We start from the raw sequence: 107844 nt of genomic DNA, 5'->3' as shown, positions 1-107844 counted from the left end.
TTACTCTCGCGATCGACCTGTGGCGGTCGCAGGAAGTGACGATCATGCAGATCCTCGACTCCGTCGATGCGGCTTCGCTCCGCACCGACATCCCCGTCTTCAACGCTGGCGACAACGTGAAGGTCCACGTCAACATCACCGAGGGCAACCGCTCGCGCATCCAGGTCTTCCAGGGTGTCGTCATCGGCCGCTCGGGTGATGGCGTCCGCGAGACCTTCACCGTCCGCAAGATCAGCTTCCAGGTGGGCGTGGAGCGTACCTTCCCCGTGCACAGCCCCGTGATCGACCACATCGAGGTCGTCACCCGCGGTGACGTGCGTCGCGCGAAGCTGTACTACCTCCGCGACCTGCGCGGCAAGAAGGCCAAGATCAAGGAGAAGCGCGACCGCTGATCGCGTTCTCACGACGAACGCCCCGGAACCTCGGTTCCGGGGCGTTCGTCGTATCCGGGCATTCTCAGGGGTGTTCGCGGCCATTGCGCGGCCGGCGATGTGCGACCCTGGACTGTGGCCTCCGATGACCGGACGGCCGGTGAAGGACAGCATGACTTCGGACTCCCCGTCGCCCGACATCGACAGCGCGGCCGCTCCGCGCTCCCGTCGCGGCCCCTGGCTCTTCCTCCGGGACGTCCTCGTCATCTTGCTGGTGGCGATCCTCGTCTCGTTCCTGGTGAAGACGTTCCTGGTCCGCTCGTTCTACATCCCCTCGGGGTCGATGGAGAACACGCTCGTCCAGAACGATCGCATCCTCGTCGACGAGCTCACGCCCCGATTCGGCGCGTACGAGCGGGGGGATGTCGTCGTGTTCAAGGACCCCGGCGGCTGGTTGCCCGGATCGTACGACCCGCCCCTGCCCCCGTTGACGGCCGCCCTCGATTGGATGGGCTCGCTGATCGGACTCTCGGCGTCCGACAGCGACGAGCATCTGGTCAAGCGCGTGATCGGGCTCCCCGGCGATCGCGTGGTGTGCTGCAACCCGCTGGGCCAGGTGACCATCAATGACGTCCCCATCGACGAGCGCGACTACGTGAAGCTCAACGACTCGCAGACGGCCCCGCGCGAGCTCGACTACGACGTCACCGTGCCCGATGGGTCGGTCTGGGTCCTCGGCGACAACCGGGACAACTCGCAGGACTCGAGATTCCACCAGGATCAGCCGGGCGGCGGGTTCGTCCCCATCGAGAACATCGTCGGACGCGCGTTCCTCAAGATGTGGCCGCTCGACCGCTTCGGCGGCATCGATTCGCATCATGAGGCCTTCAACGGCGTCCCGGCCTCACCGGAGCGATGAGTCCGGCAACGCCGAAGCTCACCCTGGAGCGCCGCCTCCTCCGCGAGCACGCGCTGGTGATCGCGTGCGACGAGGTGGGTCGGGGTGCTCTCGCCGGCCCCGTCGCCGTGGGAGCGACCGTCGCGGATGCTGCGCTCAGTCGTCGTCGAGTCCTGGAGGGCCTGCGCGATTCGAAGCTGATCGTCGAGCACCGCCGCGCCGATGTGGCAGAGCGCGCGCGGTCCTGGGTTCCCGCCAGCGCGGTGGGATGGGCCAGCGCGGCGGAGGTGGACGACGTCGGGATCATCCGGGCGCTCGGGCTTGCGGCGGTGCGTGCGATCGAGTCTCTCCGCACAGCAGGTGTCGACGTCGATGCGGCGATCGTGATCCTCGATGGCAATCACGACTACATCACACCGGTGTCGCGAATCGGGCGGGGGGTGCGTCCCATCGTGAAAGCGGACCGCAACTGCGCGTCGGCCGCAGCGGCATCCGTCATCGCGAAGGTCGCGCGCGACGAGTACATGATCGAGTTGCACGGCGGCACACCGCAGTACGGCTGGGAGCGCAACAAGGGGTATGCGAGCGCCCACCACCGCGCCGCCATCAGCGAACACGGGCTCAGCGAACATCATCGAGCCTCGTGGGCGATCACCGGAGCGCCGACGCTCTTCTAGGATGGAAGCACCATGGATGACGAAGTCTTCGAGGATTACGACCGTGAGCTCGAGCTGGCTCTGTACAAGGAGTACCGCGACGTCGTCGGGCAGTTCCAGTACGTGATCGAGACCGAGCGCCGCTTCTACCTCGCGAACGAGGTGAACGTCGTGCGCCGGGACACCGAGCACGATTTCTACTTCGAGATCTCCATGACCGATGTGTGGGTGTGGGACATCTACCGCGCCGATCGCTTCGTGAAGTCGGTCCGTGTCCTGACATTCAAAGACGTGAACGTCGAAGAGCTGCAGCGCCGGGACTTCCAGATCCCTGACGAGCTCTCCCTCGACGGCTGACGACTTCTCCCCAGCATCCGCGCATCCTCGGGTGCGCACACGCTGGTCCTGAACGGGTCCGGCGGGGAGGAGAGCCCGCCACGCTGTCGGCATGGCAGCGAAAGACGACCTCGGCCGTGCGGGCGAACGCCGCGCCGAGGCATATCTCCGATCCTCGGGTTACGACGTGCTCGACAGGAACTGGCGTTGTCCCGAGGGTGAGATCGACCTCGTCGCGGTCCGAGGAGGCGACCTCGTCATCGTCGAGGTGAAGACGCGGCGGTCCACGGGCTACGGGCATCCCTTCTCGGCGGTCGACGCGCGCAAACGGGACCGGCTCTGGCGGCTCGCGGGGGCCTGGAGCCGAGCGCACCCGGAACGGGCGCGAGGTCGGCGCCTGCGCCTGGATGTCATCGGCGTCACGGGCGGCGAGCCCGCCACAGCTCTCGTCGAGCACCTCGAGGACCTGCGATGAGCGTGAGCAGGACGTGGTCGGTCGTGTTGACCGGCCTTGTGGGCGACCTGGTCGAGGTGGAGGCCGATCTGTCGAACCAGGTGCCGGGCTTCTCGATCATCGGCTTGGCGGACAAGGCCGTGGGCGAAGCGCAGCAACGCGTGCACAACGCCTGTGCGAACAGCGACCTGCCGCTTCCCCGGCGCCACGTGACGGTGAACCTCTCACCCGCGAACCTGCCCAAGCGCGGCACCGGTCTCGACGTCGCGGTCGCCATCGCGGCGGTCGCCACCGAGATGCCTCTCGACAGCGCGTCCCTCGCGCAGACCGTGCATCTGGGGGAGTTGGGTCTCGACGGGCGACTTCGACCCGTGCCGGGCGTCCTGCCCGCGGTCCTGGCGGCTGCCCGGGCCGGCATCCGCCGTGTGATCGTGCCCTACGCCAACGCCGACGAGGCGTCCCTCGTCGAGGGGATCGAGGTGCGCGGCGCGATCAGTCTCCGCGATGTCGCACGCCTCCACGGCGTGGACGTGCCGGAGACCGTCCTCGACCCGGTTCCCATGGGAGGCCTCGGCCCGGGGGCGACGGCGGCGCCCGCGCCGGAGCTGGCGGATGTGATCGGACAGCGCGACGCGGTGGACGCTCTGGTGGTCGCGGCCGCGGGCGGCCATCACGTGCTCATGAGCGGCCCGCCGGGCGCGGGTAAGACGATGCTGGCCCGGAGGCTGCCGGGAATTCTTCCCGACTTGGACGACGAGACGGCGCTTCAGGTGGCCTCGATCCGCTCGCTGTCGGGGATGCCCGTCGACACCCTCCCGCGGACGCCGCCCTTCGAAGCGCCCCACCACACGGCGAGTGCCACCTCGTTGATCGGAGGTGGCAGCCGCACGGTCCTGCCCGGGGCGATCGCTCGTGCGAGCGGGGGAGTGCTGTTCCTCGACGAGGCCGGAGAGTTCGGTTCGCACACTCTCGATGCTCTCCGGCAGCCGCTGGAAAACGGCGAGATCGAGATCCATCGCGCAGGATTCCGTGCGACGTTTCCGACCCGTTTCCAGCTCGTCCTCGCCACGAATCCGTGCCCGTGCGGCAATTACGGGCTACCCGGAGGCGCCTGCTCCTGCCCGTCGCTCGCGATCCGCCGGTATCTCGGCAAGCTCACCGGTCCGTTGGTGGATCGGATCGACATGGAGCTCGGCCTTCACCGCGTGTCGGTCGCCGCTTCAGTCGACGCGAGCCGCACCACCACGGCGGATGCGCGCGAACGGGTGCTCGACGCGCGAGAACGTGCTCGGCGGCGGCTCGCAGACACTCCCTGGCGCACCAACGCAGCCGTCGCAGGCGAATGGCTTCGCAGCGGACCGATGCGCCCGGAACCGGTGGTCAGGCGTCCACTCGACCACGCGCTGCAGCGCGGGCGGCTCACTCTGCGCGGGTACGACCGCGTGCTGCGGGTGGCGTGGTCGATCGCAGACCTCGATCGTCGCTCGCGTCTCTCGGTCGATGACATCGGGCGGGCTCTCTTCCTCAAGCGCGGGGTGTCTTCGTGAGCGACGACGTCGACATCATGCGCGCACGGCTGAGTGGTCTCGTCGATCCCGCGATCCTCGACGACCCGGCGCAGCTCGCCCTCCGGCATGCCGCTGCCGTGTGGTCGTGCCTCACGGAACCGGGCGATGGGATCGCGGGCACACTGGTCGACGCGCTCGGAGCCGTTCACGCGCTCACCGTGGCACTCACCGAACCCGGCGATCGTGATCTGCAGGACTCCACGCTCAATGCGGCCCGCCGGCGATGGATGCCACGGGTCGGAGGGCTGGACGACGCGTTCGAGCGCGCCCGCCTCAGCGGCGTGCGTCTGGTCACGTCGGACGACGACGACTGGCCGGCGGGGCTTTCGGATCTCGGCGCGCACGCTCCTCGGTGCCTCTGGGTGCGAGGCGACGTCCGATCGATCGGAAGCGAGCGATCATGCGTGGCTCTCGTCGGGGCGCGCGCTGCGACATCGTATGGGGAGCACGTGGCGTCGGAGTTCTCGGCCGCCTTGGCCGGCGATGGCATCACCGTCGTGTCCGGCGGCGCATACGGGATCGACGGGATGGCGCATCGCGCGGCGCTCGCGACGGGCGGACCCACGCTGGCCTTCCTCGCGGGCGGTGTCGACCGCCCGTACCCCGCCGGGCACGACGACCTGTTGCGCCGCGTCGCCGAGTCGGGTGGCGCGATCGCCGCCGAGGTGCCCTGCGGCACCACGCCCACGAAATGGCGCTTCCTTCAGCGCAACCGGCTCATCGCCGCGTCGACCCACGCCACTGTGGTCATCGAGGCCGGATGGCGGAGCGGGTCGCTCAACACCGCGGGTCACGCTGCCGCGCTCGGGCGCCCTCTCGGCGCCGTGCCGGGACCCGTGACGAGTGCGGCATCGGCGGGATGCCACCGGCTCTTTCGGGAGTTCGGCGCGCAGTGCGTCACCACACCGGACGAGGTGCGGGAGCTCATCGGCTTCGACCGCGAGCGGGGTTCGGGCTCCGCAGCTGCCGGGCGCACCGACGACCGCACCCGTCTGCTCGACGCGCTCAGCCGCCGGACGCCGCGGTCCACGGAGGAGATCGCGCGACGGGCAGGCTTCGATCCCGGCGTCGCGAAGGCGATGCTCGGCGTCCTCGAGCTCGAAGGAGGGGTGCGCCGGCACGCCGACGGGTGGACAAGGATCTGAGGGGGCGCGCTGCGTCACGGAAGCGTTCGTCCGGGCGCCCTCTGCGCGCCTGCGGAGAACGCCACGAACGGCGAGGGATGCCGGTCGCCACCCGCGGACCGAGGCATCCTGGTGTCATGCGGATGGCGGAGGCGGTCGAGGCGTACGCCGAGCACCTCACCCGCGTGCGCCGGCTCTCCGCGGCGACGGTTCGCGCATACCGCTCCGACCTCGCCGATCTGGTCCGCGAGACCGGCGACGCGGACGTCGCTGCGCTGACGATCGACGAGCTCCGCGACTGGCTGTGGACCGCGACCCAGCGAGGCATCTCGCGTGCGACGCTCGCGCGTCGGGTGGCGACAGCTCGCGGATTCTTCGCCTGGGCGCACGAGAACGCGCACATCCCGGGTGATCCCTCGCTCCGGCTGGTGACGCCCGCACGGGGGCGGACTCTCCCGACCGTGGCGACGGCGACAGTCGTGGCCGACCTGTTCGACGGCATCCGCGCCACGGCCGCCGAATCCGGCGATCCGGTGCTGCTCCGGGACGCCGCGATGCTGGAGCTGCTCTACGGCGCCGCCCTCCGTGTGTCCGAACTCTGCAGCCTCGACCGTGCCGGTATCGATCGCGTGGCGTCGGTGGTCCGCGTCCTCGGCAAGGGTGCGAAGGAACGCGTCGTCCCTTTCGGTGCGCCTGCGGCACGGGCGATCGATGCCTACCTCATCCGGGCGCGGCCCGTGCTCGCCGGCGAGAGATCCGGAGACGCGATGTTCCTCGGTGCTCGCGGGGGCCGCATGGGAGTGCGGGCGGTGTACGAGATCGTGGCGCGTAACCTCGGCCCAGCGGTGGGCGCGGAGACCGTGGGGCCGCACGCACTCCGGCACTCGGCGGCGACCCACCTCCTCGACGGCGGAGCCGATCTCCGGGCGGTTCAGGAGATCCTCGGCCATGCGAGTCTTGGAACGACGCAGATCTACACCCACGTCTCCAACGAACGTCTCGCCGCCGCCTACCGTCAGGCTCATCCGCGCGCCTGACGGCCATGGAGAGCTCAGCAGCAGGGCAGCAGGATCGCTCTGGGTACTCGGCCCACGAGGGTCAGCGGATTCACGTACTCCCCGTCACGGCGCACTCCCACATGCACGGTCCCGGCCTCCGCGTGCCCGCCGAGGCCGATCGTCCCGATGACGTCACCGGCCACGACCACCTCGCCGACACCGACCGACGGCTCCACCGGTTCGACGCTCGTCACCCATCCGCCGCCGTGGTCGATCGTCACCACGCCGCGGTCGACGACGGTGCCCGCGAAGGCGATCGTTCCCGCTGCTGCGGCGCGCACGGCGTTCCCGGATGCCGGAGCGATGTCGACCCCACGGTGCCCGGGGCCATAGGCGTGAGCGGGTGCGCGGAACTCTTCCACCACCGTCCCGTCGACCGGAAGTCGCCACGGCTCGGGGGCGGGCCTCCCGGCATTCGCCGGTGACGCGGTGGCGACGACGAGCACCACGATCGTGCACCCGAGTGCGGACGCCAGACGCGAGCGGGTTCTGGTCATGATTCCCACTGTGCGCATCCAGGGGCCAGCCCCGGCGCACGGCGTGCGGACCGGTGGATGGCGAGGCCGCGGGGGCGATGGGGGAGAGGTCCCGGTATTGCTACACTGGAGGAGCACCTCGCTCGTCGGGGTGACTACGCGCGCCCAGAGCGGACCCATTCGGAGTCCGCGGCATCCCATCCTCAGGTCTCCTCACGGAGTGGATGGCTGTCGGGCGCCAGGCTCGCCGTGACCTCCGGTCCGGCGCGATCAACCAAAAGAACAGGAGAACGGCCATGGCCGTCGTCACCATTCGCCAGCTGCTCGACAGCGGCGTCCACTTCGGACACCAGACCCGCCGGTGGAACCCGAAGGTCAAGCGCTTCATCCTGACGGAGCGCAGTGGCATCCACATCATCGACCTGCAGCAGTCGCTCGGGTACATCGATAAGGCGTACGAGTACGTCCGTGAGACCGTTGCCCACGGTGGCACCGTCCTCTTCGTCGGTACCAAGAAGCAGGCTCAGGAAGTCATCGCAGAGCAGGCGACGCGCGTCGGCCAGCCCTTCGTGAACCAGCGCTGGCTCGGTGGCCTCCTCACGAACTTCTCGACCGTCTCCAAGCGTCTCGCGCGCATGAAGGAGCTCGAGGAGCTCGACTTCGAGAACCCCGCCGAGAGCGGCTTCACGAAGAAGGAGCTGCTGCTCAAGAAGCGCGAGCTCGACAAGCTCCACAAGTCGCTCGGTGGTATCCGCAACCTCACCAAGACGCCTTCGGCCATCTGGATCGTCGACGCCAAGCGCGAGCACCTCGCGATCAGCGAGGCCCAGAAGCTCGGCATCCCCGTGATCGGCATCCTCGACACGAACGCCGACCCGGACGAGTTCCAGTTCCCGATCCCGGGCAACGACGACGCGATCCGCTCGGTCGGTCTGCTGACGCGCATCATCGCCGACGCCGCCGCCGAGGGCCTCATCCAGCGTCACAACCCGACCGACGAGTCGGCTGCAGCTGAGCCCCTCGCCGACTGGGAGCGCGAGCTGCTCGAGTCCGCCCCCGCCGAGGACGCGGCCGCGACCGACGCGCCCGCCGAGACCGAGGCACCCGCCGAGGATGCAGCCCCCGCCGAGGATGCCGCTCCCGCCGAGGATGCAGCCCCCGCCGAGGCTCCGGCCGACGAGGCCAAGTCCGCAGAGTAATCCCACGTCCGGTCGCCCTGGCATCACCGGGGCGACCGGAACCGGATCATCACCACTGAAAACTGAGGAGCCGCCACCCATGGCAAACTTCACCATCGCCGATATCAAGGCGCTGCGCGAGCAGCTCGGCACGGGAATGGTCGACACGAAGAAGGCGCTCGAGGAAGCCGACGGCAACCTTGAGAAGGCCGTCGATATCCTTCGACTCAAGGGCGCGAAGGGCAACGCGAAGCGCGCTGACCGTTCGACCAGCGAGGGCCTCGTCGCCGCTCACGAGCAGCCCGGCGCCGTCACGCTCATCGAGCTGAACGCCGAGACCGACTTCGTCGCGAAGAACGACCGCTTCATCGCCCTGTCCGAGAAGGTCCTCGCCGCGGCATCCGCAGCGCGTGCCGACTCCGCCGAGGCCGCCCTCGCCGCCGGCGCAGACGGAAAGTCTGTCGCAGACCTCATCTCCGACGAGGCCGCGATCATCGGCGAGAAGGTCGTCCTGCGCCGCGTCCGCACCATCACGGGCGACGCGTTCCAGATCTACCTGCACAAGACCAGCAAGGACCTCCCCGCGCAGGTCGGCGTCGTCGTCGCCTACACGGGTGACGACGCCGAGACGGCTCGCTCGATCGCCCAGCACATCTCGTTCGCGAACCCGACGTACCTGTCGCGCGACGAGGTGCCCGCTGCCGAGGTCGACAAGGAGCGTGAGATCGTCACCGAGATCTCCCGCAACGAGGGCAAGCCCGAAGCCGCTCTGCCGAAGATCGTCGAAGGTCGCGTGGGGGCGTTCTTCAAGCAGGTCGCCCTGCTCGATCAGGACTACGCGAAGGACAACAAGCTGTCCGTCGCCAAGGTCGCCGCGGACGCGGGCATCACCATCACCGGCTTCGCCCGCTTCAAGGTCGGCGCGTAAGTCATCTGAAAAGGGGTTCGCATCATGGATGCGAACCCCTTTTCCGTGCCATTGGATAGTCTTCAGCAGACGAGAGGATCCCACGTGATCAGTGAGAACACCGGACGCCGACGCGTCCTCCTGAAATTGTCCGGAGAGGCGTTCGGCGCCGGACAGCTCGGGGTCAACCCCGACGTGGTGAGCCAGATGGCGCGCGAGATCGCTGCGGCGGTCGACCGGGTCGAGATCGCCGTCGTGGTGGGCGGCGGGAACTTCTTCCGCGGCGCGGAGCTCAGCCAGCGCGGGATGGACCGCGGTCGTGCCGACTACATGGGCATGCTCGGCACCGTCATGAACGCTTTGGCCCTCCAGGACTTCCTCGAGCAGGCGGGCGCAGCGACACGCGTGCAGTCGGCGATCTCGATGACCCAGGTCGCGGAGCCCTACATCCCGCGTCGCGCGGAGCGTCACCTCGAGAAGGGGCGCGTCGTCATCTTCGGTGCCGGCGCGGGACTCCCGTATTTCTCCACCGACACCGTCGCCGCACAGCGGGCGCTCGAGATCGGCGCTGTCGAGGTCCTCGTCGCCAAGAATGGTGTCGACGGCGTCTACACGGCCGACCCGAAGAAGGACCCGTCCGCAGTGAAGATCGATCACATCACGTACCAGGACGCGCTTCAGCGCGGACTGAAGGTGGTGGATTCGACGGCGTTCAGCCTCTGCATGGACAACAGCATGGACATGCGCGTGTTCGGCATGGAGCCCGCAGGCAATGTCACCCGCGCGCTCCTCGGCGAATCGATGGGCACGCTCGTCAGCGTCTGAGGTCCGCTCCTCAGCCGCACTAGACTTGACCGGACGTACCGACGAATGGAGTGACCGTGATCGCCGACACCCTGGCTGACACGAAGACCCGCATGGACCGTGCCGTGGAGGCAGCGAAAGAAGACTTCGCTACTGTTCGGACCGGCCGTGCGAACCCTCAGATGTTCCAGAAGGTGCTGGTCGACTACTACGGCACGGCGACCCCCCTCGCGCAGTTGGCATCCATGAGCGCGCCGGAGGCCCGGACGCTCGTCATCACGCCGTACGACAAGTCGGCGCTGAAGGCCATCGAGCAGGCCGTGCGCGACATGCCCAACCTCGGCGCCAACCCGACGAACGACGGCAACCTCGTGCGCGTAACGATGCCGGAGTTGACGGCGGACCGTCGCAAGGAGTACGTCAAGCTGGTACGGACGAAGGCCGAGGACGCGAAGGTGCACGTCCGTGGCATCCGCCGCAAGTCGAAGGACGAGCTCGACGCGCTGAAGGGTGAGGTCAGCGACGATGACCTCGCTCGTGCCGAGAAGGAGCTCGACGCGGTCACCAAGACGCACGTCGACCTGATCGACGAGGCGTTGAAGCGCAAAGAGGCAGAGCTCCTCGAGGTCTGAGAACCGACCATGAGCGAAGAAGGATCGGGCATCCCTCCGACGCCTGATACTCCGTCCCGACGGTCGTCGATCAGGAGATCGTCCGACGGCGCGGCGGATTCATCGACGTTCCAGGTGCACGTCCGGGCTGCCCGGAGTGAGTTCGAGCATCAGATCGAGCGTGCGCGCGTCGAATTCGAAGAGGCCAACGAGCGCATCAACGCTCGCTCGGGCCGAAATCTCTTCATGGCGATCCTCATCGGCGTCGGCATCGGCGGCCTGGTTCTCGGAACTCTCCTCTTCTGGAAGTGGGCGTTCATCGCCTTCGCGGTGCCGCTCTGCGTGCTCGGAATCGTCGAGTTCGTCAGGGCGCTGCAGACCGGAGGCCGCCGCGTCGACCTGGCTGCCCAGCTGACGGCAGGCGCGCTCATCCTCGCGGCGGCCTTCGCCGGCTACCTCACGCACTGGCTCGTGACCTTCGCGGCTGTCATCCTGGTCGTGATCTGGCGCCTGATCGCGCAGATGTCGGCCCGTGATGGCCGCAGCTACGGCGATGTGGTCTCGGACGTCCTGGTCGCCGGTCTCGTGCCGCTGTACGTCGCCTTCCACGGCAGCCTCACCCTCGTCATCCTCCGTCAGGAGCATGGTGAGCTGTGGCTTCTCGCCCTCCTCATCGTCGCGGTGTCGGTCGACACCGGCGCCTACGCCAGCGGAATCGCCTTCGGGCGTCACCCGATGGCGCCGCGCATCAGTCCCAACAAGACGTGGGAGGGCTTCGCCGGTGCAGCTCTTGTGAGCGTCGTCGCGGGGGCTCTCCTCGCCGTCCTCATGCTGCAGATCCCGATCTGGGCCGGTGTGGTGTTCGGCGCCGCGATCCTGGTCTCGGCAACCATCGGCGATCTCGGCGAGTCTCTGATCAAGCGTGACCTCGGCATCAAAGACATGAGCTCGTTCCTCCCCGGCCATGGGGGAGTCCTCGACCGGCTCGACTCGATCCTTCCGTCCACGGTTCCGGGCCTCGCCCTGTTCTTCCTCTTCTCCCCGATGAGCGCACTCGCATGACCGATCCCACACGACCCGCCTTCCCTCTCGTCTCCGGCCGCCGTCGTGGCTACCAGCCCGAACAGGTGGATGCGTTCCTGGCAGGCGCACGCGCCGCGTTCGAGGAGCAGTCCGACACCGTCAGCGCTGCCGACATCCGGGCTGCGGGGTTCCCGATGGTCCGGGCAGGCTACGCCGTGGGTCCGGTCGATGCGGCGCTTGCGCGCATCGAGGATGCCTTCGCCCAGCGCGAGCGCGCCGACGCACTGTCCCGCAAAGGCGCTCGGGCCTGGGTGGGGCGCTCACGCACGCTGGCGCAGGAGATCCTCGACCGTCTCTCGCGCCCGAAGCGCCGAAAGTTCACGCGGGTGTCTCCGCTGCGTTTCGGCTATCGGATCGACGAAGTCGACATCGTCGCGGCACGGATCGCGCGATACCTCGAAGATGGCGACGGCCTCTCCATCGAGCAGGTTCGCACGGTCGCCTTCCGCATGCAGCTCGGTGGCTACGACGAGGCGCAGGTCGACGCCGTCCTCGACGCCGTCGTCGATGTGATGCTCGCGGTCGGCTGAGATGGCGGTCGAGGTACGGGGTGCTCCGGCAGTAGGATCGGTCGCACTGTGACTCACGGGAACGAGCTTCTGCGCACGAGCGCGGAGCTCCGTCCATCCGCTGCCCGGCGGCATCCGGCGCCTGCGCCGCGGTGGTCGCGTCGGCGCGGCGTGGTGGGTGTGTTCGCGGCTGTCGCCAGCGCCGCATTCGTCGCGGCGTACGTGCTGCCCCTGACCTCGGTCACACCTCCGGCTCAGGCGGCCGAGCTCGATCCCCTGTCTCTCTACGCGACGGCCATCGTCGATGCGCAGATCTACAACGCTGACGACGCTGTCGTGGTCCGTCTCGAGCGCGACACCGATTACAGCGTGTATGTGAAGCCGAAGCCGACGCCCACACCTACCCCGCCGACGAGCGCGGGTTCGAGCGGCACATCGTCCGGGGGATCCTCCGAGCGCTGGTCGCCGCCGTTCGTCAGCCCCGATCCGGGCAGCGCCCAGGCGATTGCGTACACCATGGTCACCGCCCGGGGTTGGGGCGACGGCGAGTTCGCGTGTCTCGTGGCGCTGTGGAAGAAGGAGTCGGGGTGGCGTGTGAACGCCTACAACGCCTCGAGCGGGGCGTACGGCATCCCGCAGTCCCTCCCGGGTCGGAAGATGGCCTCGGCCGGAGCCGACTGGGAGACGAACCCCGCCACGCAGATCACGTGGGGACTCGGGTACATCTCGGGTCGCTACGGAAGCCCGTGCGGGGCGTGGGAGAAGTCTCAGCGCTCCGGCTGGTACTGACGTGCCCCGCTCGAACCGGCGCCGTCCCGAGCCGGCGGACGATTCACTGGACCGCCTCCTCAGCGGGTGGAAACGGTCCGAGACGCGTCGGGGAGGCGAGTGGACGGTTCAACCGATCTCGGCTGCTCAGGCGCGAAAAGCGTACGTGTGCCCTGGATGCGCACGCACGATCCCCGTCGGCACCGCGCACGTCGTGGTGTGGCGCGCTGACGGCGTGATGGGCGATGCCGCCGACCTCGCGGCGAGACGCCATTGGCACCGCGCGTGCTGGGCGATCGCCTGACCCTTCCGCGCGGGTGCCGGGTCAGAGCTCGTTCTGACGGGGGATCACGACCTGGCGATAGATGATCAGGATGCTGGCCGCGACCGGGATCGCGACGAGTGCGCCGAGGAGCTGACCGAGCGCAGCACCGGCGAGGGCGGCGATGACGACGACCGCGCCGGGCACCGACACCGCGCGGCTCATGATGCGCGGCGACAGGAAGTAGGCCTCGATCTGCATGTAGACGAGGTACCAGATCAGCGCGACGAGCGCGGTCAGCGGGGAGGCGAGTCCGAGGCACGCGAGGACGATGATGGCCGAGCCGGTCAGCGTTCCGACGAGCGGGATGAGCGAGAAGAAGAACGCCACGACCGCGAGCACCGCCGGGAACGGTGCGCCGATGATCGTGAGGAACACGGCGCTCAGGATGCCGTTGATGGCGCCGAGCGACACCTGCCCCATGACGTAGAAGCCGACGGATGCCGTGATCTGCTCGGACAGGTCGATGAAGCGTTCGCGCTTCGAGGCCGGTACGAGCTGGTACACCGACCGCTTGAGCGAGCGCATCGATGCGGTGAAGTAGATCGTGAGGATCGTCACGATGATCGCGCCGGTCGCGAACGCGGCGATGCCGGCACCGAGCGACAGCAGGCCGGTTCCGACGTTGCTGCTGATGACGCCGAAGTTGAGCGAGTTCCACCAGTCGTTCACGTAGCCGAGGACCAGGTCGACCTGCAGCAGGGGGAAGGTCTCGGCGAGCCAGTCACGGCCCGCGTTGACCGGGTTCCACTCACCGTCGACCGCGCTCTGGACCAGCTTCTGGATCTGGCTGATCAGTTCGGCGATCTGCCCGGTCAGGATCGGGACGACCGCGAGCACCAGACCGGTTCCGACGGCGAGCAGCAGCGCGAAGGTGATCAGGAGAGCGCCCCACCGGGGGAGTCCGCGTCGTTCGAACCAGGTCACGGCGGGGTCGAGGCCGAGCGCGAGGAAGAGCGCGGTGCCGATGTAGAGCAGCACGGTGGAGAGCGTCTCCACACCGGCGAGGATGAGGATTCCGGCCCCGACGCCGAGTGTGGCGATCAGTGCGGTGCGGAACGGGTGCTGGATCTTCACGGGGGCCTTCCGACGGGGAGTCTGGCACTCACCCTAGTCATCGGCCGGGCTTTCACCCGACAGCGGCACCCCTCCCACGCGATTGCCAGAACCGTTCGCTAGGCTGGAACGTCGATGGATCGCCCCCGACAGGCGGTCTCCGGTTCGAGAGAGGGTGTCGATTCGTGCGTTTCGTGTGGGCGATCGTCGCCTTCGTCCTGGCCACCGTGATGATCGGCGGCGGCATCGCGCAGCGGACGATCTTCCAGGCTCCCGAGACGGAGACCCTGACGATGGACACCGCGGCCTCCGCGCCTTACGTCCTGGTGGACGGTTCGGTCTTCGCCAGTCATCCCGGTGCACAGACTCTCCGGGTGGAGGGCGACCCCGGCGTCTTCGCCGCATACGCCCGCACCACCGATCTGACGGCATGGCTGTCGGCATCCGACTTCACGAGGGTGACAGTCGACGCTCAGGGCACCCCGGAGGTGGAGGACGTCGCGGCGGTCGCGCCCGCGGACGGCGAGGAGCGCGAAGCGCTCAGCCCTGCCGGATCCGATCTCTGGTTGGACGAGTTCCAGCAGGAGGGCGACCTCGCTACGACTCTGCAGCTCCCGGACGACACGAGCGTCCTGCTCGCGACCGACGGCACTGCTGCTGCTCCCTCGTCTTTCACCGTCTCGTGGCCGACCGGTGCGACGACCCCGTGGGCCGGCCCGCTCCTCGTGGGCGGAGGCGTGATGCTGTTCATCGGAGCGGTCCTGTACGTCCTCGCCCTGCGACACGTGCGCCGCTCGCGCGGCCCCCGACGGAAGGGCCTGCCCATGCCGGTCACCGAACCGATCACCGTGGCGATCGAAGGATCTGACAAGGGCGTCATCTCATCGACCCCGCCCCGTCGCCGTCTCTCCGCCGGTCGGCGATCGCTCCTTGTCGCACCGGCCCTCATGGTGTCCGCAGGCCTTCTGGCGGGCTGCGCGCCCGATGCCTGGCCCGATCTCGGCGCGTCACCGTCTCCCAGTCCCACGGAGAGCGTGCTCGTCCCGGAGGGTCAGGGCGCCCCGGCCGTCACCGAAACGCAGGCTGAGCGCATCCTCGACCGCATCAGCAAGACCGTCGCATCCGCCGATGAGAAGGCCGACGCCACTACCGCCGCCACCCGCCTCGCGGGTCCGGCACTGGCGGAGCGGAAGATCAACTACCGGCTGCAGGACGAGATCGACGACCAGGAACCCCTCGCGCCCATTCCGGCCGGCAAACTCACGGCGTTCCTCCCGCAGGCCCAGGACGGCTGGCCGCGGATGTTCCTCGCCGTGGTCGAGGAGTCTGACGGCGCGGCGACGGTCATGACCGTGACCCAGGCCGACGCGTGGTCTGACTACAAGCTGTCGTACCTCTCGAGTCTCCGCGCCGATGCCAGCATGAATCTCGCTGCGCCCTACGTCGGCGCAGTTGCGGTGGAACCGAACTCCCCGTTCCTCGTCATGGCTCCGGAAGAGGTCGCGCCCGCATATGCCGACCTTCTCAACAAGGGCGACGAGAGCGAGTTCGCCTCGATGTTCGACGAGGAGACCGACCCCTTCCGTGCTCAGGTCGCCGACAAGCGTGCGGAACTGCTCAAGAACTTCAACAAGACGGGCGAGAAGACCGGCAAGGTCTCGTTCCGAGCGACTCCGGGATCGACCGATCCGCTCTCACTCGTCACGCTCGACAGCGGCGCGATCGTCGCGGTGACCGTCGTCGAGAATGAAACCGTGGTTCCGACCAACGACGACGCCGTCATCAAGCTCGGCAACAACGTCGTCGTGAAGGCGCTGTCGGGCGTCAGTCAGTCCAGCACAGGCTTCCAGACGCGCTATTCAGACCAGCTGTACTTCTTCGTGCCCGCCCAGGGCTCCAACGACCCGATCCAGCTGATCGCGTCGCGTTCCAACATCCTCGATGCCAAGGTGGTCGAAAAAGAGTGAGCACTCCCGCACCCGGAGCCGTCATGCGCGGCGCTGTCGATCTGTCCAGCCTCCGCTCCCGTGGTCAGAGCCCGGCACCGACCGCCGGCGGAACTCCCGGGCGCCCTGGCGCCGAGAATGCCGCGCCCGCCACAGGAGCGCCGCCCCTGGTTTTCGACGTCACAGAAGCAGACTTCGGCCAGGTTCTCGAGCTCTCCCGTACCGTCCCGGTCGTCGTCGACCTCCGCGCGGAGTGGGCCGAACCGAGCGTCCAGCTGAGCCCGGTCCTCGAGAAGGTCGTGACGGAGTTCGGGGGACGACTCGTCCTCGCCCGCATCGACGTCGATGCGAGCCCGCAGCTCGCGCAGAGCTTCCGGGCGCAGTCGATCCCGCTCGTCGTCGGTCTGATCGCCGGTCAGCCCGTTCAGCTGTTCAGCGGCGCCGTTCCGGAAGCTCAGCTGCGCGAGGTGCTCGGCAAGCTCCTCGAACTCGCCGCTGGCCAGGGAGTGACGGGAAGTGTACCCACCGGTGCTGATCCGGCCGCGGCGCCGGTCGAGGAGACCTTTCCTCCGCTTCACCAGGAGGCCTTCGACGCCATCGAGCGCGGCGACTATGCCGCCGCGGCGGAGGCCTATGAGAAGGCGCTCGGCGAGAACGCCCGCGACGAGGACGCCCGCTCGGGCCTCGCGCAGGTGCGCCTGTTGGCTCGTGTGCAGCCTCTCGACCTGGCCTCAGCGCGCGAGGCGGCGGCATCCGCCCCCGGGGATGTCGATGCGCAGTTCGCCGTGGCAGACCTCGACCTCGCCGGCGGCCATGTCGAGGACGCCTTCACGCGTCTCCTCGACCTGTTCGCGGGGATGCCGGCCGACGAGCGAGCGCCGGTCCGCGAGCGTCTGCTCGAACTGTTCGGCGTGGTCGGCGACACCGACCCGCGCGTTCTTCGCGCGCGGGGTCGGCTCGCCAGCCTGCTTTTCTGAGTCGGCGGCGCTCAGCCGTCGTTTCGGTGTCGCAGCCAGAGGACACCGAGCGGCGGCAGCACGAGGCGCGCGTTGCCGCTCGCGTCGGCCTGCACTCCGCCGAAGTTGCCCACGCCGGAGCCTCCGAATTCCGTGGCGTCGCTGTTGAAGATCTCACCCCAGGCACCGCCGTGGGGGAGAGTCACCTCGACGTCGTGGATCGGGGACCCCGAGAAGTTGCACAGGACGGCCACCGTGCCGCCGTCGCCGTCTTCGCGCGCGAAGGCGAGGATGTTCCCATTCGGCGTGTGCGGGAAGACCCGCGAGAAGGCGGAGCCGTCGCTGTCACGAGCCCACAGCGGTGACTCGGCGCGGTAGGTGGTGTTGAGCGACGCCACGAAGTGCTGAAGCTGCGCGTGCGCGGGCTGGTCGAGCATCCACCAGTCGAGGCCACGGCCCTCCGACCACTCGGACATCTGACCGAACTCCTGCCCCATGAACAGGAGCTGCTTGCCGGGATGACCCCACATGTAGGCCAGGAAGGCACGCATGTTGGCCAACTGCTGCCAGTGGTCTCCCGGCATCCGGGTGAACAGCGACCCCTTGCCGTGGACGACCTCGTCGTGACTGATCGGCAGGACGAAGTTCTCCGTGAACGCGTAGACGAACGAGAAGGAGAGCTCGCCCTCGTGGTGCGCACGGTAGAGCGGATCCCGCGACATGTACTGGAGGGAGTCGTTCATCCAGCCCATGTTCCACTTGAAGCCGAAGCCGAGGCCGCCGGCGCTGGTCGGCGCGGTCACACCCGGATAGCTGGTGGACTCCTCCGCGATCATCGCGATGCCCGGATAGTTCTTGTAGGCGGTCGCGTTGACCTCCTGCAGGAAGCGGATCGCCTCGAGGTTCTCACGGCCGCCGTGGATGTTCGGCTCCCATTCGCCCTCGTTGCGCGAGTAGTCGAGATAGAGCATGGATGCCACGGCGTCGACGCGAAGTCCGTCGACGTGGAACTCCTCGAACCAGTACAGCGCGTTCGCGACGAGGAAGTTTCGAACCTCGTTACGGCCGTAGTCGAAGATGTACGTGCCCCAGTCGCGGTGCTCGCCCCGGCGAGGATCGGGGTGCTCGTAGAGGGGAACACCGTCGAATCGGGCGAGCGCGAAGGCATCCTTCGGGAAATGTCCCGGGACCCAGTCCATGATGACGCCGATGCCGGCCTGGTGGAGGCGGTCGATGAGATAGCGCAGCTCGTCGGGGGTTCCGAACCTGCTCGTCGGCGCGTAGTACCCGCTCACCTGGTATCCCCACGATCCGCCGAACGGGTGCTCGGAGAGGGGGAGGAACTCGATGTGCGTGAACGCCTGAGCCGTGACGTAGTCGACGAGGGCATCGGCGGCCTCGACATAGCCGAGGCCCGGCCGCCACGAGCCGAGGTGGAGCTCGTACGTGGACATGGGACGGTCGTGCAGTGAGCTCGAGGCACGGTCGGCCATCCACTCGTCATCGCGCCACGTGTAGTCGCTCTGGGTGACGACGGATGCCGTCGCGGGCGGCACCTCGGCGCGTCGCGCCATGGGGTCGGCCTTCATGATCCACTGGCCGTCGGCGGTGAGGATCTCGAACTTGTACGCGGATCCGATGCCGATGCCGGGTACGAAGAGCTCCCAGATGCCGCTCGACCCGAGCGAGCGCATGGCGTGCTGTGCTCCGTCCCACCCGTTCAGGTCGCCGACGACGCGCACGGCCTTCGCGTTCGGCGCCCAGACGGCGAACGAGACGCCGCTGAGCGCGTCATAGCTGCGCAGGTGCGCACCGAGGACCGTCCAGAGCCGTTCGTGGCGGCCCTCCCGGATCAGGTGGAGATCCATGTCGCCGAGGGTGGGCAGGTGACGATAGGGGTCGTCGACGCGGTAGTCGGGCGAGCCCTCATAGGTCGCGACGATGTCGTACGCGTCGGGCCGGGTAGCGGTCTCGCCCTCCCAGATGCCGTTGCGGACGTGTGCGAGTTCGATGCGGGAGCCGTCGGAGACGACCGCGGTGACCGACTGCGCGAAGGGGCGCCGGGCGCGGACCACCCACCCCTCGGCGGTCTCGTGGGGCCCGAGCACGTCGTGCGGTGCGTGGTAGGCGCCGTCACCGACGGCGTCGAGGATGTGGTCGTCGATGCGGATCATGCGCGCGCCTTTACGGAGAGGATGTGAACCGGCTCGACGAAGGCATCGAGACGGACGAAGTTGTGCTCGTTCCAGATCCAGCGCGCACCCGACAGGAGGTCCTCGACCTCGTAGTCGTGGCCGCGCGGAAGGCCCCAGGCCTCGGAATCGATGTGGACGATGCTCTCGCGGGAGGAGTGCGGGTCGAGGTTCACGACCACGATCACCGTGTCGGCGTCTTCGGTGGGGGAGACGGCTGCGGGGAGGTGCTTGACGTACGCGAGGATCGCGTCGTCGTCGCTGCCCTGGGCGGTGAACCCCCGGAGCTGGCGGAGGGCGGGATGCGCCCGCCGGATCTCGTTCAGCCGGCGGAGGTAGGGGGCGAGGGAGTTGCCCGAGCTCTCTGCGGCGTCCCAATCGCGGAACTTGTACTCGTACTTCTCGTTGTCGATGTTCTCCTCGGACCCCGGGCGTGCGACATTCTCGAAGAGCTCGTACCCGGCGTAGACGCCGTAGCTGGCCCCCGCGGTGGCCGCGATCGCCGCGCGGATCTTGTAGGCCGGACGTCCGCCGAACTGCAGGTACTCGGTGAGGATGTCGGGGGTGTTCACGAACAGGTTCGGCCGCATGAAGTCGGCCGTCTCATCGGACACCGAACCGAGGAACTCCTCGAGTTCCTCCTTCGTGTTCCGCCACGTGAAGTACGAGTAGCTCTGCTGGAACCCGGCCTGTGCGAGCGCCTGCATCGGCGCGGGGCGGGTGAAGGCCTCGGCGAGGAAGACGACGTCGGGGAACTCGTCGCCCACCGTCCGGATGAGCCATTCCCAGAACTGCAGCGGCTTGGTGTGAGGGTTGTCGACGCGGAAGATGTTCACGCCCTGCGCGATCCAGTGACGCACGATGCGCAGCACCTCGGCGCGGATCCCATCGGGGTCGTTGTCGAAGTTGACCGGGTAGATGTCCTGGTACTTCTTCGGCGGGTTCTCCGCGTAGGCGATCGAACCGTCCGGGAGGGTCGTGAACCACTCCGGGTGGGCGCTCACCCACGGGTGGTCGGGCGCTGCCTGGAGCGCGAGGTCGAGCGCGACCTCGAGGCCCTGAGCGGATGCTTCGGCCACGAAGGCGCGGAAGTCCTCGAGGGTCCCGAGATCGGGGTGCACAGCATCGTGGCCACCGGCGGACGACCCGATCGCCCAGGGAGAGCCGGGGTCGCCGGGAGCGGGCGTGAGGCTGTTGTTGGGGCCCTTTCGGTTCACTTCGCCGATCGGGTGGATCGGGGGGAGGTAGATCACGTCGAAGCCCATTCCCGCCACTCCCGCCAGTCTCTTGGCGGCGGTCCGGAAAGTGCCGCTCTGGACGGTTCCGTCCTCACGACGGGTGGCCCCCTCGGAGCGGGGGAAGAACTCGTACCAGGCGCCGACGCCGGCCCGTTCCCGTTCGACGAGCAGCGTCTGCTCCTCGTGGACCGACGCGACGGAGGCGACGGGCCGGTCGGCGAAGGCGCGCGCGATCGCGGCGTCGCGGACGATGCCCAGGGCCTCGTCGTCGCCGACCGATTCCGTGCGAAGCTGCCGCGCGGCCGCGGCGAGCATCGTCCTCTCCGCTGCCGGGCGCGAACGCTCGGCCGCCGCGATCTCGAACAGGCGGGCTCCGGTCTCGCGCATGAGCGCAGCGTCGACGCCGGCGGCGATCTTCAGATCGGCGGCGTGCGCCCAGGTCGCGTAGTCATCGGCGAACGTCTCGAAGCGGAACTTCCACGTGCCCTGCTCGAGCAGCGCGACGGTGACCCGCCACCGGTCGAAACCGTCGCCGAGAGGGCTCAGCCGGTGCAGCGATGCCGCCCCGGTGGGAGAGGTGAGCCGGAGATGCACACCGATGCTGTCGTGTCCCTCTCGGAACGCCGTCACGGTGAAGGGCACGGCCTCGCCGACGTGCGCGGAAGGACGGAATCTCCCGTTCGGCACACTCGGACGGTGCGATGTCGCCGGGAGACGGGCGCTTCGCGTCGTCGGGTCCTTCCGAACGGCTTTCGCCGGGCGGAGCGGGATCTCGGCGGTGCTGCGGACAGTTGGCTGATGCGTCGTGATGGCCACGTCTCGAACCTACGGCACCGCCCCGAAGCCGGAAACCGGCTTGACTTATGCGGCCTCGACCACCTTGAACAGGTGCATAGCCGTTCCCGGCATCCGGATCACGTCCTCGGGTGCGTGCATCGTCTCGGTGAGGACCGGGCGCTCGTCGGCGCTCGACCAGAGCGAGATGAATCCCGTCACGCCCGGCAGGAGGGGCAGCGAGACGTCCAGGGGGGTCTCGCGACCGTGCACGATCAGGAGGATCCTGTTGGCGTCCTCCTCCTCGGGCGTCGATCGGGCGTCGTACTGCAGCGTGCGATGCGCGGCATCCGTCCAGCGCTCGACGGACATCGTCTCGCCGTTCTCGTCGTACCAGTCGATCACCGAGGCGCTCGGCACCTCGAGGTCCTTCACCGCGAAGCGGACGGGCCGGAGCGCCGGGTTCTCCTTCCGGAGCCGGGTGAGCCGCGCCACGTGTGCCGCGAGATCCTCCTGCCAGGCCTCGTGCTGCCAGGTCAGCCAGGTCAGGCTCGAATCGTGGCAGTAGGCGTTGTTGTTGCCGCGCTGCGTGCGGCCGTACTCGTCGCCCGCCGTGAGCATCGGCACGCCGGCAGACAGCAGGAGCGTCCCGAGGAGGTTCCGCATCGCCTTCCGCCGGGTCGCCAGCACACCGGCGTCGTCGACCTGACCCTCGGCGCCGTGGTTGAAGGAGCGGTTCGTGTCGGCCCCGTCGCGGCCGTTCTCCCCGTTGGCCTCGTTGTGCTTGACGTCGTACGAGACGAGGTCGTGAAGGGTGAACCCGTCGTGCGCCGTGATGAAGTTCACGCCCGCGAGCGGTCCGCGTTCGGCGGAGAACGTGTTGGCGGAGCCCGCCAGGCGGTGCGCGAACCCTCCGATGCCGACGGGGGTGATGTCGGCACGCCGCGCGTAGTCGATGTCGCTCAGCCAGAAGTTGCGCACGCGATCGCGGTAGCGGTCGTTCCACTCGCTCCAGCCCTCGCCGAAGTTGCCCGTCTGCCAGCCGCCCATGCCCACGTCCCACGGCTCGGCGATCATCTTCACGCCGGCCAGCACGGGATCCTCCGCGATCGCGCGGATCAGCGGATGCTCGGGGGTGAACTCATGCGCCTCATCCCGCCCGAGGACCGGGGCCAGATCGAACCGGAACCCGTCGACCTGCACCTCTTCGGCCCAGTACCGGAGCGAGTCGAGAACGAGGCGCGAGACGGCCGGCTCGGCGGTGTTCACCGCGTTTCCGCAGCCGGTCACATCGATGTAGGTGCCGTCGCCTTGCTGCCGGTAGTAGGCCCGGTTGTCGAGGCCGCGAAGGCTCGATCGCGGTTCGCCGAAGCCCTGCTCGGAGGTGTGGTTGTAGACCACGTCGAGGATCACCTCGATCCCCGCTTCGTGCAGGAGCTTGACCATGCCCTTGAACTCTCGGAGGACGGCGTCGGGTCCGGACGCCTGCGCCGCAGCGCTCGCGTAGGGCGCGTGGGGAGAGAAGAACCCGACGGAGTTGTATCCCCAGTAGTTGGTGAGTCCCAGATGGAGGAGGCGGGGTTCGCTCTCGAACGCATGCACCGGGAGCAGCTCGAGCGCCGTGATTCCGAGCGAGCGGTAGTGCTCGATCATGGCGGGGTGCGCGGCGCCGGCGTAGGTGCCGTGCAGTGCCGCCGGCACGTCCGGGTGCCGTTTGGTGAGCCCCTTCACGTGCGCCTCGTAGATGACGGTCCGGTCGAGCGCGGTCGACGGCTTCGCGACGCCCGCCCAGTCGAACGAGGTGTCGACCACGGCGGACCGCCACGAGCCGAGACCCGGCATGACGAGGCCGCGCGCGTAGGGATCGATGAGGAGTGTCGCGGGATTGAAGGTCATCCCCGGACCGTGCGGGCCCGCGACGCGCACGCTGTAGCGGGTCCCGACGGCGAGGGAGGGCGTCGTGATCTCCCACACGCCCTCGCCACGGGGTGCGAGCGGGACGATCTCCACGATCCAGTCGAGGTCGCTCTCGTCGAAGACGACCAGTTCCATGGCCTCGGCGTGCGCGGACCAGACCCGCAGGGTGCCCACGCCGTCGTGCAGACGGATGCCGAGATCGTCGAGTCCGGGGGAGTGGAGGTCGGCGGCGCGGGGCGTGAGCGGTGGGACCCGCGTGATTTCCATGCGCTCTAGAGTAGTGAGGCGGATGATGACGGCCGACGGGGGGATGCGCGATGACGGTCTACCTCGACCACGCAGCCTCCACGCCGCTGCGGCCCGAAGCCCGGGACGCTTGGCTGACGGCATCCGAACTCGTGGGCAACGCGTCGTCGGTGCACGGGGCGGGTCAGGCGCTCCGGCGCCTTCTCGAGGAGTCGCGCGAGCGGACGGCCGCCGTGCTGGGATGCGATCCGATCGAGGTCGTCCACACCTCCGGGGGCACGGAATCGGTCAACCTCGCCGTCAAGGGCCTGTGGTGGGCCCGGGAACCGGGCCGGAACGCCATCGTGCTGCCGGACGGCGAGCACCACGCCACGCTCGACGCCGTCGGCTGGCTCGAATCCTCCCAGGGCGCGGCGGTGCGATCGGTCCCGCTGACCCCGGTCGGCGCGGTGCACGCCGCCCAGTTCGCCGACCGTCTTCCGGATGCCGCATTCGCCACCGCGCTCGTGGCCAACAACGAGACCGGCGCGCTGTCGCCGGTCGCGGAGCTCGCCGATGCGGCATCCGCCGCCGGCATCCCGCTCCACCTCGACGCCGTGGGCGCGATGAGCGAGGTCGGAGTCGACTTCGCCGCTCTCCGCGGCGCCGGTCGGTCGCCGGCGGGACTGGTCGCACTGAGCCTCGCGGGGCACAAGGTCGGCGCACCGGTCGGCACGGGCGCGCTCGTCGTCTCCCGCTACGCGCGCCTCGACCCGCTCCTGCACGGCGGCGGCCAGCAGCGCGGCCTCCGGTCGGGCACCCCGGACGTCGCGGGGGCGGCCGCACTCGCGGTCGCTCTGGAAGCAACCGCCGCCGAGCGGTCGGGCGAATCGATGCGACTTCGGGGCCTCGCCGAGCAGCTTCGGGCGGGTATCCGCGCGGCCGTGCCGGGCGTCACCTTCCTCGGCGATGTGACCGAGTCCCTCCCGGGTCACGTGCACGTCCTGTTCTCCGATGCCCTCGGCGAGACCCTGCTGTTCCTCCTCGACCAGGCCGGCATCCACGTGTCGACCGGCTCCGCCTGTCAGGCGGGCGTCGCCGAGCCCTCGCACGTCGTCCGCGCGCTCGGGTACGCCGACACGGACGCGCGGTCGGTGCTCCGCATCACGCTCGGGCGCACCTCGACGGCCGCCGATGTCGCCGCGATCGTCGCGGCGCTGCCCGAGGCGCACGCCCGAGCGGCGGCATCCCGGTCCCGCGCAGCCTCGCGCTCGTAGACTGGAGCGATGCGAGTACTGGCGGCGATGAGCGGTGGAGTCGATTCTGCGGTGGCGGCGGCCCGCGCCGTCGATGCCGGACACGACGTCGTCGGCGTGCACCTGGCGCTGTCCCGAGCGGGCGGCACTCTCCGCACCGGCAGCCGCGGCTGCTGCACTGTCGAGGATGCGATGGACGCCCGCCGGGCGGCGGACCTCCTCGGCATCCCGTTCTATGTGTGGGACTTCTCGGAGCGCTTCCGCGACGACGTCATCGAGGACTTCGTCAACGAGTACCGGGCGGGTCGGACCCCCAATCCCTGCATGCGATGCAACGAGAAGATCAAGTTCGCCGCGCTCCTCGAGCGCGCCCTCGAACTCGGGTTCGATGCCGTCTGCACCGGCCACTACGCAACCCTTGTCGATCGGCCGGAGGGCCGGGAGCTGCACCGGGCATCGGACGAGGCGAAGGACCAGTCCTACGTCCTCGGTGTGCTCACCGCAGAGCAGCTCGCGCACACGTACTTCCCGCTCGGGACGACACCTTCGAAGGCCGTCGTCCGAGCCGAGGCCGCCGAGCGCGGGCTGACCGTCGCGCAGAAGCCCGACAGCCACGACATCTGCTTCATTCCCGACGGCGACACGCGGGGATGGCTCGCCGAGAAGGTGGGCGCCGAGACGGGCGAGGTGGTCGACCGCGACGGCGTCGTCATCGGGCGCCACGAGGGCGCACATGCCTTCACCGTCGGCCAGCGACGCGGCCTCCAGCTGGGTGTCCCCGCCGCCGACGGCAAGCCGAGGTTCGTCCTCGAGGTCCGCCCGATCTCGAACACGGTCGTCGTCGGGCCCAAGGAGGCCCTCGCGACGGCGGAGATCGCGGGCGAACGCCGCAGCTGGGCCGGACGGGCGCCGCGCGAGGGCGAGTTCCGCTGCCACGTCCAGATTCGCGCGCACGCCGATCCTGTACCTGCGCGGGCCACGCTCGCCGGCGGATCGGTCACGGTGGTGCCCGACCAGCCGTTCGACGGGGTCGCCCCCGGACAGACGGCCGTCCTCTACGACGGAACCCGCGTGATCGGGCAGTTCACGATCGCGCGGACGGTGTCCGCCGTTCCGATCGACGCCTGAGGCGCCCGCGCTCGACGTCGGCGAGTGCCGCGTGCAGATCGGTGTGCGTGAACCGGAACCCCGCAGCGAGGAGCCGCTCCGGAGCGACCCACCGGCTCTTGAGGATCAGTTCGGGCTCGGTGCGCAGCGCCCACATGGCGATCTCCAGCATCCAGCGCAGCGACGGCACACCCACCGGCATCCCGACCACACGGCGCAACGTGCGCATGAGGGTGCGGTTGTCGGATGCCTCGGGGACCGTGACGTTGATGACGCCCGCCAGGTCTTCGCGGCGGTCGATGAAGCGGACCGCCTCGAGCACATCGTCGATGTGGACCCAGCTGAAACGCTGACGACCGCCGGTCCGGTGCCACATCGGACGGCCTCCGGTGGGCGCGTCGCCGATGCCGCGGTAGCGACGATGGCCCGGTACCCAGCCGTCGTGCTGCGGGCCGCCCAGGCCGGTCCGCGCCAGCGCGAGCAGCATCCGTGTCGCCGGACCGTCGCCCACCACGATCGCCAGCCGGAGGGCGACGCGTCGCGTGCCCGGCAGGTCTCCCGCGAAGAAGGTGCGCTCCCACGCCTTCGCGACGTCGACGGAGAAGCCCGTGCCGAGCTCTCCGGTGGACTCGGTGTTCGGACGATCCATCTCATGGCGGTAGATCGTGGCAGTGGACGCATTGATCCACAGCCGCGGGGGAGCGGATGCCGCGGCGACGGCGACGCTCAGGGCACGGGTGGTGTCGACCCGGGAGGCGAGGATCTCGTCGCGGTTGCGGTCGGTGTAGCGGCAGTCCACGGAGCGACCGGCGAGGTTGATGAGCAGGTCCGCGCCGTCGATCGCCCGAGCGATGCCCTCCGGATCGTTCCAGCGCACCGCCGACGACCGCCCAATGGCGATGACGTCGTACCCGTCGCGGCGGAGCGTCGTCAGGACGGCCTCGCTGATGAAACCGCTCCCGGGAAAAGTGCGCGTCATGCGCGACACGATGCGGTGCCGTGATGCCGAGATCGTGGAGCGTCTCGGGCGGCGCGGGGGACTCGAGGTGCGCCTCGCGCTCCGGATCCACCGGGGCGGCATGGTGCTCCGCTCCCGTTCGCTCGCATGGCGGGTGCGCGGCGTCCGCATCCCGCTTCCCCCGGTCGCTCGGGTCGAGGTTCGCGAACGCGGCGCCGATGGATCCGAGGGTCGTCAGCGGGTCGACGTCCGGATCCGGATGCCGATCGTCGGCGACGTCTTCGTGTACCGCGGGTCGTTGGTCTATCGCATCGTGCCCGCGACCGATACCGTCCCTGCGGTGTCCGAGACTCTCCCTACACTGTCGATGTGGCTGACCGAGAACTCCCCGACCTGACCCTCGACGAGGCGCGCGCCGAGGCGGAGCGCCTGACCGAACGCATCCTGTCCGCCCGGGATGCGTACTACGGCGGCGACGTCGGCCTGGTCGACGATGCGACCTACGACGGGTGGGTGCACGCTCTCACTGCGATCGAGCGGACCTACCCCGAGCTCCAGGGCCAGGACTCGCCCACGCAGACCGTCGGATCGGCGGAATCCTCGATGTTCGCCCCGGTCGAGCATGCCGAGCGGATGCTGAGTCTCGACAACGTCTTCTCGGCCGACGAACTCCGAGAGTGGTGCACCAAGGCCCAGGCTGCATCCGGGCGCCCCGTCCGGTGGCTCACCGAGCTGAAGATCGACGGCCTCGCCATTTCGCTCCGGTACGAGGACGGAGTGCTCGTCTCCGCCGCCACGCGCGGTGATGGACGGATCGGTGAGGACGTGACCGTCAACGCCGTGCGCGTCGCAGGCATCCCGGAGCGGCTCGCGGGGAGCGGGCATCCGCGGCTGGTCGAGGTCCGCGGTGAGGTCTTCATCCCGGTGGCCGCCTTCGAGGAGCTGAACGCGCTTCAGGCCCGGCTCCGAGAGCGCGTTCTCGCGGACGCGTCGGGGAGGCTCCGATTCGACGAGGAGAAGGCACAGAAGAGCGCCGCGCGCCGGTTCCCTGCATTCGCGAACCCTCGCAACGCGGCCAGCGGCGGGCTCCGGCAGCAACTAGACAAGAAGTCTGGCCTCGAGCTCGAGGCGGGCGAGGCGAGACTCGGCTCGCTCCGGATGTACGTCCACGGCATCGGTGCCTGGCCCGACCCGCCCGTCGCATCGCAGAGCGAGGTGTACGGACTGCTCGAGGACTGGGGGCTTCCGGTCAGCCCCTACCCGCGGACGTTCGACGATGTCGACGGCGTCCTGGCCTTCGTCGCCGAGTACGGCGAGAAGCGGCATTCCGTCGCTCACGAACTCGACGGCATCGTCGTCAAGGTCGACGAGCTGGCCCTCCATGACGAGCTCGGCACAACCAGCCGGGCACCGCGGTGGGCGATCGCCTACAAGTACCCGCCCGAAGAGGTGCAGACCCGACTGCTCGACATCATCGTGTCGGTGGGCCGCACGGGCCGTGCGACGCCCTACGCGCAGATGGCGCCGGCGCACGTCGCAGGGAGCGTCGTCCGCCAGGCGACTCTTCACAATCAGGACGTGGTGAAGGCCAAGGGCGTGCTCATCGGCGACATCATCATGCTGCGCAAGGCCGGTGACGTGATCCCCGAAGTCCTCGGCCCGGTCGCCGAACTCCGCGACGGCACCGAGCGCGCCTTCGTCATGCCCACCGAGTGCCCGGAGTGCGGTTCGCCGCTCGCACCGGCGAAAGAGGGCGACGTCGATCTCCGGTGCCCCAACACGCGCGGTTGCCCCGCACAGGTGCGCGGCCGCGTCGAGCACATCGGATCTCGTGGCGCGCTCGACATAGAGGCACTCGGCGAAGTCACCGCCGCTGCCCTGACGCAGCCGCTCGCTCCCCACCGGCCGGTGCTGGAGACCGAGGCCGGTCTCTTCGAGATCACCGTCGATCAGCTCGTGCCGATCGAGGTCATCGTCCGCGACTCCGAGACCGGCGAGGCGCGCATCGATGACAAGACCGGCGAGGTGGTTCGCCGGGCGCCGTTCCGCCGCAATCCGAGCGCCGCCGAGAAGAAGGACGGACTCACCGGTCCGCAGCCCTCGTCACAGGCGCTGACCCTGCTCGACGAACTCGAGAAGGCCAAGACGAAGGACCTGTGGCGATACCTCGTCGCCTTCAGCATCCGCCACGTCGGACCGGTGGCCGCACGCGCACTCGCGGGATACTTCGGTTCACTCGACGCGATCCGCGCCGCGACGCGCGACGAGCTCGCCGCCGTCGACGGCGTCGGGGGGATCATCGCCGACGCCCTCATCGACTGGTTCGCCGTCGACTGGCACGTCGAGATCGTCGAACGGTGGGTCGCCGCCGGGGCGCGCCTCGAGATCCCCGGGCATCCCGGACCGGGCGCGGCCGCTGCGGGCGGCGGTGTGCTCGACGGCGTGACGGTCGTCGCGACGGGATCGCTCGAGGGGTACACCCGCGAGGGGGCGCAGGAGGCGATCCTGCAGGCGGGCGGCAAGGCGGCATCCAGCGTGTCGAAGAAGACCGACTTCGTCGCTGCGGGGCCGGGAGCCGGATCGAAACTCGCCAAGGCCGAGGCCCTCGGCCTCCGGATCATCGACGCAGGCCAGTTCCACCTCCTCGTGACGGAGGGCCCGAGCGCGCTCGCGGAGGCCGCCCCGGAGGAGTGAGCCTCAGCTGTCCTCGGCGAGGAGGCGTTCGCGCACCTCGCGCCGCAGAACCTTGCCGATGAGTGAGCGGGGAAGCTCCTCGACCGGAACGATCCGGCGCGGGACCTTGTAGGGGGTCAGCCGCGTCCGGGCGAAGGCGCGGATGTCGTCGACGTCGAGCTCGGTCACGCCGGGGGCGGCGACGATCGCTGCCACGACCAGCTCGCCGGAGTGGGCATCGGGCACCCCGACCACCGCGGCGTCCGCCACCTGCGGGTGCTGTCGGAGCGTGGCCTCGACCTCTGTGGGGGCGACGTTGAAGCCGCCGGTGACGATGAGCTCCTTGATGCGGTCGACGACGCGGAAGAAGCCGTCGTCGTCGCGTTCGACGATGTCGCCCGTGCGGAACCATCCGTCGGTCAGGACCTTCTCGGTCTCCTCGGGCTTGCCGTAATACCCCGAGAACACCTGCGGTCCCTTCACGAGCAGCTCACCGGGTTCACCGGGCGCCCTCTCGCGCGTGATGTCCTCCGGGTCGACGACGCGAGCGTCGGTGCCGGGGATGGGGATGCCGATCGTGCCCGGCTTCCGGTTGTCGGCGGGCGGATTGACCATCAGGACCGGAGAGCATTCGCTGAGCCCGTAACCCTCGATGAGGTACCCGCCGGTCGCGGCTTCGAACGGCTCCACCAGCTGCGGCGAGAGCGCCATCGCTCCCGACACGCCGATCGTGATGCCCCGGAGCGACGCTCCGCGCTCGTTCGCACGGGCGAGCAGCCTCTCGGCGATCGGCGGCACCAGCGGCAACACGGTCGGCGGGTGCTTCGCGATCGCATCGATCACCATGTCGGCGTCGAAACGCGGGAACAACACGAGCCGTGCGCCCATCGACATCGCGAAGGTGAGGCACAGCGTGAGGCCGTACGCGTGGAACATGGGGAGCACCGCGTAGAAGACGCAGCCCTCGCCGCGTTGGACGGCCGGGATGAAGGCCTGGCTCTGCCGGGCGTTGGCGAGCAGGTTGCGGTGGCTGAGCATCGCCCCCTTGGGCGTGCCCGTCGTCCCCGACGTGTACTGCAGAACGGCGAGGTCGTCGGTGGCGGGGCGGGGGTGGGATGCCGCGAGCGGTGCCGCGCGCACGAGATCGTCCCACGAGTGCGCGCCGCGGACGGCGGTCGTCAGAGCGGCCCGCCCTTCCTTCGCCTTGGCGATCGGGAGCTTCAGGGCGAGGCGGGTATGCCACGGCATCGCGCGGGTGATGTCGACGGAGACGAGAGCGTCGACACGGAGGTCGGCGGGGAACTCCTGCACGGTCGCGGCGACCTTGCTCCAGACGATCGCGTGGCGTGCGCCGTGGTCCTGGAACTGGGTGCGCAGCTCGCGCGGGGTGTACAGCGGGTTGTGCTCGACGACGACGGCGCCCAGGCGGAGGACGGCGTAGAAGGCCACGATGTGCTGGGGGCAGTTCGGAAGCACGATCGCCACCCGATCGCCCCGCTTCACGCCGAGGGCGTGGAGCCCTGCGGCAGCGCGCCGCACCGACTCATCGAGATCGCGGTAGCTGGTCTCTCGGCCGAAGAACTGCAGCGCGACGGACTGAGGGTAGTCCCGGGCCGACTCCTCGAGGAGGTCGAGCAGCGATCCCGAGACGGGAGGCAGTTCGAGCGGGACGCCCGGAGCGTAGGACGAGAGCCATGGCCGGGCGGAGGGGGACGATTCGGTCACGTCTCCACACTAGGTGGGCGAACCGGGGGAGCGAAGAGGGCGAACTAGACTGTGCGGGTGTCTGAAATCAGCCCCGATCTCGTGCGCCATCTCGGCGTGCTCGCCCGGATCCAGTTGAACGACGAGGAGGTCGAGCGGCTCACGGGCCAGCTCGACGCCATCGTCGACAACATCGCGAAGGTGTCGGAGGTGGCCACCCCGGAGGTGCCCGCCACCAGCCACCCGATCCCGCTCCGCAATGTGTTCCGCCCCGACGTCCCGGGCGGCATGCTGTCGACCGAGGATGTGCTCCGGAACGCTCCGGACGCCGCCGACGGGCGCTTCCGCGTGACGGCGATCCTGGGGGAGGAGCAGTGAGCGACCTTCTCAGGCTGACCGCCGCCGAGCTCTCCCAGAAGCTCCGCGCCGGCGAGGTGTCGAGCGTCGAGACGACGCAGGCGCACCTGGACCGGATCGGCGCCGTCGACGGCGATGTGCACGCGTTCCTCCACGTCTCGGACCACGCCCTCGACGTCGCCGCGGACATCGACCGGCGGCGCAGCGCGGGCGAGGAGCTCGGCGAACTCGCCGGCATCCCGCTGGCCATCAAGGACGTTCTCGTCACGACCGACATGCCCTCCACGAGCGGGTCGAAGATCCTCGAGGGCTACATGTCGCCCTACGACGCGACCGTCGTGGCACGCGCCCGTGCGGCCGGCCTCGTACCGCTGGGCAAGACGAACATGGACGAGTTCGCGATGGGGTCGTCGACTGAGCACTCGGCCTACGGCCCCACCCGCAACCCGTGGGATCTCGATCGCATCCCCGGCGGATCCGGTGGTGGCTCGGCTGCCGCGGTGGCCGCTTTCGAGGCGCCGCTGGCGCTCGGGTCCGACACCGGCGGATCGATCCGCCAGCCCGCGCACGTCACCGGCACGGTCGGCATGAAGCCCACCTACGGCGGCGTGAGCCGCTACGGCGCCATCGCGCTGGCATCGAGCCTCGATCAGGTCGGTCCCGTCTCGCGCACCGTGCTCGACTCGGCGCTCCTGCATGACGTGATCGGCGGACACGACCCGCACGACGCCACCTCCCTGACCGACGCATGGCCCTCGTTCGCCGCCGCCGCCCGCGAGGGCGCGACAGGAGAGGTGCTCACGGGCCTGAAGGTCGGCGTCATCCGCGAGCTCGACGACACGGGATTCCAGAAGGGCGTGTCGGAGTCGTTCCGGGCCTCGCTCGCCGCGATGGCCGCGGCCGGCGCCGAGATAGTCGACGTCAGCGCCCCTCACTTCGAGTACGGCGTGGCCGCGTACTACCTGATCCTGCCGGCGGAAGCATCGAGCAACCTGGCGAAGTTCGATTCGGTGCGCTTCGGCCTCCGCGTCGACGTGCCGGGCGGCACGGTGGAGGATGTCATGGCCGCAACCCGTGAGGCCGGCTTCGGCGACGAGGTCAAGCGACGCGTGATCCTCGGCACCTACGCGCTGTCGGCGGGCTACTACGACGCCTACTACGGCAGTGCGCAGAAGGTCCGAACCCTGATCCAGCGCGACTTCGACGCGGCCTTCGCCGAGGTCGACGTCATCGCGACGCCGTCGGCGCCGACCACGGCGTTCCGCATCGGCGAGAAGATCGACGACCCGCTCCAGATGTACCTGAACGACGTGACGACGATCCCCGCCAACCTCGCGGGTGTGCCGGGGATCTCGATCCCCTCAGGTCTCGCCGCCGAGGACGGCTTGCCCGTCGGCATCCAGTTCCTCGCTCCGGCGCGCGAAGACGCCCGGCTCTACCGCGTCGGCGCGGCACTCGAAGCCCTGCTCGTCGACAGCTGGGGCGCCCCGCTGCTCGACCGCGCCCCGATCCTCGGAGGAACACGCTGATGGCCAAGGACGCACTCATGGACTTCGACAAGGCTCTCGAGCTGTTCGAGCCGGTGCTCGGCTTCGAAGTCCACGTCGAGCTGAACACGGAGACCAAGATGTTCTCCGCGGCCGGCAACCCCGCTCACGCCTCCAACCACGATGCGGCTCCGAACACCCTGGTCGCGCCGGTGGACATGGGTCTGCCGGGCTCGCTGCCGGTGGTCAACGAGACCGCCGTGCGCTACTCGATCAGCCTGGGCCTCGCGCTGGAGTGCTCGATCGCGCCCTCGAGCCGATTCGCACGGAAGAACTACTTCTACCCCGATCTCGGCAAGAACTACCAGATCTCCCAGTACGACGAGCCCATCGCCTTCGAGGGTCGTGTCGAGATCGAGCTCGAAGGCGGCGACGTCATCGAGATCCCGATCGAGCGGGCCCACATGGAAGAGGATGCCGGCAAGCTCACCCACATGGGCGGCTCGACGGGTCGGATCCAGGGCGCGGAATACTCGCTCGTGGACTACAACCGCGCCGGTGTGCCCCTCGTCGAGATCGTCACGAAGCCGATCTTCGGAACGGAGCACCGCGCACCCGAGGTCGCGAAGGCCTACGTCGCGACGATCCGCGACATCGTGCGTGGACTCGGAATCTCGGAGGCCCGCATGGAGCGCGGTAACCTCCGCTGCGATGCGAACGTCTCCCTGCGCCCTCGCGGCCAGGAGAAGCTCGGCACCCGCACCGAGACGAAGAACGTCAACTCGATGCGCTCGGTCGAGCGTGCCGTCCGGTACGAGATCCAGCGTCAGGCGGCGATCCTCGCCGGAGGCGGGACGATCATCCAGGAGACGCGCCACTGGCATGAGGACACCGGTCGGACTTCGCCCGGCCGCCCCAAGTCGGATGCCGACGACTACCGCTACTTCCCGGAGCCCGACCTGCTGCCCGTCGAGCCGTCCGAGGAACTGATCGAAGAGCTGCGCGCGGCCCTTCCCGAAGCGCCCGCGATCTACCGTCGCCGCCTCAAGGCCGACTGGGGCTTCACCGACCTGGAGTTCCAGGACGTCGCCAACGGCGGTCTGCTCGGCGAGGTCGAGGCGACGATCGCGGCGGGTGCGAGCCCGGCGTCGGCACGTAAGTGGTGGACGGGTGAGATCAGCAGGCTCGCCAACGCGCGAAGCGCCGAGCCTGCAGCGCTGATCGAGCCGTCCTCGGTCGCTGCGCTGCAGCTCCTCGTCGACGCCGGCACCCTGAACGACAAACTCGCGCGGCAGGTGCTCGAGGGCGTCATCGCCGGTGAGGGGACGCCGCAGGAGGTCGTCGACGCCCGCGGTCTCGCCGTCGTGTCCGACGACGGCGCGCTGATCGCGGCGATCGACGAGGCGCTGGTGTCACAGCCGGACGTCCTCGCCAAGATCAAGGATGGCAAGGTCCAGGCGGCCGGGGCCGTCATCGGCGCCGTCATGAAGGCGATGAAGGGTCAGGCCGACGCCGCGCGCGTTCGCGAACTGATCCTCGAACGCGCCGGACAGGTCTGACACCCGGCGGCCGGTGCCGGCCGCCGGACTGATCGATCACCGAGCCCGACCGGATGCCGGGGGATGCCGCGACGCGGAGCCCCCGGCATCCTCCGTGTGTCGGAGGCATCGGGGAGAATGAAGGTATGGGACGCGGAGATGGCACCGGCCGCATCGTCTCGCCCGACGATGCGGACGACTCGGGGACCCGCATCCTGCATGTCGACATGGACGCGTTCTACGCGTCGGTCGAGGTGCTCGACGATCCGTCTCTCGCAGGCAAACCGCTGATCGTCGGTGGGATGGAGGGGAGGGGCGTCGTCTCGAGCGCCTCGTACGAGGCACGTCGCTTCGGCGTCCGCTCGGCGATGGCTGTCTCACGGGCGCTCCAGCTCTGCCCCCAGGCGATCGTCGTGGTGCCCCACTTCGATCGCTACTCGGCCCTCTCGAAGCAGATCATGCAGATCTTCCGCGACGTGACGCCTCTGGTGGAACCGCTGTCAATCGACGAGGCCTTCCTCGACGTCAGCGGCGCGCGCCGGCTCTGGGGGAGCCCCGGACAGATCGCACGGATGCTGCGGGCGCGGGTGCTCGCGGAGACGGGTCTCGCCTGCAGCGTGGGAGTCGCCGCCACGAAGCATGTCGCCAAGATCGCCTCCACGATCTCCAAACCCGACGGGCTCCTCATCGTCAGCGAAGCCGACACGGGGCGCTTCCTCGCCGAGCGACCCGTCAGAGCGCTGTGGGGCGTCGGCCCGAAGGCGGCCGAGGCCCTCGAGGCGCGGGGCATCCGTTCCGTCGCGGACATCCTGCACACGCCCGCTGCCGTGCTCGACCGTGCTCTCGGGCCCGCGATGGGCGCGCGGATCGCTCAGCTCGCGCGCGGCGAGGACCCGCGTGAAGTGGAGACGACGCGCACCGAGAAGAGCATCGGGCACGAGGAGACCTTCCTCGTCGACGTCGTCGATCCGGGGGTGCTCCGCAGCGAACTGCGCCGGCTCTCGGACAGGGTCGCGAGCCGCCTGCGAGCGGGCGGGTTCGAGTCCCGCACGATCGCTCTGAAAGTCCGATACGCCGACTTCACGACGATCTCGCGGTCGACGACTGTCCCCGAGCCGACGAACGTCGGCCAGCGGATCGGGGACGTCGCCCTCGAGATGTTCGCGAAAATCGACCTCTCGCAGCCGGTACGACTGATCGGGGTCCGGGCCGAGAAGCTCACCGGCGACGGGATCGGCGGGCTCGCACTCTGGGACGACGACGCCGAGTGGCGGCGGGTCGACGCCGCGCTGGACGATGCCCGATCACGGTTCGGCGGCGGCGCCGTCACCCGGGCGAGCACCCTCGGGCCGCGCCGCGACGTGAACGCACTGCCGACCAATCCGCGCCCGGCACCGGATTGAGGACTGCGCCCGTCCGTGAGACGGGCTACCGTGAGGACATGGCCAACCTCCCCCTTGAACTCGGCAAGCAGTTCGCATCGCTCGGCGTCACCAGCGTCTACGGAGAGCAGCAGGATGTCAGCGGCATCCGCCTCATCCCGGTCGCTCTCACCTGGTCGGGCTTCGGTGCCGGCGAGGACACGGCAGGCGGCGCCGGCGGGGGAGGCGGTGGTGCGGCGATTCCCGTCGGCGCTTACGTTCGGAAGGGCGACGATCTGCGGTTCGAACCGAACCTCGTGTCGCTGATCGCCGTCGGCATCCCGTTCGTCTGGGTCGCGGGACGCGCGCTCAGCCGCGTCATCCGTGCGCTCAAGCGCTGACGCCTCGCCGCTCGCACGGTCGCTGGCGCAGGCCGCGGACGACATCCTCGCCGCCGCCCCCGCCGTCAGGGGCGAGCTCACGGTCATCGTGATCGACGGCCGGTCCGGTGCCGGCAAGACGTCGCTCGCGCGCGAGCTGGTGGCGCGCACGAGGTCAGCGTCGCTCCTCATGCTCGACGACATCTATCCGGGGTGGGACGGCCTCGCTGAGGCGACGGCCGTTCTGGCGACACTGCTCGCGGACGTCCGCGCCGGACGGCCTGGCCGCTGGCGCGCATGGGACTGGGACGCGGACGATGCCGCCGGAGAGAGGACCATCGTCCCCGGGGAGGTCCTCGTCGTCGAGGGAGCGGGAAGCCTGAGCCCGTCGACCGCGGATGCCGCCGACGTCTCCGTGTGGCTCGATGCGCCCGCCGCATCCCGCCGCGACCGGGCACTCCGCCGCGACGGCGACACGTATCTGCCGCATTGGGAACGGTGGGCGCGCCAAGAGGACGCCCACATCGCGCGGCACGCCCCCCGGCAGCTCGCGGACATCGTGATCGACCTGCCCTGAGCGATCGACCTGCCCTGAGCGATCGACCAGCCTTGGGTGATCGACCTGCCCTGAGCGATCGACCTCGTCGGTACGTCGGCGCCCGATCTCACGAGTCGAGAGCCTGTACCAGGCCTTCCAGGCGATAGGCGAGCCATTCGTAGACGCCGTACCGGGCGTCGTCGGATCTGTCGTCGGATTCGTCCGTCACGCCGAGCCGCTCAGCCATCACGAGCCGCAGCGCAGCGAGTGTCCGCAGCCACGCATTGGTCGTGGCGCCCTCGACGCGGACGACGAGTTCGCGCTCGGCCTCGACACGGTCCAGGGTGCCGATCCGGACGGGTTCCCCGTCGTGGAGGAGGCTCGCGAGCACGATGCGCGCATCCTCGCTGCGCCGGGTGAGCAGATCGTCCTGCGTGAGTCCTCGGAACTCCTGCGCCGCTTCCGGGTCGCCCCGATATGCATCGGGCACCAGACGCGCGACCGCGGGGTCGCTGGTGCTCCCGGTGGAGAGCAACTCGACGAACTGCTCGATCAAATCGGTGAGATGCGCGACTTCGAGGAGGGAGATCGACATCGTGACGCCGGACCCGCTCATGATCCCGCTTCTTGCACGGTCGCCCACAGACCGTAGTCGTGCATCGCCTGGGTGTGGAGTTCCATCTGCTCGCGCGCACCCTCGGCGACGATCGCGTGACCATCGTGGTGCACGGCCAGCATCAGGGCGTGGGCCCGTTCGCGGGAATGCCCGAAGTACTCGCGGAAGACGTGCTCGACGTAACTCATCAGGTTGACCGGATCGTTCCATACGACCGTCTGCCACGGCCGCGAAGAGATGACCGCCTCATCGAGGCGGACGTCCTCCAGGGGGGAGATCGTGCTCATCATGCCCATCCGAGTTCGTGCAGACGCTGATCGTCGATGCCGTAGAAGTGTGCGATCTCATGCACGAGCGTCGTGTGGACCTCGTCGCGCAGGTGATCCTCATCGTCGCACGCGTGCAGATGAGGTTCCCGGTAGAGGATGATCCGGTCGGGGAGCTCACCGAGTCCGTACCGGTCGCGCTCCGTCAGAGCCAGCCCGTCGTAGAGGCCGAAGAGATCGAGGCTGCCGTCTTCCGGACGATCGTCGACGACGAAAACGACGTTGTCGAGGCCTGCCGTCATCTCGGACGGCAGAGCCTCGAGCTCGGACGCGACCAGATCCTCGAATGCCTCAGCATCCATATCGATCATGACCACGCCTCACGCGGAGAAGATATGGGGTGAGTAACGGGACTTGAAACAGTAACTCCCGGAACTCGCTCTGACCGATCCTGCCGCGGAATCACGCGGTTCTTGCTGGTGATCACCTGGACCGCCGTTCTGCTCGAATGTAGGTCCAGATGGGTCGATTTTACCCCTGAATGTAGGCCTGCCTACACGACCGCGCGGTGATCCCACTGATTCGCGCCGAGCCGTGGCCGCGAGTAGGTGACGTTCCCGTACCGCCTGAGCCAGTAGCGGCGGAAGTCGAGGATGACCCACGGGGCAACGTTCATCTCCTCCGCGATCCACTCGGCATCGTGGTTGATCCGCTCGAGCTCGGCGTACCACTCGGGTTCGATGAGCAACGCGGCGGCATAGGCGTCGGCCTGGTCCTCGTTGCCCGTCGAGTCGCACAGGTGCCCGTAGTGGTGATGGCCGAGTTCGTGCGCGATGACCGATCGTCGCTCGGCGTACGAGAGCGACAGGTCGAAGTAGATGCGACGCAGTCCTGGCGCGTACGCCCCGATCTTGTCGTCGTCGAGATGGGCGCCGTGGACTCGTAGTCCTTGCTGTGCTGCCCTGGCAATCAGTTGCCTCATACGCCCCCTGACGTTCAGTCCCCGGGGTTCGGCCGCTTCTTTGCTGCCAGTCCGTACTCGCCGGGGTCTTCGCTGATCTCGTAATCCTCAGCGTGGGGTCCGACACTGAGCTCCGGCGTCGGCTTCCCCTCTGCGTACAAGCGCGCCCAGCGCACGAAGTCGAAGGGGGAGACGTCGAAGATCTTCGCGAGGATGTCGATGTCGTTCGTGGTGAGCGCGTCGGTGCCGGCGAGGCGCTTCCTCCAGTACTCGCGGCCACGTGCGCCACCCGATGCCTCCGCGAGCCAACGTCCGTCAACAGCGCTGGTCTGAGTGGCGATCACGTGCTTGAAGTAGGCCCCGAGCTCGTTCGCAAATGCGTCTGGATCAGAGGTTCCCTTGCGTCCCATGGCCCTCAGCTTAGCGGCGATATCCGCAATTATGGTCACTGCACTTGACGTGACCGTAAATACGGGCATACTGGAGTCATGACCACGGATACGGGCAGAGACACCACCACCGAGAGCGTCGCGGCGGCCGTCTGCGCAGAGATCAGCCGACAGGGCAAGGCTCGCGCAGCGATCGCCCCCGTCATTGGCGTCACCGCCCCCACCGCGTACAGCAGACTTCGCGGGGACACGCCATTCACGATGAAGGAACTGGGCCAGGTCGCCAGATTCCTCGGCATGACCGCATACGACCTGATGGAGTCCGCGGCGTTCGGCGACAAGATCGCCGCCCGGAACCCGACCGACGAGGTTGAGCAGACGCTCCCCGTCGACCCCTGGGCCCAGCCCGCTCGCTCGCAGAGGCGGGGGACCCGCTGATGTCCTGGACTCAGTTCGCCGGCTCCGGCGTCCACACCTGGCTGATGATCGCCGGTGTCGTCTTCCTGATCATCATGGTGATCCGCGCCTACGTCCTCGCGCCGATGATCCCCGAGGATCACCCCGACGCGATCACGTCGATGGACATGCACGAGCGCGGCTGGGATGAGTGGGATGCGCACCAGGCGCAGATGAACGCTCGCGCCCACAGCCTCGGATACGAGCGAGGTGGGATCGATGCGTGACGTCGCGACGGTCAGCCGCGGTGAGCGGCTCTACGTCCACCACACCAGCGACGTCCATGCAGCGGGTGTGTTCGTCGAGTGCCGTGACGGCCTGATCATCGTCGACCACACCGTCGGATACTCCCGCACCCCGCTCGCGGGCCACAGCCCCTACGTCACCGACGTCGACGGGGAAGTCATCGGCGAACCCGAACCGGCTCTCCCCACCATCCCCCCAGAGCTCGAGTAGTCGCACTCGCTCGGCCTCCCACGCTTTCGCCGGCGTGGGTGGCGCTACTCGTCGCGCCTCCTGGCGCGCGGGACCCAATTGAACAGCACTCGCAGGAGTAACAGCCCGGAACCCCCATTGGGGAAGCCGGGACAGCCTAGGACCCACAACTCCCGGCTATGAGGACTGCGAGCGGTAGTGAACCCCGGAAGCATCATGCTGCCGCGGCGCCCGCGTAGTACGTGGGGGGCGTCCTGGTTGGGGTTGAAGGGATTCGAGGTCACGGACCTGCCGAACGAACCGCCGGGAGATGAACCACTACGTGGGATGGATCTTCGGACGAGCGGTCGGGCAGGTGACACCTCAACAACTTGCGCTGATGGACCACCGGACGAGTCCCACGGGGCCGGGTGAGTGAAAGCGCTGCGCTGACGGTCCACGTCGTGGTTCGACTCCACGAAGCGCACAGGTGCTGACACAAGGACGGGCGTGATGGGCAATCCACCAGTCCCCAAGTCGGCACCAACCAACGGACAGAGAAGGAGAACGAGATGGTCATGGTTCTGCATTCATCCTCCCCAAAGGCCAGGAAGGAGCACCGCTGCAGCACCTGCGGGCGGGTCATCGGCGTCGGCGAGACGTACCTGAGGCAGCACAACGTCTTCGACGGCCAGCGCTACTCGTACCTGAATTGCGAACACTGTCTCGCATTCACCCGTCGAGCGCTGCAGCTCGACGCCAACTACTGGGATGACGGCATCAACAAGGAAGCGCTCGACGAAGCTTTCGTCTACTACCGCCAGAACATCTCGGACCTCCGCCTTCTCGTGATGTTCCGCCGCAGGTGGCGGCGTTCCGACGGCACCCTCTACCCGGTTCCCACCTCGGTAGGCACTGAGATGCTGCACCGCTAACCGCCCCCTCTGACCAGCGGGCTGCACCGATTCCCCCTCGGTGCAGGCCGCTCTTTCGCTTGCCCGGAAGGACACCCCCGCATGACCGAGTTTGCTCCCGTCCCCGTCGACCGTGTCCCGAACACCGGACCGGTCGACATCCTCCCCAGCCCTGACCAGTTGTCAGCCCTATCCGTCGTGACCGGCGCGCTGCTCATCATCGATCTCGCGCTCGTCGCGGTCCTGATCGGTGCGGTGTCCCGGTGAAGGGGCAGAAGAACGCCGCGAGATGGCTCGGCAAGGAACTCCGCAAGCTCGGAGCGCGAGGGGAGCGTGACCGCAACGGGACGTCGTACTGGTTCCCCGACGGCGCGCAACGCTTCGTGGAGGAACGTATCCAGTTCCCCGCAGCGCTCGACCTGCTCAGATCACTGCAAGCCCGCTACGGGCGCCCTGACCGGGCCCTACGCGCCCCGAAAGTAGTCGGCGCCCCGACGGTCGACCTGGCCCGGACGAGCGCGACACAGCACGCCCAGGAACGCCTCCGCCTCATGCAAACGCAAGCCGCGGTCACATTCCTCGAGATGACGATGGCGCTCACCTGTCCCGTCCGGACCCGATGGTCCGACGAGCACGCCTCCTGGATCTGGGAAGGCGACCGCATCGCCGTCGCCGCTCAACAGTCAGACGACGGCCACACCCGCATCACGACCATCCTGTGGACACGGCCCGAGATGTGGGCCGCGCATCCGCGGCCCGAACAGACGAAGGCGAGAACATGAACCCTCCCACCGTGTACCCCGGCAGCGCTGACGTCAGACGCTCCGACCCCCTCACCAGCCACACCGCGGCCGACAACGCCACGTCGAAGCTCCCCGTGAAGCTGTTCATCGAACGGGCACTCGAATCCGCAGGGAGACCGCTCACCGCCGACGCGATCTGGACCCGCATGCGCACCGAGTTCGGCTACTACTGCTCCCGCGAACGGGTCCGCACCGTCCTCAACGAAGGCGCCGGCAAGTCGAAGAGAGTCAGCGCCCGCTTCAACGCGTTCGTGCGACTCGACGAGCTCGGCGAATCCGACCTCGGTAACCCATCCCACCTGTGGGCACTCAACGACAGCGAGACCACGCGATGAACGAACACGAAGCAATGCCCACGACAGACGCACGCACCCGCGACTTCCACATCGGCGACGTCATCAGCGTCGCCACTGGCACACTCGTCGCGCTGCGCCACATGGAAGCGGTCTACGACCTCTGCGACTTCATGACCGGCGACAGCCTCATGACCCACCAGCTGCCCCGCGCATCCCGGGAGTGTGAGCCGAGCCTCCGCGAGCAGCACCCTGACCTCACATCGGAACCGATCCCGCCGATCGCCTCCCGCGAGGATGCCGACGAGTGGCTGACCTCGCTGTACGCGAAGTACGGCGAGACGGTCACCGTCCGGGCACTGGACCCCGCCGATCACACCAGCATCGACCCGATCACCGAGATCGGGATGGTCGCACCGCACGCGGCCGTAGTGCTCGCCACGGTCGGAGACACCGCCGAGGACGTCGCACGTCGGATCGCCGAGATGACGGGCGGGAGCGACTGATGCCCGGGCAGGAAGCACGAGACGACGAACGCGACGCGAAGCGCCTCATCTTCGAGGTCCGGATGATGCTGAGCAGTGTCGCGTCGCACGGCCCGCACGCTCTCACGACGACCAACGACCCGATGTACACGGCGAACCTTCTGCGGCGGCTGAGCAATGCTCTCGAAGCGGCCACGGCCCGGAAGCAGCCGGAACCCGACCCTCGCGACGCTGAGATCGCATCGTTGCGAGAGACCTGCCGCATCCTCGGCGACCTTTCGCGGGAGCTGTCGGGCGCCGTGCAGGACATGACGGCGAAGCACCCGGAACCCGAGATCACCGCGCGCGAGGACATGGCCGACTTCCCCGTCGGCACGATTGCGCGCGACATGGTCGGGCGCGTGTTCATCCGGACCGACGCGCAGACCTACCGGTGGCGCACCATCTGGGGCGGCCGCTACGACCTCTCCGAGGACCAGGTGACCACGTACACGCCGGTCCGCATCCTGTGGGTGCCTGTCGGAGAGGGGGAGCCCGCTGATGGTTGAGCCCGCGACCGAGATGCGAGGGATCATCCACGGGCTTGAGGAGTTGGCCTATCACTCTGACGAGGCGCTGAGCAGCACTCAGGTGAAGTGGCTGCTCGATTGCCCCGCCCGTTACCGGTACAACCTGGACCACCCGCAGCCACACAAACCGGCTTTCGACCTCGGGTCCGCAGTGCACGCGAAAGTCCTCGGCACGGGCTGGGGCATCGAGGAACTGAACTTCGACGACTACCGGTCGAAGGATGCCCGAGAAGCACGTGACGCGGCGTACGCAGCTGGGCTGATCCCGATGCTCACCAAGGAACTCGTCACCGTCCGTGAGATGGCCGAGAGCGTCCTGTCGAACCCGGACGCCGCGAAGATTCTCGAAGGCGGATCCTCCGAGGTTTCAGTGTTCGCGACCGACCCGGAGACAGGCATCGACATGCGGTGCAGGTTCGACCGGCTCCGCGACGACCATGCCTGGGCGGCGGACCTCAAGACGATGGCCGGGCACGCCACCGTTGCGGGCTTCTCGAAAGCCGTCGCGGACTACAAGTACGACGTCTCCCACGCTCACTACCTCGACACGTTCGAGCTCGTGACGGGGGAGCGTCCGCCGATGCTCTTCATCGCCGTCGAGAAGGAACCCCCGTTTTTCGCGGCCGTGTTCCGGCTCTCCAACGACGAGATCGAGATGGGACTCGTCGAAGCACGCGCAGCCCGAGCGAAGCTCCGCGCCTGCCGCGAAGTGGACCTGTGGCCCGGCCGCGGATCCGGCATCCAGATCACACAGGCGCCCATGCGCCGCATCTACGACTTCACCGACAGATACGGAGTTGCATCATGACCGCCCCGAACATCCCCGAGGACACCGCGCCCTCGAAACTCCGGAAAGCTGAATCCCGAGCCACCCGGGAGATCGCGGACGAGGACATCATCAGAGCCGAAGACCGGTTCAAGAAGTTCCGCACCGTGCACAAGCAGGGCCACTTCGACGCGACGCTCGAGCGAATCATCGAGCACGCTGACGGGAACGTGACCTACGTTGTCCGAGCCTCCGCATGGAAGGTGAAGGGCAGCGGCGACGCCGACGCGACCGCCTACGCACAGGGCTCCACCCGAGACCGCAACGAAGTGATCGCCTCCGCACCACTCGAGAGCGCCGACACGATCGCCCGCTCCCGCGCGCTCCGCAACCTCGGCATCCTCCCGACCCCCCGCAAGACGAAGACAACGTGAGCCGGCCCACCCCCAAAGCCACCCTCGTCGTCATTGACAACCGCGATCCGCGGGCCTGCACCCTCACCGGGTACCGGGGCCCGCGGATCGTTCCGCAACACCGGAAGGGTGGCGCCGGGTGGCGTCCCGACAAGCACGCCCCCGCGAACATCGTGTGGCTCGACTCGCTCATCAACGGGCGCATCGAAGCGGAACCCGACCTGCAGCTACGCGCGAAGGTCTACGGCGTGAAGGTGCCGTTCTGGGCCGACAACGAAATGGTGCCCGTCTGGTACGCCGCGGAGTCCACCTGGTACGCGCTGAAAGGCGACGAACGCATCCCACTGGCGATCGACGACGCTCACGGGATGATGCACGCCGTGTACGGGCCGGACTGGTTCGAATGGCTCAGACAGGTCGAGATGGAAGGACAGTTCCGATGGTGACCACCGAACGGTACACGGTCCTCTCCAGCCGTGGCGAAGCAGGCCTCCGCACGAACGATGAAACCGAAGCGAACCGGTACGCCACCAACATCGGCGGGACCGTCCGCGACAACCACGACACGGAGACCTGATGCGGATCATCACCATCCGTCAACCCTGGGCATGGGCGATCATCCACGGTGGGAAGAACGTCGAGAACCGCGTCCGCAACATTGCCGGGGACTACCGCGGGCCCGTCGCGATCCACGTCGCGCGCGCTGACGCCGAGAACGCACCTGAGTCGCTCTGGATGAAACATGCCGCCTGGTACCGGGCACGCAGGCCGCAGCCGAAGACGTTCGACTCGTCATGGTCAGATCGCGGCCGGATCATCGGCGTTGTTGACCTAGTCGACGTGCACAGCGCCTCCGTCATCGGTGGGTGTGGGCGTATGGACAACAACTGCGACGAACACCCGCACGGATGCCGCCACCACTGCTCACCGTGGGCGATGGGCCCGGCGCCCGAGGGCTGGTATCAGCATCTCGTCCTCGCAAACCCGCGCCCCCTCGCTGAGCCGATCCCGTTCAAGGGTGCGCTCGGCCTCCGCCGGCTCGACGCCGACACCATCCGCCAGATTGAGGATCAACTGTGATGGCCATCCCCGCGAGGTTCGAAGCCGGCATGTGCCCCGCCGGGTGCGGGAACCGTATCCACGCGGGCGACATGATCCGGAACGACCCCGATTACGGGTGGGTCCACGACGAGTGCACCCCGAAACCCGACCCGTACACGCTGCGCCCGACGGACATCGTCTGTGGCGTGTGCTTCTGCGTCCAGCCGTGCCGCTGCGTAGACGACTGAAGAGAGGCCCCGTGGGGGTGACCGAATGCCCAGAGACCAACGCCTCTACATGACCTTCCCGATCGACTTCCACCGTCACCCGAAGATCGCCAGACTCAGCGACGCCGCGTTCCGCGCGTTCGTCGAAGCGAACGGTGAATCACGCATCGCCGAATCCGACGGCCGGATCGATGCTCCCGACGCGGAGTTCATGTGGAAGCCCGAAACCCTCGCCGAACTCCTCGCCTCACACCCGACGCGCCCGGTGCTCTTGCGCGACGGTGACACCTACGTGCTGAGGGATTACGCCGAACACCAGTTCACGACGTCCGATCGTGAACGCCTCGCTGAGGTGAGCCGGAAGAACGGTTCGAAGGGTGGCAGACCGCCGAAACCCAGAGAAACCCACGCGGGTTCCGTAGGAACCCAGAGCAAACCAGAGTCAAGGTCAGAGTCAAGGTCAGGGACAGACCTCCAAGACTTAGAGAGTCTCTCTAGTACTCAACCGCGCGATTCCGAGACGGACTCAGTTCCACGCTCAGTTCTATCCGGGCTGGGCATCGGCCCTGACCAGCTGATAGCTCACATCCACGCCCGAACCGAGCGGACAGTGAACGCCGCGGGAGCCCTCCGAGTCGCCGCAAGCATTCTCGACCGGGCTGGGCGGATACGGAAGACGCCTCACGAGTACGTCCTCGGCTCCGTCAACAAGTCGCCAGCCGAGATCCAGCAGTTCATCGACGAGAACGGGCTCGCATCGTGAACCTCCCGAAGGTGGGGGAGCGGTACGTGTGCTTCATCGTCGTGCGGGAAGACGGTGGCTGGGGTGGCCCCTACGGGCAGCACCGCCGCTACACCGTGTGGCGCTGCGAAGAGTGCGGGTTCACGATCGATGGCGACCTCGCCGGGTGGACCAAGAAGCGCATGGCGGATCACCACGAGTGCGGCCACGCACCGTGCGAACGGTGTGGCCAGATGCTGCTCCGCCGCAAGGACGGCACGCCCCGTCAGCACGCCCACAACCGATGCCCGGGGAAGAACCCCGGTTACAAGATCGAGCGCGAGTTCGTGAAGAACATCACGGCCCGCGAAGTGAGATGAGGGAACCACTCATGACAGACCACGAGGATCGCCGAACGAAAGCTCAACTACTCGCCGAGCTCAACCGTGTTGTCCGGGAAATCGATGCGTTGCGAGCGAGCGTGCCGCGGGACCCGGTGCGGGTGCCCGAAGCTGACGCTCTCGCCGGGTGCATCCGTTCCTTGGACACGCTCAAGGGCACGTCGAGCGGCTACAGCTCACCGAACGCTGATGCCGTGCGGCGGACGATCCTCGCGCTGTGCGAGAAGTACGGCATCCAGCGCGTCGAGAAGGTGACCGAGCCGTGCGACCGGCGACACATTGAGGACCTGTCAGCCGTTGACGTCCTCACCCTAGTGAAACGCGACTTCGAGGGGTATGCGTCGTGAGTGCGGGGCTGGATCTCGCGTTGCAGATCGATGAGCTCGTGAACGATCGGGAGCGTCGGCGCAGACTGGTGCGTCGGGAGTCGTGGGTGGATCCGCCTTCGGTGACGATCCGGAAAGCGTATGACGCGAAGACGGAGCAGATGACCCGGTTCCTCCGGCATCTGAGGGATCATGCCGGCGCGTAAGGCGGGTGCGGTGTGCCCGCCCGATCATGGGCACGCGAAGTCGTCGACGTGTTACACGGGGCACCGGTGCCGGTGTGATGCGTGCCGTGGTCGAGCGTCTGCCTACAAAAGGTGGCGGCGCACCGTCCCCACGCAGCGGCTCGCGTACGTCGATGTTCCCGCCCTCGTGACGCGACGGCGGCTGCAAGCGCTGATGTGCATGGGCTGGTCGCCCGCGGCGATGGGTCGGCACCTCGGCCTCGATCACTCTCTGGTGTGGCGGTGGGCGCGAGCGGACACCGTGACGCGTGTCACGGAGTCCAGGGTCGCGAAGCTGTACACCGACCTCGCGTTCAGGACCCCCGCGACCACGACGAAGGGGGAGCGGGTGAGCGTCTCGAAAGCGAAAGCCCACGCACGCCGTTCGGGATGGGGGGGCCCCCTCGACTGGGACGACATCACCAACCCGGACGAGCACCCCGACATCGACACTGAAGCGGACGCTCACGGTTGGGTCGTCGCGGAACTCGCGCACCTGTACTCACTCGGCGAACCAGCGACCGTCGCGATCGCCGCGTTCCCGCAAACGCTCGAATCGCTCCGCCGGCAAGCGGAACGCCACAAACGACCAGACCTCGCGTCATGGATCAGGTCCGCAGCCTGACCCCACCATCACCTAGACCCTCCCAATCGGAGGGTCTTTCTCATTCCCGGGAACGGGAGAACGGAGCACGAATGGATGCTCAGAGACTCTACGTCGCAGGCCCGATGACCGGCCTTCCCGACTTCAACTACCCCGCGTTCCGCGACGCGGCCGCCGAGCTTCTCGCACGAGGGTACGAAGTTGAAGACCCGTCGACGAACGAGAACCCCACCCCGGGCGACTACCACGGGTGGCTCCGAGCGGGACTGGCGCAGCTGATCCGCTGCGACGGCGTGGCGCTCCTCCCCGGTTGGGAGGCGTCCGGCGGCGCCCGCCTTGAGGTGAACGTTGCCGCGACCCTCGGGATGCGCGTTGCGCCGCTCGCGGACTGGATGCGGGGTGTCGCATGATCCCGCACTACGAAGACGGCGGCCTCCGGCTCTGGCACGGGTCGAACCTCGACCTGCTCCCGACGTTCGGGGATGCATCGTTCGACTCGATCGTGACTGACCCGCCCTACGAGCTCGGCTTCATGGGGAAGGGCTGGGACTCGTCCGGCATCGCCTACAACGTCGATGTGTGGCGTGAGTGCCTCCGCGTCCTCAAGCCGGGCGGGCACCTGCTCGCCTTCGGCGGCACCCGAACCTGGCACCGCGTCGCCGTGGCGATCGAGGATGCCGGCTTCGAGGTGCGCGACTCGATCGCGTGGATGTACGGATCCGGCTTCCCGAAGTCGATGGATGTCGCGCAGGCAATCGACAAGTTGGACGCTGCGCGCGATCGTCTCACCCGCGCGGAGGAGTTTCAGAGCTGGCTTCGGCTGCATCTGTCACCGCAGCGGGTGAACGAGCTCACCGGCACGGACATGGGCCATCACCTCACCACGCACCCGACGCAGCCCGCCGTGGCGACAGCTGACCTGTTCGACAAGCTTCGCCCGTCCCTTCCCCCTGTCCCCACCCGCATTGAGGAGCTCGTCGCCGAGCGCACGGTCGAGTCAGCGAACTTCGCCGCACGTGCCGTCGTCGGGACGCACCGTGCAGGCATCACCCGCGGTGAGTCTGGCGTGACAGCGGCCGGAACAGGGAAGGCCAAGACGACCTCCCACACCCCGGAGGCCGTGGAGTGGGAGGGCTGGGGAACCGCGCTCAAGCCCGCCTTCGAGCCGATCGTCGTCGCCCGCAAGCCGTTCCGCGGCACCGTCGCGGCGAACGTCCTTGCGCACGGCACTGGGGCGCTCAACATCGACGCGACTCGTACCGCCACGACCGACAAGCTCGGCGGCGGTGCGGAGTCGGGTGCGGGCCTCGCGACGAAGACCGAAGGCTGGGATCGGCCGTGGATGAAGGACGCGGAAGAGGTTGCGGCTCACGCCGAGCGGGTGAAAGCGAACGTCGCGAAGGCAGAGCAGCTTGGCCGCTGGCCGTCCAACGTGCTCCTGGATGAGTCGCAGGCCGGCGCACTAGACGCGCAGTCGGGCGTGCTGTCGAGCGGCATGATGCGCGCCGGAACGCGCGCGCAGTCCTCCGGTGGCGACATCTACGGGAAGCGCGGCGAGTTCGTGACGTCGGGCGCTACCTACGGCGACAAAGGCGGCGCATCCCGCTTCTTCCCGACGTTTCGGTACGAGGCGAAGGCCCCCACATCGGAGCGTCCGAATGTCGACGGCACGGTGCACGCGACGGTGAAGCCGCTCGAGCTGATGCGCTGGCTCATCCGCCTCGTCACCCGCCCCGGCGGGCGCGTACTCGACCCGTTCGCCGGGTCCGGGACGACCGGTGAGGCTGCGCTGCTCGAGGGCATGGAGGTCGACCTGATCGAGCTCGAAGCCGATCACCTTCCCCTGATCCTCGCCCGTGTGCGGAAGCCGCTTCACCCGACCATGTTCGGCGACTGGGAGGACGCGTCGTGAAGTGGGTACTTGCCCTCGCTTACTCACGACCACCCAAGGGGCTATCGGCGAACGACCGGGCTCACTGGCGGACGAAGGCAAGGTCGACGGCTGAGGTCAGGAACCTGGTCGTCGCCCTCGCCCGCTCCGCTGGCATCCCGCAGCTGCAGCGCGTTCAGGTCGAACTCGTCTGGGTCGTGAAGGACCACCGGAAACGCGATGACGACAACCTGGCGCCGCTGGCTAAGGCGTGCTGGGACGCTCTCGCCTCCGACCGTGGGGTTTCCGCACGGATCGTCCCCGACGACTCACCCGAGTTCGTCACCAAGATGCACCCCCGCATCGAGTACCGCCCCGACGAGACACCTCACTTCGAGGTCACCGTCACCGACATCAGCCACCGACCCGATGAGGTCGACCAGCTCACAGCAGAACGGATCAACCGATGACCGAAGACAAGACCGAGTTCACCGGCACCGTGAAGAGAACCTTCGCGCACCGCGGCGGAACCGCTGCCGTCCTCCACGTCCTCAACCCGAAAGCGAAGTACCCGTCCGAGGTCACCGTGTGGGCCGACCTCGACGTCACCATGGGGGACCGGGTCACCGTCGCCGGGAACTACAGCGACAAGATCGACAGCTACCAGAGCCCCGCTGGCTTGAAGCCGATCATCCGACGGTCGTTGAACGAGGTGCGCCTCATCGCCCGCCACGACCCGCCTACCGCGGAACCCACCGACGAGACACCGCCCGACGATGCGTACGGTCCCGAACCGACCTGGGACGTCGCACCCATCCCGGGGCAGGACGGTGCCGCATGGTGAACCGTGGCACGTACCGGATCACCGACGACGACGCACGGTGGCTGGAGAACATCAAGCGAGCCGTGGAGCCCGCCCGGCACGTGTGCGGGAACTGCAGGACCCCATACGGTCCCAGCAACGTCCCGTGCCGGAACGATCCGGCCTACCAGCGTTAGCTCAGAGGTAGACGTACTGGGTGGACCGCCGGGACTTGAAGCCTTTGGCGGTCCACCGGCGCTCCACCCATGTGATCATCGCGACTGTCGGCGACGTATTCGCGAGCGTCCGGTCGATTGCGATGGGGAATGACGCTCCGGGATTGACCTGGAACGGCGGCTGAATCTTCTCGCCGAGCGCACCGCCGATGTCGCCTGTCATGTCATCGACTGACAGCACGCGCGCGACAGTCGATTTGGACACGTTGACGACCGCGTACGCCTGGGGGACACCGGTCTTCCCGTGCCGTGTAGCGATTGTCGACCACGAGACGTGCTCTGTGTTCGCCTCCACGGCCAGCGCGATCGCGTAGAGGCTCGCGAGCGCCCCAAGCACACCGCCCACACCCCCGATCCATGCCGGGACGGTGTCTTTCCACGTGGGCGCGAACAGCACGATCGCGACCGTTGAGAGAACGAGCGCCAGAGCCCCCATGACAATGAACAACTTTGCAGCCACGGACCGAACTCTATCGGCGGCTGCTCACGAAGGGACCCCAGTGCAGAACGACATTCTCGATCGGGATCACGTAACGCCCGCATCCGCCGTTCCGGTCGGCTATCGGATGCCGGCCGTCCCCTGGAACGGACTCACAGTCACGGATCTGTTCTGTGGCGCTGGCGGGTCATCCTCCGGGCTCGTCGAGGCGGGCTACCGGGTCGTCATCGCGGCGAACCATTGGGCGAAGGCGATCGAGTCCCATCAGATCAACCACCCCGAGACGGACCACTCGCAGGCCGACATCTCCCAGGTCGAGCCGCGGTACTTTCCCCGCACGCACGTCCTCTGGGGCAGCCCGGAATGCACGAACCACTCGATCGCGAAGGGCGTGAAGCGTCACCAGTCGCGCGAGCTCGGACTGTTCGAGCTCGACGGCACCCGCCCGCAGGAAGACGAAGCCGCGAACCGGTCCCGCGCGACGATGTGGGACATCCCCCGCTTTGCCGAGCACCACCGGTACATGGCGATCATCCTCGAGAACGTCGTCGACGCGGCCCGCTGGGACCAGTTCCCCGCATGGCAGCTCGCGATGGAGTCCCTCGGCTACCAGATGCGCATCGTGTGGCTGAACTCGATGCACGCGCAGATCGGCGGGCTCCCCGCGCCGCAGTCCCGCGACCGCATGTACATCGTGATGTGGCGGAAGGATCTCGCCACGAAGGAGCACCCCGCGCCGAACGTCGCGAAGTGGACGAGCCCGATGGCGCTGTGCCTGGAGCACGGCGAGATCCAGGCCTCGCAGGCGTTCAAGAAGACCGAGCAGTGGGGCCGGTACCGGGCGCAGTACCTCTACCGGTGCCCGAAATGCTGGGCCGTCGTCGAGCCCGGGTGGCTGCCCGCGTCGAGCATCATCGACTGGTCAATCCCCGCACAGCGGATCGGCGACCGGTCGAAGCCCCTCGCCCCGAAGACGCGTGAGCGCATCCGGCGTGGGATCGAGCGGCACTGGGCGCCTATCATCGCGAAGGCCGCGGGGAATACGTACGACGGCATCACGACCGGGTCGAACTACCTCCGCGTGAACGGCACGGACGAGCCGATGCCCGTCCAGACGGGGTCGGCCGAACACGGCATCGCCGTTCCGCCGCTCATCGTGAACCACGTCAGCGGCGCGGACGCGTCAAGGTCCGAGCCGATCTCGCGGGCGCTGCCGTCGATCGTCGCGGGCGGCACGCACGCCTCGCTCCTCATCCCGGTGGAAGGGCGTGAGGGAAAGGCCGCGGCCTCTGTGGCAGATCCCATCCGCACGCAGTCGACCCGGAACGAGACTGGCCTACTGATCCCGATGCGCAATCACGGCGTCGCCAAGCCGACGACGCACCCCATCGACACCGTCAGCGCCGAAGGCAACCACCACGCGCTCGTCATGCGGAACAACCTCGGCGGCGCGGAGATGACAACGCCCATCACCGAGCCGATCCGGACGCTCACGACCGGTGGCCACCAGTCGCTGCTCGAACCGTCAGCGCCGGTCTCGCTGGACGTCGACGACGCCGGCTTCCGCATGCTCGAACCCCACGAGATCCAGATGGGCATGGGCTTCGCCGCCGACTACCACCTCGTCGGATCAAAGCGGGACAAGGTCAAGCAGGCAGGCAACGCGGTCACCCCGCCCGCCGCGCGCGACCTCGGCCACGCCGTCGCCGAGTTCCTACTCGCGATAGCGGCGTGAGGTCATTCACCGGCTCGCGCAACTTCCTCTTCCGCGGGTGCGCCCGCTTCACGAAAGGCCCTCATGGCTGACGACAGATTCTGCATTTCGAACGACCTCGATCTCCTGCATCCGCTGGATAAGCCTCGGCGGTGTATCCAGAAGGTGTATGACGAGACGACGGATGCGTGGGTGCCGGCGCATTACGCGGTCTGCTCGGACGACACGTGCCGTGGGTGCGTGCCCCGGGTCGCATCCCACGGGTTCTTGTGCGTCGCGTGCTACCGGAAGGTGGGGGACGCTCTGGGGCGGGTGGGGGAGATGGTCGTGCATCTCCGGTCGATCAAGAAACCGGCGCAGCCGATCGGGGAGCGGGTGTCGACGTCGATGGAACGGTCGATCCTGATCCCGGATACGTGGGTCGCGGCGGACGGGTTGCTCGAAGCGCTCGGTGCGTCACCGATCCCGTCGACGGACACGATCGAGCAGGCTCGCGGCCGATCCGATACGGCCGTCGCGGAGTGGGCTGACCTCGATGCGATCGTGAACACCCGGGAGGGCGCGAAACGGGCGGTGGTGATGGTCCGCCGGTTGCAGACCGCGATCCGCCGGTGGCCGGACAGTGAAGCGACGTGGCGGCACGTGCCTTGGATGCTGTGCCCGAAGGGTGGGCAGACGTGCGGCCGGTCCCTGTACAGGCGGGCGCCGGTCGAGTACCTCGACGAGCTGCTCATCGAATGCGTCACCCCCGGGTGCGGGTATCACGAGGACTACTTCGTGTGGGTGGGGAAGTACGAGCCCGTCCTACGCGGGATCATCGCCGAGCAGGACCGGGCGGAGGGGAAACGTCCCCGCCGGTGGCACGCGGAGAAGTCCCGCACCTCGGACGAGTGCACCACGGGTGATCACGAAGCGTGCCGGTCCACGGACTGTGAGGACGAGTGCCACGTCCGACGGTTCTCGCTGTACACGAACCCGGTTCCGTTCCACGTGCTCGAAGCCGAATCCGCCGCCACGATCTGAGGTTGCCGCAGGGGTGGCGCAGGACGGTCTGATCCGGGCCGTTCGAGTTTTCAAGCGTCGCGCATAGGGGACTCGGAGAGTTCAACCGAACTCCCCGGGTTCCGAAGCTCCGCAGCACTCAGGCGGACGTCGCTCGAGAGCTCGTCGCATTTCACCTGAGGAGTCCTCATGGACTACACCGCCCTGTTCGCCGGAACGCAGCTGTTTCTCTACATCTGCATCGTCGGGGTCGTCGTGACCTCGTACCTCCACTACTGGGGAGGACGCGACTAACCGTACGGGCGGGCACCGACATGGTGCCCGCCCCCGAACCCTCGGAGCGCTCATGACAGCACTCGACCCGGACTGCGCGTCCGGCAAGCACCGCGCCTGCCTCGGCGAAGCGTGGGACCACACCACCGATCAACCAACCCGGTGCGGATGCCCGTGCCACAAGGAGAAGACACCATGACCGAACAGGCCCCGACGCAGTCAAAGCTTTCCAGCGATTGGGGGCGCGTAGTGCGTTCCCCCGTCCCGAAGCGCGGAGAGGTGGTCGTGATGTCTGGCGTGCAGTTCAAGGACGGCAAGGACCGCGTGATCGTCGGCTACGACATCACCCCCGAGCAGGTCGTGGAACTCGACGCAGCGCTCACCCAGCGCGACGAGGCAGAGGAACGCCTGCAGAGAATGATCAGCGCGATCAACGCGCTCATGGCGAAGGGTGCCCAGCGATGACCGGACGGGAAGCACGAGACGACGAACGCGAGGCGCTGGCGCAAGCGGTTGAGGCCCAGTACCCGCACCATGAGGTTCGGCCGTATGCCGTGCGTCACTTCACCGCGGGGTTCCTCGCTGGATACCGGAAGCACCCGGAACCCGAGATCACCGACGAGATGCGACGTAAGGTCGCAGCCGCGATCGATGACACCGCTGTGATCACCCCCCGCTCAGACTTTCTCGGCGGTTCGACAATCGCGAACGTCGCCGAGGTTGCGGATGCCGCTCTCGAAGCCGCTCTCCGGGTGCCTGTCGGAGAGGGGGAGCAGGGATGACGTCGAAGCATAAGTGCAAGCGGTGCGGCGAGAGTGCCGAGACGGTAGACAACGTCCGCGGCACCACGTTCTGGGGCTTGATCCAGCGAACCACCAAGATCACGTTTCAATCGTTCATCCGCATCAGTGGCACGCAGTACACCCGCAGCGGAGGACCGCGTGACGGCTTCATCCGCTCGGACGATGAGATCCGGCTCTGCGACCCATGCTGGGGACTGCTCGTGGGTCGCTTCCTGCAGGGACGCGACGTCGCAGCATCCGACCACGCACACGAGTGGCGGCGCAACGGCAAGGCGTTCAGCGGGATCTTCTACGACACCTGCCCGCTCTGCTACCAGACCCGCATCTCGGAGATCGGAAGCAGTGATGACCGGTGAACGCGAAAGCGAATGGGCGCGCGCGTACCGTCAGGGCCGGGCGGAGCAGGTTGAGCAGCAGCGCATCGCGAACCTCATCGCCTTGGCGGGCATCCCGTGGCTGAGCATGACGACCCGGCAGGATGCCGCAGAACTCGCAGCCACGGCGCTGCTCGGGGAGAGGGGGCAGCGATGAGCGCGACGAAGATGACCGCGAAGGCGCTGATTGAACGACTCCGAGCCTCGATCGTGAAGCCCGGCGACGACATGCCCGGCGGCATGTTCATGACCGAAGTGTCCCTCGACTCACGCCGCATCGACGGCCTGTACTGCGGGTTCTTCGGCAGCCGCGGCAAGTACCTCCGCGGCTACGAGGTGAAGGTTGCCCGGTCGGACTGGCTCGCCGAACTCGACCAGCCCGCGAAAGCCGAGACGTGGGAGCAGAACGTCCACGAGTGGTGGATCGTCGCCCCCGACACCACCATCGTCCGGCCCGAGGAACTCCCGCACGGGTGGGGCCTGATCGTCCCGAGCCCGAACCCTCGCACGAAGACCCGCATGGATGTCATCGTGAAAGCCACCCGTCACGAGGACCGGCAGCCATCGTGGAAGGCAACGCACGCGATCATCCAGAAGGCCGACACCGAACGGATGCGCGCCGTCCAGGAGCGCGTCGCCACGCTTCGCGCAGAACATCACGCCGCTCTCGACGAGGAGGTGCGCCGCCGGCTCAGCTACGACCAGGGGTCAGGGGAGTGGCAGAAGCAGCGCGCCGACCGCGCCGAAGCCCTCCTCGCCGAGGTCACCGACATCCTCGGCATCCGCATCGTGGAAGGGACTTTCGCCTACGGTCACGCTGCGGCGAGCGTGGGCGAGCTCCGAGAGTCGTTTGGCCGTTTCCTCCTCGCGGAGAAGCAGGTCGACAGCATCCTGCGCCACAAGGTCGGGCAGCTCGGGCTCGCGCAGGACGCGCTCCGGGATGCCCGGAAGGCGCTCCAGTCGATCGGGGTGACGAAGTGAAGACCTCGCAGGACGCGACGGGCCTCTCGCTCGTCGACACCATGATCAACACCGCACGGACGATCCGTCGAGCGGATCCGCCATTCGAGCCGCACCCTCGACGTGCACCCGTCCCCGCTTCGATCCGCGCCGAGCTCGATCAGACGCCGGAGTGGTGGGAACGCGAGTACCGGACCCTCCTCGCGCGAACCTTCGAGCACGCACCGTTCAACGAGACCGAACACGAGGGCCACGACGTGGTCGAAATCCGCACGTACGGAAAGCCTCACGCGGAGCGCGTGTGCACCACCTGCCCGCCCAGATTCGTCCCAAGGAGGACCAATGCCTGAACGCATCCAGCAGCGCCGCACGAAGGGGTGGCGCAAGCCAGGAAACACTGTTCGCGTCGCCCGCCCAAGCCGGTACGGGAACCCGTTCCGAATCGGCGAGCGTGCAATCATCAACGACGCGACGGGCGTCATTGTGGACAACTCGAAACGCCAGAGCATCATCGTCCGGGACCGGGCGCATGCTGTCGCTTTGTACCGTGATGCGGTCGAGGGGCACATTTGGGTGGCCGAGCCAAGCTACCCGTTCATCCCGCGCCGGAACGAGATCGAAACCCTCCGCGGCAAGAACCTCATGTGCTTCTGCCCGCTCGACCAGCCGTGCCACGCAGACGTGCTGCTTGAGATCGCGAACGCATGAAGACGTGGCAATGCGGTGACTGCAGCGCCCGATACCCGACGACCGTCGACTACTGCCAGCGCCCGTTCGACGACTACCTCGCTCTGCACGGCGGCTCCATGGACGCGGCCGTGCAACGGGCCGTCGCGAAAGCGATCGCACCCCTCGTGAGGTCCGCCGAGCGGCGGCTCTACGCAGGGCGCACCCATCCCGCGTTCCCCCTCGCCGCATGAACGGAGACACCACCATGATCGACCCGAACAGACGCCGCGTCCCGGTCGCGCCCTACCAAGGGTTCTTCCCCGACCGCACCGTGACCGCTGTGCTCGCCGACTACTCACCGACCGTGACCGTCTACTTCGAGAACGGGCACACCGCCCGCGTCCCGAAGATCGGAGCAGACGAATGACCAGAAACGACACCCGACCCATCGAGGTCGGCGACCGATTTGAAACCCGCGACTCCCGCGACGCGGGCCGCATCGTGGAAGTCATCGAGGTCCTCGGCCTCGACCAGTGCGGACGCGACCGCATCGCCAAGGTGAACGCGGGCCCCGACGTCGTCTGCGGCCGCACGAAACAGGAGCGCACCGAGTACCACCGACTCCGGAACACGCACTACCGGATCCGCACCGAGGTCCACCCCCGCAACCCGGAAGCAGTCGGCCGGCGCGTGAAGGTCCAGGAGAGCACTCTCCGCGATAAGTACAACCGGGTCAGCCGCTGATGTGGCATTACACATGTTCCGGGTGCGGCGCGAGGTTCTACGACCCGCAACGATTCACCGCTGAGCAGAAGTTCCGTGATCATGCGGAGCGAGCACACAGGCCGGCCGTGGTCCTCACCATTCACGACCGTGAGGACGAGACGCGAACGCATGGTGCCAGGTGAAGGCCGGCGACGTCCTCATCCCGCTCGACGTACTCCGCGACCGCTTCGGCGTATCCGAACGCACCCTCCGCTACTGGCTGAAAGCCGACAGTGTGGAACTCCACCGGTACGGCGACGGATACAAAGCCGTCCGATGGGGAGACATCGAAACCGCCGCCGCCAACGGACCGCGCTGGAAGATGTAGGCACACCCCAACCACGCCACCACCAGATGTCGTGTTTCGGTGACCGTATTGCCGGTCAAACACTGATACTGTTTCTACAGTTGCGGTAACGCACACCCACCCTCGCCACGGCGGGGGTATTTTCATGCCCCACAACTCCCCGCCAGCCCGGAGCCTCCGCCCGGCAAACGACGGGTTGAGCGGTCCCGCGATGGCACGGGACCAACCACGGCGCGTGCGCGCGCCTGGATAACAGAACACGACGGAGCCGGCATCGCCGCGGCCGTCACCCCCGAATCCCTTCGACCCCACACGGAGGTCACCTGTGAGCAACGCAGCTCGCAAGGCACGGAAACGTGCCGGCATCCCGTTCGTGAAGGCGGCCAAGAAGCCGACCTACCCGAACTGGGGACCCGGCCCACGCGGACTCGACCTCACCAGCGGTGCGGAGATCCTCGCATCCCTCGTCGTTCGGGGTATCGCGTGAGACTCCTCATCGCCCTCGCCGCCGGGATCACGCTCGCCGGGCTCGGCCACGCCTACTCACGCACACGCCACTGCCAACGCGTCCTCTGGCACTTCGCCACGAACGACGTCAGGCACAGCGACCCGCACCTCTACGGATGGGGACGAGGATGACCGACCCGAAGCGCACCGTCATGGTCGTCATCGAACAGTCGCTACCAATCCCGACCGGGGAAGAATGCCCCCGCTGCGGGTTCGACTCGATCGTCGCATCCCTGTTCCTCGTCAACAACCGCCCGTCCTTCACATACCTCTGCGGCCGACGCGACGTGTGCGACTTCGTCTGGTGGCGACCATGACAGACCCACGCCTCGCGGTACTCGCGGAACACGGCATCCTCGGCGACGACGCGACCACCAGCCTCGCCACGTACGACAAGCGCGGCGGCCGAGAAGCCGCAGCCCACGCCGTCCGCGGCAAGCACACACCCCGAGCCCGCATCGAAGCGCTCGCCCACGCTGTCGGACACGACGCAGCCCGCGCCGCACACATCCTCCTCACCGTGTGGATCTGCGAACTTTGCGAAACCGTCCACCACTCCCGCGCCGCATACCTGTTCTGCTGCGACGAAAGCGCATACGGGGAGGCCGACTGATGTCTGCTGAGACCGAGCGTGCCCTCAGCGCCGCGCTCACCGAGCATCTCGCAGACGAGGGCATCCTCGACGAGTCGGAGTTCGTCGGCGACTGGATAGCCAGCGTCTACCTGCCAAGCCTCGCCAACCGTGACGAGTCCGCCTACGCGACCGTCATGACCGGCGGCAGTCTTCCCGACCACGTAGCCGTCGGCCTCCTGTCCGTCGCACTCGACCGGGTACGCGGCATCGGAGAGTTCGAAGAGGACGACTGATGGCACGCGCCCCCAAGAAGTGCGGACGCTTCGACTGCGACGAACGTGTGATCGGACGGGCCTACTGCCTACCCCACACACCCCAACGGTCCACCCGACGCTCACGACTCCCCGCCGACTGGCCCAAGCTACGAGCCCAGGTGAAGAAGCGCGCAGCCGGTAAGTGCGAAGCCACCCCCCACGAACCCAACTGCGACGGCACCGGCGCACAATGCGACCACATCAACGCAGGCGACGACCACTCCCTGTCGAACCTGCAGTGGCTGTCAGTGCAATGCCATCAGGCGAAGTCGAACCGTGAGAACCGCGCACGCAACCGCGCACGCAACCGCGCACGCTGACAACCAGCAACGCGACGTTAGTTCACACCGAGGATGCGGATGAGTGCCTGACGCTCTTCCTCCGTCGGATGGGTATCACCGACCGCGCGGCGAGCCGACTTCATCATGCTCACCCCGATGCGTCCGCTCGCGAGCATGGTGTGCTCGATCACGCAGACGAACAAGTCGCCATCGAGCGTGACCGTCTTGAACTCCTGCTTCTTCGCCATACGCCGAGATTACTGGCACGGTGCCGCGTCACCCATGCCGCCCACGTCCGGCCGCACACCACCACCCGTGCACGCTGACACCGGGAGCGCACCATGACCGTCGACCGCGACACAGTGCACGTCGTACCCGTGAACGACCTCATCGAACACGTCGACGACGGGACACCCTGCCCCTGCGGCCCACGAACCGAACCCGTCGAACGAGACGAAGGCACCATCGGCTGGGTAGAACTCCACCACTCCCTCGACGGCCGCGAGTACGACGAACCCGACTACACCGGCCCACCCCAGCACATCGAACGCTGAAGGGGTGGGGGAGGGGGGTCCACCCGCCCCGCCTACCGGGACCTCCGGGGGCCTGCTCATTCCGATCTGTACGGGTCTGGCGTTTCATGTCGCGGCCTGGCCGCTGGCGCTGGGCTGAGTCGTTGTCCTCCTGCCCGTCATGGGCTGATCCCCGCATTCCCGACATGGGAGGTACCACCTGATGGCTGGCCGTGGCCCTGCTCCGAAAGACCCGACGACGCGTGCTCGCCGGAATGCTGGTGGTGCGCAGATGCGTGTCATCGAGGTGCAGAAGTCGGTTCAGCCTGAGCTCCCTCGGCGGTTCGTTCCGCGTGAGGACGAGGATGGGACCTTCCGGGACGAGATCGATTGGCCCGAGGCGACGGTCGCGTGGTGGGACACGTGGGCGATGTCGCCCCTGTCGGGGATGTTCACGTCGATGGACTGGGCCGAGCTGCAGCTGGCTGCGCTGGCTCACGCCGCCGTGATGGAGGGTGACCTCAAGATGCTTCCCGAGCTTCGTCTTCGGACGGCGAAGTTCGGTGCGACGCCCGAAGACCGGGCGCGGTTGAAGATCCAGTTCGAGATGGCCGATGCGGCAGAGGAACGAGCAGCGAAGCGTGTCGAGCGTCGCCGTGAGGGCGTGCGGAAGCGGACCGCTGACCCTCGGCTCGCACTGAACGAGTAGGTAGAGCTTCGTGGTCGTTCTGATCGTCCCGAAGCTTGACCTGTCCTTCCCGACGCTGGGCCCTGAGCTTGCCGACTTCATCGAAGACCGCTTCGTGTTCGGGCCGGGATCGCTCGCTGGTCAGCCGGCTCGTCTCGACGATGAGAAGCGCGCGGCGCTGTACCGCCTGTACGAGGTGCATCCGAAGGGTCACCGGCTGGAGGGTCGCAGGCGTTTCCAGCGTGGAGCGCTTGAGTGGCGTAAGGGTCTCGCGAAGACGGAGTTCGCTGCGTGGGTGTGCGGTGCTGAGCTGCATCCCGAGGCGCCGGTCCGATGCGACGGGTTCAACGCGAAGGGCGAGCCTGTTGGTCGGCCCGTCAAGTTCCCGTACATCCCGATGATGGCCGTCACCGAGGAGCAGGTCTCCGAGCTTGCCTACGGTGTCCTGAAGTACGTGCTCGAAGAGAGCCCCGACGCGGACCTGTTCGACATCTCGCTCGAGCGCATCGTGCGGATGAACAACCGCGGCCGCGCCGACGGCATGGCCGTCCCCGTGTCGAACTCTCCGGGTTCCCGCGACGGCGCCCTGACGACGTTCCAGCACTTCGACGAGCCTCACCGCCTGTTCCTGCCGCGGCACCTCGCCGCGCACGAGACGATGGCGGCGAACCTCACGAAGCGTCCCCTCGAGGATCCGTGGGCGTTCTACACGTCGACCGCGGGTGAGCCCGGACAGAACTCCATTCAGGAGAACGTTCGCGGCGAAGCCGAGAAGATCGACAAGGGCGACATCGAAGACCCCGCACTGTTCTTCTTCGCCCGGTGGGCAGGTCCGAAGCATAAGGACCTGATGCCGCGCGCTGGCACGGACTCGCAGCCTGAGGTCACGCAGAAGCAAGCCATGCAGAACCGCATCGCCGCGATCGCGGAAGCCACAGGCCCGGCAGGTGAGTACGGTCCTGGACAGTTCGAGGGCATCGCGAAGAACTGGGACCGCCCGAAAGCGGACCTCGCGTATCTCGAGCGAGTCTGGCTGAACCGCTGGCGTCGCGCTGACTCCCGGATGTTCGACGCCCTCCGCATGAAGGAGCTCGAGCGGAAGGGTCAGCGGATCCCGAACGGCGCCTTCGTCGCTCTCGGCTTCGACGGCGCCCGGTTCAAGGATTCCACCGCGCTCGTCGCGACCGACATCGCGACTGGTCTCCAGGAGCTCCTCGGCCTGTGGGAGCGACCGGAGTACGCCGAGGACTGGGAAGTAGACGAGTCCGAAGTGACCGCCGCGGTCCGGGATGCGTTCAGGCGGTTCGATGTCTGGAAGCTATACGGCGACCCGCCCCACTGGACCGAGACCATGGGGTCGTGGTCCGCGAAGTGGCCAGACCAGATCGAAGAGTGGTGGACGAACAACCGGAAGCGCGCCGCGTACGCGGCTCGCGAGTACCGGGAAGCGATCGCATCCGGTTCTGTGACCTTCGGCGGGGATGACGATGACACTCGCGATTTCGCGGCGTTCTCCGACTTCATGCGGCACATGCAGAACGCCGGCACGAAGGACTCACGTCTGCTCGATGACGAAGGTCAGCCGCTGCTCATCCTCGCCAAGCCGGACGGGCGTCTCGAATTCAAGATCGACGCGGCCATGGCCGCGAACCTGTCGTGGAAAGCGTGTCTCGATGCCCGGAAGTCGGGCGCGAAGCCGAAGAAGAAGGCCAAAGTCAGGATCCGCCGGATCCGGTAAAGGGGGTGCCCGTGGCGATCGACGTCAAGACCCCGAATAGCCCCGGATGGTGGCTCGACAAGCTGTCCAAGAAGCTCGCCGCGCGTCTCCCGGAGCTCAACCGGCTGCAGGCGTACGTCGAGGGTGACCCGCCGCCGCCGGAAGGCGTCGAGAACATGCGGAGCGCTTACGAGGCGATCCGCAAGATCGCGCGCGTGAACCTTGCGGAGTCGGCAGTCACCGCTGTCAGTGACCGCATCGCCGTTCGCGCTGTTCGGACGGCTGTCGCGACGGACTCCGACGGCGACGATCTGGCGATGTCGATCTGGCGGGACAACAACCTCGACATCGAGCTGTCCGATGTCATCGAGAACATGCTCGGGCTTCGTGACGGCTACATGATCGTCGGGCTCGACCCTGATGACGACGATCGAGTCGTGATCACCGGGGAGGATCCTCGGCAGGTCGTGACGATCCACAATCCGCTCCGACAGTCGGAAGTGCGCGCTGCGCTGAAGATGTTCCATGACCCCGACGAGCAGCGCGACTACGCGTACCTGTACATCGCCGGCGAGGCCGCTGAACGCGACACGTTCGGCCGGGTGACGGCGTGGGCCAATGCGCGTCGGTACGTCGCGACGAAGGCCCGGCGCAGCTTGTCGGGCAAGCTCGCGTTCAGCAGCGCAACGTGGGAATGGGATGCGAAACTCGACGGCGCGGAGGGCGCGGAACTCAACCACCGCTTCGTCCCCGTGGTGCGGTTCAGGAACCGGAACGGGATCAGCGAGTTCGAGCGTCACACCGACACCCTTGACCGCATCAACCACGGAATCCTGCAGCGCATGGTCATCAGCCTGTACCAGGCGTACCGGCTGCGTGCGATCAGTGTCGACGACGAGGATGCTCCCGAAGTCGACCCTGAGACGAACCAGGAGATCGACTACGAGGACCTCCTGACCTCCGATCCGGGCGCATTCCTGAAGCTCCCCCTCGGCGCGAAGCTGTGGGAGTCCGCGCAGGCTGACATGTCCGGCATCCTCTCGTCGGTGAAGGACGACGTCCTCTACTTCATGGAAGAGACGAAGACCCCGCTTCCCGCGATCTCCGATGCCGTGCAACAGTCCGCCGAGGGCGCCGCGAACATCAAGGAAGGCAACCAGTTCAAGACGGAGCGGACCCAGAAGCGGGTCGCTGCATCGCTGGCGGTCGTCTACATGATCGCGTTCATGTGCCTCGAGGAGAGCGACAGGTCGAAGCGCGGTTCGATCCGGATCGACTACCACCCGACCAACCGTCCCTCCCTCTCGGAGAAGTACGACGCGTTCTCGAAGTCGACGGATCTGCCACTGGAAACCCGAATGGCGGAGATCCTCCAGTTCGATCCCGAGCGAATCGCCATGGCGAAGGCGCAGAAGCTGCAGGAGTCGTTGATGGGAGAGCCGGATGGACCCTCAAACGCTCCGTCTACTGGATCGACTTCGAGCTCGTAACGTCGCGATCACCGCTCGGCTCCGTCAGCAGGTCGACGAGTTTGTAACCGGCCGTTGGCGGGGCATGAACTCGTGGCGGGACGCCGACATGGTGGCGTTCCAGAATGCGGTCCTGCCCTACATGGACGCGGCTGAACGACAGATGGCCGACCTCACCGCCGCGTACGTGGCTTCAGCGTCTGCGGCAATCGACGGCGGGGCGTTCCGGCCTCGCCAGGTCGACTACCGCCAGGTCACCGGTGATGCGCTGCGCGGGACCGCGGCGCGCGAGGTCTTCATGCGGCCTCAGATGATCCTCAACACCACGCTCGCGGCCGGCGGTTCGCTGACTGACGCGGTGACAGCGGGGGAGAAGCGCCTGCGGAGCCTCGCCGCGACGAACCTGCAACTGGCGAAGACCCGAACCGCCCAGCGGTACACCACGACGGAGTACTACCGGCGGGTCCTGACCGGTTCGGAGAACTGCGCGCTGTGCGTGATCGCGTCCACACAGAGGTACAAATCGAGCATCCTGCAGCCGATCCACCCTGGGTGCGACTGCAGCGTCGAGCCGCTCGGTGGCCAGCCAGCATTGGTCATCAACTCGTCACTGCTCGAAACGACCCATGCGGCGATCGAGCGGGGGTTGAAGGCGACGGACCGGAACGCCTTCGACCTGGACCTCGAGGACATCAAGACCGACGCGCAGGGACGCCGCATCTCGGACTTCACGGACCTCATCGTCACGCGACAGCACGGCGAACTGGGCCCGGTCCTGACGTGGCGGAACAACCACTTCCGCACTCCCGCTGAGGCGCGCAGCCTCGCGAACTGATCTTCCGCACCCACTGTGCGGTCGTCCCCGTCAGGGGAACTCAACACACACCCGACATGGGAGACAGACCACATGTTCACTGGCCGCTGCACGTACCCGCCCTACCTCCGGTTCCTCGCCCCCGAGGACGAGCCCGGTGGCGGCGGAGGCGACGACACGACCCCCAAGTTCCCCGCGAACACCCCCGTCAAGGAGATGAACGCCGAACAGCAGGCCGCGTACTGGCAGGACAAGGCTCGGAAGCACGAGGACCGCGTCAAGAAGTACGGCGACCTCACGCCCGAGAAAGTCGCCGAGCTCAAGCAGGAGCGCGACGACCTCCTCGCCAAGGGCCAGACGGCAGAAGAGAAGGCCATCCAGGAAGCCAAGGAAGCCGGCCGGGCTGAGATCCGACAGGAACTCGCGAAGGAACGACTGGGCTCCGCGCTCACGAAGGCTCTGACGGGCCGTATCGCGGACCCCTTTGCGCTCCTGGACATGGACCGCTCGAAGCTCGTGAAGCAGGACGGCACCGTCGACACGGACGCCGTCACAGCGTGGGTCGAGGCCAACTCGCAGCCGACGCAGACGAGCCGCCAGAACCCCGCACTGGGCGCGGGTCACCGAACGCAGGTCACCGAGACCGCAGGCGACCGCGGCCGTGGCGAAGCAGCACGCCGATTCAAGAAGAACTCCGACTCCTGAGAGGGAACCCATCATGACTGACATCTCTGTCATCACGACGGCGTCGCAGGTCGAGAACCGCTCCTGGCTCCTTGGTGGGCCTGACGCAGTGGGACCCGGCTGGACGCCGAGCGTGACGCTCGACATCAGCAAGTTCACCGCGAACACGCACTACCCGAACGGTTACATCCCGTCCGGCATCGTGCTCGCGAAGATCACCGCGACGGGCCTCTACGGCCCGTACGACAACACCGCCACGGACGGCCGCGAGATCGAAGCCGGGGACCGCCTCGGCATCCTCTTCGGCTCGCTCCCGGTGCGCGCCGGCTCGACCAAGGTCGGCGGCGCGATCGTCGTCCACGCCCCGGTCGACGCAGCGAAGCTGCCCTTCCAGTCCGGCGCGGGCGCCCTGTCCGCCGACGCACGCGCTGCCCTGCGGCTCGTGCACTTCACCAACTAAGGAGACGAGCGATGGCAATCTTCTACGACGCTCCGGTCACCCCGGACGACCTCGTCGCCTTCGTGCGCGAGGTACCCACCCGCAAGGAACTCAACTTCCTCAACGCGTTCCCCGAACGCCACGAGGACTCCAACACGGTCGACTGGTCCGAGATCATTCGCACCAACCGGACTGCCCGGTACCGTTCGTTCGACGGCCGTATCCACGTGTCGCAGCGCGACGCGGGAAGCGACCGCCGCGTGAACCTGCTTCCTCTCTCGACTTCGCTGAACATGGGCGAGTACGAGCGGCTGCGGCTGGAGTTCGCGCGCACCGGCGGCACTCGTGCCGACGCTTACCAGCGCGCGATCTACAACGACTCCGAGCGGCTGACCTACGAGGTCCAGAACCGCCTCGAGCAGGCGTGGGGCGATGTCCTGTACGACGGAGTCCTCACGATCAACGAGGAAGGCATCCAGGGTGAAGCCGACTTCGGCGTCCCCGCCAACCACAAGGTGACCGCATCCACGCTGTGGACGGATGAGGATGCCCCGGCGCTCTCTGACCTCGTCTCCTGGTCCGACACCTTCGAGGCGACCACGGGTAGCCGTCCTGGCGCCACATGGCTGACCCGGGAGAACCTCCGAGCTGCACAGCGCAACAAGGAGATCGTCGGAGCAGTTCACGGGTCGACGAGCGGCAAGACGCGCGTCAACGTCGCTGAGCTCAACGACCTCTTCGCCAGCGAGGGCATCGCTCCGGTACGCGATCTGCGTATCGCTCGCGTGGACGTTGACGGGACGAACACCGCGGTCATGCCCAGCGACAAGGTCCTCCTCACGCCGGAGGACCTCGGCGAACTCGGACACACCCGGTTCGGCCTCTCGGCAACCGCTCTCGAGCTCGTCAACGCGAACGAGGCCGATCTCGCCTTCGAAGAGGCTCCCGGCATCGTCGGTGTCGTCGAGAAGGTCGGCCCGCCCTACCGTCAGTTCGTCTTCGTCGATGCGGTCGGCATGCCGATCCTCGAGAACGCGCGACTGATCTTCCAGGCGAAGGTCCGCTGATCATGGCCCGTCGACTGAACACGTACGTTCACGTGCACGTCGATGGGATCAGCCAGGTCTACGGCCCCGAGGACAAGATCCCCGGGGCCGTGGCCGCCCTGATCACCAACCCCGCTGTGTGGGAAGGCGCCGACGCCGAAGAAGTGGATGACGCCGACAAGGTGCCCGCGCCGCAGGAGCCCGAAGAGGTCCCCGCTGAAGCGGCGCCCGCCGACGCCGCCAAGATCCCGCCCAAGTCGGGTCGGGGATCCGGGGTTCCCGCATGGCGGGACTACGCCGACAGGAACGGCTTCGAGATGGATGACGACGTGACCCGCGAGGAGATCATCTCCGCGCTCGAAGAGGCCGGCATCCCGACCGAGAAGTAAGGAGCCGCCGTGTACGCGTTCGTGACCAAAGAAGACGTTCAGAGTCTCATGCCCCCGTTCACCCCTGAACAGGAGAGGCTCGTCGACGGATACATCGCGCAGGCGGCTACGAACCTTCAAGCGTGGGCACTCGAACGTGGCCACGACCTGCAGGTGCTCATGGACGGCAGCGCCCTTCGATACGAGATCGCGAAGGGCGCTGTCGTCGCTTCAGTGAAGCGTGCGCTCGGGAATCTCGACGGTGCCGCGGAGACCACGAACACCGTGGCGATCGACGACTACCGGGAGACGACCACCATCCGCCGAGACGCCTCCCTTACCTCGGGGGCTCTCACAGTGCAGGCTTCCGACATCGTCGGACTGCTGCCGGGCAAGAGGAACCAGTTCGGCACGCTCCGGATGGGGTCCGCGCTGTGAACCATCTGGAGGTACTCGCGAGGGCGAGAGCGCGGGCCAACGAGCGGATGTCGGAGGCCGTCAAGGTTGGGAAGGCGATCCGGCGGACGGACACCGAAACCCGCAAGGCCGTCGCTGAGATCACATCCCCCCGATACGCCGGCCCTGGCCGCATCAAGTACGAGTCTCTCGCCACCTCGGAGCGCGATGTTCCTGGGCAGCCCTCGCGCGAGCAAGCTCCGTACCTCTCTATCCCGACCGGCTCACCCCGGTGCTTCGAAGGCGAAGAGGTCCACGTGGACGCATCCGACGCAGACGAATCCCTTGCGGGACGGCAGTACAAGATCGCTGGTTCACCCGTCGCAGGGCAGACCAGTAGCCACCGCTACCCACTCATCGAGCTCACGTAGGAGGCCGAGATGTCCGATGACTTCTCAGAGCTCTACGCGCTCGCATCCGACCTGAGCGATGCGCCCGACGGTGCCGCCAGGAACATGCGGAAGGCCGTGGAGGTCACCGCGCGGTTCATCAAGGACGACTGGCAGCAGGGTGCGGAACGCACCGGACTGGAAGGTTACGCGTCGTCCATCGATTACGACGTCGAGGTGTCGTCCAACTCGATCGATGCGGAGATCGGCCCGAACCTCGGCAAGTCGCAGGGCCCCCTTGGTCTCGTGGAGGAAGCCAACGGTGACGTGCGGTCTTCGCCGCAGAACGCTGGACGTGATGCGCTGAGAGCCAACGAGAGCGACTTCGAGCGTGGCCTCCAGATCGCGATCCTCGACGCGACGGAGAAGGCGGTGCGCGGGTGATCCTCGAGTACCAGGCGGTCAAGGCTCGCGGCGAGGAAGCTCCGTCCCTCGAAGGCGTCATCAGCGACGTAGTCCGCGTCAACGACGCCGGTGGTGCGGTGCGAGACAACTACGTCGTCCTGACCATGTCTGTCCCCGCCGAGGAGACGGACCGCTGGACAGCAGTGACACGACCTGACCATGACCGCGAGGTCGTCTTCGGCACGCAAGCCGTGGCCGTGGACCCGACCGGCGTCATGTTGTTCGTCGAGGACCTCAAAGCCCAATACCTCGGGCACGTGCTCACCGTCGACGGCCGACGATGCGACCCTATCCGCCGACTTCCCGACGTAGAGGAAGGCGAGATCAAGCACGACCGCACCTCCGGTCTGTTCTACGCCCACATGTCGTGGGCTTTCATCTCAAGAAGGAGTGACTGATGGCTGCTGACCTCGTACTCGCGCGCACCAAGAAGGGTGCGAAGCGGGAGTTCCTCATGGACGCCCGCCTCGTCGAGAAGTACCCCGACGACTACGTGCTCGTCGAGAAGGATCCCGAGCTGGGAACGAACGAGGTCGGCCTGCCCATCGCCGACCCGCAGCCGCCCACGCCGTCGAAGACCCGCGCCAAGAAGCCCGCCGGCACCGACTGACCGGTCCCACTGAGACCAACGAGAGCCCTTCGCTACTGCGGGGGCTTTCTTGTTTCCGCGCACCGTCCGGTGCCGGCAAAGAAAGCCCCCTCCGAGGGGCGCATCCCTCAAGGAGAAAAGCATGAACGAACCCATTCAGCGGGGTGTCGTCTCCGACGGCCACGGCATCGTCCGATGGATCCCCGGCCCCGACGACGGCCCCGTCTCCGTCGCCGACATGAACAACCCCGCGAACAAGCGCATCACCTACGGCCTGCTCGGTGACGGCTTCGACCTCGCGGTGACGATCAACCGTGTCACCACGACCCGGTACACGCTCGCGCAGGCCCTGAAGCTCGAGGGCTCCAAGGACTTCGAGCTGACGACCCGCTACGTCTACAACCGCGAGACGCCGACCGACGCCGAGTTGATCCTCGGAGCGAAGGGCACCGAGGGCCGGTTCGTTCAGGCGCTCGGCTACCCGAACGATCACACGTTCGTCGCGGATGACGTGATCAGCGCTGTCGTGCCGGCGCGGATCGGGACGTCGACCGACGTCGCCCCGACCGCGAACACCGAGCTCGCGAAGCAGATGATGCCCGAGATTGTCGGCGAGGTCCTGCTCGAGCAGAAGCTCGCGGCCTGACACCCCTTCCGGGGGCGGGGTTTCTCACCGCCCCGTCCCCGGTACTCCCCCCCCGGTGAGAACGAAGGGTGAGACCAGTGAACCTGCAGGAAAAGATCGCGAACGCGAAGGCCCAGCACGCCGGCATCCCGGCGACGCGGGTCGATGTCGAAGCCGGCGGAGAGCTCATCGAGCTCGGCTTCCGCCCCACTTGGGGCCATCAGTGGCAGGACCTTGTCGCCACCCACCCCCCGCGTCACGGGTCGGACACCGACGACGCCGTCGGCTACAACACCGACGCCGTCGCCGGAAGTTACCCGGTGGACGCTGTCACCGTCGATGGTGAGCAGCCGAGCGAAGAGGACTGGCGAGAGCTGTACAAGATCCTCAGCGCCCCGAACCGCACGAACATCGCGACGGTCCTTTTCGCCGTCAATCAGCTCGACCCCTCGAGGCGACTGGTTGCCGCCTCGGGAAAAGCACGCAGGGGCTGACGGGCGAGATCGTCCGGGCAGCCCGCGAGCTCGGAGTATCTCCGTCTCGCTTCATGGGGCGCGAGCCCGCTGAGGTGACGCACCTCGAGCGAGATCAGCGCGGCCGGGTCGTGACAGTCATCACGACCCGCGAGTCAGAGTTCACCGAGGATGACCGGATCGCGATTCTCGCTCAGCGCCGCGCCGAGAACGCCCCACGCAACGCACGCGGCGTTCTGCTGTCAGAAGCCGTCGACCCTGCCAAGAAGGACGACTGGGAGGTTCCCCTCCCGCTCACGGACTTCGCCGAAGCGACCTTGTCGCGCGTGCAGAAGAAGTACCAGGACACATACAAGGACGTCGACATGCGCCCCCTGCTTTGGGACGTGCGACTTCGCGCGTCAGCGGTTGCGGACGTAGCCGACGAGGGCCAGCCCCGACAGGCCGACGAGGGCTGAGAACGAGATCGCCCACCACCGCACCGGATCCGGGATGACAGCGGCTGAGACCGCGATCGCAATAACGCCGATCACCACGAGGGCCGGCCCCCAGTAGTCGATCCGTGTCCGCTCCATCGCTCGAGTGTACCCAGCCCGAGGAGGGGATCAATGGTCGATCGCATCGTGAAGGTGACGCTCCGCGCGCAGGTCGCGGAGTACAACGCGGGCATGCTGAAGGCCGCCCAGGCGACCAGGACGGTCGGCACCGAGGCGGAGAAGCTTGCCCAGAAGCGGCAGGCCTTCGAGCAGCTCGGCCGGGTCATGATGACGTCCGGCGGTCTCATCGCCGCTGGTGTCGGACTCGCCGTCAAGAAGTTCGCGGACTTCGACCAGGCGATGTCGAACGTCGCCGCGACGGGGGAGGACGCGCGCAACAGCCTCGACGCGCTGCGCGAAGCAGCTATCGAGGCCGGCGCGCGCACGGTGTTCTCAGCGACGGAAGCCGCCAACGCGATCGAAGAGATGGCGAAGGCCGGAGTCGACGCGAAGGACATCCTCGGCGGCGGTCTGAACGGCGCCCTCGACCTGGCGGCAGCGGGCGGCATCGAGGTCGCAGAAGCCGCTGGTATCGCGGCCACGGCCCTGAAGGTGTTCAAGCTCGAGGGCACCGACATGTCTCACGTCGCCGACCTTCTCGCGGCCGGCGCTGGTAAGGCCATGGGTGACGTGACCGACCTGTCCGCCGCGCTCGCGCAGGGTGGCCAGGTCGCCGCCGCCACCGGACTCAGCATCGAAGAGACCACGGCAGCGCTCGCGTCGTTCGCATCGCAGGGTCTCCTCGGCTCCGACGCCGGCACGGCCCTCAAGACGATGCTGCAGCGCCTGAACCCGACGACGAAGGAAGCTCAGGACCAGTTCGACGCCCTCGGGATCTCTGCCTACGACGCGAACGGTCAGTTCGTGGGTCTCGCGGACTTCTCAGGCCAGCTGCAGACAGCGATGCAGGACATGACGCCCGAGGCGCGCAACGCCGCGATGGCAGTGATGTTCGGATCCGACGCGGTCCGCGCAGCGAACGTTCTGTACCAGGAGGGTGAGAGCGGCATCCGCGAGTGGACGGCGGCCGTCGATGACCAGGGGTACGCCGCGGAGACCGCGCGCACCCGTCTCGACAACCTCAAGGGCGACATCGAGGCGCTCGGCGGAGCGTTCGACTCGGCGCTCATCCAGGTCGGCTCGGCCGCCGACGGCCCTCTGCGCGCAGTCGTGCAGGGACTGACGGAGATCGTCGATGGCTTCAACGGCCTCCCCGACGGGGCACAAAACGCCGTATTCGCGGTCGGGTTGGTTACGGCTGCAGTCGGCCTGACGACCGGCGCGTTCTTCCTCGCCGTGCCGAAGATCGCCGAGTTCAACACCTCCCTGCAGACGATGGGCCCCCTTGCCCAGCGGGCGGGCCGTGGACTTGCGACCCTCGCCCGACTCGGTGCCATCGGTGCCGCGGTTGGCATCGTCACGCTCGGCGTGGACGCGCTGTCCGATGCGATCGCGAAGAACCTCCTCCCTTCGACGGAGCAGGTCGAGTCGCGAATGCGGGGCGCAAGCTCCGGCGTCGAGCTGTTCGCCGCGGCGCTCTACAAAGAGGGCATCACGAACACGAAGGAAGCCGGCTCCCTGCTGGCAAACCTCGGCGACGAGCTCGACCGTGTCGCAGACAGCAGCTTCTGGAACCAGGCGAGCACATCGGGCACCGCAGTCACCGTCGCGAAGGAGCTCGCGGCCATCGCGAACTCCGGGGACATGGAGACATTCTCCGCTCAGTTCCGGGCGCTGGCTGAGGACGCGGACCTTTCTGAGCGGCAGCTCCGGACGTTCATCAAGGCGAACCCAGAGCTGCAGGACGCGCTCCTGAAGCAGGCGAACGCGACCGGCGGGGCGACGGACATTCAGTCGCTTCTGAACGCGGCGCTCGGAGAGACGCCACCCTCGGTCGAGCAGAACACGGAGGCTCTCCGTGCTCTAGCGGGCCAGGCAGGTGATACCGATACGCAGATCGAGGGGCTGGCGGACACCATCCGCGGGTTCGGCTCTTCGGTACTGGACACACGGGAGGCGCAGCGCGGCTTCGAGCAGGCGTTCGACGACCTCTCGGACTCGATCAAGGAGAACGGGAAGACCCTCGACGTCTCGACCGAGAAGGGCCGCGCAAACCAAGCCGCGGTCGACGATCTCGCAAGCGCGACGTACGACTACGCCGCCGCGATCTACGACCAGACGGGCAGTCAGGAGAAGGCCAGCGAAGCCGTCGCAGAGGGACGCAAGCGCCTGATCGACATGCTCGGGCAGCTCGGCATCACCGGGCAGAAGGCAGAAGACTACGCCGACAAACTCGGTCTGATCCCGGAGAACGTGTCAACAGCAATCGCGGCGAACGCGGATGCCGCCACGGCCCGGGTGCAGCGGTTCCTCGACTACCTCGCACGCATCCCGACTTCCAAGACCGTGACCCTCGGTGTCGCTGGTGGCGGAGTCGGCGCCCTGCTCACGCAGAAGCGCGCGACGGGCGGTGCGATCCTCGGACCCGGTACTGGAACGTCCGACTCCATCCCGGCGATGTTGTCGAACGGTGAGCACGTCATCCCCGCGAGCGAGGTAGCCGCCGCTGGTGGTCAGGCCAAGATCTACGAGTGGCGTCGCGCGATGCGTGACGGCACTCTCCCCGGATTCGCTTCGGGTGGCGCGGTCACGCTGAAGGGCGCGATCGACGCGGTCAATCGCGCGGAGTCGAAGCTGCGGAAGGCGCGCAGCAAGAAGAAGCGCGAGGCCGCGAAGGAAGAGCTGGCCGATGCTCGCGAGGAGCTCGCCGACGTCCGTCGGGAGTTCCGCTCGGAGCAGGTCGACTTCAACCGGGCGCAGCGCCGCGGTGAGAACCGTGAAGCGGGGATGAATGGGAACGGGCTCTCGCTCGTAGACCAGCTCATCGACATCGCGACCGACGTCGGCGGCAAGCGTGGCGAGCGACTGCGGAAGCAGGCGCTGACGTCCGAGAAGGCGTACCTCCGTCTCGAGAAGGCAGCGGACGACGCGGCGAAGAAGGTCGATGCCTCGGCATCGAAGCTCGACGGGCTGAAGGACACCGTCCGCGGATGGGCTTCGTCGGTGTCGGACGCGTTCAAGCGCACGATGGACCCCTCGCAGTGGAAGGGCGGCACGCGTCAGGTAGCGCAGTCACGTTTGGTCGATGGAGTCACTGTCACTTCCACGACAACGCGCGATGTCCCGATGACGGCCGCGACGATCGCGAACGGCTCGAGCGCGAACGCGAAGCAGATCAAGCGGGTCGCGGACAAGCTCGCGAAGCTCCGCAAGATGGGCTTCAACCCGGCGTACGTGCTGGAGATCGCACAGATGGGTGTCGAGGGCGAGCCGATCGTCGATGCGCTCCTCGCTGCCACGTCGACCGAGATGGCGACGATCAACCGAACCTGGACGGACGCGGGCAAGTTCGCGGACGCCGCGGGGATGGGGATCGCGAACGCTCAGGTCGGCGCGGGTGGCAAGTCGTACGAGGCGCTCATCACGGCGGCCGACAAGCAGTACAAGGCCGACCGTGGCGACGCTGAGAGCACCCGTAAGAAGCTACAGACCGAGACCGACCGCATCATCAAGGCGATCGGCGGTGGACTGCAGATGGGCGTCAAGAAGGCGGCCGGCGGACCGATCACCGGTCCCGGCACTGCGACGTCGGACTCGATCGCTGCGTGGCTCTCCAACGGGGAGAACGTGTGGTCGGCGGCCGACGTGCAGGCTCACGGCGGGCAGTCGGAGGTCGAGCGACTGAAGCGCATGACGCCGACGGCGCCACGGTTCGCGCACGGCGGTCCGGTCGGTTCCGGCTGGGCCGGACGCGCCCCGGTGAGCCTCACGGTCGTCAACCCGCAGGTGCGTGACCTGCAGAAGGACACGTTCGAGTCGGCACAGATCCTGTCTGTCGCTGGCGACCTCTGATTGGAGACCCCGGATGTACTCGATCGACGGTGTACGTCTGGACAACCCGAGCATGGGGTGGGCGCTGGAAGGCTCCAGCGCCCCCCTGTCGGGGCACACGGTGGAGCGCACGAGCGTCCGCATCCCCGGGCTCCCTGGTGTGCTCGCAGGGATCGACCACCCGCTCGAGGGTCTCTCGGCGCCGACGATCTCTCTTGTCGTGGAGACGCCGCGGGAGAAGTACGACGCCCTCGCGGCGCTGCTGCTCCGCGGGTCGAAGCTGTCACTCTCCGAAGCCCCCGGACGGGAGGCGGACTACGAGTGCATGTCGGTCGCGCCGAACGGGATCCTCCCGGGCGACAAGCTGCTGAACGCGACCGCGGTGCTCCGCATCCCCGGTGTGTTCTGGCGCGACGCCGCCGTCTCGACCCGGTCCGCGCAGCTCTCGGCACAGACGGTCACCTTCGACGCATGGGAGGGCTCCGGCCTCATCCCCGACGCGATCATCCGAATCCGCGGCGCGGTCGCGAACCTTCGGGTGCAGTCCGACTACGCATACCTGCAGTACCCAGCGATCAACGCAGGGTCGTTCCTCCGGTACGAGTCCGCCACAGGCCGCGCCTTCGTCACCACCTCCGACACCTGGACCGGTGGCACCGAGGTCGCCGTGGACGCGGACGGCCCGGGCGGCAAGTTCGGGATCTTCCCGACACGTCTCGACGTCGACGAGTCCCGCGCTCGCATGACGGTTACCACGACCGCGCGCTCTGTAGCGCTGATCGAAGCACGGGGGAGGGGCGCACAACTTGTCTGACCTCAAGGCCCGCGTCTGGCTCCACTCGAACCCCACCACCCCGAAGCGGGTCCTGCTCGGCGCGACCATCGCGTTCACGTCGATCCTCGACGAGGCAGCGGTCCTCACGGCCACCGTTCCCCTCGCCCTGGCCGATGACCTGCCGACGCCGTTTTACGCGTCCGTAGAGCTCCGTGCGGCCGGAGGGGACTGGTACTCGCCGAGGAACGACCTCTTCACGTTCCGGGAGCGGACTGTGAACGAGAAGGACCCCGCCCGGTTCGCCGACTTCACAGGCCGCCTGTACGTCGCCGACCGGCTCGAGGGCAACCTCATCGGCCCGACGATCGCGACCGAGGGCTCGGTCACCTGGAACGCAGCATCCGCCGGTGGCGTGATCGCCGACATCATGACGCGCGTCCCCGGACACGGCGTGGCCCGCAACTTCACCCCCGCCGTCGACTCCGCCGGGGTCTCGTGGCCCTCCGCGGACATCGACGACAAGACCGCGCAGGTCTACTCCTCGACCGCGTCCATCATGGCCGCCCTCACCAAGGGCGGGTACTGCACCTGGTACGGGCAGGGCACCGAACTCCGCCTCCTGGTCCCCGGCAACGGCGCGACCCGGAAGACGCTGCTCACCGAAGGTGCCGAGTCGGTCAGCGTGACGGAGTCCGTCGCCGACACGGCCTCGATCTTCTTCGTCGTCACCGACACCGACGTGCCCGTGCAGACCGTGACCCGTGCGGAGCTCGGAGCTGGCCCCCGTGCCGCCGTGGTCACCGTGGCGGGCGCGACGACGCCGGACATCGCCCTGAAGATGGCAACGCCCCTCATCGACGCGGCATCCCGTGTGCGCCGCCAGGTGACGATCACCTTCGACGCCGGCAAGCTGCCCGCGCGGCCGTTCCTCGACTTTCAGCTCGGTGACGACTTCGACGTGCAGGGGCGCACCCTCCGCCTCGTCTCGGTGCAGATCACCAGCGGCGAGAACACGAAGGTGCAGCTGACGTTCGGCGAGATCTTCTACACCCTCGCCGCGAAGCTCGCGGGGCGCACCGCGTCCCTCACGCTGGGGACCGGCGGCACGACGATCGGGCGACCGCTTCCCGCGACCGGCTCCGCGCCGGCAGGGAAGACGGGCGCGCCGAACGTCCCGCAGCTGCGCTCCCACCTGTCGATGGTGTTCGTCCGTTGGGATGGGATGCTGACGACCGGTAAGCCGGGCGCATCGTTCGAGACCGTCGTGGTCGAAGCCGCGGCGGCCGCGGGTGGTCCGTGGTTCCGCGTGGGTCAGGACTTCACCCGCGGTGAGGCTGTGTTCCCCGCTGAGCAGGTGGGCGTCCAGCTCGACCAGAACGTGTACGTGCGGCTCCGGTCGGTGAACACGAAGGGTGTCCTCTCGGACCCCTCCGGCGTCGCCGTCGTGAAGGTCGCCGGCATCGCGCTCCCCGACGTGGCCGGTGACATCACTGATGCGATCCAGAATGCGCTGAACGCGGCGATCAAGGCGGGCGTCACCGCCGACGGCAAGAACCGCATCGTGGTGTCGCTGCTCACGCCCGTCGCGCCCGAGGGCGTCCCGTTCCGGCAGGGTGACCTCTGGTACGTCCTCGACCCGACCGACCAGTCCCGGTTCATGGCGGTGCGGGTGTTCAACGGGTCCGTCTGGAACCCGTACAAGATCGTCGCCGACGGGCTGCTCATCCCAGGCAGCGTCGGCGGCACGCTCATCGAAGACGGCTCGGTCACGTCCACGAAGGTGAACGCGGTGGAGATCTGGGCGAACAATGCCTGGCTGAACCAGGCGGTCGTCACCCTCCTCACCGCGGGTCGCATCCAGACGTACATGCTGAACGTCGCCGCGCAGCTCCCTTCCGGCTCTCCCGTCAACCGGTTCCCGTACCGGATGGGGGAAGGCATCGCGGATACCGCGGGCATCGCAGTCGCGATCGCCAACGGGTCCGCCGCCACCCACGGTAATGAGGGCAACCGCGTCGAAGCCAACCCCAACGGCATCCACCTTCGAGTCCCCGCAGGTGCCACGCGAGCAATCTCGGGCATCACGCCCTGGCTGCCGGTCCCCGTCGGTCGGAAGATCTACTGGAAGTCGTCGCACTGGATTGCGGCCGCCGGCGGCAAGGTCGTCCTCCAGCTCGCCACGCGCGACAAGTTCGGGAACCTGATCACGTGGAACGACGGCGGCGACCTGGTCTCGAACGGTGAGGGCATCGTTCAGCTCAGCGACACCGCCGCGGAGTACGGCGTCCTCGTGATGATGATTCCCCCGGCGCCCGGAGTCGCCACCGATGCGCAGATCATCGGGCTGAACATCTTCGAGGTCGTCGGCAACGGGCAGGGCGTGGAGATCTCGCCCGGCGGGCTCCGGTTCTTCAACGACGACGGCGACCAGGTCATCAGCCTCGGCACATGGGGCAACGACCTCCTGTCGATCTCGAAGAAGAACGACCTCGGCGAGGACATCACCGTCGCCGCGATCGACGAGAACGGCGACAGCTCCTTCCAGAACGTCGATGTCTCCTACGACGCGACCTTCCAGGGAGCGCAGCTCGTCGGATCGTTCGCGGCATCGCAGACGAACGGTGTCGACCTCACCGACGTCCCGATGTTCGACCGCCTCGGCCGCGGCGTGATCGCAGTGGGCGACGTGGGCGCCGACGCGTGGGAGCAGGTCACCCACCGTCGAGCAGCGCTCGCATCGTTCACCGTGGAGCTCCGAGCCGGCCGGAAGTACCGCGCCGAGTTCATCGGCAACCTGGTCTCGGAGTGGACCGCGGCCGGCGGCGGCGACCAGCTCTCGATGGAGATCCACTGGTCGACCAACACTCAGTCCATCTCGAACCCGCAGACCGCGGGCGGGGGATGGTCGCACGCTCGCATCCTGAACGCGGGCGCGGAGACGGGCGTCGACATGACGTACCCCTACATCCCGTTCGGTGAGTTCCACGTCGGGGCGGATGGGGAGTACAACTTCCTCGTTTCGCTCTACAACCCGGCCGCGCGGCAGTACAGCCTGTACCCGGGCGCGTGGTCGCAGAACCGTCCCCGCATCGCGATTGTCGACCTCATGCCGAGGGAGGCGTACAGCTTCGACGACTTCATCAGCCGCGCGTACGTTCCATCGGCGGGCGGCTCGTCGGGATCGACCACACCGGTCGCTCCGAAGACGGTGACGAGGACGTGGAGCGCGACGTGGTCGGTGCTGTGGGGTCCCTCCGGCTCCGTGCGCCCCGCTGGCGGGAGCATGTACGACGACGGTCGGATGCTGCAGGGCGGTAACCGTTCGCTCGGGAGCGGGCGTGCAGGCCGTGTCGGGTTCCCCGCGTTGGGGATCTCGGGCAAGACCATCAAGGGCGCGTGGCTGCGCGTGAAGGTCCGGCACACGGGCCAGTCGACCGGGTCGACTCTCCGCATCGGCACGCACGGGAACACGTCCGAGCCGGGCGGGTCCAGCCCGAACAGCGCGAACACGTTCTCGAAGAAGGTCGTCAAGGGTCAGGACCTGTGGATTCCGATTCCTCAGTCCCTGTGGCCGGCGATCGCGTCCGGCGCGATCCGCGGCTTCCAGTTCGGCGGCCCCGACGTGAACACCGGCAAGGACGACTACGTGATCCTCGACGGACACCCCGGCTCCAACGCCGCATCGTCGAACGCTGTGCGACCGCAGATGAAAATCACCTACCAGTGAGGAGACCGCGATGGAGTTCGACATTCGAGTAGGCGACCGGGCGCAGGCCCGGAAGCAGGCGGGCGCCGATGTCGCGGTCACCGAGTTCACCGTCACCGGGATCGAGGGGGGAGTCTTCGACGGCTCACCCCTCGGCCCGCTCGGCGACGGGTGGGAGTTCGAGCTCATCCGGCGCGGTGACCCCGCGCTCCCCACGACCCTGTCGGATCTGGCGGTGTGGCTGGTCGAGTCCCGCACGGAACCGACCCGCGTCGTCGGCCCGATGGCCGGCATCTGGCAGACCCAGCAGGGCCGCCGCATCGAACCCGCCGACGTGCTCGCGTGGGAACCCTGGCAAGACCAGCACTGATCTACCAGCCACCCAGCCCTCGAGGAACCTCGGGGGCTTTCGCATGCCCAGGAGGCAGACATGGTGCAGCTCATCTCACCCGCCCCGTACGCGAGCACCGACAAGGGCCTCGAGTTCGGGAACACGACAGTGAAGCCCTACAGCCCTTCACGCCCGCACGGCGGGAAAGACCACAAGTGGAGCATCGCGCGTGTCGCGAAGTCACGCCAGGTCCACGCTCCCGTCACCGGCAAGGTCGTTCGCGTCCTGTCGAACGGGGCGAACAACAACGGCTGGGGCAACTACGTCGACATCGAAGTGATCCCCGGTATCTTCGTCCGCCTCGCCCACCTCCTTAGCGGGTCCATCCGCGTCAAGGCTGGAGACCGCATCACCGTCGGCGACCGCGTCGGGACGATGGGCGCCACCGGGGAGACCGGCGGGAAGGTCCACCTGCACGAGGAACTCTGGATCCACGGCAAGCGCGTCGACCCCGACCTGTACCGCGGCCCCAACGGGCGCCACCTCCCGGGCACCGAGCCGAAACCGGCACCCGCCACCAGCACACCGAAGCCGGCGGCACCCGCCGCCACCCCGATCCCGGAGGACGAAGAGATGGTCTACTACGTGCAGGCGAAGGGCGACAGGGTCGTCTACGAGATCTACCGAGGCCGCCGCCGTCGCGTCTCCTCCGGCGAGTGGGAAGTGATCAAGAGCGCCACCGCCGCGGCCGGCCGGAAGCTGCCCTACTCGAAGGGGAAGCAGACCCGCGCGCAGGTCGAGAGCATCCCCGAGTCGGGGAAGTGATGAGGGCGGTCGCGGCCGCAGTTGCTGTCGGCGGCGACGCGCTCTCGTTCTTCGGGAACCCGATCCTCCGCGATGTCGGAGCGGGAGTCGTCCTGACGGGCGTGGTCATCATGATCCTCACCGGACGGCTCGTCCCGATCAGCACCCACCGGCGCGAGCTCGAAGCAGCAGAGAAGCGGACAGCTGACGCGGTCGAGCGGGGCAACGAGTGGAAGGCGACGGCCGCCGAGACGGCCGAAGTCAATGCCACGGTGCGGAACCAGAACAGTGAGCTCATCGAGGCGAACAAGGTCGTGAAGGCGCTCCTGCAAGCCTCCGGCCCGTCGATCGCCGACACGCACCAACCATCCGGGGGTGTCTGATGTGGGGCCGTAAGCCGAAGACCGAACCGATCGAGATTCCCGACGACGTGTCGGAGGCGCGGGAGATGCGTGCGCAGGCGACCGCGGAACGCCGTGAACTCGCCGAACGGGCGCCGGCTCTCGCTCATCTGACCGGATACCTCAACGAACGACGCGCGCTGAACCACTTCGGTGAGTCGATCCAGATCACATTCACCCGGAGGGGCCATGCCTGACCTGCTGCACATCACCGACCCGTTCGCCGACGTCGGGATCATCGTCGCCTGCCTCGCGTGCGTCGCGTTCGTGGTTTCCTACGCCGGGTTCTTCAAGTGGCGGCTGACGCCGGCGGGACGCTCGCTCATGTACTTCGTCCTGGCGCTGCTGTCGGTCGCGATCATCTCGTACCTCGCGCGCTGGTTCGGGCCCGAGTACTGGGGCCGCGTCGTCCTCCGACCGCTCACATGGTGGGCCGTCGCCATCACCGCCATCCGACTGACCGTCGTGCTCTGGACGTCCTCGAGCGAGGGCTCGTCCATCGACATCAAGCCGCGGAACAACCGCACCGACAAGGAGTTCTCATGACCACCACCGTGCCCCCGATCATGTTCAAGGCGCAGCGCGTCCTCCGCACCATCGTGCAGGCACTCATCGTGCTCGTGCCCACCGTCAACCTCGCGGCCCTGGCGCTGTCGGAGTACCTCGGAGAGCAGGGCTACGTGGCCGTGCCCCCGTGGGTCTTCCTGATCCTCAACGGCGTGGTCGCGGTCACCGCGCTCGTCATGGGCCTCGTCGCTCGGCTCATGGCCGTGCCGCGGGTGAACGACCTCCTGGCGCGCGTGGGCCTCGGCTCGGTGCCCGCATCGGTCCTCCCGAAGGCGGGGGACTGACGATGGCGCTTCCTTCCAACGTCTCGATCTGCGAGATCACGGGCGAGTTCGCTCGAGCGATCATCGACGGGTCGGACCCGGACCGTGACCCGGATGCCGTCCCCCTCCCGGGGCTGGTCGTCCGGTTCACGGCCGACCTGAACCCGTACCTCGTCCGCAACGCGGTCTCGAAGAAGATCATCGTTGTCGACCCGATCGTCGCGACGACGAACGCGGCCGGCGTGCTCGTCGGCCCCGACGGTCAGCCCGGCGTCCGCGTGGTGGCATCGGACGACCCCGACATCGAACCCACCGGGTGGACGTACCGTGTCGAGATCTCCGGCACCGACTTCCCGTCGTCCCGGTTCAGCTTCACCGCCCCGTCGGGCGCCACGGTCGATCTCGCGGCCGTCGTGCCGCTCCCGCCCAGCCCGGGAGCGCAGATCCCGCAGTGGCAGGCCGTCGTCACCACCGTGACCGATCTCCGCACGGATGCGGTCGCCGCAGCTGTCGAGGCTGTGGCGGCGAAGGAAGCCGTCGAGCAGGTCGTCGCGACGAACGACGGCATCATGACGGCCGTCGCCGAAGACGAAGGCACCGCGTTCCGTGCTGCACTAAGCACCACGATGGTGCAGGAAGGAACGAACGCGAACGGGCCGATCGTCGAGTACAACGACGAGCGGTACGCACCTTACGCGCAGGGGCGCATCGTCACGGTGGACTATACCTCCACCTCAGTTGTGACCCTCCCCGAGGGCTGCCTCTACTTCGACGTCACGCTCATCGGCGCGGGCGGCGGGGGCGGCTCCGGGCGACGAGGAGCAGCCGGGACGACCCGCAACGGCGGCGGCTCGGGCGGCTCCGGTGCGGTCGCCCCGCCGACTCGCATCATGGCCGCCGATTGTCCGACGGGGCAGATCACCGTGACAATCGGCGGGGGCGGCGCTGGCGGCACTGCCCGAACCGCAGACAACTCCGACGGTGTCCCCGGCGCTCAGGGCGGCAACACGGACGTCACTACCGTCATCGGCGGGTCGACCGCCACCCTCATCCGAGCTTGGGGTGGCGGTGCTGGCCAAGGTGGAACGAACTCAAGCGGTTCGGGAGGAATTGGCGGCGTGGGTCCCATCCCCGGGGCAGACGGGGCAGCCGCGTCCAACTCCGGCGGCCCGGGCGGCAGCGGGAACCCAGCAACCAATCTCGGCACAGGTTCGGGGGGCGCCGGGGGTGGTATCTCAGCGGCAGACGTTGCCGCGAACGGTGGTCCAGGAGGGGGTGCGCGGGCACTCGGGCAAGCAGTCGCCCCCAACGGTGGCGGCGTGGCGGGTGGTGCCGCTCCGGCAAACGCGTTCCGAGCGCACGCGGCCACTCCGTTCGGTGGTGGGGGCGGAGGCGGCGCAGCCTCGACAACCGGAGCAGCGCAGCAGGGTGGGTCTTCCTCGGCCTATGGCGCTGGTGGTTCCGGCGGCGGAGCATCCGTGAACGGAAACAACTCGGGCGCGGGCCGCAACGGTGCTCCCGGCTGGGCACGCATCGTCTTCACTATCGGAGGAGTCCTCACATGAGTCTGCAGATCGACCCGCCCGTCACCGCGCCCCTCCTGCGGGCTCTCCCCGCGCAGGACAGGGAGCGGGCGGTGTCGATCCTGGAGAACTGTTTGGCCGACACGCTCGCGCACGTCACCACCGTGTACGGCTCGGGGACGACCCCGATCACGAGCTGGGGAGGGACGGCGGAAGCCAACATTCGCCCACCTGCATCGATCGCTTACGGGCTGGCGGTGGCTGTCACGGCCGGGCTCGGAGGTGAAACCGAGCGTGCTCAGGCAGTCCGGCTGTTGACGTCGGTCGCGGCAACCCACAAAGCGAACAGTCCGACAGGATGGGGCGGTGTCCCCATTGCGGGCACAATCACGCCCGACGACAAGACCCCCGCGTGGCAGGGCGCGATGTGGGTCGCGTACGCCGCCATCGCCGGGCGACTGCTGTGGGCGCATCTCACGGAAGCACAACGTGGCCAGGTCGATGCGATGGTGAAGCTCGAAGCGGATCGATTCTTGACCTACCGGGCACCGTCGTACCGGAACCGGTCCGGCGCGATCGTGACAGCCGGGGACTCGAAGACCGAAGAGAACGGGTGGAACTCGTGGGTTCTGTTCCTCGCGGCTGCCGCATTGCCCGGAGACGCGAATGCCTCGACGTGGAAGGAGAAGGGGATCGAGCTGGTTCTCTCGGCCGCGGCCTCACCTGGATCGGTCGACTCTCGTCGGGTCATCAATGGGTACACGCTCGGGGCGGTGCTCACTGGTTCGAATCTGGAGATGGATGGGTATCAGGTCAACCATGGCCTCCGCTCGCCGCACTACACGAGCAGCGTCCGCCAGTGTTGGATTGCTGGTCTGGTCTACGCGTGGCTGAGCGGTGAAGCGGCCCCCGCGGCGTGCTTCCACAACGGCGACCTGGCGTATTGGGGTGTCTCCGATGCGAAGATCGGCTCGTCCTCGGCGTACACGCCGGGGACGTACGCGATCTACTACCCTGACGGCGCTGAGGGAGACCCCGATCGGATGAACGGCTTCGCGCAGTTCGACGCGTGCGCGCATATCGCGGGGCGGGATGTGCTGGCGACAACGCCGGCCATCGTGTGGTTTCGCCTGCACGCGGACCGTCAGATCGCGTTGCAAGCAACAGATGGATCGCGGCGCGGGTGGTTTGACCTGCAGACCGCGGCCGACGCCGTGCTCAGCGACTGGATCGTGCAGGAACACGGTCCAGTCGTGAGTAATCGCTGAGAGCCTCGGCGGCGAGCTTTGGTTCGCGACTCGCCGCTAGGCCGAGCAACAGCGCGTAGAGGCCCCACGTGATCGGGTACTGCAAAACATCGAAGACCAGAAACATCGCTGTCGCAGCAAGGACCGCTACACGCGTCGCGGCGGGGGACGTGAAGATCCCGCGCAGCGCGAGCACGATGATGATCGCAACCCCGAGGATGCCGACCGCGGCGAGCGTGGCGATGAGCTGGTTGTCGACGGCCACGAAACCGTCCAGCTGCAGCAAACCAGCTTCGCTCAGCCGGGGTGCCGCGTACCAGCCGTGCCCAAGCCAGACGAGCTCGCTGGGCTGAGCGAGGAGACGGGGAAGCGCCTCGAACGCGCCCACTCGGTGAGAAAGAGACCCGGACGCGCTGAACCGGTCGACGATCTCCGACTGGAAGAATCCAGTCAGGGAGAGGAACGCCAGGCCGAGCACCGTGAGCGCGATGCCGCGTAGCCAAGCAGTCCGCCGAGAACCGAGCGAGAACAGCGTCATCGCGATCATCACTACGAGCGCGCTCCGCGAACCGCTCATCACGGCCCCGGCCAGGATGAGCGCGACGAACCAGAACCGCCTGGACGGGGTCTTCCACGTGTGTCGGAGAGCGATTCCGAGAGCGATGACGAGGAAGAACGAGAACATGAGCGGGTGCCCGAAGGTGCCTTGCGCGCGGGCTACGCCGACGATGAGCTCACTCGGCAGCCGGTCTCCGATGTGGGCCAGGTGCTCGGGAACGGGGCTGGCCCACAGCACGGGCGGACGCACGATCACTTCGAAGATGGCGTACACGACCTGCACGCCAGCCATGATCATCAGCGCTTTCAGAAGGGTCGCGCGTTCGGGAGCTGACGAAGCGGCTCCGATCACGTAAAAGGAGATGCCGACCACAGCGTGGATAAGGAAGCGGGGTGTCGCTTCAGGGTCACCAGCGGAAGCCGTCGAGTACCAGGCGATCGCGAGATACGCGACGATCAGCACGCCGGTCAGCAGATCAGCCTTGGGTAGCCCCCTACGCGCCACCGTGACGAACGTGATGAATCCGAGGGCCGCGAGGACGGCGGTTCGTCCCTCCGGCTCTACGAACTGAAGCGGTACGAGCGTGATGGTGAAGAGGGCTAGAACACCGAGGGCTGCCACGACGCGGTCCCGCGGCATGGTGAAAGCAATGGAGGACGCGCCGACGGTCAGTCCGAGGACTACCGCCAGGAGAGCCAGCGTGTCGATCAACCGCGCATCCAGTCGGCGATCGCCCATCCGAACGGTGTGAAAGCCATCACCACAAATGAAGCGCAGATAGCGATTAGGGCGAAAGTCTTCAGGATGACGTCTCGCACGCGGCGATCGGCACCAGGGCTCGCAAGCCAGTGTTCTACGCGCGCGGCTATGCTCGGCCGCTTCCCCGACTCCATGGTCAGAGAGTAGCGCAGCCCCACGGATTCCCTGGGCTGCACTGACCTATCGCCCACACTTTGTCGCAGGCCCGAAACATGCTCGAGGGCTTGCCGGCCGAGGTAGACGCGCTGGCAGCGAGTCTGGCGGACCAGAGCGGTTAGACCGCGTGAAGGTCGAAGTGAGGCGACGAGCACTCTTCGCAGCAGAACACCAGAGCCTGCTCGCGTACGCCACGGTGGCCGGGAACCTCCTTGGCGCACACGGCGCACGGAGCAGCCTCACCGAGAGGCTGTCTCTCAGCTCAGGACGGGCACGCCTTGCACGTATGGCGTGACGCCGGTCTCATGCCACTTCATCAGGGCAGCGCGGTTCCGGTGCACTGGTTCGGTTCCCAGGTTCGCTAGGTACCAGGTCCGCGCTGTGGCCACAATCCGACCGCAGAAGCCGAGGATGTCGACGAGCACGACGCCGTTGATGCGAAAGTCGCGGAATGAGCTTTGCACCTCGTTGCCGACGAAGAGAACGCGTGGCTGAGTGGCAGTCGCCGAGCGGGCCTGGTGAAGCATGCTGCAACGCAGCTGCCAGGCATCATTCGGGTCAAGCTCGGGGAGAACCGACTGGAAATGGTCGGACCACATGGACTTGAAAGATGTTCCTGTGCTCCTTCCGTTCTCGGTTCGGAGAGAACCGCAGATGTCGACGAGCGCCAGGGCAGAGACAAGCGCGGCTGAGTACAGTCCGGCGTTGGCCGCCTTCTCGATGTCGCTGCAGAGTTCTCCAATCACACCGCGACTGTACCGGACCTGACGTATCGCCCACACATAGTTCAGCCCCCGGCTGCCTCTTCGGAGGTGGTCGGGGGCGTTCTGTGATTCAGCGCCAGCTCGCCGGCATCGTCTGGTCGGTCGGCCCATGAGCTTCGATCTCGGCGACGATCGGCGCGATGGCTTCGGCTGTCACGAACGCGATATCGCGTAGTGTGCGGACCCACCCAGCGACAGCGTGAGACGAGGATGCGGTGAGTGTGTGCACATCCCGCTCGAACGGATCCTTCGGCCCGCCGAGGTGCACCCCGCCTTGAACGTTCGCCAGGCACCAGATGACCCGCTTCACGGAGACGGGGCCGCTCTGGTGCCATGCCACGTCGGCAGCCAGGAAGGAGTCCATCGAGGTGGAAACCGAAGGCACCCGAAAATCGTCCGGCGACCAAGCCATCAATGGCTGCACCCCTTCGGGGAGATTTCCTCTGCCTCGCGCCCAGCCGGGGGAGTAGGAGAACTGCGGCGACCGGATGCGGAGCCGTCGCCGGGCAAGCGTGAGAACTGTGGATTTCCCATCGAGTAGGGTCCGACGCAGGGCGACTGCTGCGCCGAGGACCTCGTATGTGTCAGTAGCCTCTGCTCGACCGCGAAGGTCCGGGAGCGTCCATGCGAGCATCCGTTCGGCCAGCGCCTGCGACGCTTCTACGCCCACGAGCGCCCGCCGAGGGTTCGGGATCTCATGCTGAGTCATCGCTCGACCCGGACGCTGACCATCTGCCAGCCGTCGGGCACCTTCGCGTAGAGCGCGGCGCGTTCGTCGGCGTCGATCTCGCGGACCCCATCCCGCCGCTGGAACACGGCTGTCGAGGTGAGGGCGGTGCTGCCCTTGACCATCCGGACGGGTGCGGAGACGAGCTCGAAGCCGGCCGGGAGTTGCGCGTGCGCGGCGTCGCGGATCTCTTCGAGCGAGTTGCCCGTGAGGTCGACGGTGCGCTCCTCGAGGGGACGGATCAGGCCGATGTACACGCCCACCAGCCTAGGACGGCCGAGGAGTGCCCGATTGGGGCAGCGGCGGCTCTCTGGTCAGTGCCTGATGAGAGTAGGAGCGGTGACCCCCAGCCCATTTGAACACCGCGATCCCGTCGTTGTCATGTCCGGCGTAGTCGTAATAGACATGCTCGGTCGGGGAGGCGGAGAACCGCTGTCGTACTAGTGGTCGGGCGGCGGCTACTTGGATGCTTGCTCCGTCGGCCGGGCCACCCACGAGTCGTGCTGGAAATGTGCTCATAGTCCTACTATCGTTCGCTCGGCCGCAACCTCTTCAAGTCGGGTCGCGACGTGTCACGGCGGCCCGCCAGACCATGACGGAGCGGCGCCCGCCGGCGGCTTCCCACTCGACGCAGACGACTCGGTCGTTCCATCCCGCAGCGTACGCGGGGATGCGGGAGGCGGGCCCATCGGACCAAATGATCCACGCCCAGACCGGCGGCTTCGACCCGGACGCCCACTCGAGAGGGTTCCGGCCGAACGCCTGCATCGGGAGGGTGCACGGTGTGAGCCGGGCGGCGGCTTCCTCGATGCGCATGTCGTTCAGGTGGTCGTAGTGCGCTTCATAGCGTCGGTTCTTCGTCACGTCGGGCTGGTCCTTCCTCGACGCTGAGGATGACAGCGGTCGCCGACATGAGCGTCCGGGATGCCTCTACCGATCGTGGTGGATTCGTGGAACCATGTGCTCAGCTAGCGAGTGCAGCGTGGCTGCATCGGGACCCCGCCGGATCGCGTGTACCTGACCGTCGCGACGAGGCTCGGGTGGGCCCTCCTGTTGTGCTTCTGGGGGAAGTGCGTCAGGGGGGTCCTGTTCCGGGCGCGTTCCAGAGGCCACCCTGATTTTCGATGGGTGTGCGGACCCCCTACCCGACAAGGGGCCCGCACGCGCCGCACGGAGTCCCTCAAGGAGGCCTCGCACGCGCGACATCGCCAGCCTAAACCGGGGACGACAGCGGGGACGATGATCTCTATGCTCGACGCATGAAACGTTTCCAGAGCGCCTTCGCCACCGTCCTCGTCGCCGCTGCGCTGATCGTCGCGCCGGCCGTATCTGCGGCAGCCGAGCCCGCGAAACACACTCTCACCTACCCTCAGCAGCGAGCGTGCCAGACCGCCGAAGCGAACTATCGTGCACTGGGCTACGTCATCTTCAAGAAGTGCGAGCAGGTCTGGCGGACCCCGTCGAACACGTACTACTACAAGCTCGTGAAGTCGGTGCGTCCGATCTGACCCTCGTGACCACGTTCGATGACCCCTTCGACGGCGGCGAGCAGCCCAACTGCCCAACCTGCGGAACGGTGATGCGCGACGCCGACGGCGGGTACCTGTGCGGAGGGTGCGGGTACTTCCACGACGTGCCGTGGGTCGAAAGGCCCCGCGGCGGCGACGACCTCCCCGCTATCCCCTGAACCGTCTACGAGTTGGCGTCAGGCGCAGGCGCGTTGATCTCGCGGTGGTGCTCGCGGAGCGCGGACAGCACGGCTGCCTTGATCACGCCGCCCAGGACGAGCAAGACGATCACCGTCGCGATGACGGCAGCGAGGATGAAGATCGGATCCATGGGCACCCCTAGTCAGACTGTGCGGTGAGCATACCGCTGGATGACCAGTGTCGGAGGGGGCGCCGATCATTGAACCCATGCCGTCAACCGCCCAACTTCTCGAGTTCGAAGCTCAGCACCCTGGACACCCCGCCGGCAAACAACTCGCCATCGAGAGCGAGCTCGGCATTAGCGCCGCCCGCTACTACCAACTTCTGGGTCGCGCGATCGACGATGCTGAAGCCGTGAAGCTGGACCCGATGCTGGTACATCGCCTACGTCGGCTCCGCGAGCGCGCCGATTCACGAAGACGTGCGGCGCAGCGGGTCGGGTAGACCCGCGCATAGTAAAGAACCCCAGCCATGACCCGGCTGGGGTTCTTTCTTCGTTGCTGGGGACAACGGTAGGTGGGTGCGCTCTCTCCCGGAGCTGGGGTTCCGTATTGCCGTTGGCGGGGTCTCCATTGACCCCTTCTCATCTTCTACAACGCATCGGATCCGTCCGCTGGGGGCTCGACTGGGGGTTGGTCATGTCTTGATTATGCGACCGTATTTACGGTCGTGTCAAGTTCATCGATACAAATCATCAATCTGGCGCATAGGGCGCGTGCCCGAGAGCGTGTTCCCGATGATGTCCGCCATCTGCACATGCGCGTCCGGCTGCAGGTGCCCGTACGTCCCGATCGTCGTCGTGATCGACTCATGGCCGAGCCTCGCCTGCACGAAAGGGAGTGGGGCGCCGGCGGCGATAAGCCACGAAGCGTGCGAATGCCGGAGGTCGTGAGGCGTCGGCGCCTTGCGAAGAACGGTGAGGCCCTCGGCTCGACACAGCTGCGCGTCGCGCGCCTTCTCGACCGCGGGGTTCCACACGCTGCCTCGGAACCGTCCCATCCAGAGGTGCCCACCGTTGCGGTTCGGGAAGATCAGGTCACTCGAGACCTGCGGAGTCCCCATCGCGTCGACGACGTCGGCCGGGAGGGAGACGGTGCGCCGCGACATCGACGACTTCGGATGCTTCAGCACGGGCCCGCCTGACGCGGCTTTCTTCCACGCCTTGTCGATGCGGATCGTCGGGGGAGCGGATCGAAGGTTCAGGTCACCCCATGTCACGGCCGTCGCTTCACCCCATCGGCATCCGCTGTTCGCGAGGAACATCACGAACGCCGTGTACCGGTCGGGGATGAAGTGCAGGAGCGTCGTGTACTCCTCGACGGACAGGAACACCCCCTCCCGCTTGACGCCGCGCGAGATCCGCGTCTTGTGAGCGGGGTTGTCGGGGCGGACCCCATGGTCAACGGCAGCTGACATCGTCGCGGAGAGGATGGCGTGATAGTTCTTCACGGTCTTCGCGGACAGGATGGGCCCGCGACGGGACGGCTGCTGCTCCTGCCACGCGACCCATCGGCCGACGTCAGCTTTGGTGATCGCATCGATCGGCATCTCTCCGAGGAACGAGATGAACGACCTATCGGCCGCGCGCACGTAGTCGGCGCGAGTGCCTTCCTCGATGCCGGTGAGGAGGCCGGAGCTCTGATCGAGGTAGGTGTGCGTCCACTGGCGAAGGGTCGGCACGGTGGGGCGCTTGTTCTTCCGGGCAGCGAGGACCGCGGAAGCGGCCGACCACCCGACGCGGTCAACGAGGTCACCAAACTGACGGGCGCCCTCCTCTTGAAGGAAGGTCACCTGCTGCATACGGCCATCGTGGCGGGCCTGCACGCGCCAGCGGATCTCCCCGCTGGCGGTCGCCCGGGGAGTCACGCTAGCCATCAGCGGCACTCATCACAGTCATCGTCACTCCCTATTTCTAGGCGTGACTCCCGACATGTAGGTCAGAGTGTAGGCACAGGGCCCGAATGGGCCCGTTCTGCCGCGTAAATACTGGGGTGAGTAACGGGACTTGAACCCGCGACCCCCTGGACCACAACCAGGTGCTCTACCAACTGAGCTATACCCACCATGCGCCCGTCTCCGGGCAACCACACAAGTGTATTACACGCCGGGCTTGAAAGACGACACGGCGATCGCAGCGGCGGCGCGAGCATCGTCGCTGGAAGGCCCGGGGGCGTCGACGAAAACGGTCTCGCGGTAATACGCGAGCTCTCGCACGCTCTCGCGGATGTCGGCCAGCGCTCGGTGGCCGCCTTCCTTCGCGGGGGCGTTGAAGTAGGCACGCGGGTACCAGCGTCGGGCGAGCTCTTTGACGCTCGAGACGTCGACGTTGCGGTAGTGGAGCCAGCGGTCGACCCGCGGCATGTAGCGCGCGAGGAACATCCTGTCGGTCCCGATCGTGTTCCCCGCCAACGGGGCTTTGCCCTCGGGAACGAAGCGCTGGATGTACTCGAGCACCTGGAACTCCGCGTCGGCGAGGCTCACTCCACCGGCGAGCTCATCGAGCAGGCCCGAGCTCTCGTGCATCTGCGTCACGAAGTCGTTCATGTTGGCGAGCGCGGACTCGTCGGGCTTCACCACGATCTGGAAGCCCAGGTCGATGACGTTGAGCTCGAAGTCCGTGATGACGACGGCCACCTCGATGATCTCGTCGACGCTGATGTCCAGCCCCGTCATCTCGCAGTCGATCCAGACGAGGCGGTCGTTCTCTGCTGACACCATGGGCTCCTAACGATGAGGCTCGCCGCCGGTGCGGGAACCGAGAGTCCCCCCAGGAGGATTCGAACCCCCGACCTTGCGGGTAGAAACCGCTCGCTCTTCCGCTGAGCTATGGAGGGAAGGACACTCGAAACCAGATTAGCGGTCCGCGGGGCGCGGGGTCAGACGACGGGAGATCGCGGGCCTGCCGGAGTCGGCGAAGGGCGGCGGGCGCCGAGGCGTGCCGACACATCCATGGCCAGGTGCACCGCCGGACCGATGAGGACGGCGAAGAGCACGGTACCCAGGCCGAGGGTTCCCCCGAGGAGCCAACCGAGGAGGAGGACCGTGCCCTCGACGACGAAGCGGCAGAACCAGATCGGCCACCCGAACCGGGTGTTCAGCCCGATCATGAGCCCGTCACGAGGTCCGGGTCCGAGGCGCGTGCCGATGTAGATCGCCGATGCGATCGCGATCATCGCGATCCCGACGAGGAAGACCACGGTGCCGAAGACGAACCCGCGCACCGGGGGGATGACGGCGAGGGCGCCCTGCATGACTGTGCCGACCACGAGGATGTTCGCGATGGTGCCGACACCGGGCCGCTGCCGGAGAGGGATCCACAGCAGCAGCACGACGGCGCCGAGGATCACGACGACCCACCCGATCCCGATCCCGGTCTGCAACGACAGCCCCTCGGCGAGGACCGTCCACGGGTCGAGTCCGATTCCGGCCTGGACCAGCAGGGCGCAGCCGATGCCGTACAGGGTGAGGCCGATGAGGAGTCGGATGAGGCGGCGGGTCATGACTCCATTCCATCCTATGATTGGCCTCATTCAATCAGTCCAATCCTCGATCGGTGGCTCCATGGACTCCCGCATCACCGCCCGCTCGCTCGCGGCGTCCCTCGGGGGATGGCGCACGCGGACGCCCACCTATGAAGCCCTCGCCGACGGCATCCGACTGCTCTGTCTCGACAATCGGATCGCCGCGCACACCGTCCTCCCGGCAGAACGCGAGCTCGCGAGCGCGCTCGCCCTCAGCCGCTCCACCGTGGCCGCCGCCTACCGAAGCCTCCGCGCCACCGGACACATCGACAGTGTCCGCGGGTCGGGGAGCGTGACTCTGCCGCAGATCCGCCGGGCGTCCGAGCGGGTCTTCAGCGCGGGAGAGGGCATCGACCTGCAGCAGGCGAGCCCCGCCGCCTGGCCCGGTCTCGCGGGGATCATCGCCGACGTCGCCGCGGATGCCGCCTCGCTCGTCGGCAGACCGGGTTACGACATCGTCGGGAGCACCGCGCTCCGGACGGCGGTCGCCGATCGGTACACGGCACGCGGGATCCCGACGGCGCCGGACGAGATTCTGATCACGACCGGCGGTCAGCACGCCATCCACCTCGTCACGACGGCGCTCCTCCGCCGCGGCGACGCGGTGGTCATGGAGACCCCCACCTATCCGCACGCCGCGGAAGCGGTGCGCGCGACGGGAGCGCGACTCAGCGGCATCCCCGTGAGCACCGAGACGGGCTGGGACCTCGACCGCGCCGAGCAGGTCTTCCGGCGCGTCCGCCCGACGGTGGGCTATCTGATGCCCTGGTTCCAGAATCCGACCGGGGCGGTCATGACGCCTCGGGAGATCGTGACCATCCGGTCTGCCGCCGCCGCTGCCGGAACCGTCCTCATCATCGACGAGACGACCGCAGAGCTGGCCATCGAGGATCCCGGGCCCATCGACGCGGATTTCGGAGCCGGTGCCATTCGCATCGGCTCTCTCGGGAAGACCGTCTGGGGCGGGCTGCGGATCGGCTGGGTGCGGGCCGAAGCCACGATGATCCGGCGCCTCATCGCGCTCAGGCCCTCTCGGGACCTCGGCACTCCCGAACTCGAGCAGGCGATCGCCACCCGGCTCCTGCGCATGATGCCCGAGATCCTGCCGCAGCGGAGCGCCCTCCTGCGCATCGGCCGGGACACGGTCGCGAGCGCATTGCGTTCACGCCTGCCGGAGTGGCAGATTCCCGACGTCCGCGGAGGGGTCTCGCTGTGGGTCGGCCTCGATGCGCCCCTCAGCGGGGCCCTCGTGATGGCAGCCGGGGGCCGGGGCGTGTACCTGTCCGCCGGTCCGCGGTTCGCCCTCGAAGGCGGTCACGACGGTCACCTCCGCATCCCGTTCACGGGGCCGCCCGATCAGCTCCGGCGAGCTGTCGACGTCCTCGCGGATCTGTGGCCGCAGGTGCGCCAGGGCGCACCTGCGGTGGCGACCGACGCGATGGCCGCGATCGTCTGACCAGCGCGCGAGGAGTCACCGCTCAGCGTGAGTCGTGCAGCGCGGCGAGGGCGTCTCCGAGCGCCCAGAAGGAGCCGACCTCGAGAAACGCACCGACACCGGCGTGGTAGCGCCGGGCAGAGTAGCGCACTCCACCGGCATCGTTCAGCTCGGCCAGATGCCCGACCACGATGCCCTGGCCGTCGACGACGCGCCAGAGCACCGGCGAGACCCGGCGCAGGTCATATCCTCGAAGCCGGGCGGAAAGGTTCGAAACGACGTCAGCGGTAATCACGGTGCTCCCTTCGGCTGCGGCCGACGCTACGCCGGGCCTCCGACATCGCGTCGGAGCCGCTCGCACCGGAACACCCGGGGGGTCGTCGGTGTTGTCCCGGAAGACGAAAACGTGCAGAGGAGATCTCGATGACGAAGACATATGTACTGGCCGGCGGTTGTTTCTGGTGCTTGGATGCCGCATACCGCGCGCTCGAAGGCGTGAGCGACGTGGAATCGGGCTACATCGGCGGATCGGTCGACGCGCCGTCCTACGAGCAGGTGTGCACGGGGACCACCGGACATGCCGAAGCGGTGAAGGTGACGTTCGACCCCGACGTCATCCCCTCGGACGTGATCCTCGACGCCTTCTTCACGATGCACGATCCCCGGCAGCTGAACCGGCAGGGCAACGACGTGGGCACGCAGTACCGCTCGGCGATGTTCCCCGCCGATGACGAGCAGCGCGAAGAGTTCAGTCGTGCTGCGGAGCGGGCCTCGGAATGGTGGGGTGGCGGTCTGGTAACCACCACCGAGCCGCTGGGCGAGTTCTTCCCCGCGGAGGACTACCACCAGGACTTCTTCACGAAGAACCCCGGCCAGGGCTACTGCCTGGCCGTCGCCGTGCCGAAGGTCAACAAGGTTCGCGCCCGGTTCGGGCAGTACGCCCGAGCCTGACGCCTCCTCCCCAACGGCACCGCCCCCGGACCTCCCCACGGTTCGGCGGCGGTGCCGTTCTTCGTGTGCGCTGCAGGGCGATCCTGAGAGGGCTCCGGCGTCCGACGGGCACGCGGGCGCCGGAGCAGCCCGGGGATCCGCCCCGGCATCCGAGAGGAGCACCCTATGAAGGACCACATCACCATCGTCGGCAACGTCGGCGCGCCGCCCGAACTGCGACGCGGCCCTGATGGCGTCGCCATCGCATCGTTCCGCGTGGCGAGCACCGATCGCCGTCGCGATCCGAAGACCAACGAGTGGACCGACGGTCCGACGAGCTGGTATTCGGTCTCCGCCTTCCGGGCACTGGGCGAGAACGTCCTCGCCTCCATCCGCCGCGGACAGCGGGTCGTCGTGACCGGCACGCTCGAGATCCGGGAGTGGGAGAGCGGAGAGAAGTCCGGCACCTCGGCGCAGATCGTGGCGGATGCCGTCGGTCACGACCTGAAGTTCGCGACGACGGTCGCCACGCCCGTGCGGCGCCCCGACGATGGCGGGTCCGCTGCAGCCGAGGAGGGCGCCGTGGGGACGGTTCCTGAGCACGAGGGCGAGCTGGTCGGTGCGGGCGCGTCCGGCTGGGCACCTGCGCCGGGGGAGACGCCGTACTGATCCCAGGGGCCTCATGGGTCGCACCCCCTAGAATCCTCGCGTGCGCCGACACCCGACCCCGACGATGTCCCGCCTTCTCGCCGCAGTGCTCGGCGTGGGGGTGATCGTCGGCGCCGTGGGATGCACGCCCGGGGGTGCGACCCCCGATCCCGCTGTCAGCAGCGCGAGCGGCGAGTCGGCGGCGCCGGCCACGGCCGCGCCGACGGACAGCCCCGAGCCCACGTCCACGGCGACCCCCGACAGCGACGCCGACACGAGTGCGGCCGAGGCGGAGCTCCCGGCGTTCACCGAGGTGATGGATGCCGTCTGGGCGGATTCGAGGTCGGTCGCCGGCCGCGACTACATCGATGCGCTCGTCGACGCGGGGTTCGAGAAGGACGCGATGGAGGTCACCCGAGACCGCACGACCGTCGACAACCCGGCCGACAGCATCCAGTTCTCCGTTCGCGTGGGAGACGGCTGCCTCGTCGGGCAGGTCGGTCCGTCGGTCGACGGGCCGGTGGCGCGGGTTCTGCCGGAGGTCCCGGGCGGAACCTGCCTCATCGGGGAGACCCGTCCAATCGACTGGTGATCGGCCGGCGCGGCCCCGCGTAGACTCGACTCGTTATGGCTGAGTACATCTACTCCATGGTCCGCGCCCGCAAGTCCGTCGGCGAGAAGCTCATTCTCGACGACGTGACGATGGCTTTCCTCCCCGGAGCGAAGATCGGCATGGTCGGGCCCAACGGCGCCGGCAAGTCGACGATCCTCAAGATCATGGCGGGTCTCGACACGCCATCGAACGGCGAGGCGAAGCTCTCGCCCGGGTTCACCGTCGGCATCCTCATGCAGGAGCCCGAACTCGACGAGACGAAGACCGTCCTCGAGAACATCGAAGACGGCGTGGCCATCAAGCCGAAGCTCGATCGGTTCAACGAGATCTCGGCCCTGATGGCCGACCCGGATGCCGATTTCGACGCGCTGCTCGCCGAGATGGGCACCCTCCAGGAGGAGATCGACGCCGCCGACGGCTGGGACCTCGACTCCCAGCTCGGTCAGGCGATGGACGCCCTGCGCACGCCGCCCGCCGACGCGGACATCGCCCCCCTCTCGGGTGGTGAGCGCCGCCGCGTCGCCCTCGCGAAGCTGCTGCTTCAGAAGCCCGACCTGCTGCTCCTCGACGAGCCCACGAACCACCTCGACGCCGAGAGCGTGCTCTGGCTCGAGCAGCACCTCCAGGCCTACAAGGGCGCCGTCATCGCCATCACACACGACCGGTACTTCCTCGACAACGTCGCGGAGTGGATCGCCGAGGTCGACCGCGGTCGCCTCATCGGCTACGAGGGCAACTACTCGACCTATCTCGAGAAGAAGGGCGAGCGCCTCGAAGTCCAGGGCAAGAAGGACGCCAAGCTCGCCAAGCGCCTGAAGGAAGAGCTCGAGTGGGTCCGCAGCAGCGCGAAGGGCCGCCAGACGAAGTCGAAGGCGCGTCTCGCGCGCTATGAGGAGATGGCCTCCGAGGCAGAGCGCACCCGCAAGCTCGACTTCGAGGAGATCTCGATCCCGCCGGGACCGCGCCTGGGCAGTGTCGTCATCGAAGCGAAGAAGCTCCAGAAGGGCTTCGACGGGCGGTCGCTGATCGACGGTCTGAGCTTCAGTCTGCCGCCGAACGGCATCGTCGGCGTGATCGGCCCGAACGGCGTCGGCAAGACGACGCTCTTCAAGACGATCGTCGGCCTCGAGCCCCTCGACGGTGGCGACCTCAAGATCGGCGAGACCGTCAAGATCAGCTACGTCGACCAGTCGCGCTCCAACATCGACCCGAACAAGACGCTGTGGGAGGTTGTCTCCGACGGGCTCGACATCATCACGGTCGGCAAGACCGAGATCCCATCGCGCGCGTACGTCTCCAAGTTCGGCTTCAAGGGGCCCGACCAGCAGAAGAAGGCCGGCGTGCTCTCCGGCGGTGAGCGCAACCGTCTCAACCTGGCGCTCACGCTCAAGGAGGGCGGCAACCTGCTTCTCCTCGACGAGCCCACGAACGATCTCGACGTCGAGACGCTGAGCTCGCTCGAGAACGCGCTGCTCGAGTTCCCCGGCTGCGCCGTGGTCATCACACACGACCGGTGGTTCCTCGACCGCATCGCGACGCACATCCTGGCCTACGAAGGCACCGCCGAGAATCCTGACCGCTGGTACTGGTTCGAGGGCAACTTCGAAGCGTACGAGTCGAACAAGGTCGAGCGCCTCGGCGCCGACGCCGCGAACCCCGCGAAGTCGACCTACCGCAAGCTCACGCGTGACTGAGACCCGCATCTCGGTTCCGATCCACCTGCGCTGGGGTGATCTGGACGCCTACAACCACGTCAACAACGCCTCGATGCTCAAGCTCCTCGAGGAGGCGCGGGTTCGGGCGTTCTGGATCCCCCGCAAGGGTGAGCTGGTGCCGACCACCGCGGTCATCGACGCCACGGCGGGAAGCGGGGAGCTCACCCTGATCGCCCGGCAGGAGATCGAGTACCTCGCGCCGGTGCCGTACCAGCGGGACCCGATCGACGTGCAGATGTGGTTCGGCAAGATCGGCGGTTCGTCTGCCGAGGTCTGCTACGAGGTTTACAGCCCCGTGACCACCGAACCGCGCGTCCTGTACGCGCGTGCATCGACCGTGATCGTGCAGGTGGATGCCGTCTCGGGGCGCCCGGTGCGCCTGTCGCCGTCGATCCGGGCGGCGTGGGAGCCCTACGTCGGGGAGTCGCTTCCGCCCCTCGGGCGTCGCTGACGGCCGTCGGCGTCAGTCGGCGTCCGGCACCCGCACCATGATCTCCTGCGCGACGGATGCCACGAGGAGACCTTCCCGTGTGAAGATGCGTCCGGCGGCGAGCCCTCGGCCCGCCTGCGCACTGGGCGACTGCTGGACGTAGAGCATCCACCGGTCGACCCGCGCGGGCCGGTGCCACCACATCGCATGATCGAGGCTCGCGACTTTCAGTCCCGGCGTTCCCCAGGAGATCCCGTGGGCGCGGAGCACCGATTCCTGGATCGTGAGGTCGCTCATGTATGCCAACGCGGCGCGGTGAAGACGGCGGTCGTCGGGCAGTTCGCCGCGGGTCCGGATCCAGACGGCCTGGTGGGGGACGTGTTCGCCGTCCACGCGCGCGTAGATGGGAGAGGAGACGTGCCTGATCTCGATCGGGCTTCCGTCGAAGTGTCGCCTGCTCATGGGGTGCAGCCCCTCGAGTCCGTCGTCGTTGCCGAGCTCTTCGGGGGTCGGGATGCCGGTGGGCATGGGGTCGTGATGCTCGATGCCGACAGCATCCGTCTCGAAGGAGGAGATCATCGAGAAGATCGGCACCCCGTCCTGGAACGCCTGGGTCCGGCGCGTGGAGAAGGACCGCCCGTCGTGGATCCGATCGACGGAGAACGTCATTCCCCGGGTCGAATCCCCCGGGCGGAGGAAGTAGCCGTGCATCGAGTGCGCCGCCCGACCCTCGTCGACCGTGCGCTCCGCCGCGACGATCGCCTGAGCGAGCACCTGACCGCCGAACACCCGGCCGAGCGGCATGTGCTGCGAGACCCCGGTGAAGATGTCCTCCGTCGTGCGCGCATCGGTCGACGCGAGGTCGAGCACCGTGAGCAGGCGGGCGACAGTATCGTGTTCCGTCACGTCGATCCTCTCGTGTCGGCCGCGTTCGCAGCCGGGTTGCTAGTTTAGGTCTGATGGCCCCTCAGCTCGTTTTCCCCGACCCGCGGGCAGCGGCTGATCTGCTCACCTTCTCCGGTCGTGCGGCCCGGCTCGGCGATCCGGCGATCCGCATCCGCGCGGCAGCCGGAACGATGGCCGTCTCTGCGGCGCCCCTGTCGCCCCGCGGCTTCGGAGACGACGTGCCGACCGTTCTGGGGATGAGATTCCTCCCGTGCGATGACGAGCTCGAGTGCGACCTCGTCGTCGACGCCGCGACGCTCGGCGCCGGCGTCGCCGCCGGAACGGTCGCGCTTCCCGACAGCGGCGTGTCCGCGGCGTGGGCGGGGATCTCACCCCCGCGCGCGGGATGGATGCCGAGCGGCTCGGTGGATTCGGCTCGGCTCGAAGCCGCCGCCCGGCGCGGCGTCGCCGACGTCGCATCGGCGCTCCCGGCGACTCCGGGTGAGGACATCGTGCGGACGGTGCGCGCCGCGATCTGGGGCCGCGAGGACGATCAGCTCGGCGGCATCGTCGCGGGCGCCGCGTTCGCGGCCGATGCCCTCGGCTTCCTGAGCGGCGCGGAGCAGGCTCCGGTCTTCCGCAACGGCACCTGGACCCGGCTCACCCTGCGCCGCGGTCACGTCCTGGTGCGGGCCGGCAATCCGACGGGGCTCACGACCGTCCGTGCGACGGGCGGTCGCTGACGAGGCGAGCACCGTGTCAGGCGGGCGGCACCTCGGGATGCAGGGGGAGCGACGTCGACCCGGCTCCGCGACGCGGACCGATCCCCGTGGGCTCGAAGGTGTTGACCATGGCGTGAGCAGCCCGCTGGAGGTAGTCCCACAGCGTCGCCTCGTGGAGAGGCGACAGCCCGAGCTCGTCGACGGCCGTGCGCATGTGGTGCAACCAGCGGTCGCGCGCATCGGGGTTCACGTGGAAGGGCCTGTGACGCATGCGCAGCCGCGGATGCCCGCGGGTCTCGCCGTACGTGGTCGGCCCGCCCCAGTACTGCTCCAGGAAGAGCAGGAGGCGTTCCTCCGCGGGGGCGAGGTCTTCTTCCGGGTACATCGGCTTCAGGACCTCGTCCGAGGCGACCCCTCGGTAGAACGTGGCGACGAGCCGGGCGAACGTGGGCCGCCCGCCGACCTCGTCGTAGAAGGACGGCGAGGTGTCGCTCACGGCTTCTCCTCTTCGGACCTCGGTCTGGTCGCCTGCGGATCAGCCGCACCGGGCGCCTGATCGGCGGCGCCGGCACTCCTGCGCGGTCGCCACAGGAAACGAGCAGGGGCGGCCGGTGGTGTCACGGGATGCGGTTTGGTCTTGGGCGGGTTCGCACCCCGCACGCTCTGCGCGCCTTCCGCGCCGGTGAGCACGACGGCGTCGAGCTGGGGGATCTCCACGCCCAGCCCTTCCACGGCCGCCTTCACCCGCCGGCGAAGCGCGCGCGACACGTCGTCCTTCGCGTTCGGGCGGGTGCGGACGACCAATCGGGTGATGACCGCATCGCCGGTGACCGACTCGAGGCCCCACAGCTCGGGCTTCTCGATGATGCGGGAGCGCCACTTTGGTTCACGCACCAGATCCTTCGCGGCCGCGAGCATGGCGTCCTCGACGGCCTCGATGTCGGCATCCGGCGTGACCCCGACGTCGAGGATGACGCGGGCCCACCCCTGCGACATGTTGCCGATGCGGGTGATCTCGCCGTTGCGGACGAACCACAGGGTGCCGTTCACATCGCGGACATGCGTGACCCGCACGCTCACGTACTCGACGATGCCCGTGGCGAGCCCGACGTCCACCACATCGCCGATGCCGATCTGATCCTCCGCGACGATGAAGATGCCGTTCAGGACGTCCTTGACGATGTTCTGCGCGCCGAAACCGAGCCCGGCGCCGATCGCTGCCGACAGCAGGGTGAACGACGCGAGGATGTCCGGGTTGAGCGTTCCGACGATCAGGAGCACCGCGACGATGCCGATCGTCACGTTCACGATGTTCGTCAGGATCGACCCGAGCGTGCGCGTGCGCTGGACGACGCGGACCTGGGCGAGCGGAGTCATGTCGATCGCGCGGGTGTCGTCCGCTTCTGCTCGAGACTTCGCTCCCGTCACGATCCGGTCGACGACGCGCCGGATCAGCAGGCGCATGAGCCACGCGAGCAGCAGCGCGCCGACGACGATCAGCCCGACACGGGCCGCGACCCAGCCGGCATCCATCAGGAAGGTCAGGACGCCGTCGCCGAGGGCGTTCCAGTCCACGTCCTGGGGGGCAGTGATCGACGTGTTCATCCGGTCGATTCTACCGCCGCGCGCGGCAGTTCCGATTGTGGTCAATGGGGATCGCCGGGCGCCGCGAGGCCGTGCGCGATGAGGACGGCGTGCACGCGATCACGAGCGGGCAGCTTGGCGAGCACGCGGCCGACGTGCGTCTTGACGGTCGATTCGCCGAGGAACAGCTCGGCCGCGATCTCGGGATTGGTGAGACCGCGGGCCATCGCCTCGAGGATCTGCTGCTCGCGCGCGGTGAGGACGTCCGGGACGACGGGCACCGGGGCCGCTCCGCCCGATGCCGCCACGAGGTCGATCATGCGCCTCGTGATCCGCGGCGACAGGGTCGCCTCGCCCGCGGCGACCGACCTCACCGCGGCGACGAGCTCGGGCCCGCCGGCATCCTTGAGCAGGAATCCGCCGGCGCCCGCACGCAGCGCTCCGACGGCGTACTCGTCGAGGTCGAAGGTCGTCAGCACGAGCACTCGGGTGCCCGGGTGCTCGCGGCTGATCCGGCCGGTCGCCTCGATCCCGTCCATGCCGGGCATCCGCACATCCATGAGGACCACATCGGGGGAGTGGGCGGCCACGGCCCGCACGGCCTCGGCGCCGTCTGCGGCTTCGGCGACGACGACGATTCCGCCGGCCTCGAGGACCATGCGGAAACCCAACCGGATGAGCGCCTGGTCGTCGGCGATCACCACGCGGATCGGATCGGCGGACGGTTCGGTCATGAGTCCTCCTGGAGCCTGGGGAGATGAGCGCGGACGACCCAGCCCCGCGCGCCGTAGCCGGCTGTGACGGTTCCCCCCGTGACCTCGACGCGCTCTCGAAGGCCCTGCAGTCCGTACCCGGGGCTCGGCGGATCCGGGCGCCGGGCACCGTCGTCGGTCACGACGATGTCGATGCCCGCGGGGGCGTAGGCGATCGAGATCGTGATCTGGGTCGCGTCCTTCGCGTGCCGCATGGCGTTGGTCACCGCCTCCTGGACGATGCGGGAGACGGCGAGCTGGGTGCCCCCGGCCACCCACGACGGGTCGCCGGTCACGGTGAGGCGGGTCTCGTAGCCGGCCGCGCGCGCCGATGCGACGGTCTCCCGGGTCGTGTCGCGGACGAGCGGCTCGAGGGGAGCCTCGCTCGGCTGTCGCAGGATGCCGAGGGTCGCCCTCATGTCTCGGAGGGCTTCCCGGCCGGTGGCCGCTATCGCGGTCGCGCCGGGACGCGTGCGATCGGTGTCGGTCGATGCGGCGACGCCCTCCGCGAGGGCGACCATCACGGTCAGGGAGTGGGCGACGATGTCGTGCAGCTCACGCGCGATGCGTTCGCGCTCCGACGCGGCGGCGAGCTGCGCCTGCTGGTCGCGCTCGTTCTCGAGCCGGTGGGAGTGCTCGATGAGGGCCTCGACGTAGCGTGCGCGGCTGCTGACGTTGGCGCCGACGAGGCCGCCGATCACCGCGCTGACGCCCTGCCCCACGAAGGAGTTCCAGGCGATCATCGGGGGGATCGCGCCGGCGACGGCGAGGGCTGCGGCCGTCAGGCCGAGGAGTCCGAGTCCGATGGCGGCGGCGACCAGTGCCGCCCCCGAGCCGCGGTAGACAGTCAGGGCATAGACGGCGAAGAAGACGAGCGGTCCGCCGATGGGGAGCGGCGCAAGCAGGTAGGCGTGCGCGACGACGATGGCGACGACGAACACCGCCACGGGGAACCGCCGCCGCCACAGGAGCGCCGCGCACCCCAGGGCGACCGCCGCGTTGACCCACGGCCCGGTCGTGGGCCACGCCCGCCCCAGTCCCACGGCGTCTTCGAGGCCTCGCGAGAAGGAGGCGACCGGGACGAGGGAGAGCGCCAGGCACAGCAGCGCGATCAGGATGTCAGCGAAGACGGGGTGCCTCGACCAGAACCGGCGGAACACTCCGGGCGGACGCGGAAGCCGCAGCTCCTCCTCAGACGAGGACGAACTGCGGCTTCCGGACGTCACGTGATGACCTTACGCGTCGCGCCCTCGGAGCACGGCCCAGCCTGCGACCAGAGCCGCCAGGGGCCACGCGATGACCGAGATCAGCGCAGGAACGAACCCCTCACGGTCACCCGGCATCGCGACGGCGGCGCCAGCATTCGACGGAAGGTAGTCGCCGAGCTCCACGACCCACGCCCACGCCTCTCCGCCGATGGTGAAGATGCTCAGGATGATCGGAAGGACGAACAGGATGCCGACGGTCGCCGCGATCGCGCCGGCACCGTTGCGGATGATGAATCCCCAGCCGAGCCCGAGCAGTGCGTAGGTCGCCATCACGAAGACGCCGAGCGCGAGGGGGATCCAGGTCCTGTCGGCGTCGTCCCACGCGAAGCGGCTGTCACCGAGAAAAGGCGTGACCGCGAGGATGGAGAGTGCGCTCGTGACGATGGTCGTGACGGCGAGCGTCGCCGCCACGACGAGCGCCTTGGCGAGAAGGACCGTCCCACGCCGCGGTTCGGCCGTCAACGTCGAGCGGATCATGCCTGTCGAGTACTCGCCCGTGACCGCCATTGCGCCGAGGATGCCCGCCACGAGCATCGTGAACTGTGTCGGGATCAGGACGGCCGACACCGGGTCGAATCCGCCGTCGCTCCCGCTGAGCGCCCACGCGAAGAGCAGCGAGATGCCGACGGCGAGGACGACGGTGACACCGAGCGACCACCACGTCGAGCGCAGGGTGAAGAGCTTGACCGCCTCGCTGCGCACGAGTCGGGGGAACGAGAGCCGGTAGGTCGACGACACGGTGGTGGCCGCGTCGTCGGTGCGGGTCTGAACGGACGCACTCACTGTGCGACCTCCTTCGTCTGGTATTCGACAGAGCCGGCGGTGAGCGCGACATAGGCGTCTTCGAGAGAGCCCGAGCGCGGGGTGAGCTCGTGGAGCGCGATGTGGTGCGCCGCTGCGGCGTCGCCGACGGCCGCAGCCGACAGCCCCGAGATCTGCAGCAGGCCCGCCTCATCGGAGGTGACGGTCACGTCGGGGCCCGCGACGATGGTCGCGAGCTCGCCGGCCTGCGGCGATCTGACGGTGACGGTCGCGGTTGTCCACGCCGTCACGAGTTCGTCGATCGTGGCATCGGCGAGCACGCGCCCGCGGCCCAGGACGATGACGTGATCGGCTGTCATGGCCATCTCGCTCATGAGATGGCTGGACAGGAGCACGGTGCGGCCGGCTGCCGCCTGAGCGCGGACGAACTGTCGCACCCACCGCACACCCTCAGGGTCGAGTCCGTTGACCGGCTCGTCGAGGATCAGCGTGCGAGGGTCGCCCAGGAGAGCCGCGGCGATCCCGAGACGCTGACCCATGCCGAGCGAGAACTTGCCCGCGCGACGGTCGGCGACCGCGCCCAGACCGGTGATCTCGATGACCTCGTCGACTCTCGAACGGGGGATGCCGTGCGTCGCCGCCATCGCCCTGAGGTGGTTCCGGGCGCTCCGCCCGGTGTGGACGGCCTTCGCGTCGAGCAGGATCCCGACCGATGTGAGAGGCGACCGCAGCGAGTGGTAGTCCTCACCGTCGATCGTGACGGTGCCCGCGGTGGGCTTGTCGAGGCCCACGATCATCCGCATCGTGGTCGACTTGCCGGCACCGTTCGGGCCGAGGAAGCCCGTCACCTTGCCTGATTGGACGGTGAAGTCCACGCCGTCGACGGCGGTCTTGTCTCCGTACCTCTTCGTGAGTCCTTCTGCAACGATCATGGCTCCACGCTAGGTCGACGGGCGTGCCCGCCGCGTCCTCCTCGGGTGCCGATGACAACGGCGGTGTCGTACCTGGGTACGACACCGCCGCCGTCTGGAACGGAGGTCAGTCCTGCGCGTCGCGCTCCTGCACCGACAATGCCCGTTCGACGCCGGCGAGGTTCTCCTGCACGAGGCGACGGAGGGCGGCGGGAGCCGCCGAATTGTCCGCGAGCCACGCACGGGTGGCGTCACGGAGGGCGACGTTCGCCAGCGGGGCGGGGTAGAGGCCCACGATCAGGTACTGCGCGATCTGGTACGTCCGCGACTCCCAGATCGGCAGGAGCATCGAGAAGTAGGCGTCGACGAACTCGCCGAGCGCGCCCGTGCCCGCGGGGTGTACGAAACCGGCCGACGCCGATCGCACGACCGTGTTCGGCAGATCGGCCTTCTCGATGAGCGCATCCCACGCCTGCTGCTTGTCCGCGAGCGACGGCAGTGCGGCGCGCGCCTGCGCGGCGAACTCGCCGCCCTTGGCCGTGTTGTCTGCCGCGAGTGCGTCGTCGATATCGGCGCTCGTCACGGCGCCACCCGCGGCGAGCGATACGAGGAGCGACCACGACAGGTCGGCGTCGATCTCGAGGCCCGGGAGCGTGGCCGCACCCGAGCGGAGGTCGCGGACGACGGCCCACTGGTCGGCCGTCGCGGCAGCCGATGCGAAGGCGGTGACGAACTGGAGCTGACTGTCGCTTCCCGCCTCGGCCTCCTGCGCGAGGGCCCAGATCCCCGCCGCGACGCGCTCCCGCGCGGCGTCACGCGACTCCGGCGCGACGTACGAGTTGGCGGCGAGCTGGAGCTGTCCGAGCGTCGTCCGGACCGTGGTCGATTCCGTCTCCGTGCCGATGTTGCGAAGGACGAGCTCGATGTACTCCGATGCGGATGCCTCGGCGTCACGCGTCTGATCCCAGGCGGCGCCCCAGACGAGCGACCGTGCCAGCGGGTCGCTGATCTTCGCGAGGTGCTCCACGGCGGTGCGGAGCGATCGCTCATCGAGACGGATCTTGGCGTAGGCGAGGTCCTGATCGTTCAGGAGAACGAGGTCGGGCTGACGATGACCGACGAGGTCGGAGACCTCGGTGAGGTCACCGTCGACGTCGAGCTCGATGCTGTGCGTGCGCACGAGCGCGCCGCCCTGGAGCGAGTAGAAGCCGACACCCAGACGGTGCGGCCGGATGGTCGGGTAGTCGGCCGGTGCCGTCTGGACGATCGCGAAGCGTGTGATCACACCGTCCGCATCGACGCGGATCTCGGGGGAGAGCGTGTTGACGCCCGCGGTCTCGAGCCACTTCTTCGACCAGGAGGTCAGTTCGCGTCCGCTGGTCGCCTCGAGCTCCACGAGCAGGTCGCTCAGCTCGGTGTTGCCCCATGCGTGCGTGCGGAAGTACGCCGAGACTCCGCCGAAGAACGCGTCGATGCCCACCCACGCGGCGAGCTGCTTGAGGACGGACCCGCCCTTCGCGTAGGTGATGCCGTCGAAGTTGACCTGGACGTCCTCGAGGTCGTTGATCGTGGCGACGACGGGGTGGGTGGAGGGAAGCTGGTCCTGGCGGTAGGCCCAGGTCTTCTCCATCGCGTTGAACGTGGTCCAGGCTTCGGTCCACTCCGTGGCCTCGGCGGTGGCGATCGTCGACGCCCACTCGGCGAACGACTCGTTCAACCACAGACCGTTCCACCACTTCATGGTGACGAGGTCGCCGAACCACATGTGAGCGAGCTCGTGGAGGATCGTGACGACCCGACGTTCCTTGACGGCATCCGTCACCTTGGAGCGGAAGACGTACGCCTCCGTGAAGGTGACGGCGCCGGCGTTCTCCATCGCGCCCGCGTTGAACTCGGGGACGAACAGCTGGTCGTACTTCGCGAACGGGTACGGCACCCCGAACTTGCTCTCGAAGTAGGCGAAGCCCTCGCGGGTCTTGTCGAAGATGTAGTCGGCGTCGAGGTGCTGCCACAGGCTCTTCCGGGCATAGACACCGAGCGGGATGACGCGACCGTCCGCGCTCGTCAGCTCCGAGAAGGTCTGTTCGTACGGACCGGCGACGAGCGCGGTGATGTACGACGAGATGCGCGGCGTCGGCTCGAAGGTCCACGTCGCCACGCCGTCTCCCGCGGGCTCGGGCTCGGGCGTGGGGGAGTTGGAGACGACCTTCCACGCCGACGGCGCCGTCACGGTGAACTGGAAGGTGGCCTTCAGATCAGGCTGCTCGAACACCGCGAACACACGACGCGAGTCAGGCACCTCGAACTGGGAGTAGAGGTAGACCTCGCCGTCGACCGGGTCGACGAAGCGGTGCAGCCCCTCACCGGTGTTGGTGTACTCGCAGTCGGCGACGACGACGAGCTCGTTGTCCGCCTGCAGACCGTCGAGGGCCAGGCGCGAGTCCGCGAAGGCGGCCGCCGGGTCGATGGCGCGACCGTTCAAGGTGATGTCCCGGACCTGACGGGCGATGAGGTCGACGAAGGTCGACGCGCCCTCTGTGGCGGTGAAGCGGATGGTGGAACGGGACGCGAACGTCTCGTCGCCGGTCGTCAGGTCGAGCGCGACCTCGTACGACTGCGTGTCGACGATTCCGCGGCGCTCCTGCGCCTCGATGCGGGTGAGGTTCTCTCCAGGCACGTAGGTGTCTCCCAGGGGTGAGGGTGGGATGCCG

The 107844-nt window shown here is 67.9% G+C and carries 140 protein-coding genes and 2 tRNA genes; 107 read left to right on the top strand and 35 right to left on the bottom strand.

Annotation, left to right across the window (positions count from 1 at the left end; all coding sequences use genetic code 11):
- Positions 1-44 precede the first annotated feature (44 nt).
- The 8 genes from rplS to ACJJV7_RS08085 all read left to right on the top strand — a co-directional run bounded on the left by rplS (position 45) and on the right by ACJJV7_RS08085 (position 6444).
- A complete protein-coding gene (rplS, locus tag ACJJV7_RS08120; protein WP_405376205.1) occupies positions 45-392 on the top strand; it encodes a 50S ribosomal protein L19 in 348 nt (115 codons plus the stop codon).
- A 151-nt stretch (positions 393-543) separates the two neighbouring features.
- Positions 544-1290 carry a signal peptidase I gene (lepB, locus tag ACJJV7_RS08115; protein WP_405375824.1) on the top strand — a complete coding sequence of 249 codons (747 nt, stop codon included), beginning with the start codon at positions 544-546 and terminating at the stop codon, positions 1288-1290.
- Positions 1287-1946, top strand: coding sequence for a ribonuclease HII (locus ACJJV7_RS08110; RefSeq protein WP_405375826.1), 660 nt, complete (start codon positions 1287-1289; stop codon positions 1944-1946). Before lepB ends, ACJJV7_RS08110 begins: the two co-directional genes overlap by 4 nt.
- Positions 1947-1958: 12 nt before the next feature.
- Positions 1959-2282, top strand: coding sequence for a DUF2469 family protein (locus tag ACJJV7_RS08105; RefSeq protein ID WP_405375828.1), 324 nt, complete (start codon positions 1959-1961; stop codon positions 2280-2282).
- A 91-nt stretch (positions 2283-2373) separates the two neighbouring features.
- Positions 2374-2736: a YraN family protein gene (locus ACJJV7_RS08100; RefSeq protein ID WP_405375830.1), complete on the top strand. Its 363-nt coding sequence runs from the start codon at positions 2374-2376 to the stop codon at positions 2734-2736.
- On the top strand, positions 2733-4262 hold the full coding sequence (locus ACJJV7_RS08095; RefSeq protein WP_405375832.1) for a YifB family Mg chelatase-like AAA ATPase: 1530 nt from the start codon (positions 2733-2735) through the stop codon (positions 4260-4262). The genes ACJJV7_RS08100 and ACJJV7_RS08095 overlap by 4 nt, the downstream gene beginning before the upstream one ends.
- Entirely contained in the window at positions 4259-5428 is a 1170-nt protein-coding gene (dprA, locus tag ACJJV7_RS08090; RefSeq protein WP_405375834.1) for a DNA-processing protein DprA, read from the top strand. Before ACJJV7_RS08095 ends, dprA begins: the two co-directional genes overlap by 4 nt.
- Before the next feature lie 116 nt (positions 5429-5544).
- Positions 5545-6444, top strand: coding sequence for a tyrosine recombinase XerC (locus tag ACJJV7_RS08085; protein WP_405375836.1), 900 nt, complete (start codon positions 5545-5547; stop codon positions 6442-6444).
- Positions 6445-6458: 14 nt separating this feature from the next.
- On the opposite strand, the gene ACJJV7_RS08080 is transcribed toward ACJJV7_RS08085, so the two are convergent.
- Positions 6459-6962, bottom strand: a complete 504-nt coding sequence (locus ACJJV7_RS08080; protein WP_405375837.1) for a peptidoglycan DD-metalloendopeptidase family protein — start codon at positions 6960-6962, stop codon at positions 6459-6461.
- A gap of 275 nt (positions 6963-7237) precedes the next feature.
- On the opposite strand from ACJJV7_RS08080, the gene rpsB reads away from it, so the two are divergent.
- From rpsB to ACJJV7_RS08040, 8 genes are all read left to right on the top strand, one after another.
- Entirely contained in the window at positions 7238-8140 is a 903-nt protein-coding gene (rpsB, locus tag ACJJV7_RS08075) for a 30S ribosomal protein S2 (RefSeq protein ID WP_405375839.1), read from the top strand.
- Positions 8141-8219: 79 nt separating this feature from the next.
- The gene (gene tsf / locus ACJJV7_RS08070) at positions 8220-9047 is read left to right on the top strand and encodes a translation elongation factor Ts (protein WP_405375841.1); all 828 of its coding nucleotides are present in this window, start codon (positions 8220-8222) and stop codon (positions 9045-9047) included.
- An 84-nt stretch (positions 9048-9131) separates the two neighbouring features.
- Positions 9132-9851, top strand: a complete 720-nt coding sequence (pyrH, locus tag ACJJV7_RS08065) for a UMP kinase (RefSeq protein ID WP_405375843.1) — start codon at positions 9132-9134, stop codon at positions 9849-9851.
- 56 nt (positions 9852-9907) lie between these two features.
- Positions 9908-10462, top strand: a complete 555-nt coding sequence (frr, locus tag ACJJV7_RS08060) for a ribosome recycling factor (RefSeq protein WP_405375845.1) — start codon at positions 9908-9910, stop codon at positions 10460-10462.
- A 9-nt stretch (positions 10463-10471) separates the two neighbouring features.
- Positions 10472-11503 carry a phosphatidate cytidylyltransferase gene (locus tag ACJJV7_RS08055; RefSeq protein WP_405375847.1) on the top strand — a complete coding sequence of 344 codons (1032 nt, stop codon included), beginning with the start codon at positions 10472-10474 and terminating at the stop codon, positions 11501-11503.
- Complete coding sequence (locus ACJJV7_RS08050) at positions 11500-12054, top strand: DivIVA domain-containing protein (RefSeq protein WP_405375849.1); 555 nt, start codon at positions 11500-11502, stop codon at positions 12052-12054. Before ACJJV7_RS08055 ends, ACJJV7_RS08050 begins: the two co-directional genes overlap by 4 nt.
- Positions 12055-12102: 48 nt before the next feature.
- On the top strand, positions 12103-12822 hold the full coding sequence (locus tag ACJJV7_RS08045) for a lytic transglycosylase domain-containing protein (protein ID WP_405375851.1): 720 nt from the start codon (positions 12103-12105) through the stop codon (positions 12820-12822).
- A 1-nt stretch (position 12823) separates the two neighbouring features.
- Entirely contained in the window at positions 12824-13105 is a 282-nt protein-coding gene (locus ACJJV7_RS08040) for a hypothetical protein (protein WP_405375853.1), read from the top strand.
- Positions 13106-13126: 21 nt separating this feature from the next.
- Here ACJJV7_RS08040 and ACJJV7_RS08035 read toward each other — a convergent pair whose 3' ends face one another.
- On the bottom strand, positions 13127-14200 hold the full coding sequence (locus tag ACJJV7_RS08035) for an AI-2E family transporter (RefSeq protein ID WP_405375855.1): 1074 nt from the start codon (positions 14198-14200) through the stop codon (positions 13127-13129).
- Positions 14201-14364: 164 nt separating this feature from the next.
- Here ACJJV7_RS08035 and ACJJV7_RS08030 point away from each other — a divergent pair, with 164 nt between their 5' ends.
- Positions 14365-16146 (top strand): glycosyl transferase, encoded by a 1782-nt coding sequence (locus ACJJV7_RS08030; RefSeq protein WP_405375857.1) that lies wholly within the window; start codon positions 14365-14367, stop codon positions 16144-16146.
- Complete coding sequence (locus ACJJV7_RS08025; RefSeq protein WP_405375859.1) at positions 16143-17102, top strand: tetratricopeptide repeat protein; 960 nt, start codon at positions 16143-16145, stop codon at positions 17100-17102. Before ACJJV7_RS08030 ends, ACJJV7_RS08025 begins: the two co-directional genes overlap by 4 nt.
- 11 nt (positions 17103-17113) lie before the next feature.
- Here the strand turns inward: ACJJV7_RS08025 and glgB are convergent, their stop codons facing one another.
- The 3 genes from glgB to glgX are packed head-to-tail and all read right to left on the bottom strand — an operon-like array spanning position 17114 to position 23469.
- Complete coding sequence (gene glgB, locus ACJJV7_RS08020) at positions 17114-19255, bottom strand: 1,4-alpha-glucan branching protein GlgB (RefSeq protein ID WP_405375860.1); 2142 nt, start codon at positions 19253-19255, stop codon at positions 17114-17116.
- Positions 19252-21327, bottom strand: a complete 2076-nt coding sequence (locus tag ACJJV7_RS08015; protein ID WP_405375862.1) for a maltotransferase domain-containing protein — start codon at positions 21325-21327, stop codon at positions 19252-19254. The genes glgB and ACJJV7_RS08015 overlap by 4 nt, the downstream gene beginning before the upstream one ends.
- A 45-nt stretch (positions 21328-21372) precedes the next feature.
- Complete coding sequence (gene glgX, locus ACJJV7_RS08010; RefSeq protein WP_405375864.1) at positions 21373-23469, bottom strand: glycogen debranching protein GlgX; 2097 nt, start codon at positions 23467-23469, stop codon at positions 21373-21375.
- A 50-nt stretch (positions 23470-23519) separates the two neighbouring features.
- Here glgX and ACJJV7_RS08005 point away from each other — a divergent pair, with 50 nt between their 5' ends.
- Both ACJJV7_RS08005 and mnmA read left to right on the top strand, forming a co-directional pair.
- Positions 23520-24704, top strand: a complete 1185-nt coding sequence (locus ACJJV7_RS08005; protein WP_405375865.1) for a cysteine desulfurase family protein — start codon at positions 23520-23522, stop codon at positions 24702-24704.
- 9 nt (positions 24705-24713) lie between these two features.
- A complete protein-coding gene (gene mnmA / locus ACJJV7_RS08000; protein ID WP_405375867.1) occupies positions 24714-25811 on the top strand; it encodes a tRNA 2-thiouridine(34) synthase MnmA in 1098 nt (365 codons plus the stop codon).
- Here mnmA and ACJJV7_RS07995 read toward each other — a convergent pair.
- The gene (locus ACJJV7_RS07995; RefSeq protein ID WP_405375869.1) at positions 25768-26769 is read right to left on the bottom strand and encodes an epimerase; all 1002 of its coding nucleotides are present in this window, start codon (positions 26767-26769) and stop codon (positions 25768-25770) included. The genes mnmA and ACJJV7_RS07995 overlap by 44 nt on opposite strands.
- Here ACJJV7_RS07995 and ACJJV7_RS07990 point away from each other — a divergent pair.
- Complete coding sequence (locus tag ACJJV7_RS07990) at positions 26768-27145, top strand: DUF4166 domain-containing protein (protein ID WP_405375870.1); 378 nt, start codon at positions 26768-26770, stop codon at positions 27143-27145. The two genes, ACJJV7_RS07995 and ACJJV7_RS07990, sit on opposite strands and share 2 nt — an antisense overlap.
- Positions 27118-29442 (top strand): NAD-dependent DNA ligase LigA, encoded by a 2325-nt coding sequence (ligA, locus tag ACJJV7_RS07985; protein ID WP_405375872.1) that lies wholly within the window; start codon positions 27118-27120, stop codon positions 29440-29442. Before ACJJV7_RS07990 ends, ligA begins: the two co-directional genes overlap by 28 nt.
- Before the next feature lie 3 nt (positions 29443-29445).
- On the opposite strand, the gene ACJJV7_RS07980 is transcribed toward ligA, so the two are convergent.
- Entirely contained in the window at positions 29446-31146 is a 1701-nt protein-coding gene (locus ACJJV7_RS07980; RefSeq protein ID WP_405375874.1) for a long-chain-fatty-acid--CoA ligase, read from the bottom strand.
- A 57-nt stretch (positions 31147-31203) separates the two neighbouring features.
- Here ACJJV7_RS07980 and gatC point away from each other — a divergent pair, with 57 nt between their 5' ends.
- From gatC to ACJJV7_RS07950, 6 genes are all read left to right on the top strand, one after another.
- Positions 31204-31503, top strand: coding sequence for an Asp-tRNA(Asn)/Glu-tRNA(Gln) amidotransferase subunit GatC (gene gatC / locus ACJJV7_RS07975; RefSeq protein ID WP_405375876.1), 300 nt, complete (start codon positions 31204-31206; stop codon positions 31501-31503).
- Positions 31500-33011, top strand: coding sequence for an Asp-tRNA(Asn)/Glu-tRNA(Gln) amidotransferase subunit GatA (gatA, locus tag ACJJV7_RS07970; protein WP_405375878.1), 1512 nt, complete (start codon positions 31500-31502; stop codon positions 33009-33011). The genes gatC and gatA overlap by 4 nt, the downstream gene beginning before the upstream one ends.
- On the top strand, positions 33011-34528 hold the full coding sequence (gene gatB / locus ACJJV7_RS07965) for an Asp-tRNA(Asn)/Glu-tRNA(Gln) amidotransferase subunit GatB (RefSeq protein ID WP_405375880.1): 1518 nt from the start codon (positions 33011-33013) through the stop codon (positions 34526-34528). Before gatA ends, gatB begins: the two co-directional genes overlap by 1 nt.
- A 125-nt stretch (positions 34529-34653) precedes the next feature.
- On the top strand, positions 34654-35910 hold the full coding sequence (locus ACJJV7_RS07960; RefSeq protein WP_405375882.1) for a DNA polymerase IV: 1257 nt from the start codon (positions 34654-34656) through the stop codon (positions 35908-35910).
- 38 nt (positions 35911-35948) lie between these two features.
- Positions 35949-36269, top strand: coding sequence for a hypothetical protein (locus ACJJV7_RS07955; RefSeq protein WP_405375883.1), 321 nt, complete (start codon positions 35949-35951; stop codon positions 36267-36269).
- Positions 36253-36825 carry a hypothetical protein gene (locus ACJJV7_RS07950; RefSeq protein WP_405375885.1) on the top strand — a complete coding sequence of 191 codons (573 nt, stop codon included), beginning with the start codon at positions 36253-36255 and terminating at the stop codon, positions 36823-36825. Before ACJJV7_RS07955 ends, ACJJV7_RS07950 begins: the two co-directional genes overlap by 17 nt.
- Before the next feature lie 88 nt (positions 36826-36913).
- Here ACJJV7_RS07950 and ACJJV7_RS07945 read toward each other — a convergent pair whose 3' ends face one another.
- The 5 genes from ACJJV7_RS07945 to ACJJV7_RS07925 form a co-directional block, all read right to left on the bottom strand.
- Entirely contained in the window at positions 36914-37402 is a 489-nt protein-coding gene (locus ACJJV7_RS07945; RefSeq protein WP_405375887.1) for a DUF2017 family protein, read from the bottom strand.
- Positions 37399-37698, bottom strand: coding sequence for an ATP-dependent Clp protease adapter ClpS (gene clpS, locus ACJJV7_RS07940; RefSeq protein WP_405375889.1), 300 nt, complete (start codon positions 37696-37698; stop codon positions 37399-37401). Before clpS ends, ACJJV7_RS07945 begins: the two co-directional genes overlap by 4 nt.
- Positions 37689-38039, bottom strand: a complete 351-nt coding sequence (locus ACJJV7_RS07935) for a metallopeptidase family protein (protein ID WP_405375890.1) — start codon at positions 38037-38039, stop codon at positions 37689-37691. Before ACJJV7_RS07935 ends, clpS begins: the two co-directional genes overlap by 10 nt.
- 182 nt (positions 38040-38221) lie before the next feature.
- On the bottom strand, positions 38222-38650 hold the full coding sequence (locus ACJJV7_RS07930) for an ImmA/IrrE family metallo-endopeptidase (protein ID WP_405375892.1): 429 nt from the start codon (positions 38648-38650) through the stop codon (positions 38222-38224).
- A 14-nt stretch (positions 38651-38664) separates the two neighbouring features.
- Positions 38665-39039: a hypothetical protein gene (locus ACJJV7_RS07925; protein WP_405375893.1), complete on the bottom strand. Its 375-nt coding sequence runs from the start codon at positions 39037-39039 to the stop codon at positions 38665-38667.
- Between the two features lie 78 nt (positions 39040-39117).
- Here ACJJV7_RS07925 and ACJJV7_RS07920 point away from each other — a divergent pair, with 78 nt between their 5' ends.
- From ACJJV7_RS07920 to ACJJV7_RS07815, 22 genes are all read left to right on the top strand, one after another.
- Positions 39118-39456 carry a hypothetical protein gene (locus tag ACJJV7_RS07920; RefSeq protein WP_405375895.1) on the top strand — a complete coding sequence of 113 codons (339 nt, stop codon included), beginning with the start codon at positions 39118-39120 and terminating at the stop codon, positions 39454-39456.
- On the top strand, positions 39456-39701 hold the full coding sequence (locus ACJJV7_RS07915) for a hypothetical protein (protein WP_405375897.1): 246 nt from the start codon (positions 39456-39458) through the stop codon (positions 39699-39701). Before ACJJV7_RS07920 ends, ACJJV7_RS07915 begins: the two co-directional genes overlap by 1 nt.
- The gene (locus ACJJV7_RS07910) at positions 39694-39930 is read left to right on the top strand and encodes a hypothetical protein (protein WP_405375899.1); all 237 of its coding nucleotides are present in this window, start codon (positions 39694-39696) and stop codon (positions 39928-39930) included. Before ACJJV7_RS07915 ends, ACJJV7_RS07910 begins: the two co-directional genes overlap by 8 nt.
- Before the next feature lie 536 nt (positions 39931-40466).
- Positions 40467-40823, top strand: a complete 357-nt coding sequence (locus ACJJV7_RS07905) for a hypothetical protein (protein WP_405375901.1) — start codon at positions 40467-40469, stop codon at positions 40821-40823.
- 81 nt (positions 40824-40904) lie between these two features.
- Complete coding sequence (locus ACJJV7_RS07900; protein ID WP_405375902.1) at positions 40905-41069, top strand: hypothetical protein; 165 nt, start codon at positions 40905-40907, stop codon at positions 41067-41069.
- Positions 41066-41584, top strand: coding sequence for a hypothetical protein (locus tag ACJJV7_RS07895; protein ID WP_405375904.1), 519 nt, complete (start codon positions 41066-41068; stop codon positions 41582-41584). Before ACJJV7_RS07900 ends, ACJJV7_RS07895 begins: the two co-directional genes overlap by 4 nt.
- Positions 41581-41940: a hypothetical protein gene (locus ACJJV7_RS07890; RefSeq protein WP_405375906.1), complete on the top strand. Its 360-nt coding sequence runs from the start codon at positions 41581-41583 to the stop codon at positions 41938-41940. Before ACJJV7_RS07895 ends, ACJJV7_RS07890 begins: the two co-directional genes overlap by 4 nt.
- A 14-nt stretch (positions 41941-41954) precedes the next feature.
- On the top strand, positions 41955-42404 hold the full coding sequence (locus ACJJV7_RS07885) for a hypothetical protein (protein WP_405375908.1): 450 nt from the start codon (positions 41955-41957) through the stop codon (positions 42402-42404).
- Positions 42404-42931 (top strand): hypothetical protein, encoded by a 528-nt coding sequence (locus ACJJV7_RS07880; protein WP_405375910.1) that lies wholly within the window; start codon positions 42404-42406, stop codon positions 42929-42931. The genes ACJJV7_RS07885 and ACJJV7_RS07880 overlap by 1 nt, the downstream gene beginning before the upstream one ends.
- The gene (locus ACJJV7_RS07875; RefSeq protein WP_405375912.1) at positions 42924-43760 is read left to right on the top strand and encodes a PD-(D/E)XK nuclease-like domain-containing protein; all 837 of its coding nucleotides are present in this window, start codon (positions 42924-42926) and stop codon (positions 43758-43760) included. Before ACJJV7_RS07880 ends, ACJJV7_RS07875 begins: the two co-directional genes overlap by 8 nt.
- Positions 43757-44152 (top strand): hypothetical protein, encoded by a 396-nt coding sequence (locus ACJJV7_RS07870; RefSeq protein ID WP_405375914.1) that lies wholly within the window; start codon positions 43757-43759, stop codon positions 44150-44152. Before ACJJV7_RS07875 ends, ACJJV7_RS07870 begins: the two co-directional genes overlap by 4 nt.
- On the top strand, positions 44149-44577 hold the full coding sequence (locus tag ACJJV7_RS07865; protein ID WP_405375915.1) for a hypothetical protein: 429 nt from the start codon (positions 44149-44151) through the stop codon (positions 44575-44577). Before ACJJV7_RS07870 ends, ACJJV7_RS07865 begins: the two co-directional genes overlap by 4 nt.
- The gene (locus ACJJV7_RS07860) at positions 44571-44708 is read left to right on the top strand and encodes a hypothetical protein (protein WP_405375916.1); all 138 of its coding nucleotides are present in this window, start codon (positions 44571-44573) and stop codon (positions 44706-44708) included. The genes ACJJV7_RS07865 and ACJJV7_RS07860 overlap by 7 nt, the downstream gene beginning before the upstream one ends.
- Positions 44708-45211: a hypothetical protein gene (locus tag ACJJV7_RS07855; protein WP_405375918.1), complete on the top strand. Its 504-nt coding sequence runs from the start codon at positions 44708-44710 to the stop codon at positions 45209-45211. The genes ACJJV7_RS07860 and ACJJV7_RS07855 overlap by 1 nt, the downstream gene beginning before the upstream one ends.
- 258 nt (positions 45212-45469) lie before the next feature.
- Positions 45470-46162 carry a hypothetical protein gene (locus tag ACJJV7_RS07850; protein WP_405375920.1) on the top strand — a complete coding sequence of 231 codons (693 nt, stop codon included), beginning with the start codon at positions 45470-45472 and terminating at the stop codon, positions 46160-46162.
- Positions 46159-46500, top strand: a complete 342-nt coding sequence (locus tag ACJJV7_RS07845) for a hypothetical protein (protein ID WP_405375921.1) — start codon at positions 46159-46161, stop codon at positions 46498-46500. Before ACJJV7_RS07850 ends, ACJJV7_RS07845 begins: the two co-directional genes overlap by 4 nt.
- An 11-nt stretch (positions 46501-46511) precedes the next feature.
- A complete protein-coding gene (locus ACJJV7_RS07840) occupies positions 46512-46868 on the top strand; it encodes a hypothetical protein (RefSeq protein ID WP_405375923.1) in 357 nt (118 codons plus the stop codon).
- Between the two features lie 552 nt (positions 46869-47420).
- Positions 47421-47696 carry a hypothetical protein gene (locus ACJJV7_RS07835; protein WP_405375924.1) on the top strand — a complete coding sequence of 92 codons (276 nt, stop codon included), beginning with the start codon at positions 47421-47423 and terminating at the stop codon, positions 47694-47696.
- Positions 47697-47767: 71 nt separating this feature from the next.
- A complete protein-coding gene (locus tag ACJJV7_RS07830) occupies positions 47768-48085 on the top strand; it encodes a DUF4406 domain-containing protein (protein WP_405375926.1) in 318 nt (105 codons plus the stop codon).
- Positions 48082-49587 (top strand): DNA methyltransferase, encoded by a 1506-nt coding sequence (locus ACJJV7_RS07825; protein ID WP_405375928.1) that lies wholly within the window; start codon positions 48082-48084, stop codon positions 49585-49587. The genes ACJJV7_RS07830 and ACJJV7_RS07825 overlap by 4 nt, the downstream gene beginning before the upstream one ends.
- A complete protein-coding gene (locus ACJJV7_RS07820; RefSeq protein ID WP_405375930.1) occupies positions 49584-50015 on the top strand; it encodes a hypothetical protein in 432 nt (143 codons plus the stop codon). Before ACJJV7_RS07825 ends, ACJJV7_RS07820 begins: the two co-directional genes overlap by 4 nt.
- Entirely contained in the window at positions 50012-50389 is a 378-nt protein-coding gene (locus tag ACJJV7_RS07815) for a hypothetical protein (protein ID WP_405375931.1), read from the top strand. Before ACJJV7_RS07820 ends, ACJJV7_RS07815 begins: the two co-directional genes overlap by 4 nt.
- A gap of 156 nt (positions 50390-50545) precedes the next feature.
- Here ACJJV7_RS07815 and ACJJV7_RS07810 read toward each other — a convergent pair whose 3' ends face one another.
- Positions 50546-51043: a hypothetical protein gene (locus ACJJV7_RS07810; RefSeq protein ID WP_405375933.1), complete on the bottom strand. Its 498-nt coding sequence runs from the start codon at positions 51041-51043 to the stop codon at positions 50546-50548.
- Between the two features lie 40 nt (positions 51044-51083).
- Here ACJJV7_RS07810 and ACJJV7_RS07805 point away from each other — a divergent pair, with 40 nt between their 5' ends.
- The 19 genes from ACJJV7_RS07805 to ACJJV7_RS07715 all read left to right on the top strand — a co-directional run bounded on the left by ACJJV7_RS07805 (position 51084) and on the right by ACJJV7_RS07715 (position 59604).
- On the top strand, positions 51084-52757 hold the full coding sequence (locus ACJJV7_RS07805) for a DNA cytosine methyltransferase (RefSeq protein WP_405375935.1): 1674 nt from the start codon (positions 51084-51086) through the stop codon (positions 52755-52757).
- Between the two features lie 219 nt (positions 52758-52976).
- Positions 52977-53759, top strand: a complete 783-nt coding sequence (locus ACJJV7_RS07800) for a hypothetical protein (RefSeq protein ID WP_405375937.1) — start codon at positions 52977-52979, stop codon at positions 53757-53759.
- A 447-nt stretch (positions 53760-54206) separates the two neighbouring features.
- A complete protein-coding gene (locus ACJJV7_RS07795) occupies positions 54207-54476 on the top strand; it encodes a hypothetical protein (protein ID WP_405375939.1) in 270 nt (89 codons plus the stop codon).
- The gene (locus ACJJV7_RS07790) at positions 54473-54793 is read left to right on the top strand and encodes a hypothetical protein (RefSeq protein WP_405375940.1); all 321 of its coding nucleotides are present in this window, start codon (positions 54473-54475) and stop codon (positions 54791-54793) included. Before ACJJV7_RS07795 ends, ACJJV7_RS07790 begins: the two co-directional genes overlap by 4 nt.
- Positions 54790-55170 carry a hypothetical protein gene (locus ACJJV7_RS07785; protein ID WP_405375942.1) on the top strand — a complete coding sequence of 127 codons (381 nt, stop codon included), beginning with the start codon at positions 54790-54792 and terminating at the stop codon, positions 55168-55170. The genes ACJJV7_RS07790 and ACJJV7_RS07785 overlap by 4 nt, the downstream gene beginning before the upstream one ends.
- A complete protein-coding gene (locus ACJJV7_RS07780; RefSeq protein ID WP_405375943.1) occupies positions 55160-55345 on the top strand; it encodes a hypothetical protein in 186 nt (61 codons plus the stop codon). The genes ACJJV7_RS07785 and ACJJV7_RS07780 overlap by 11 nt, the downstream gene beginning before the upstream one ends.
- The gene (locus tag ACJJV7_RS07775; RefSeq protein WP_405375945.1) at positions 55342-56169 is read left to right on the top strand and encodes a hypothetical protein; all 828 of its coding nucleotides are present in this window, start codon (positions 55342-55344) and stop codon (positions 56167-56169) included. The genes ACJJV7_RS07780 and ACJJV7_RS07775 overlap by 4 nt, the downstream gene beginning before the upstream one ends.
- Positions 56166-56498, top strand: coding sequence for a hypothetical protein (locus tag ACJJV7_RS07770; protein WP_405467841.1), 333 nt, complete (start codon positions 56166-56168; stop codon positions 56496-56498). Before ACJJV7_RS07775 ends, ACJJV7_RS07770 begins: the two co-directional genes overlap by 4 nt.
- Complete coding sequence (locus tag ACJJV7_RS07765) at positions 56491-56856, top strand: DUF4326 domain-containing protein (protein WP_405375947.1); 366 nt, start codon at positions 56491-56493, stop codon at positions 56854-56856. The genes ACJJV7_RS07770 and ACJJV7_RS07765 overlap by 8 nt, the downstream gene beginning before the upstream one ends.
- Positions 56853-57068 (top strand): hypothetical protein, encoded by a 216-nt coding sequence (locus ACJJV7_RS07760; protein WP_405375949.1) that lies wholly within the window; start codon positions 56853-56855, stop codon positions 57066-57068. The genes ACJJV7_RS07765 and ACJJV7_RS07760 overlap by 4 nt, the downstream gene beginning before the upstream one ends.
- On the top strand, positions 57065-57244 hold the full coding sequence (locus tag ACJJV7_RS07755) for a hypothetical protein (RefSeq protein WP_405375951.1): 180 nt from the start codon (positions 57065-57067) through the stop codon (positions 57242-57244). Before ACJJV7_RS07760 ends, ACJJV7_RS07755 begins: the two co-directional genes overlap by 4 nt.
- Entirely contained in the window at positions 57241-57561 is a 321-nt protein-coding gene (locus tag ACJJV7_RS07750; protein WP_405375953.1) for a hypothetical protein, read from the top strand. The genes ACJJV7_RS07755 and ACJJV7_RS07750 overlap by 4 nt, the downstream gene beginning before the upstream one ends.
- Before the next feature lie 160 nt (positions 57562-57721).
- Positions 57722-57910: a hypothetical protein gene (locus ACJJV7_RS07745; RefSeq protein WP_405375955.1), complete on the top strand. Its 189-nt coding sequence runs from the start codon at positions 57722-57724 to the stop codon at positions 57908-57910.
- Positions 57911-58214: 304 nt separating this feature from the next.
- Positions 58215-58376: a hypothetical protein gene (locus ACJJV7_RS07740; RefSeq protein WP_405375957.1), complete on the top strand. Its 162-nt coding sequence runs from the start codon at positions 58215-58217 to the stop codon at positions 58374-58376.
- Positions 58373-58528 carry a hypothetical protein gene (locus ACJJV7_RS07735; protein ID WP_405375959.1) on the top strand — a complete coding sequence of 52 codons (156 nt, stop codon included), beginning with the start codon at positions 58373-58375 and terminating at the stop codon, positions 58526-58528. The genes ACJJV7_RS07740 and ACJJV7_RS07735 overlap by 4 nt, the downstream gene beginning before the upstream one ends.
- The gene (locus ACJJV7_RS07730) at positions 58525-58713 is read left to right on the top strand and encodes a hypothetical protein (RefSeq protein ID WP_405375961.1); all 189 of its coding nucleotides are present in this window, start codon (positions 58525-58527) and stop codon (positions 58711-58713) included. Before ACJJV7_RS07735 ends, ACJJV7_RS07730 begins: the two co-directional genes overlap by 4 nt.
- Positions 58710-59009, top strand: a complete 300-nt coding sequence (locus ACJJV7_RS07725) for a hypothetical protein (protein WP_405375962.1) — start codon at positions 58710-58712, stop codon at positions 59007-59009. Before ACJJV7_RS07730 ends, ACJJV7_RS07725 begins: the two co-directional genes overlap by 4 nt.
- Positions 59009-59263, top strand: coding sequence for a hypothetical protein (locus ACJJV7_RS07720; protein WP_405375964.1), 255 nt, complete (start codon positions 59009-59011; stop codon positions 59261-59263). The genes ACJJV7_RS07725 and ACJJV7_RS07720 overlap by 1 nt, the downstream gene beginning before the upstream one ends.
- 140 nt (positions 59264-59403) lie before the next feature.
- Complete coding sequence (locus tag ACJJV7_RS07715; RefSeq protein WP_405375966.1) at positions 59404-59604, top strand: hypothetical protein; 201 nt, start codon at positions 59404-59406, stop codon at positions 59602-59604.
- A 17-nt stretch (positions 59605-59621) separates the two neighbouring features.
- Here ACJJV7_RS07715 and ACJJV7_RS07710 read toward each other — a convergent pair whose 3' ends face one another.
- A complete protein-coding gene (locus tag ACJJV7_RS07710; RefSeq protein ID WP_405375967.1) occupies positions 59622-59813 on the bottom strand; it encodes a hypothetical protein in 192 nt (63 codons plus the stop codon).
- Between the two features lie 93 nt (positions 59814-59906).
- Between ACJJV7_RS07710 and ACJJV7_RS07705 the strand changes: the two genes are divergently transcribed.
- From ACJJV7_RS07705 to ACJJV7_RS07625, 17 genes are all read left to right on the top strand, one after another.
- Complete coding sequence (locus ACJJV7_RS07705) at positions 59907-60119, top strand: hypothetical protein (protein WP_405375969.1); 213 nt, start codon at positions 59907-59909, stop codon at positions 60117-60119.
- 250 nt (positions 60120-60369) lie between these two features.
- Positions 60370-60786, top strand: a complete 417-nt coding sequence (locus ACJJV7_RS07700) for a hypothetical protein (RefSeq protein ID WP_405375970.1) — start codon at positions 60370-60372, stop codon at positions 60784-60786.
- Between the two features lie 10 nt (positions 60787-60796).
- Complete coding sequence (locus ACJJV7_RS07695) at positions 60797-62503, top strand: hypothetical protein (protein ID WP_405375972.1); 1707 nt, start codon at positions 60797-60799, stop codon at positions 62501-62503.
- Between the two features lie 11 nt (positions 62504-62514).
- Positions 62515-63972, top strand: a complete 1458-nt coding sequence (locus tag ACJJV7_RS07690; protein ID WP_405375974.1) for a phage portal protein — start codon at positions 62515-62517, stop codon at positions 63970-63972.
- A gap of 64 nt (positions 63973-64036) precedes the next feature.
- Positions 64037-64786: a hypothetical protein gene (locus ACJJV7_RS07685; RefSeq protein ID WP_405375975.1), complete on the top strand. Its 750-nt coding sequence runs from the start codon at positions 64037-64039 to the stop codon at positions 64784-64786.
- Positions 64787-64858: 72 nt separating this feature from the next.
- Positions 64859-65470 carry a hypothetical protein gene (locus ACJJV7_RS07680; RefSeq protein ID WP_405375976.1) on the top strand — a complete coding sequence of 204 codons (612 nt, stop codon included), beginning with the start codon at positions 64859-64861 and terminating at the stop codon, positions 65468-65470.
- A 13-nt stretch (positions 65471-65483) separates the two neighbouring features.
- On the top strand, positions 65484-65909 hold the full coding sequence (locus ACJJV7_RS07675; RefSeq protein WP_405375978.1) for a head decoration protein: 426 nt from the start codon (positions 65484-65486) through the stop codon (positions 65907-65909).
- A gap of 11 nt (positions 65910-65920) precedes the next feature.
- Positions 65921-66955: a major capsid protein gene (locus ACJJV7_RS07670; RefSeq protein ID WP_405375980.1), complete on the top strand. Its 1035-nt coding sequence runs from the start codon at positions 65921-65923 to the stop codon at positions 66953-66955.
- Positions 66956-66957: 2 nt separating this feature from the next.
- Positions 66958-67323, top strand: coding sequence for a hypothetical protein (locus ACJJV7_RS07665; protein ID WP_405375981.1), 366 nt, complete (start codon positions 66958-66960; stop codon positions 67321-67323).
- A 9-nt stretch (positions 67324-67332) separates the two neighbouring features.
- Complete coding sequence (locus ACJJV7_RS07660) at positions 67333-67740, top strand: hypothetical protein (protein ID WP_405375983.1); 408 nt, start codon at positions 67333-67335, stop codon at positions 67738-67740.
- The gene (locus tag ACJJV7_RS07655; RefSeq protein ID WP_405375985.1) at positions 67737-68129 is read left to right on the top strand and encodes a DUF6093 family protein; all 393 of its coding nucleotides are present in this window, start codon (positions 67737-67739) and stop codon (positions 68127-68129) included. The genes ACJJV7_RS07660 and ACJJV7_RS07655 overlap by 4 nt, the downstream gene beginning before the upstream one ends.
- Positions 68130-68138: 9 nt before the next feature.
- Positions 68139-68531 carry a hypothetical protein gene (locus tag ACJJV7_RS07650; protein WP_405375987.1) on the top strand — a complete coding sequence of 131 codons (393 nt, stop codon included), beginning with the start codon at positions 68139-68141 and terminating at the stop codon, positions 68529-68531.
- On the top strand, positions 68528-68950 hold the full coding sequence (locus tag ACJJV7_RS07645) for a hypothetical protein (RefSeq protein ID WP_405375989.1): 423 nt from the start codon (positions 68528-68530) through the stop codon (positions 68948-68950). Before ACJJV7_RS07650 ends, ACJJV7_RS07645 begins: the two co-directional genes overlap by 4 nt.
- Positions 68950-69162: a hypothetical protein gene (locus tag ACJJV7_RS07640; protein WP_405375990.1), complete on the top strand. Its 213-nt coding sequence runs from the start codon at positions 68950-68952 to the stop codon at positions 69160-69162. Before ACJJV7_RS07645 ends, ACJJV7_RS07640 begins: the two co-directional genes overlap by 1 nt.
- A 121-nt stretch (positions 69163-69283) precedes the next feature.
- Positions 69284-69787: a hypothetical protein gene (locus ACJJV7_RS07635; protein ID WP_405375992.1), complete on the top strand. Its 504-nt coding sequence runs from the start codon at positions 69284-69286 to the stop codon at positions 69785-69787.
- Between the two features lie 77 nt (positions 69788-69864).
- Positions 69865-70260: a hypothetical protein gene (locus ACJJV7_RS07630; RefSeq protein ID WP_405375993.1), complete on the top strand. Its 396-nt coding sequence runs from the start codon at positions 69865-69867 to the stop codon at positions 70258-70260.
- 53 nt (positions 70261-70313) lie between these two features.
- Positions 70314-70697 (top strand): hypothetical protein, encoded by a 384-nt coding sequence (locus tag ACJJV7_RS07625; RefSeq protein WP_405375994.1) that lies wholly within the window; start codon positions 70314-70316, stop codon positions 70695-70697.
- Here ACJJV7_RS07625 and ACJJV7_RS07620 read toward each other — a convergent pair.
- Positions 70641-70814, bottom strand: coding sequence for a hypothetical protein (locus ACJJV7_RS07620; protein ID WP_405375996.1), 174 nt, complete (start codon positions 70812-70814; stop codon positions 70641-70643). The two genes, ACJJV7_RS07625 and ACJJV7_RS07620, sit on opposite strands and share 57 nt — an antisense overlap.
- Before the next feature lie 33 nt (positions 70815-70847).
- Between ACJJV7_RS07620 and ACJJV7_RS07615 the strand changes: the two genes are divergently transcribed.
- Genes ACJJV7_RS07615 through ACJJV7_RS07565 form a run of 11 tightly spaced genes read left to right on the top strand, consistent with a single transcriptional unit; the run spans position 70848 to position 84304 of the window.
- Positions 70848-74687 carry a phage tail tape measure protein gene (locus ACJJV7_RS07615; protein WP_405375997.1) on the top strand — a complete coding sequence of 1280 codons (3840 nt, stop codon included), beginning with the start codon at positions 70848-70850 and terminating at the stop codon, positions 74685-74687.
- A gap of 13 nt (positions 74688-74700) precedes the next feature.
- The gene (locus ACJJV7_RS07610) at positions 74701-75480 is read left to right on the top strand and encodes a hypothetical protein (RefSeq protein ID WP_405375999.1); all 780 of its coding nucleotides are present in this window, start codon (positions 74701-74703) and stop codon (positions 75478-75480) included.
- Entirely contained in the window at positions 75473-79168 is a 3696-nt protein-coding gene (locus ACJJV7_RS07605; RefSeq protein ID WP_405376001.1) for a hypothetical protein, read from the top strand. Before ACJJV7_RS07610 ends, ACJJV7_RS07605 begins: the two co-directional genes overlap by 8 nt.
- Before the next feature lie 10 nt (positions 79169-79178).
- Positions 79179-79517: a hypothetical protein gene (locus tag ACJJV7_RS07600; RefSeq protein WP_405376002.1), complete on the top strand. Its 339-nt coding sequence runs from the start codon at positions 79179-79181 to the stop codon at positions 79515-79517.
- A 60-nt stretch (positions 79518-79577) separates the two neighbouring features.
- Positions 79578-80303, top strand: a complete 726-nt coding sequence (locus ACJJV7_RS07595; RefSeq protein ID WP_405376004.1) for a M23 family metallopeptidase — start codon at positions 79578-79580, stop codon at positions 80301-80303.
- On the top strand, positions 80303-80665 hold the full coding sequence (locus ACJJV7_RS07590) for a hypothetical protein (protein ID WP_405376006.1): 363 nt from the start codon (positions 80303-80305) through the stop codon (positions 80663-80665). The genes ACJJV7_RS07595 and ACJJV7_RS07590 overlap by 1 nt, the downstream gene beginning before the upstream one ends.
- Complete coding sequence (locus tag ACJJV7_RS07585) at positions 80665-80880, top strand: hypothetical protein (RefSeq protein ID WP_405376008.1); 216 nt, start codon at positions 80665-80667, stop codon at positions 80878-80880. The genes ACJJV7_RS07590 and ACJJV7_RS07585 overlap by 1 nt, the downstream gene beginning before the upstream one ends.
- Positions 80873-81229 carry a hypothetical protein gene (locus tag ACJJV7_RS07580; RefSeq protein ID WP_405376009.1) on the top strand — a complete coding sequence of 119 codons (357 nt, stop codon included), beginning with the start codon at positions 80873-80875 and terminating at the stop codon, positions 81227-81229. Before ACJJV7_RS07585 ends, ACJJV7_RS07580 begins: the two co-directional genes overlap by 8 nt.
- The gene (locus ACJJV7_RS07575; protein WP_405376010.1) at positions 81226-81534 is read left to right on the top strand and encodes a hypothetical protein; all 309 of its coding nucleotides are present in this window, start codon (positions 81226-81228) and stop codon (positions 81532-81534) included. The genes ACJJV7_RS07580 and ACJJV7_RS07575 overlap by 4 nt, the downstream gene beginning before the upstream one ends.
- Positions 81535-81536: 2 nt before the next feature.
- Positions 81537-83078, top strand: coding sequence for a hypothetical protein (locus ACJJV7_RS07570; RefSeq protein ID WP_405376012.1), 1542 nt, complete (start codon positions 81537-81539; stop codon positions 83076-83078).
- Entirely contained in the window at positions 83075-84304 is a 1230-nt protein-coding gene (locus ACJJV7_RS07565) for a hypothetical protein (RefSeq protein ID WP_405376014.1), read from the top strand. The genes ACJJV7_RS07570 and ACJJV7_RS07565 overlap by 4 nt, the downstream gene beginning before the upstream one ends.
- On the opposite strand, the gene ACJJV7_RS07560 is transcribed toward ACJJV7_RS07565, so the two are convergent.
- From ACJJV7_RS07560 to ACJJV7_RS07540, 5 genes are all read right to left on the bottom strand, one after another.
- Positions 84255-85580, bottom strand: coding sequence for an O-antigen ligase family protein (locus ACJJV7_RS07560; protein WP_405376016.1), 1326 nt, complete (start codon positions 85578-85580; stop codon positions 84255-84257). The genes ACJJV7_RS07565 and ACJJV7_RS07560 overlap by 50 nt on opposite strands.
- Positions 85581-86014: 434 nt before the next feature.
- Positions 86015-86503, bottom strand: a complete 489-nt coding sequence (locus ACJJV7_RS07555) for a hypothetical protein (RefSeq protein ID WP_405376018.1) — start codon at positions 86501-86503, stop codon at positions 86015-86017.
- An 88-nt stretch (positions 86504-86591) separates the two neighbouring features.
- Positions 86592-86933 (bottom strand): hypothetical protein, encoded by a 342-nt coding sequence (locus ACJJV7_RS07550; RefSeq protein ID WP_405376020.1) that lies wholly within the window; start codon positions 86931-86933, stop codon positions 86592-86594.
- Between the two features lie 293 nt (positions 86934-87226).
- Positions 87227-87505 carry a hypothetical protein gene (locus ACJJV7_RS07545; RefSeq protein ID WP_405376021.1) on the bottom strand — a complete coding sequence of 93 codons (279 nt, stop codon included), beginning with the start codon at positions 87503-87505 and terminating at the stop codon, positions 87227-87229.
- Positions 87506-87800: 295 nt separating this feature from the next.
- Positions 87801-88112 (bottom strand): hypothetical protein, encoded by a 312-nt coding sequence (locus ACJJV7_RS07540; RefSeq protein ID WP_405376023.1) that lies wholly within the window; start codon positions 88110-88112, stop codon positions 87801-87803.
- Positions 88113-88507: 395 nt separating this feature from the next.
- On the opposite strand from ACJJV7_RS07540, the gene ACJJV7_RS07535 reads away from it, so the two are divergent.
- Entirely contained in the window at positions 88508-88756 is a 249-nt protein-coding gene (locus tag ACJJV7_RS07535) for a hypothetical protein (RefSeq protein ID WP_405376025.1), read from the top strand.
- Between the two features lie 5 nt (positions 88757-88761).
- Positions 88762-88935, top strand: coding sequence for a hypothetical protein (locus ACJJV7_RS07530; protein WP_405376027.1), 174 nt, complete (start codon positions 88762-88764; stop codon positions 88933-88935).
- 5 nt (positions 88936-88940) lie between these two features.
- Here the strand turns inward: ACJJV7_RS07530 and ACJJV7_RS07525 are convergent, their stop codons facing one another.
- Positions 88941-89087 carry a hypothetical protein gene (locus ACJJV7_RS07525; protein ID WP_405376029.1) on the bottom strand — a complete coding sequence of 49 codons (147 nt, stop codon included), beginning with the start codon at positions 89085-89087 and terminating at the stop codon, positions 88941-88943.
- Between the two features lie 77 nt (positions 89088-89164).
- Here ACJJV7_RS07525 and ACJJV7_RS07520 point away from each other — a divergent pair, with 77 nt between their 5' ends.
- Positions 89165-89401: a DUF3263 domain-containing protein gene (locus tag ACJJV7_RS07520; protein WP_405376031.1), complete on the top strand. Its 237-nt coding sequence runs from the start codon at positions 89165-89167 to the stop codon at positions 89399-89401.
- Positions 89402-89635: 234 nt separating this feature from the next.
- Here ACJJV7_RS07520 and ACJJV7_RS07515 read toward each other — a convergent pair whose 3' ends face one another.
- The 5 genes from ACJJV7_RS07515 to ACJJV7_RS07495 all read right to left on the bottom strand — a co-directional run bounded on the left by ACJJV7_RS07515 (position 89636) and on the right by ACJJV7_RS07495 (position 92457).
- Complete coding sequence (locus tag ACJJV7_RS07515; RefSeq protein WP_405376033.1) at positions 89636-90832, bottom strand: tyrosine-type recombinase/integrase; 1197 nt, start codon at positions 90830-90832, stop codon at positions 89636-89638.
- Between the two features lie 112 nt (positions 90833-90944).
- Positions 90945-91020 (bottom strand) — tRNA-His (locus ACJJV7_RS07510).
- A 34-nt stretch (positions 91021-91054) separates the two neighbouring features.
- Positions 91055-91675 carry an oligoribonuclease gene (gene orn / locus ACJJV7_RS07505; RefSeq protein WP_405376035.1) on the bottom strand — a complete coding sequence of 207 codons (621 nt, stop codon included), beginning with the start codon at positions 91673-91675 and terminating at the stop codon, positions 91055-91057.
- 44 nt (positions 91676-91719) lie between these two features.
- A tRNA-Arg gene (locus ACJJV7_RS07500) sits at positions 91720-91791 on the bottom strand.
- A gap of 42 nt (positions 91792-91833) precedes the next feature.
- Positions 91834-92457 carry a YitT family protein gene (locus tag ACJJV7_RS07495; RefSeq protein ID WP_405376037.1) on the bottom strand — a complete coding sequence of 208 codons (624 nt, stop codon included), beginning with the start codon at positions 92455-92457 and terminating at the stop codon, positions 91834-91836.
- A 61-nt stretch (positions 92458-92518) separates the two neighbouring features.
- On the opposite strand from ACJJV7_RS07495, the gene ACJJV7_RS07490 reads away from it, so the two are divergent.
- The gene (locus ACJJV7_RS07490; RefSeq protein WP_405376039.1) at positions 92519-93934 is read left to right on the top strand and encodes a PLP-dependent aminotransferase family protein; all 1416 of its coding nucleotides are present in this window, start codon (positions 92519-92521) and stop codon (positions 93932-93934) included.
- Positions 93935-93956: 22 nt separating this feature from the next.
- On the opposite strand, the gene ACJJV7_RS07485 is transcribed toward ACJJV7_RS07490, so the two are convergent.
- Positions 93957-94208, bottom strand: a complete 252-nt coding sequence (locus tag ACJJV7_RS07485; RefSeq protein ID WP_405376041.1) for a hypothetical protein — start codon at positions 94206-94208, stop codon at positions 93957-93959.
- A gap of 128 nt (positions 94209-94336) precedes the next feature.
- On the opposite strand from ACJJV7_RS07485, the gene msrA reads away from it, so the two are divergent.
- The 5 genes from msrA (at position 94337) to ACJJV7_RS07460 (ending at position 98270) form a co-directional block, all read left to right on the top strand.
- Positions 94337-94864 carry a peptide-methionine (S)-S-oxide reductase MsrA gene (gene msrA / locus ACJJV7_RS07480; protein WP_405376042.1) on the top strand — a complete coding sequence of 176 codons (528 nt, stop codon included), beginning with the start codon at positions 94337-94339 and terminating at the stop codon, positions 94862-94864.
- A 165-nt stretch (positions 94865-95029) separates the two neighbouring features.
- Positions 95030-95512, top strand: coding sequence for a single-stranded DNA-binding protein (locus ACJJV7_RS07475; protein WP_405376044.1), 483 nt, complete (start codon positions 95030-95032; stop codon positions 95510-95512).
- A gap of 40 nt (positions 95513-95552) precedes the next feature.
- A complete protein-coding gene (locus ACJJV7_RS07470) occupies positions 95553-96083 on the top strand; it encodes a DUF6993 domain-containing protein (RefSeq protein ID WP_405376046.1) in 531 nt (176 codons plus the stop codon).
- A 35-nt stretch (positions 96084-96118) separates the two neighbouring features.
- A complete protein-coding gene (gene ettA, locus ACJJV7_RS07465) occupies positions 96119-97798 on the top strand; it encodes an energy-dependent translational throttle protein EttA (protein ID WP_405376048.1) in 1680 nt (559 codons plus the stop codon).
- Positions 97791-98270, top strand: a complete 480-nt coding sequence (locus ACJJV7_RS07460; RefSeq protein ID WP_405376050.1) for an acyl-CoA thioesterase — start codon at positions 97791-97793, stop codon at positions 98268-98270. Before ettA ends, ACJJV7_RS07460 begins: the two co-directional genes overlap by 8 nt.
- A 12-nt stretch (positions 98271-98282) precedes the next feature.
- Here ACJJV7_RS07460 and ACJJV7_RS07455 read toward each other — a convergent pair whose 3' ends face one another.
- Entirely contained in the window at positions 98283-99161 is an 879-nt protein-coding gene (locus tag ACJJV7_RS07455) for an acyl-CoA thioesterase (protein ID WP_405376207.1), read from the bottom strand.
- Between the two features lie 47 nt (positions 99162-99208).
- On the opposite strand from ACJJV7_RS07455, the gene ACJJV7_RS07450 reads away from it, so the two are divergent.
- Complete coding sequence (locus ACJJV7_RS07450) at positions 99209-99877, top strand: hypothetical protein (RefSeq protein WP_405376051.1); 669 nt, start codon at positions 99209-99211, stop codon at positions 99875-99877.
- Positions 99878-99893: 16 nt separating this feature from the next.
- Here the strand turns inward: ACJJV7_RS07450 and ACJJV7_RS07445 are convergent, their stop codons facing one another.
- The 7 genes from ACJJV7_RS07445 to pepN form a co-directional block, all read right to left on the bottom strand.
- Positions 99894-100352, bottom strand: coding sequence for a globin (locus tag ACJJV7_RS07445; RefSeq protein WP_405376053.1), 459 nt, complete (start codon positions 100350-100352; stop codon positions 99894-99896).
- Complete coding sequence (locus ACJJV7_RS07440; protein ID WP_405376054.1) at positions 100349-101461, bottom strand: mechanosensitive ion channel domain-containing protein; 1113 nt, start codon at positions 101459-101461, stop codon at positions 100349-100351. The genes ACJJV7_RS07445 and ACJJV7_RS07440 overlap by 4 nt, the downstream gene beginning before the upstream one ends.
- 41 nt (positions 101462-101502) lie before the next feature.
- Positions 101503-102174, bottom strand: a complete 672-nt coding sequence (locus tag ACJJV7_RS07435; protein WP_405376056.1) for a response regulator — start codon at positions 102172-102174, stop codon at positions 101503-101505.
- A complete protein-coding gene (locus tag ACJJV7_RS07430; RefSeq protein WP_405376058.1) occupies positions 102171-103418 on the bottom strand; it encodes a sensor histidine kinase in 1248 nt (415 codons plus the stop codon). The genes ACJJV7_RS07435 and ACJJV7_RS07430 overlap by 4 nt, the downstream gene beginning before the upstream one ends.
- Positions 103419-103427: 9 nt before the next feature.
- Positions 103428-104243 carry an ABC transporter permease subunit gene (locus tag ACJJV7_RS07425; RefSeq protein WP_405376060.1) on the bottom strand — a complete coding sequence of 272 codons (816 nt, stop codon included), beginning with the start codon at positions 104241-104243 and terminating at the stop codon, positions 103428-103430.
- The gene (locus tag ACJJV7_RS07420; protein WP_405376061.1) at positions 104240-105154 is read right to left on the bottom strand and encodes an ABC transporter ATP-binding protein; all 915 of its coding nucleotides are present in this window, start codon (positions 105152-105154) and stop codon (positions 104240-104242) included. Before ACJJV7_RS07420 ends, ACJJV7_RS07425 begins: the two co-directional genes overlap by 4 nt.
- A 106-nt stretch (positions 105155-105260) precedes the next feature.
- Complete coding sequence (gene pepN, locus ACJJV7_RS07415; RefSeq protein WP_405376063.1) at positions 105261-107810, bottom strand: aminopeptidase N; 2550 nt, start codon at positions 107808-107810, stop codon at positions 105261-105263.
- Positions 107811-107844: the final 34 nt, after the last annotated feature.

This window comes from Microbacterium sp. Ld4 (genome assembly GCF_045066555.1).
Classification (GTDB): domain Bacteria; phylum Actinomycetota; class Actinomycetes; order Actinomycetales; family Microbacteriaceae; genus Microbacterium.
The sequence above is the reverse complement of the archived record's forward strand: the minus strand, read 5'-3'. Positions and strand labels throughout refer to the sequence as shown.

Coding starts and splice junctions, on each gene's coding strand:
- ACJJV7_RS07815 (WP_405375931.1), top strand. CDS start 50,012: ATGACCGAAGACAAGACCGAGTTCACCGGCACCGTGAAGAGAACCTTC.
- ACJJV7_RS07550 (WP_405376020.1), bottom strand. CDS start 86,933: ATGGCTTGGTCGCCGGACGATTTTCGGGTGCCTTCGGTTTCCACCTCG.
- ACJJV7_RS07635 (WP_405375992.1), top strand. CDS start 69,284: ATGAACGAACCCATTCAGCGGGGTGTCGTCTCCGACGGCCACGGCATC.
- msrA (WP_405376042.1), top strand. CDS start 94,337: ATGACGAAGACATATGTACTGGCCGGCGGTTGTTTCTGGTGCTTGGAT.
- ACJJV7_RS07875 (WP_405375912.1), top strand. CDS start 42,924: ATGGTTGAGCCCGCGACCGAGATGCGAGGGATCATCCACGGGCTTGAG.
- ACJJV7_RS07900 (WP_405375902.1), top strand. CDS start 40,905: ATGACCGAGTTTGCTCCCGTCCCCGTCGACCGTGTCCCGAACACCGGA.
- ACJJV7_RS07680 (WP_405375976.1), top strand. CDS start 64,859: ATGTTCACTGGCCGCTGCACGTACCCGCCCTACCTCCGGTTCCTCGCC.
- ACJJV7_RS08050 (WP_405375849.1), top strand. CDS start 11,500: ATGACCGATCCCACACGACCCGCCTTCCCTCTCGTCTCCGGCCGCCGT.
- ACJJV7_RS07790 (WP_405375940.1), top strand. CDS start 54,473: ATGACCGGACGGGAAGCACGAGACGACGAACGCGAGGCGCTGGCGCAA.
- ACJJV7_RS08085 (WP_405375836.1), top strand. CDS start 5,545: ATGCGGATGGCGGAGGCGGTCGAGGCGTACGCCGAGCACCTCACCCGC.
- ACJJV7_RS07710 (WP_405375967.1), bottom strand. CDS start 59,813: ATGGCGAAGAAGCAGGAGTTCAAGACGGTCACGCTCGATGGCGACTTG.
- glgX (WP_405375864.1), bottom strand. CDS start 23,469: ATGGAAATCACGCGGGTCCCACCGCTCACGCCCCGCGCCGCCGACCTC.
- ACJJV7_RS07780 (WP_405375943.1), top strand. CDS start 55,160: ATGACCGGTGAACGCGAAAGCGAATGGGCGCGCGCGTACCGTCAGGGC.
- ACJJV7_RS07720 (WP_405375964.1), top strand. CDS start 59,009: ATGTCTGCTGAGACCGAGCGTGCCCTCAGCGCCGCGCTCACCGAGCAT.
- ACJJV7_RS07955 (WP_405375883.1), top strand. CDS start 35,949: ATGGCCAACCTCCCCCTTGAACTCGGCAAGCAGTTCGCATCGCTCGGC.
- orn (WP_405376035.1), bottom strand. CDS start 91,675: ATGGTGTCAGCAGAGAACGACCGCCTCGTCTGGATCGACTGCGAGATG.
- ACJJV7_RS07730 (WP_405375961.1), top strand. CDS start 58,525: ATGACCGACCCGAAGCGCACCGTCATGGTCGTCATCGAACAGTCGCTA.
- ACJJV7_RS07825 (WP_405375928.1), top strand. CDS start 48,082: ATGATCCCGCACTACGAAGACGGCGGCCTCCGGCTCTGGCACGGGTCG.
- ACJJV7_RS07565 (WP_405376014.1), top strand. CDS start 83,075: ATGAGTCTGCAGATCGACCCGCCCGTCACCGCGCCCCTCCTGCGGGCT.
- clpS (WP_405375889.1), bottom strand. CDS start 37,698: ATGGGCATGATGAGCACGATCTCCCCCCTGGAGGACGTCCGCCTCGAT.
- ACJJV7_RS08095 (WP_405375832.1), top strand. CDS start 2,733: ATGAGCGTGAGCAGGACGTGGTCGGTCGTGTTGACCGGCCTTGTGGGC.
- ACJJV7_RS08080 (WP_405375837.1), bottom strand. CDS start 6,962: ATGACCAGAACCCGCTCGCGTCTGGCGTCCGCACTCGGGTGCACGATC.
- ACJJV7_RS07495 (WP_405376037.1), bottom strand. CDS start 92,457: ATGACCCGCCGCCTCATCCGACTCCTCATCGGCCTCACCCTGTACGGC.
- ACJJV7_RS07775 (WP_405375945.1), top strand. CDS start 55,342: ATGAGCGCGACGAAGATGACCGCGAAGGCGCTGATTGAACGACTCCGA.
- ACJJV7_RS07600 (WP_405376002.1), top strand. CDS start 79,179: ATGGAGTTCGACATTCGAGTAGGCGACCGGGCGCAGGCCCGGAAGCAG.
- ACJJV7_RS07990 (WP_405375870.1), top strand. CDS start 26,768: ATGCGCGACACGATGCGGTGCCGTGATGCCGAGATCGTGGAGCGTCTC.
- ACJJV7_RS07750 (WP_405375953.1), top strand. CDS start 57,241: ATGACCAGAAACGACACCCGACCCATCGAGGTCGGCGACCGATTTGAA.
- ACJJV7_RS07785 (WP_405375942.1), top strand. CDS start 54,790: ATGACGTCGAAGCATAAGTGCAAGCGGTGCGGCGAGAGTGCCGAGACG.
- ACJJV7_RS07450 (WP_405376051.1), top strand. CDS start 99,209: ATGGCCCCTCAGCTCGTTTTCCCCGACCCGCGGGCAGCGGCTGATCTG.
- ACJJV7_RS07935 (WP_405375890.1), bottom strand. CDS start 38,039: ATGATCGATATGGATGCTGAGGCATTCGAGGATCTGGTCGCGTCCGAG.
- ACJJV7_RS07760 (WP_405375949.1), top strand. CDS start 56,853: ATGAAGACGTGGCAATGCGGTGACTGCAGCGCCCGATACCCGACGACC.
- ACJJV7_RS07640 (WP_405375990.1), top strand. CDS start 68,950: ATGGCTGCTGACCTCGTACTCGCGCGCACCAAGAAGGGTGCGAAGCGG.
- gatB (WP_405375880.1), top strand. CDS start 33,011: ATGGCCAAGGACGCACTCATGGACTTCGACAAGGCTCTCGAGCTGTTC.
- rpsB (WP_405375839.1), top strand. CDS start 7,238: ATGGCCGTCGTCACCATTCGCCAGCTGCTCGACAGCGGCGTCCACTTC.
- ACJJV7_RS07840 (WP_405375923.1), top strand. CDS start 46,512: ATGACAGACCACGAGGATCGCCGAACGAAAGCTCAACTACTCGCCGAG.
- ACJJV7_RS07675 (WP_405375978.1), top strand. CDS start 65,484: ATGACTGACATCTCTGTCATCACGACGGCGTCGCAGGTCGAGAACCGC.
- ACJJV7_RS07905 (WP_405375901.1), top strand. CDS start 40,467: ATGGTTCTGCATTCATCCTCCCCAAAGGCCAGGAAGGAGCACCGCTGC.
- ACJJV7_RS07620 (WP_405375996.1), bottom strand. CDS start 70,814: ATGGAGCGGACACGGATCGACTACTGGGGGCCGGCCCTCGTGGTGATC.
- mnmA (WP_405375867.1), top strand. CDS start 24,714: ATGCGAGTACTGGCGGCGATGAGCGGTGGAGTCGATTCTGCGGTGGCG.
- ACJJV7_RS07910 (WP_405375899.1), top strand. CDS start 39,694: ATGCGTGACGTCGCGACGGTCAGCCGCGGTGAGCGGCTCTACGTCCAC.
- ACJJV7_RS07915 (WP_405375897.1), top strand. CDS start 39,456: ATGTCCTGGACTCAGTTCGCCGGCTCCGGCGTCCACACCTGGCTGATG.
- ACJJV7_RS08100 (WP_405375830.1), top strand. CDS start 2,374: ATGGCAGCGAAAGACGACCTCGGCCGTGCGGGCGAACGCCGCGCCGAG.
- ettA (WP_405376048.1), top strand. CDS start 96,119: ATGGCTGAGTACATCTACTCCATGGTCCGCGCCCGCAAGTCCGTCGGC.
- ACJJV7_RS07560 (WP_405376016.1), bottom strand. CDS start 85,580: ATGGGCGATCGCCGACTGGATGCGCGGTTGATCGACACGCTGGCTCTC.
- rplS (WP_405376205.1), top strand. CDS start 45: ATGCAGATCCTCGACTCCGTCGATGCGGCTTCGCTCCGCACCGACATC.
- ACJJV7_RS07930 (WP_405375892.1), bottom strand. CDS start 38,650: ATGAGGCAACTGATTGCCAGGGCAGCACAGCAAGGACTACGAGTCCAC.
- ACJJV7_RS07575 (WP_405376010.1), top strand. CDS start 81,226: ATGACCACCACCGTGCCCCCGATCATGTTCAAGGCGCAGCGCGTCCTC.
- ACJJV7_RS07960 (WP_405375882.1), top strand. CDS start 34,654: ATGGGACGCGGAGATGGCACCGGCCGCATCGTCTCGCCCGACGATGCG.
- ACJJV7_RS07850 (WP_405375920.1), top strand. CDS start 45,470: ATGACCTTCCCGATCGACTTCCACCGTCACCCGAAGATCGCCAGACTC.
- ACJJV7_RS08105 (WP_405375828.1), top strand. CDS start 1,959: ATGGATGACGAAGTCTTCGAGGATTACGACCGTGAGCTCGAGCTGGCT.
- ACJJV7_RS07580 (WP_405376009.1), top strand. CDS start 80,873: ATGCCTGACCTGCTGCACATCACCGACCCGTTCGCCGACGTCGGGATC.
- ACJJV7_RS07925 (WP_405375893.1), bottom strand. CDS start 39,039: ATGGGACGCAAGGGAACCTCTGATCCAGACGCATTTGCGAACGAGCTC.
- ACJJV7_RS07765 (WP_405375947.1), top strand. CDS start 56,491: ATGCCTGAACGCATCCAGCAGCGCCGCACGAAGGGGTGGCGCAAGCCA.
- ACJJV7_RS07860 (WP_405375916.1), top strand. CDS start 44,571: ATGGTGACCACCGAACGGTACACGGTCCTCTCCAGCCGTGGCGAAGCA.
- ACJJV7_RS07855 (WP_405375918.1), top strand. CDS start 44,708: ATGCGGATCATCACCATCCGTCAACCCTGGGCATGGGCGATCATCCAC.
- ACJJV7_RS07665 (WP_405375981.1), top strand. CDS start 66,958: ATGGCCCGTCGACTGAACACGTACGTTCACGTGCACGTCGATGGGATC.
- tsf (WP_405375841.1), top strand. CDS start 8,220: ATGGCAAACTTCACCATCGCCGATATCAAGGCGCTGCGCGAGCAGCTC.
- ACJJV7_RS07670 (WP_405375980.1), top strand. CDS start 65,921: ATGGCAATCTTCTACGACGCTCCGGTCACCCCGGACGACCTCGTCGCC.
- ACJJV7_RS07615 (WP_405375997.1), top strand. CDS start 70,848: ATGGTCGATCGCATCGTGAAGGTGACGCTCCGCGCGCAGGTCGCGGAG.
- ACJJV7_RS07475 (WP_405376044.1), top strand. CDS start 95,030: ATGAAGGACCACATCACCATCGTCGGCAACGTCGGCGCGCCGCCCGAA.
- ACJJV7_RS07595 (WP_405376004.1), top strand. CDS start 79,578: ATGGTGCAGCTCATCTCACCCGCCCCGTACGCGAGCACCGACAAGGGC.
- lepB (WP_405375824.1), top strand. CDS start 544: ATGACTTCGGACTCCCCGTCGCCCGACATCGACAGCGCGGCCGCTCCG.
- ACJJV7_RS08055 (WP_405375847.1), top strand. CDS start 10,472: ATGAGCGAAGAAGGATCGGGCATCCCTCCGACGCCTGATACTCCGTCC.
- ACJJV7_RS07830 (WP_405375926.1), top strand. CDS start 47,768: ATGGATGCTCAGAGACTCTACGTCGCAGGCCCGATGACCGGCCTTCCC.
- ACJJV7_RS07755 (WP_405375951.1), top strand. CDS start 57,065: ATGAACGGAGACACCACCATGATCGACCCGAACAGACGCCGCGTCCCG.
- ACJJV7_RS07590 (WP_405376006.1), top strand. CDS start 80,303: ATGAGGGCGGTCGCGGCCGCAGTTGCTGTCGGCGGCGACGCGCTCTCG.
- ACJJV7_RS07890 (WP_405375906.1), top strand. CDS start 41,581: ATGAACCCTCCCACCGTGTACCCCGGCAGCGCTGACGTCAGACGCTCC.
- ACJJV7_RS07685 (WP_405375975.1), top strand. CDS start 64,037: ATGAACTCGTGGCGGGACGCCGACATGGTGGCGTTCCAGAATGCGGTC.
- ACJJV7_RS07490 (WP_405376039.1), top strand. CDS start 92,519: ATGGACTCCCGCATCACCGCCCGCTCGCTCGCGGCGTCCCTCGGGGGA.
- ACJJV7_RS07920 (WP_405375895.1), top strand. CDS start 39,118: ATGACCACGGATACGGGCAGAGACACCACCACCGAGAGCGTCGCGGCG.
- ACJJV7_RS08110 (WP_405375826.1), top strand. CDS start 1,287: ATGAGTCCGGCAACGCCGAAGCTCACCCTGGAGCGCCGCCTCCTCCGC.
- ACJJV7_RS07535 (WP_405376025.1), top strand. CDS start 88,508: ATGAAACGTTTCCAGAGCGCCTTCGCCACCGTCCTCGTCGCCGCTGCG.
- ACJJV7_RS07995 (WP_405375869.1), bottom strand. CDS start 26,769: ATGACGCGCACTTTTCCCGGGAGCGGTTTCATCAGCGAGGCCGTCCTG.
- ACJJV7_RS07945 (WP_405375887.1), bottom strand. CDS start 37,402: ATGAGCGGGTCCGGCGTCACGATGTCGATCTCCCTCCTCGAAGTCGCG.
- ACJJV7_RS07870 (WP_405375914.1), top strand. CDS start 43,757: ATGACCGCCCCGAACATCCCCGAGGACACCGCGCCCTCGAAACTCCGG.
- ACJJV7_RS07885 (WP_405375908.1), top strand. CDS start 41,955: ATGCCCACGACAGACGCACGCACCCGCGACTTCCACATCGGCGACGTC.
- ACJJV7_RS08005 (WP_405375865.1), top strand. CDS start 23,520: ATGACGGTCTACCTCGACCACGCAGCCTCCACGCCGCTGCGGCCCGAA.
- glgB (WP_405375860.1), bottom strand. CDS start 19,255: ATGATCCGCATCGACGACCACATCCTCGACGCCGTCGGTGACGGCGCC.
- ACJJV7_RS07570 (WP_405376012.1), top strand. CDS start 81,537: ATGGCGCTTCCTTCCAACGTCTCGATCTGCGAGATCACGGGCGAGTTC.
- ACJJV7_RS07585 (WP_405376008.1), top strand. CDS start 80,665: ATGTGGGGCCGTAAGCCGAAGACCGAACCGATCGAGATTCCCGACGAC.
- ACJJV7_RS07515 (WP_405376033.1), bottom strand. CDS start 90,832: ATGGCTAGCGTGACTCCCCGGGCGACCGCCAGCGGGGAGATCCGCTGG.
- ACJJV7_RS07705 (WP_405375969.1), top strand. CDS start 59,907: ATGACCGTCGACCGCGACACAGTGCACGTCGTACCCGTGAACGACCTC.
- ACJJV7_RS07525 (WP_405376029.1), bottom strand. CDS start 89,087: ATGGATCCGATCTTCATCCTCGCTGCCGTCATCGCGACGGTGATCGTC.
- ACJJV7_RS07440 (WP_405376054.1), bottom strand. CDS start 101,461: ATGAACACGTCGATCACTGCCCCCCAGGACGTGGACTGGAACGCCCTC.
- ACJJV7_RS07880 (WP_405375910.1), top strand. CDS start 42,404: ATGCCCGGGCAGGAAGCACGAGACGACGAACGCGACGCGAAGCGCCTC.
- ACJJV7_RS07795 (WP_405375939.1), top strand. CDS start 54,207: ATGACCGAACAGGCCCCGACGCAGTCAAAGCTTTCCAGCGATTGGGGG.
- ACJJV7_RS07700 (WP_405375970.1), top strand. CDS start 60,370: ATGCGTGTCATCGAGGTGCAGAAGTCGGTTCAGCCTGAGCTCCCTCGG.
- ACJJV7_RS07650 (WP_405375987.1), top strand. CDS start 68,139: ATGTCCGATGACTTCTCAGAGCTCTACGCGCTCGCATCCGACCTGAGC.
- ACJJV7_RS07520 (WP_405376031.1), top strand. CDS start 89,165: ATGCCGTCAACCGCCCAACTTCTCGAGTTCGAAGCTCAGCACCCTGGA.
- ACJJV7_RS07420 (WP_405376061.1), bottom strand. CDS start 105,154: ATGATCGTTGCAGAAGGACTCACGAAGAGGTACGGAGACAAGACCGCC.
- ACJJV7_RS07725 (WP_405375962.1), top strand. CDS start 58,710: ATGACAGACCCACGCCTCGCGGTACTCGCGGAACACGGCATCCTCGGC.
- ACJJV7_RS07625 (WP_405375994.1), top strand. CDS start 70,314: ATGGGGCGCGAGCCCGCTGAGGTGACGCACCTCGAGCGAGATCAGCGC.
- ACJJV7_RS07610 (WP_405375999.1), top strand. CDS start 74,701: ATGTACTCGATCGACGGTGTACGTCTGGACAACCCGAGCATGGGGTGG.
- ACJJV7_RS07435 (WP_405376056.1), bottom strand. CDS start 102,174: ATGACCGAACCGTCCGCCGATCCGATCCGCGTGGTGATCGCCGACGAC.